Annotated in this window: 65 protein-coding genes and 2 pseudogenes; 47 read left to right on the top strand and 20 right to left on the bottom strand. The window is 44.1% G+C overall.

Translation table 11 applies throughout. The features are described 5' to 3' along the window. The 8 genes and pseudogenes from QTN95_RS08365 to QTN95_RS08400 all read left to right on the top strand — a co-directional run. A pseudogene (locus QTN95_RS08365) lies at positions 1–138 on the top strand (IS4 family transposase); the annotation flags it as partial. Positions 139–285: 147 nt separating this feature from the next. Beyond that, positions 286–1,548 (top strand): imelysin family protein, encoded by a 1,263-nt coding sequence (locus QTN95_RS08370; RefSeq protein WP_331417135.1) that lies wholly within the window; start codon positions 286–288, stop codon positions 1,546–1,548. Positions 1,549–1,670: 122 nt separating this feature from the next. After that, entirely contained in the window at positions 1,671–3,065 is a 1,395-nt protein-coding gene (locus QTN95_RS08375) for a di-heme oxidoreductase family protein (RefSeq protein ID WP_331417136.1), read from the top strand. 9 nt (positions 3,066–3,074) lie between these two features. After that, entirely contained in the window at positions 3,075–4,106 is a 1,032-nt protein-coding gene (locus QTN95_RS08380; protein WP_331417137.1) for an imelysin family protein, read from the top strand. Beyond that, positions 4,096–5,175: a DUF1513 domain-containing protein gene (locus QTN95_RS08385; RefSeq protein WP_331417138.1), complete on the top strand. Its 1,080-nt coding sequence runs from the start codon at positions 4,096–4,098 to the stop codon at positions 5,173–5,175. Before QTN95_RS08380 ends, QTN95_RS08385 begins: the two co-directional genes overlap by 11 nt. A gap of 102 nt (positions 5,176–5,277) precedes the next feature. After that, positions 5,278–6,831 carry a L,D-transpeptidase family protein gene (locus QTN95_RS08390; protein WP_331417139.1) on the top strand — a complete coding sequence of 518 codons (1,554 nt, stop codon included), beginning with the start codon at positions 5,278–5,280 and terminating at the stop codon, positions 6,829–6,831. A 184-nt stretch (positions 6,832–7,015) separates the two neighbouring features. Then, positions 7,016–7,558: a DUF882 domain-containing protein gene (locus tag QTN95_RS08395; protein WP_331417140.1), complete on the top strand. Its 543-nt coding sequence runs from the start codon at positions 7,016–7,018 to the stop codon at positions 7,556–7,558. Positions 7,559–7,647: 89 nt separating this feature from the next. Continuing rightward, a complete protein-coding gene (locus tag QTN95_RS08400) occupies positions 7,648–8,304 on the top strand; it encodes an MBL fold metallo-hydrolase (RefSeq protein ID WP_331417141.1) in 657 nt (218 codons plus the stop codon). Between the two features lie 69 nt (positions 8,305–8,373). On the opposite strand, the gene QTN95_RS08405 is transcribed toward QTN95_RS08400, so the two are convergent. After that, entirely contained in the window at positions 8,374–9,042 is a 669-nt protein-coding gene (locus QTN95_RS08405) for a DUF2982 domain-containing protein (RefSeq protein WP_331417142.1), read from the bottom strand. A gap of 219 nt (positions 9,043–9,261) precedes the next feature. Here QTN95_RS08405 and QTN95_RS08410 point away from each other — a divergent pair, with 219 nt between their 5' ends. The 10 genes from QTN95_RS08410 to QTN95_RS08460 all read left to right on the top strand — a co-directional run bounded on the left by QTN95_RS08410 (position 9,262) and on the right by QTN95_RS08460 (position 18,565). Next, positions 9,262–9,639: a MarR family transcriptional regulator gene (locus QTN95_RS08410; protein ID WP_138971333.1), complete on the top strand. Its 378-nt coding sequence runs from the start codon at positions 9,262–9,264 to the stop codon at positions 9,637–9,639. A 396-nt stretch (positions 9,640–10,035) separates the two neighbouring features. Continuing rightward, positions 10,036–11,124 carry a TRAP transporter substrate-binding protein gene (locus tag QTN95_RS08415; protein WP_331417143.1) on the top strand — a complete coding sequence of 363 codons (1,089 nt, stop codon included), beginning with the start codon at positions 10,036–10,038 and terminating at the stop codon, positions 11,122–11,124. Between the two features lie 115 nt (positions 11,125–11,239). Next, on the top strand, positions 11,240–11,773 hold the full coding sequence (locus QTN95_RS08420; RefSeq protein ID WP_138971335.1) for a TRAP transporter small permease subunit: 534 nt from the start codon (positions 11,240–11,242) through the stop codon (positions 11,771–11,773). Positions 11,774–11,785: 12 nt separating this feature from the next. Next, entirely contained in the window at positions 11,786–13,069 is a 1,284-nt protein-coding gene (locus tag QTN95_RS08425; protein WP_331417144.1) for a TRAP transporter large permease, read from the top strand. A 92-nt stretch (positions 13,070–13,161) separates the two neighbouring features. After that, entirely contained in the window at positions 13,162–14,523 is a 1,362-nt protein-coding gene (locus QTN95_RS08430; protein ID WP_138971337.1) for a cache domain-containing protein, read from the top strand. Further along, complete coding sequence (locus QTN95_RS08435) at positions 14,516–15,154, top strand: response regulator (protein ID WP_138971338.1); 639 nt, start codon at positions 14,516–14,518, stop codon at positions 15,152–15,154. The genes QTN95_RS08430 and QTN95_RS08435 overlap by 8 nt, the downstream gene beginning before the upstream one ends. Positions 15,155–15,207: 53 nt before the next feature. Next, positions 15,208–15,402 carry a DOPA 4,5-dioxygenase family protein gene (locus QTN95_RS08440; RefSeq protein ID WP_138971339.1) on the top strand — a complete coding sequence of 65 codons (195 nt, stop codon included), beginning with the start codon at positions 15,208–15,210 and terminating at the stop codon, positions 15,400–15,402. A 91-nt stretch (positions 15,403–15,493) separates the two neighbouring features. Beyond that, the gene (locus QTN95_RS08445) at positions 15,494–16,096 is read left to right on the top strand and encodes a 2OG-Fe(II) oxygenase (RefSeq protein ID WP_331417145.1); all 603 of its coding nucleotides are present in this window, start codon (positions 15,494–15,496) and stop codon (positions 16,094–16,096) included. 353 nt (positions 16,097–16,449) lie between these two features. Then, complete coding sequence (locus tag QTN95_RS08455) at positions 16,450–16,674, top strand: hypothetical protein (RefSeq protein ID WP_331417146.1); 225 nt, start codon at positions 16,450–16,452, stop codon at positions 16,672–16,674. Between the two features lie 472 nt (positions 16,675–17,146). Next, a complete protein-coding gene (locus tag QTN95_RS08460; RefSeq protein WP_331417147.1) occupies positions 17,147–18,565 on the top strand; it encodes a basic amino acid/polyamine antiporter in 1,419 nt (472 codons plus the stop codon). A 54-nt stretch (positions 18,566–18,619) separates the two neighbouring features. Here the strand turns inward: QTN95_RS08460 and rarD are convergent. Further along, a pseudogene (rarD, locus tag QTN95_RS08465) lies at positions 18,620–19,489 on the bottom strand (EamA family transporter RarD); the annotation flags it as partial. 345 nt (positions 19,490–19,834) lie between these two features. On the opposite strand from rarD, the gene QTN95_RS08470 reads away from it, so the two are divergent. Next, a complete protein-coding gene (locus QTN95_RS08470; RefSeq protein ID WP_331417148.1) occupies positions 19,835–20,191 on the top strand; it encodes a PilZ domain-containing protein in 357 nt (118 codons plus the stop codon). A gap of 136 nt (positions 20,192–20,327) precedes the next feature. Here the strand turns inward: QTN95_RS08470 and QTN95_RS21250 are convergent, their stop codons facing one another. Beyond that, complete coding sequence (locus QTN95_RS21250) at positions 20,328–20,534, bottom strand: helix-turn-helix domain-containing protein (RefSeq protein ID WP_138971344.1); 207 nt, start codon at positions 20,532–20,534, stop codon at positions 20,328–20,330. Between the two features lie 717 nt (positions 20,535–21,251). Between QTN95_RS21250 and QTN95_RS08475 the strand changes: the two genes are divergently transcribed. The 5 genes from QTN95_RS08475 to QTN95_RS08495 all read left to right on the top strand — a co-directional run bounded on the left by QTN95_RS08475 (position 21,252) and on the right by QTN95_RS08495 (position 28,497). Continuing rightward, the gene (locus tag QTN95_RS08475) at positions 21,252–21,527 is read left to right on the top strand and encodes a hypothetical protein (protein ID WP_331417149.1); all 276 of its coding nucleotides are present in this window, start codon (positions 21,252–21,254) and stop codon (positions 21,525–21,527) included. 373 nt (positions 21,528–21,900) lie between these two features. Continuing rightward, on the top strand, positions 21,901–22,596 hold the full coding sequence (locus QTN95_RS08480) for a response regulator transcription factor (protein WP_331417150.1): 696 nt from the start codon (positions 21,901–21,903) through the stop codon (positions 22,594–22,596). A gap of 388 nt (positions 22,597–22,984) precedes the next feature. Further along, positions 22,985–23,353 (top strand): response regulator, encoded by a 369-nt coding sequence (locus tag QTN95_RS08485; RefSeq protein WP_331417151.1) that lies wholly within the window; start codon positions 22,985–22,987, stop codon positions 23,351–23,353. 264 nt (positions 23,354–23,617) lie between these two features. Next, positions 23,618–27,349 (top strand): ATP-binding protein, encoded by a 3,732-nt coding sequence (locus QTN95_RS08490; protein WP_331417152.1) that lies wholly within the window; start codon positions 23,618–23,620, stop codon positions 27,347–27,349. Continuing rightward, positions 27,346–28,497 carry an EAL domain-containing response regulator gene (locus QTN95_RS08495; protein ID WP_331417153.1) on the top strand — a complete coding sequence of 384 codons (1,152 nt, stop codon included), beginning with the start codon at positions 27,346–27,348 and terminating at the stop codon, positions 28,495–28,497. The genes QTN95_RS08490 and QTN95_RS08495 overlap by 4 nt, the downstream gene beginning before the upstream one ends. Positions 28,498–28,638: 141 nt before the next feature. Here the strand turns inward: QTN95_RS08495 and QTN95_RS08500 are convergent, their stop codons facing one another. Further along, positions 28,639–29,229 carry a response regulator transcription factor gene (locus QTN95_RS08500; RefSeq protein ID WP_331417154.1) on the bottom strand — a complete coding sequence of 197 codons (591 nt, stop codon included), beginning with the start codon at positions 29,227–29,229 and terminating at the stop codon, positions 28,639–28,641. Between the two features lie 410 nt (positions 29,230–29,639). Here QTN95_RS08500 and QTN95_RS08505 point away from each other — a divergent pair, with 410 nt between their 5' ends. After that, positions 29,640–30,890, top strand: a complete 1,251-nt coding sequence (locus QTN95_RS08505) for a DEAD/DEAH box helicase (RefSeq protein WP_331417155.1) — start codon at positions 29,640–29,642, stop codon at positions 30,888–30,890. A gap of 97 nt (positions 30,891–30,987) precedes the next feature. Here QTN95_RS08505 and QTN95_RS08510 read toward each other — a convergent pair whose 3' ends face one another. The 3 genes from QTN95_RS08510 to rplY all read right to left on the bottom strand — a co-directional run bounded on the left by QTN95_RS08510 (position 30,988) and on the right by rplY (position 34,178). Then, the gene (locus QTN95_RS08510; RefSeq protein WP_331417156.1) at positions 30,988–31,413 is read right to left on the bottom strand and encodes a VF530 family DNA-binding protein; all 426 of its coding nucleotides are present in this window, start codon (positions 31,411–31,413) and stop codon (positions 30,988–30,990) included. Positions 31,414–31,698: 285 nt separating this feature from the next. Continuing rightward, on the bottom strand, positions 31,699–33,585 hold the full coding sequence (locus QTN95_RS08515) for a methyl-accepting chemotaxis protein (protein ID WP_331417157.1): 1,887 nt from the start codon (positions 33,583–33,585) through the stop codon (positions 31,699–31,701). Between the two features lie 314 nt (positions 33,586–33,899). After that, positions 33,900–34,178 carry a 50S ribosomal protein L25 gene (rplY, locus tag QTN95_RS08520; protein ID WP_138973354.1) on the bottom strand — a complete coding sequence of 93 codons (279 nt, stop codon included), beginning with the start codon at positions 34,176–34,178 and terminating at the stop codon, positions 33,900–33,902. Positions 34,179–34,788: 610 nt separating this feature from the next. On the opposite strand from rplY, the gene QTN95_RS08525 reads away from it, so the two are divergent. From QTN95_RS08525 to QTN95_RS08545, 5 genes are all read left to right on the top strand, one after another. Next, positions 34,789–35,571 carry a DUF4123 domain-containing protein gene (locus QTN95_RS08525; RefSeq protein ID WP_331417158.1) on the top strand — a complete coding sequence of 261 codons (783 nt, stop codon included), beginning with the start codon at positions 34,789–34,791 and terminating at the stop codon, positions 35,569–35,571. Next, positions 35,568–37,649: a phospholipase effector Tle1 domain-containing protein gene (locus tag QTN95_RS08530; RefSeq protein ID WP_331417159.1), complete on the top strand. Its 2,082-nt coding sequence runs from the start codon at positions 35,568–35,570 to the stop codon at positions 37,647–37,649. Before QTN95_RS08525 ends, QTN95_RS08530 begins: the two co-directional genes overlap by 4 nt. A gap of 1 nt (position 37,650) precedes the next feature. Next, the gene (locus tag QTN95_RS08535) at positions 37,651–38,385 is read left to right on the top strand and encodes a DUF2931 family protein (RefSeq protein WP_331417160.1); all 735 of its coding nucleotides are present in this window, start codon (positions 37,651–37,653) and stop codon (positions 38,383–38,385) included. A gap of 214 nt (positions 38,386–38,599) precedes the next feature. Next, the gene (locus QTN95_RS08540; RefSeq protein ID WP_331417161.1) at positions 38,600–39,178 is read left to right on the top strand and encodes a DUF2931 family protein; all 579 of its coding nucleotides are present in this window, start codon (positions 38,600–38,602) and stop codon (positions 39,176–39,178) included. Positions 39,179–39,220: 42 nt separating this feature from the next. After that, positions 39,221–39,967, top strand: coding sequence for a DUF2931 family protein (locus tag QTN95_RS08545; protein ID WP_331417162.1), 747 nt, complete (start codon positions 39,221–39,223; stop codon positions 39,965–39,967). A 7-nt stretch (positions 39,968–39,974) separates the two neighbouring features. Here QTN95_RS08545 and QTN95_RS08550 read toward each other — a convergent pair whose 3' ends face one another. The 4 genes from QTN95_RS08550 to QTN95_RS08565 form a co-directional block, all read right to left on the bottom strand. Continuing rightward, positions 39,975–41,312 carry an ATP-binding protein gene (locus QTN95_RS08550; RefSeq protein WP_138972006.1) on the bottom strand — a complete coding sequence of 446 codons (1,338 nt, stop codon included), beginning with the start codon at positions 41,310–41,312 and terminating at the stop codon, positions 39,975–39,977. After that, complete coding sequence (locus QTN95_RS08555) at positions 41,302–41,961, bottom strand: response regulator transcription factor (RefSeq protein WP_138972005.1); 660 nt, start codon at positions 41,959–41,961, stop codon at positions 41,302–41,304. Before QTN95_RS08555 ends, QTN95_RS08550 begins: the two co-directional genes overlap by 11 nt. Positions 41,962–41,973: 12 nt before the next feature. Next, positions 41,974–42,306, bottom strand: coding sequence for a PepSY domain-containing protein (locus QTN95_RS08560; protein WP_443088864.1), 333 nt, complete (start codon positions 42,304–42,306; stop codon positions 41,974–41,976). Positions 42,307–42,441: 135 nt separating this feature from the next. Next, entirely contained in the window at positions 42,442–44,181 is a 1,740-nt protein-coding gene (locus tag QTN95_RS08565) for a DEAD/DEAH box helicase (RefSeq protein ID WP_331417164.1), read from the bottom strand. A 73-nt stretch (positions 44,182–44,254) separates the two neighbouring features. Between QTN95_RS08565 and rsuA the strand changes: the two genes are divergently transcribed. The 3 genes from rsuA to QTN95_RS08580 all read left to right on the top strand — a co-directional run bounded on the left by rsuA (position 44,255) and on the right by QTN95_RS08580 (position 46,977). Next, positions 44,255–44,956, top strand: a complete 702-nt coding sequence (gene rsuA / locus QTN95_RS08570) for a 16S rRNA pseudouridine(516) synthase RsuA (protein WP_331417165.1) — start codon at positions 44,255–44,257, stop codon at positions 44,954–44,956. Positions 44,957–45,112: 156 nt separating this feature from the next. Continuing rightward, complete coding sequence (locus QTN95_RS08575) at positions 45,113–46,318, top strand: Bcr/CflA family multidrug efflux MFS transporter (protein WP_331417166.1); 1,206 nt, start codon at positions 45,113–45,115, stop codon at positions 46,316–46,318. After that, positions 46,318–46,977, top strand: coding sequence for a DUF2913 family protein (locus QTN95_RS08580; protein ID WP_331417167.1), 660 nt, complete (start codon positions 46,318–46,320; stop codon positions 46,975–46,977). Before QTN95_RS08575 ends, QTN95_RS08580 begins: the two co-directional genes overlap by 1 nt. A 27-nt stretch (positions 46,978–47,004) precedes the next feature. On the opposite strand, the gene QTN95_RS08585 is transcribed toward QTN95_RS08580, so the two are convergent. After that, positions 47,005–48,444 carry a DUF2867 domain-containing protein gene (locus QTN95_RS08585; protein ID WP_331417168.1) on the bottom strand — a complete coding sequence of 480 codons (1,440 nt, stop codon included), beginning with the start codon at positions 48,442–48,444 and terminating at the stop codon, positions 47,005–47,007. 108 nt (positions 48,445–48,552) lie between these two features. Between QTN95_RS08585 and QTN95_RS08590 the strand changes: the two genes are divergently transcribed. From QTN95_RS08590 to nhaA, 5 genes are all read left to right on the top strand, one after another. After that, complete coding sequence (locus QTN95_RS08590; RefSeq protein ID WP_138971998.1) at positions 48,553–49,923, top strand: MATE family efflux transporter; 1,371 nt, start codon at positions 48,553–48,555, stop codon at positions 49,921–49,923. A 123-nt stretch (positions 49,924–50,046) separates the two neighbouring features. Further along, on the top strand, positions 50,047–50,718 hold the full coding sequence (locus tag QTN95_RS08595) for an ABC transporter ATP-binding protein (RefSeq protein ID WP_331417169.1): 672 nt from the start codon (positions 50,047–50,049) through the stop codon (positions 50,716–50,718). Next, positions 50,699–53,152, top strand: coding sequence for an ABC transporter permease (locus tag QTN95_RS08600; RefSeq protein WP_331417170.1), 2,454 nt, complete (start codon positions 50,699–50,701; stop codon positions 53,150–53,152). Before QTN95_RS08595 ends, QTN95_RS08600 begins: the two co-directional genes overlap by 20 nt. Further along, complete coding sequence (locus QTN95_RS08605) at positions 53,153–54,271, top strand: lipocalin-like domain-containing protein (protein ID WP_331417171.1); 1,119 nt, start codon at positions 53,153–53,155, stop codon at positions 54,269–54,271. Positions 54,272–54,544: 273 nt separating this feature from the next. Next, positions 54,545–55,729, top strand: coding sequence for a Na+/H+ antiporter NhaA (nhaA, locus tag QTN95_RS08610; RefSeq protein ID WP_331417172.1), 1,185 nt, complete (start codon positions 54,545–54,547; stop codon positions 55,727–55,729). 77 nt (positions 55,730–55,806) lie between these two features. Here nhaA and QTN95_RS08615 read toward each other — a convergent pair whose 3' ends face one another. Further along, entirely contained in the window at positions 55,807–56,421 is a 615-nt protein-coding gene (locus QTN95_RS08615) for an OmpA family protein (RefSeq protein ID WP_331417173.1), read from the bottom strand. Between the two features lie 2 nt (positions 56,422–56,423). Beyond that, positions 56,424–57,737 (bottom strand): TolC family outer membrane protein, encoded by a 1,314-nt coding sequence (locus QTN95_RS08620; RefSeq protein WP_331417174.1) that lies wholly within the window; start codon positions 57,735–57,737, stop codon positions 56,424–56,426. 288 nt (positions 57,738–58,025) lie between these two features. Here QTN95_RS08620 and QTN95_RS08625 point away from each other — a divergent pair, with 288 nt between their 5' ends. From QTN95_RS08625 to nspC, 4 genes are all read left to right on the top strand, one after another. Further along, complete coding sequence (locus QTN95_RS08625; RefSeq protein WP_331417175.1) at positions 58,026–60,482, top strand: cadherin repeat domain-containing protein; 2,457 nt, start codon at positions 58,026–58,028, stop codon at positions 60,480–60,482. A 502-nt stretch (positions 60,483–60,984) separates the two neighbouring features. Then, positions 60,985–63,885 carry a pyridoxal phosphate-dependent class III aminotransferase gene (locus QTN95_RS08630; protein WP_331417176.1) on the top strand — a complete coding sequence of 967 codons (2,901 nt, stop codon included), beginning with the start codon at positions 60,985–60,987 and terminating at the stop codon, positions 63,883–63,885. Between the two features lie 14 nt (positions 63,886–63,899). Next, positions 63,900–65,144 carry a carboxynorspermidine synthase gene (locus QTN95_RS08635; RefSeq protein WP_331417177.1) on the top strand — a complete coding sequence of 415 codons (1,245 nt, stop codon included), beginning with the start codon at positions 63,900–63,902 and terminating at the stop codon, positions 65,142–65,144. 89 nt (positions 65,145–65,233) lie between these two features. Beyond that, a complete protein-coding gene (gene nspC, locus QTN95_RS08640; RefSeq protein ID WP_331417178.1) occupies positions 65,234–66,367 on the top strand; it encodes a carboxynorspermidine decarboxylase in 1,134 nt (377 codons plus the stop codon). 69 nt (positions 66,368–66,436) lie between these two features. On the opposite strand, the gene QTN95_RS08645 is transcribed toward nspC, so the two are convergent. Both QTN95_RS08645 and QTN95_RS08650 read right to left on the bottom strand, forming a co-directional pair. Beyond that, complete coding sequence (locus QTN95_RS08645) at positions 66,437–66,949, bottom strand: glycine cleavage system protein R (protein WP_331417179.1); 513 nt, start codon at positions 66,947–66,949, stop codon at positions 66,437–66,439. Positions 66,950–67,160: 211 nt separating this feature from the next. Beyond that, positions 67,161–68,057, bottom strand: coding sequence for a DUF3943 domain-containing protein (locus tag QTN95_RS08650; RefSeq protein WP_331417180.1), 897 nt, complete (start codon positions 68,055–68,057; stop codon positions 67,161–67,163). Between the two features lie 174 nt (positions 68,058–68,231). Here QTN95_RS08650 and QTN95_RS08655 point away from each other — a divergent pair, with 174 nt between their 5' ends. After that, positions 68,232–69,473, top strand: a complete 1,242-nt coding sequence (locus tag QTN95_RS08655; protein WP_331417188.1) for a CinA family nicotinamide mononucleotide deamidase-related protein — start codon at positions 68,232–68,234, stop codon at positions 69,471–69,473. A 244-nt stretch (positions 69,474–69,717) separates the two neighbouring features. After that, entirely contained in the window at positions 69,718–69,957 is a 240-nt protein-coding gene (locus QTN95_RS08660) for a 30S ribosomal protein S6 modification protein (RefSeq protein WP_138971984.1), read from the top strand. Between the two features lie 350 nt (positions 69,958–70,307). On the opposite strand, the gene yfaE is transcribed toward QTN95_RS08660, so the two are convergent. The 4 genes from yfaE to ubiG form a co-directional block, all read right to left on the bottom strand. Continuing rightward, positions 70,308–70,586 (bottom strand): class I ribonucleotide reductase maintenance protein YfaE, encoded by a 279-nt coding sequence (yfaE, locus tag QTN95_RS08665; protein WP_331417181.1) that lies wholly within the window; start codon positions 70,584–70,586, stop codon positions 70,308–70,310. Next, positions 70,586–71,719, bottom strand: a complete 1,134-nt coding sequence (nrdB, locus tag QTN95_RS08670) for a class Ia ribonucleoside-diphosphate reductase subunit beta (protein WP_331417182.1) — start codon at positions 71,717–71,719, stop codon at positions 70,586–70,588. Before nrdB ends, yfaE begins: the two co-directional genes overlap by 1 nt. An 83-nt stretch (positions 71,720–71,802) precedes the next feature. Beyond that, the gene (gene nrdA, locus QTN95_RS08675; protein WP_331417183.1) at positions 71,803–74,085 is read right to left on the bottom strand and encodes a class 1a ribonucleoside-diphosphate reductase subunit alpha; all 2,283 of its coding nucleotides are present in this window, start codon (positions 74,083–74,085) and stop codon (positions 71,803–71,805) included. A 468-nt stretch (positions 74,086–74,553) separates the two neighbouring features. After that, complete coding sequence (ubiG, locus tag QTN95_RS08680) at positions 74,554–75,261, bottom strand: bifunctional 2-polyprenyl-6-hydroxyphenol methylase/3-demethylubiquinol 3-O-methyltransferase UbiG (RefSeq protein WP_331417184.1); 708 nt, start codon at positions 75,259–75,261, stop codon at positions 74,554–74,556. 284 nt (positions 75,262–75,545) lie between these two features. On the opposite strand from ubiG, the gene gyrA reads away from it, so the two are divergent. The 3 genes from gyrA to QTN95_RS08695 all read left to right on the top strand — a co-directional run bounded on the left by gyrA (position 75,546) and on the right by QTN95_RS08695 (position 82,233). After that, complete coding sequence (gene gyrA, locus QTN95_RS08685; protein WP_331417185.1) at positions 75,546–78,173, top strand: DNA topoisomerase (ATP-hydrolyzing) subunit A; 2,628 nt, start codon at positions 75,546–75,548, stop codon at positions 78,171–78,173. A gap of 225 nt (positions 78,174–78,398) precedes the next feature. After that, positions 78,399–80,153, top strand: a complete 1,755-nt coding sequence (locus tag QTN95_RS08690; RefSeq protein ID WP_331417186.1) for a putative bifunctional diguanylate cyclase/phosphodiesterase — start codon at positions 78,399–78,401, stop codon at positions 80,151–80,153. Between the two features lie 196 nt (positions 80,154–80,349). Further along, complete coding sequence (locus QTN95_RS08695; RefSeq protein ID WP_331417187.1) at positions 80,350–82,233, top strand: methyl-accepting chemotaxis protein; 1,884 nt, start codon at positions 80,350–80,352, stop codon at positions 82,231–82,233. Positions 82,234–82,452 lie beyond the last annotated feature (219 nt).

Below are 82,452 nucleotides of genomic sequence, written 5' to 3' on the forward strand. Positions count from 1 at the left end.
TCGATCCCCAAAAAGTTAAGGGCGATGCGAGAGCGAGTGAAGCGCTACATTCTGCCAGAGCGAAAAAAACGGCCCAAATCAAGGACCGTTCGTATGAATAAGACTCGCTATCCAGTTCGTTCCAAACACGTTAAGTGATAGGAGTTATCACTTCTGTGAGGCTTTTTTGTTTGCTACTTGCAAAAAAATTGTAACTTTGTATTATTCGCACCTAGTAGTGCAAATGATAATAATTAGCACTAGCAATGAACAATGATTATTAAGCTCAACAAGGATGCTTTTCAAATGAATGTAAAATCTCTATTGGCTCAATCAGTCGCAGCGTCGTTACTGATGGCAAGTGGCTCAGTATTCGCAGCAAATGTAACCAAAGAACGAGTTGTTGAGCACTATGCTGACGTTGCTCATGCTGTGTTTGCCGATTCACTGACTACAGCGAAATCGCTAAAGAAGTCGATCGAAGTCTTTCTGGCTAACCCAACGGCCGAAAAATTCCAGCAAGTAAAACAAGCTTGGCTTGAGTCTCGCGTTCCATACCAACAGTCTGAAGTTTTCCGTTTTGGTAACGCTGTTGTCGATGATTGGGAAGGTCAGCTAAATGCGTGGCCGCTGGATGAGGGTCTCATTGACTACGTATCATCTGAATACCAATACGAACTGGGTAATGAAGGCGCAAATGCCAACATCGTTGCTAATAAGCAACTAACGATCGGTGCAACAACGTTAGATGTAGCGAAAATTACACCAGAGCTGATTGCTGATCTAAACGAAGTCGGTGGTTCGGAAGCGAACGTCGCATCTGGTTACCATGCGATTGAGTTCCTTCTTTGGGGGCAAGATTTAAACGGAACTAATGCAGGAGCAGGTGCGCGTGCATACACAGATTTTGTGATCGGTGAAAACTGTACCAACGGCAACTGTGACCGTCGTGGTGACTATCTAAAAGCCGCCGCTGAGTTACTCGTTCAGGACTTAGAGTGGATGGAAAATCAGTGGTCAGCGGATGTTAAAGGCAACTACCGTGAAGAGTTGATCAACGATTCCGCAGACAAAGGGTTGCGTAAAATGTTGTTTGGTATGGGGTCACTTTCTCTTGGCGAATTGGCTGGTGAGCGTATGAAAGTTGCTCTAGAAGCCAACTCAACGGAAGATGAGCACGACTGTTTCTCGGACAATACGCACAATTCACACTACTACAATGAGCAAGGTATCTACAACGTCTACACTGGCACATACCAGCGTCAAGACGGTTCATTGTTAGCTGGTCCTAGTATTCACGAACTTGTTGCTCAGAAAGACAAACAGGCAGCCAAAGAGATTCAAAAGCAATTTGATGTCACTCGTGCACAAGTTGGTCAGTTAGTGACTTCTGCTGAAAAGAACAACCAGTTCTTTGACCAGTTGATTGCTTCTGGTAACACGCAAGGTAACGCATTGGTCAATGAAACCATCATGTCGCTAGTGACGCAGACAGCTCAAATTGAACGAGCGGCAAAAATTGTCGGTATCACGAGTTTGAATCCAGACACCGCAGATCACGAGTTTTAATCGCTCGATGACTTAAACCGAAGGGCTCATTAGAGCCCTTTTGCCGTTTTTTATTTAATGTGTTTTTGAGAATTATTCCCATTTAATTTGTGCGGTTATAGCGCCTTATGAGAGCTATCAGAATGAAGTTGTACTTGAAACCAGTTTTAACCTGTTTGCTAATGCTTAGCACTTCCATGTCATCCTTTGCTTATGATGCCACGTCGGGAGGTAAAACAACGGTCGAGAAAGAAGGCCCCAATGCTTTTTCACTGCCAGCGGGCAATTTGCCTATGTCAAAACGTCTGGACTTTAGTGTCGGAAACAGTTTTTTCCGTAACCCTTGGGTTCAGGCTCCAGCGTCTACCGATGCACGTGATGGGTTAGGGCCGCTGTTTAATACAAATGGTTGCCAAAACTGTCACATTAAAGATGGGCGAGGTCATCCGCCGGAGGCCAATGATCTTCACGCGGTCTCGATGTTGGTGCGATTAAGTATTCCGCCAATGACTGCTGAGCAGAAAAAGGCGTATATCAAAGATGGCACAATTCCTGAGCCAACTTATGGTGGTCAACTACAAGACTTTGCTCTGCAAGATCAAACGGTGGAAGGCCAAGTCAAAATTACATACCAAGAGGTTCCGGTGACTTTTGCTGACGGAACACGCGTGTCACTGCGCAAACCGAATTTATCGATTGTTGAGTTGGGTTACGGAGAGATGCACCCACAAACGCAAATGTCTGCTCGTGTTGCGCCGCCAATGATAGGTCTTGGATTGCTAGAAAGTATTCCTGCTGCAACACTAAAAGCATGGGCAGATGAGCAAGACAAGGACGGAGATGGTATCTCAGGAAAACTGAATATCGTCTGGGACGTTCGTGGCAATGATTTTGCTATCGGTCGATTTGGCTGGAAAGCGGGACAGCCGAACTTAATGCAGCAGAATGCTGCGGCTTTTAACGGCGACGTGGGCCTAACTAGCTCGCTATTTCCAAATGAGAACTGTACTGCTAAGCAGACACTTTGTCGCGAGTTACCTAACGGTGGTTCACCTGAGGTCAGTGATAACATTCTTGATTTCGTAGAGTTCTATTCACAGCACTTAGCGGTCCCAGCAAGACGTAATATCAACAAGCCGGAAGTTAAATTAGGGCAACAATTGTTTGCAAAAGTGGGTTGTGAAAGCTGTCATAAAACCAATGTAAAGACGGCAACACGCGAAGAACTGCCATCGTTGTCTAACCAAACCATTCACCCATACACTGACATGTTACTGCATGATATGGGGCCAGGGCTTGCTGACAATCGCCCAGAATATCTGGCGAATGGGCAGGAGTGGAGAACACAACCTCTATGGGGTATTGGCTATACCAAAGAAGTCAATGGCCACACTTATTTTCTGCATGACGGACGTGCACGTAACCTGATGGAAGCAGTACTGTGGCATGGCGGAGAAGCTGAAGCCGCAAAACAGAAGGTGTTGCAGTTTAATCAGACAGAACGAGATGCACTGATTGCATTTCTTAACTCGCTATAGGAATTACCGATGAACTATACCAAGCTTGTTTTAGCCTCATCATTTTCGTTGTCAGTCTTGGGTTGCCAAAGTATTGGAAATGATGCAAATCAGCCTCAACTGACTGATCACTATAGTCAGGCCGTTTATCAAGTCGAGTTTATGTCTGCGCAGAAGTTTAGAACAGAGTCCGATAAGCTCACTGACTCAATATCAAGCTATTGTGCTTCGACCACAGATATTGAAGCAGTCAAATCTCAGTGGCATCAGACTATGCTGAGTTGGATGGCGCTCCAAGGACAAGAGCGCGGCCCAGAAGCTGCTTTGGCCCAAAGCTGGAACGTACAGTTTTGGCCCGACAAAAAAAATACCACTGGGCTTAAAATGAGCGCATTGATTAAGCAGCCTAATACTTGGTCAGCGCAAGCGATTGCGCTTCAGAGTGTTACCGTTCAGGGACTAGGTTCAGTCGAATGGTTATTGTTTGATCAAGCCTCAGATTTGACGGGGAATCCTCGAACTTGTCAGACCGCGACGTCGATTGCAGAAAATCTTCAAAGTAATGCCAATAAAATTGCTGACGCATGGACGTTGAACCCATGGGTTGAGCTTAACGAGCAGCAATGGCAATCAGAGTATATTGCGCTGCTGTCTAACCAGCTCGAATACAGCATGAAAAAAATGAGCCGCCCGCTGGCGAATTTTGGTCAACCTCGCCCATATTTTTCAGAGTCTTGGCGCTCTAAAACATCGATGCAAAACCTTCGTGCCAATATAGTAGCGATAGAAAAACTCTATTTTTCCGAGGGTAATGGACTGGATGCCATACTGCGTCAGCAAGACAAATCGGATCTTGCCGATCGAGTGGCTAATCAGTTTGCAATGACCATTGAGACTTGGCCAACGGACATGAGCTTGTTCGATATGTTGCAAACCAAGCAAGGCTACCAAAACGCCTACTCTCAATACAATAAACTAGAGCAATTGCAATATCTGATTCATGAAGAAGTCGCGATTGAACTAGGCGTAATTATAGGATTTAACGCAACTGATGGTGACTGATAGTACTCGTCGTAAATTGCTAAAGGCGGCTCTATTTGCAGCGGCTTGTCCTCTTGTTGGATGTGTTTCTACCAAACCGAAAATGAAGCAACCCTCTCTGGTTGGGTGCGCAATTGCAGGTCGAGATCGTTACAGTGCAGTGGTTGCAGATTCATATGGTATGCCAATCCACTCAGTATCTCTCCCGCAAAGAGGGCACGGTGTCGCCACTTTAGCGCAACTGAATCACGCCGTGGCCTTTGGACGTCGGCCAGGGACCTACTTTCAGGTGTTTGACTTTCTGACCGGTGATGTGATCAAACTGAGAGCCGCGGACAGCAACCGTCATTATTACGGACATGGTGTTTACTCAAATGACGGGCAGTGGTTATATGCCACTGAAGGTGAGCGTGGGACCAGCCGAGGCATTATTGGTATTTATGATGTTGCTGCAGGTTACAAAAAAATCGCTGAGTTTAGCGGGTTTGGCGTCGGCCCTCATGAAGTGATCGTGATGCCAAATGATATCTTGGTTATCGGTGTCGGCGGGGTGCACACTAATGGGCGTGAGCCGCTCAACTTGGCTACAATGATGCCGAGTCTGAGTTACTTAAGTCACAATGGCGAGCTTATTGAGCAAGTGGGACTGAGCGACCACAAACTCAGTATCCGACATTTGGCCCACGATGGTTCAGACACGGTACTGTGTGGGCAGCAGTACCGAGGTGAGCCGGATGAATATCCTTCGCTGTTGGCTATGCATCAAGTGGGAGGAGAGCTTGTGCCCTTACAAGCAGAGCCTGAGCAGTGGGCTCGCTTTGATCATTACATTGCGAGTATCGCGGCAACGCAAGAGTGGATTTTAGCGACTTCTCCTCGCGGCAACTGCTACGGCATCTGGTCGAAAGAGACGCACCAGCTTGTTGAGTTGGCTCCACTGCCTGATGCCTCTGGAGTCGTCGTTGAAAGTGATCAGTTTAAAGTGAGCTCAGGTAGCGGTGGTGTGATTAGCCAGTCAGCGCCAGGCGCTAAGGAGATCGTTCAATCTGGCGTGCAGTGGGACAACCATTGGGCGAAACTGAGCGGCTAATTTCTGAAAAACTTAGACACTCCCGTCAGTCTTAAAAACAAGTCATACCGAGCGCTTTCATCTCTGCCATACTTTACCTAAACGTATGGCAGGGATGTGACAATGCGAAGATGGGCTTATTGGTTGATATTATTGTGTCTGACTCCTTCAGCGGTACTATCTGCCCCTTATTTTAATCAGATAGGATGGTTGAAGTCGGACAGTCAACTGCATCGATTGTTGCAATACCCTGCTGTGGTTGAAGATATTTACCGCAATAACAACAATCAGATGATCTGGTTCGATCTGCAACAAAGTAGCAAGTTAGAGTTTCAGCTAGAAGTCATCGATCTCGCTGGCTTTAGCGCGTTATTTTCCCGTCAGCTAAGCTATTTGCAGTTTTACCGCAAGAGTAATCGCTGGTATGAGTATGACTTACTTGCGACCGATACCTTACTGCTTTACATGAGTTATGCCGAAGTGGCGAAGACTCGTGGGCAAGACTGGTTCTTTGAACGCAAAATGACGCAACCTCTGCCTCTTCCTCCCAACAGTGCACTAATTGCTACCCACAGAGCGATTGGGCAGCAGCAACTGGGTGAGCTGATCGAAGCGTATACTCCTGACTCTTCAGGCTATCAGGATCTCGTTGACACTTACCTGCATATGGTCAAATACCAAAAAATCGATACGCCAGTGTATCGACAGTCAGGTTTGGTTAAGGTTGGAGATAAGCTGGACAATCGGGATGTACTGCTTCAACGGCTAGAAATAGTCGACGTTAACCTCTTGGATGTACGCAAGGATGTCAGTTGGTATGACCGTTCACTAGAAAACGCGGTGAAAGAGTTTCAGCGACTACATGGCTTAAAGGCAGATGGCATAATTGGCCCAGAAACCATTAAGTGGATTAACTTACCGATCGAGAAGCGGCTAGCCATTTTAGCGATTAACGCTGAGCGCATTCGTTACTGGCCAGCAGAACGTGACACGATTATCGTGGTCAATGTGCCGAGCTTCCAAATGAAATACTGGAATTCGGGACAAACGGTATTCGAATCAAAAGTTGTGGTGGGTAAAAAGGCTCGTCCAACACCATTAATGATGACGAAGTTAGATTCCTTGATTCTCAATCCTACCTGGAATGTCCCTTGGAAAATCATGGTGGAAGATATTATCCCGAAAGTGCAGCAGGATAGGGACTATCTCGTCAATCATAATATCCAGATTATTCCCAAATGGGGCTCACAAGAAGTGATAGACCCAGACGATATTGACTGGGAAAACCTCAAGCCAGAGAAGTTTCCTTATCGTATGACGCAGCTTTCAGGGCGCGCTAACGCGTTAGGCCTTTATAAATTTAATACGCCTAATCGACGAGCTATATATCTGCATGATACACCAAGTAAAAACCTGTTTGCTGAAACACAACGAGCGTTTAGCTCAGGATGTATTCGAGTTGAGAACGCTGATGTGTTTGCGGATACCTTACTGCAAACACAGGGTTTAGTGATGGATGAACAAGCTCAACAGACACCGAGACCCAATCAGTCGATCCCTCTCAAAAATCGTATACCAGTCCATATTATTTACCAAACGGCATGGTATGAGGAAGGCAATGTCCACTACAGGGAAGACATTTACCGCCTCGACAGATTTAGTTACACAAAGGGATAAACTTGCCCAAACCTTTTCCTAGGTAATCCGAAACTATTTTTATCAATAGGTTCAACAATTAAGCAAAAAGATCGTGCTCAAGTGCCACCTTGAGCACGTTTTATGCATTTGCACTTCACAACAGAGTTAGGTAGTGTCACCAGTCGACACGTTAGAGCAACAATTATTGTGAAGGTATTTGAAAGTGGCATTATCCCGACGAGATTTTATTAAACTGGCCGGAAGTGGTTTGGTAGTAGCGAGTTGTATTCCTAGTATCGCATTGGCGAAATACCCAGATCAACCTCGAACTCTTGCACTGACAAACCTCCATACACGAGAAGCGCTTGAAACATGTTACTTTGATGGTACCCGTTACGTTTCACGAGAACTTAACCGACTGAATCACCTTTGCCGCGATTTTAGACGTGACGAAGTCTATCCAATGGATAAGAAACTGTTCGATCACATTAGCTTGATTCAGAAAGCGCTAAGTGTCGACGCAGAAGTTCAGATTATCTCAGGCTACCGCTCTCCAGCGACGAATGAATCATTGCGCGGTAAGTCAAAGGGTGTGGCAAAGAAGAGCTATCATATGCTTGGTCAAGCGATAGATTTTCGTCTTGACGGTGTCAGTCTGAAGCGCGTGCGAGACGTTTCTAGAGAGCTACAACTTGGTGGCGTGGGTTACTATCCAAGTAGTAATTTTGTTCATATTGATACTGGTCCAGTTCGCTATTGGTCATAGCTTTATCACTAGGGCGTGGGTCGAGTGTTGTCAAAGCGCTTGGCAAATGTCATAGTTCAGCGAGTTAAGACGTTTATTAAGGTTTATTTATGTCACTTAAGTATCAAGTCGTTCCTGTCACTTCATTTTCTCAAAACTGCTCCATTGTTTGGTGTGACCAAACAATGGAAGGTATTGTTGTTGATCCAGGCGGCGACGTGAAACAGCTCGCGATGCTAATCAAAGAACTTGGTGTCAAAGTGGTTAACCTTGTTTTGACCCACGGTCACTTAGATCATGTTGGCGGTACAGAACCGTTGGCTGATGAGCTAGGCGGTGTAGAAATCGTTGGTCCGCATAAAGATGATAACTTTTGGCTACAAGGCCTTGAAGGCCAGAGCCAAATGTTTGGTTTCCCTTTGACTCATGCGTTTGAGCCAAATCAATGGCTTAATGACGGCGATAAAATTGTCTTTGGTCAACAGGTTATGAATGTCATTCACACTCCAGGACACACTCCTGGCCATGTTGTGCTTTACAGCGAAGAAGCGAAACTGGCTTTTGTTGGTGATGTTCTGTTCAATGGTTCTGTGGGGCGCACCGATTTCCCGAAAGGGGATTTTGATACCCTAATTAACTCGATTAAGAGCAAGCTATGGCCACTAGGTAACGATGTGCGCTTTGTCCCTGGTCATGGGCCAGAGTCAACGTTTGGTCGTGAACGCGCTTCGAATCCATTCGTTGCGGATGAAATGCCTCTTTACTAACGGCATACACAGAAAAGGTCGCTTATGCGACCTTTTTAATGGGCAGGAGATTTCCGACTAGCCATTCCATCACTCCTCAGGATCGGCAGCGGCTAAATAACGTCGAGCAAGGCCGACAAAGTCTTTGGCATCTCTATCGAGGTCATTTGCTGAGATAAAAATATCGTAATCGAAATACTCACGCTGATATCTCATTCGATTAGCTAACATCGCTTGCAATCCCTTAAATTCCTTACCACTTGAGTTTCGATAAGATTGTGAGTCTAAAACGATCTCTTCAAAACGTTCACTTTGATGATGCTGGCGAGCGCCCAGATAGAGCAGGGCGCGTTGACTGAGCAGAATTTCAGTCGCTATTCGCGGGCATATGCTCTCTAAGTAAGGGGAGTAGTTTTTAATCTTAATTCCAATCCAAGGAAGAGGCTGTTGCCATCCCTCCTGATCATAATGGCAGATACCTATCTTTTGAATGTTGTTCCACTTGAGTACCCAGCCACCTTTAAACAGGTGTTGCTGAAAGTGACTGGCTGTCAGGGTAAATTGAACGGTACTTTTTAGCACTAACAAGTAGCCGAATCCGAGCAGACAAAGAATCGCAATCACGGTTAAAACGGCTTGTTGCCATCCTGGCGCATAGAGCATAAGAAACAGGCAGCCGATTAAAAAAAGTCCGACTAACCAGCGACTCGTAATCGGTGAAATGAGGAAAGGGTGATTGGTTAAGTGTACCGTTTGCATATTCCACAACCCGTAAGTGTAATACCTCTGTTTATATACTCAGTAGTGACAAATTTGATCACTGGAGAGACTGATTAAATTGTAGTCTGATCCAAGTATATCGCGCATTTTTGTGGCATAAAACCACCCATGCTCTGTAAATGGGTGCAAAATTTTGGTATAAATCGCGCTTCAAATTTTCACCACTGCTCCGTATGCAGTGAAATGGAGAGATACTCGATGAGACTTGCTCACAAACGCAAAGTGCAGGCAAAACTGCAAAAACGCATCAAAGCGACAGTTGCAAATGTACAAGCAACAAAGAAAGCTAAGCCTGCAGTTGAGAAGAAAGTAGCTGTAAAACCAGCAGCGGAGAAAGTAGTCGTTGCTGCAACAGCAACAACTGATGTTGCGCTTACTCCAAAGCAGCAACAAGTTCTAGAAATCGTTGTTAGCAACGCAGAAGGCATCAACCCTAAAGGTATCGGTCTGGCAGCAGGTCAAGACGATGCTAAAGCAGCATCTTGGGCAACGGGTGCGCTGAAGAAACTATTAGAAGAAAATCTAGTAGTCAAAGAGCAACTAGCGGGCAACAAAGTTATTTATAAAGCAGTTTAATTGCCGCTGGAAAAATCACTGCAAGCCTAAGTGCTTTGCTGATTAATGTGTATTAGCCTCGACTTATGTCGGGGCTTTTTCATATCTAGTGGTAATTTTATCTGTCCAAGTCACACTTTTTATCAATATATTTATTTTCTATCGCGTACGACTTACTAAGTATATCCTCACAGTGCTGAGTCGATGCCTTAATTTAATACTATGTTTTTAAAGGTATTTATTTGTTTATGGACTTTTGGTTACGTATTAATACGTAATTCTTTAGTCGAATTTTACGTGTCGCTGTTAAATTTTATCAGTGTTCTCGCTGATTTTATCTTGTTAATAGATGACTCAATCTATAAGTGAAACAAAAGGTACCTAGATGGGTATGACCGTTAAACAAAGGACGTGAACATGAGTCTTATTAAACAATCTCTAAAAAGAGTATTAAAAGTGACGGCGATGGCAGCAGCTCTCGCGGTTATGTCGACTTCAGTATCCGCAGCTGAAAAAGTTTATCGCTTAAAGCTTGCTGAAACTTGGGGACCAAATTTCCCAGTGTTTGGTGACGCAACAAAGAATATGGCGGCAATGGCTGAGAAAATGTCTAATGGCCGTTTGCAAATTCGTATCGACTCAGCGAACAAACACAAAGCGCCGTTAGGTATTTTCGATATGGTTAAGTCTGGTCAATATGACATGGGTCACTCAGGCTCTTACTACTGGAAAGGCAAAGTACCTAACACTCTTTACTTCACTTCTATGCCTTTCGGTATGACACCAGCAGAGCAGTACGCGTGGTTCTACCATGGTGGTGGTATGGAACTGATGGATAAAGTCTATTCCCCTCACAACTTACTCTCGTTCCCTGGTGGTAACACTGATATTCAGATGGGCGGCTGGTTCCAGAAAGAGATCAATTCAGTCGAAGATTTGCAAGGTCTTAAAATGCGTATCCCAGGTTTTGCTGGTGAAATCTTAGCTGAATTGGGCGCAAAACCAACCAACATCGCACCTGGTGAACTGTACACGTCGCTTGAACGTCGTACGATTGATGCGTTGGAATGGGTTGGACCTTCACTAGACCTACGTATGGGCTTCCACAAAATTGCACCTTACTACTACACGGGTTGGCATGAGCCAGGTTCAGAACTTCAATTCCTAGTGAACAAACGTGTATGGGACGGATTGCCAGAAGATCTACAAGAAATCCTACGTGTGGCTATGCGTACAGCGGCTTACGATATGTACACGCAAGCAACGCACGAAAGTGGCAAAAACTGGGTTTCTATCAAGTCTGAATATCCTGATGTTCAGGTTAAAGACTTCCCACCTGAGGTAATGAATGCACTGCATGAAGCGAATGACCGTCTACTGGCTAAGCATGCTGAGTCTGACGATCTTGCGAAAGAGATTCAGAAGTCTCAAGCAGATTACCTAAAACAAGTTCGTTCGTGGACAGATATTTCACACCGTGCTTACCTGAACAGCCAAGCACAATAATAATTAGAATTGCCATGCGTGACGGTGTCACGCATAGTGCTAAGCCCAAGAAAAACCTCTAATAAACGCCATGCCAATCAGCATGGCGTACATTCAAAATTCCATGGAGTAGGGAATGAGAAGCCTAATTTATATCGAGCGAGTATTTAATCGCTTTGGTGACTTCCTCGGATGGTTATCAAGTATATTGTTCATTTTGTTATTGGCTAACGTCGTGTATGACGTAGTAATGCGCTATGCCTTTAATGATGTTTCAATTGCCTTTCAGGAAATGGAATGGCATCTATTCTCAGCGGTTTTCCTACTCGGCATTCCTTATGCCATTAAAGCGGGTGGCCATGTTCGAGTAGACCTGTTCTATGAGCGCTTGTCTCATAAAGCTCAGTCAATCATCGATATGCTTGGAACACTCTTTTTCTTACTACCATTTTGTATCCTTGTTACTTACTACGGTATCGACTTCGCCAAAGAGAGTTACGCACTGGGAGAAACATCGGGCGATCCGGGTGGCTTACCTTACCGCTGGATTATCAAGGCTATGATTCCATTGTCTTTTTTGTTCATGGCTATTAGCGGTATTGGTCTATTTCTTCATTCATTAAACAAGATCGTTAACCCGCATCTAATCTACGCAGAAAAACAGAAGTAAGGAGACAGGAAAATGGTTGGTATTGTAATGTTTTTTGTTGCCTTGTTTGCTCTGCTACTTGGCTTCCCTGTCGCGTTTACCTTTGGTGGTATCGCTCTTATCTTTGGTGTTTGGGCTGAAGGTTGGGATATGTTTGCCTTTATGCCTTACCGCGTTCAGTCGATAATGGAAAATACGGTTCTGATGGCCGTTCCGCTGTTTGTTTTTATGGGCTTGGTTCTGCAAAAAACACGTCTAGCAGAACAGTTACTTGAGTCCATGGGCAAACTGTTCGGTGGGGTACGTGGTGGTATTGCGATTTCTACCGTTTTGGTTGGTGCCTTACTTGCTGCGTCTACTGGTGTGGTGGGTGCTTCCGTGGTGGCAATGGGCTTAATCTCTCTCCCTGTTATGCTCAAGTACAATTACGACAAAGGGTTAGCGTGTGGCACCATCTGTGCGTCTGGTACTTTAGGACAAATCATTCCGCCATCTATCGTATTGATTCTATTGGGTGATGTGCTCGGTGTCCCTGTAGGCGACTTGTTTCAAGCAGCGGTTTGGCCTGGTCTCGCCCTCGTAGGTGCGTACGTGGTTTATATCTTGATTTACGCCAAGTTAAATCCAGAAGCGGCTCAACCGATTCCGAGTGATGGTGATATCAGCCGAAAAGAGGAAGTCATTAAAGCGTTGAAAGCGGTTGTTCCGCCGCTCGCTCTAATCGTTGTCGTGTTAGGTTCAATTTTTGCTGGCATCGCGACACCAACAGAGTCTGCGGCGCTAGGTGGTGCGGGTGCTATCGTACTGGCTCTACTATACCGCCAGTTCAGTTGGTCTATGGTCTACGAAGCGTCAAAAGAGACGGTGAAAGTGACGGCGATGGTATTTGCGATCTTGTTGGGTGCGACTGCATTCTCTATGGCATTTACTTACACTGGCGGTGACTATTTAGTCGAAGAGTGGATGCTGCAATTACCTGGAGAGAAGTGGGGCTTCCTCATCATTACCATGCTGGTTATTTTGATCCTCGGCTTCTTTATCGACTTCGTAGAAATCTGTTTCATTATCGTACCGATTCTTGCGCCTGTTGCAGAAATCCTTGGCATCAATATGACTTGGTTTGCGATTCTGATTGCGATGAACTTACAGACATCCTTCTTGACGCCACCCTTTGGTTTCAGTCTGTTTTATCTCAAAGGCGTTGCGCCAAAAGGAGTGACGACAAGAGATATCTATCGCGGTGTAATGCCATTCATCGGCATACAAATCGCGGTATTGATAACCCTACTTATCTTCCCACAATTTTACGGAATGTGATCATTTAATTACAGTTAGTCTACAACTCCTGTTAAAGTTAGGTTGCTTGCCCACTAGGGTAAGCAACCTATGTTGTTTTAAAGGGGAAGGGAATGCCTCTACAAGCCAAGCTGATTGTACTCAGCTTATTGCCACTACTCCTAGTTACGGCTTTGACCAGTTGGATCTCCATTCATCAAGCAAAAACATTGGGTGAGAAAGAGATCCAAATATTTGAAGATGGACTGATTCGTTCAAAAGAAACGGCACTTAAAGACAAAGTGGACTTGGCGTTTGACGCGATTTCGCACATCTACAATGATGAAGAGTTGCCAGAAGAAGCAGCGAAACAACAGGTTAAAGAAGTCTTGACTAAGCTTCGCTACGGTAAAGATAAAGACGGTTATTTCTTTGCCTACGACGAAAGCGGTACCAATCTTGTTCATCCTGTTATGCCAGACCTCGTTGGACAAAATCTATTGCATATTCGAGATAAGAATGGCGACTACCTGATTAAAGCGCTGTTGGCTGAAGCACAGAATGGTGGCGGCTTTCATCAATATTTGTGGCAAAAACCTTCAACAGGGGAAAATGTCACCAAGTTAAGCTATGCCGCATGGTTAGATAAATGGAATTGGATGGTCGGCACTGGGCTTTATATCGAAGATATCACCTATGAAGTCGCCAATCTGAAATCTGAAGTTAACCGCAATATAGAGACGACCTTTTTCTCAGTAATTGTGATTGTGGTGGTTACCGTGGGTGTCATTGTGGTGATTACCTTGGCGGTTAATCTGCATGAACACAAACTGGCTGATAGAAGCTTAAAACAGCTAGCGCACCAAACAGTGATGTTCCAAGAGGATGAGAAGAAACATTTAGCTCGGGAGTTGCATGATGGCATCAATCAGCTTCTGGTATCGAGCAAATGCCATTTGGAGTTGCTGGCAAGCAAAATTGACGATGCCGCATTGCAGCAACACCTTCAAAAGTCTCAGCAGTCGCTGACCACAGCAATTAATGAAGTTCGCCATATTTCTCACAACTTGCGTCCTAGCGCCCTTGATGATATTGGTTTGGAAGCCGCACTTAATAGTTTGTTGCTCGATTTTAAATCACACTCTGGCGTCGAAATCGAAGCGTCACTATCGACTCAACCTGGTAAGTTACAATCCGATGCTGCAACGACGTTATACCGTGTGGCTCAGGAGTCACTGACTAATATAGAAAAACATTCACATGCCAATAATGTCAGTGTGATACTGCAGCAAATGGGCAATATGTTGCAACTGATTATCCGTGATGATGGCGTTGGCTTTGATGTCGGAAGCGCCCTTAGGAAAAGCGGTATCGGGCTGAGAAATATGCGCGAAAGGGTTGAATTTATTGGCGGTGACTTCGAAGTAGAAAGTGAGCCGGGGTTCGGAACGGAAATAACTGTGTTACTGGAATTGGACGGATTAGTTTATGGATAAACCGATAAAAGTGGTGATTGTCGATGATCACCAAGTTGTTTTAGATGGATTTATCGCTCGTTTAGAAACTGAAGATGATATTGAGGTGGTTGGTTCTGCCAGCAACGGTGTGGAAGCGATAACAGTGGTCAAAGCTTTAATGCCCGACGTTGTATTGATGGACGTGAGTATGCCATTGATGAATGGGATTGATGCGACAGCTCTAATCAAAGAAGAGATGCCTGATGTAAAGGTGTTAATGCTCACAATGCATGACAATCGTGAGTACATAATGAAAGTGATGCAGGTGGGAGCTGTCGGTTATATGCTCAAGGAAATCTGTGCACGTCGTATGGTTCAAGCGATTAAAACAGTCTATCAAGGATCGACCTACTTTTGTGAATCAGTAACTCAGACCTTGTTTTCTCAACAAGTGATTCCGAGTAGTAAGAAACCCAATCCACTTAGCCGACGTGAAGAGGCGATTTTGAAGTTGGTGGCGGAAGGCAAGAGCAGTAAGGAAATTGCCTCTTTGTTGAACATTAGTTATCGAACAGTGGAAACCCATCGTCAGAATATAAAGCATAAGCTTGACCTGCATAGTACGGCGGAGCTGGCTAAGTACGCTTTTGAGAAGGGTATTGTTGCCTGATTTGTAATGAACGTAAGTATGCGCGACTGTGGCGAAGTGCAGTGTTAAGGTAAATGTCGATTTTTTCGGTAAGTTTTACCGATAAAGACTTCAACAACCTCATTCCTTGGTTAGATCAACAACGCAACGGTCACTCAATCTTAATACATGGTGTGACGGGCGATGACTTAAAAGATCACACCGATTATGCCGACTGGCTAGGCGATGCGATTGATCTGAATCTTACGATTTTTGCTCTCGACAAATAGGGCTTGTCTATTCGGTAAATAACCTGAGTTGTTCCAATGGCGCCGCTTGTGTAAAAGCGTTGACTTATTTCATCATTGGGCAGAATTGGCAATGGAGCAACTCATCGATGCGTTGTTTACGCACGGTTATTATGTATGGGACGATTTTTTAAATGAAGATGAAGTTGCACAGTTAAGGGAATGTATTCCAGCAGATTGGAAAAACGCTCGAATTGGACGTAACGAAGAAAGGGCACTAAAACGTAAGATTCGTAGCGACAAAATTCAGTGGTTACAGCCTACAATGGGATTTCCAGTCGAATGTTACCTAGCGAAAATGGAGCAGATTCGGCTTGAAGCCAATCGCTACTTCTTCTTAGGTCTTTTCGAATATGAAGCACATTTCGCGAAATACGAAAAAGGCGATTTTTATCAAAAGCACTTAGACAGTTTTAATGGTAATGAAAACCGTCGACTAACGACGGTTTTTTACATGAATGAATCTTGGAGCGAACAAGACGCTGGTGAGTTGGTGGTGTACGATCTGGATGATAATAAGCTCGCTCAGATATCACCAAAGTCAGGACGCTTGCTGGTCTTTTTCTCTGAACAGTTTCCGCATGAAGTGTTGCCTACAAACGCGGATCGTTACAGTATTGCTGGATGGTTCCGCGTTAACGGGGTGAAAGACAACTTGCTCGATATTGCCCGTTAATCCTCTAAAAACAGAAGTGACAATTGTCTGCTGTTAACCCATGAACACCTTGTCGACTCGCAAGGTGTTCTTCGCCTTGTTTCCGTCCCATCGTATACCCCTCATCGCGCCACCTTCAACAACAAGTGCTCTCATAATGTCCTCAACTCAAAACGATCGATAACCGGAGTCTAACCAGCTGTAGCACGGGAGGATAATGGATGGTCTATATCGTTGTGATAGCTTCAATCTATCAAGGTGTAGCAATACATTATGCGACTTTAAGTTGCGCCTGTTTTTTTATACAGTATTTTCTTGACGTAGTGAATTGAGTACCTATACTGTTTATAAATACAGTTGTATAGGAGGCTAGTATGTTGTCAGAAACCATCGAACGCGTTAACCGCCTACGTCAACAGGCTTTGTGTGATCCAAAATTCATTCAATCAGCCAAAGCACATGAAAAGGCGCTCAAAGCTCAAGAGCAGCAGAATAGTGCTGCGAAAAAACTCAAATCTAAAGTGAGAAGAGACAAGAGTCTCGCTGAGATCTATCATCAAACTGAGTTTGGTCAGCGCTCTGATAGCTCGACACACTAACTAAACGCCGAAGCAGCCTAACTGGCTGCTTTTTTGCGCAAAAAAATGGCCGCTTTACAGCGACCGCACAAACAGGAAGTAATGGATATAATAGGTAAGTAATGCGCATTCAGCCATTGATACCTTTATTGAGTCTAGTCCATGATCTTAGTTTGGCGAGTTGTCGTTCTATAAATTGCGTCAATTTCTGATTGGGGCATTGATTCTCCTTCTGAATTTCAATGGTTCCAATACTGGATTTACTATATTTTTCAGGCTATATATCTGCAGTGTAGTTATGAATCCGACGATTATTGTTGTTAAGTTGCATTTATTTGGACTAATTCACTACTATTGATTCCAACCATTGATCGATGACAATGAAAGGTGAGATTTGTTTGCTATGTATGCGATATGCCTCACATCAGGTCTGCCTATTCAAAGTTAATCGTCGTAAAATCCCTTCCTTCTGATTGCGTCCCGTGGAAACAACATGGATAACAAACTTGGCTTGAGCTCCCTGACCGCCATCGTCATCGGTTCGATGATTGGAGCTGGTGTGTTTAGCTTGCCACAAAATATGGCTTCGGTAGCTAGCCCTGCTGCTGTAATGATTGGCTGGACAATCACTGGCGTGGGTATGATCTTTCTTGCGCTCTCTTTCCAAACGCTTGCCTCACATCGACCAAATGTCGACAGCGGTGTTTTTGGCTACGCAAAAGCGGGATTTGGGGATTTTGTTGGTTTTTGCTCAGCATGGGGCTACTGGCTAAGCGCAATGTTGGCCAACGTCTCTTATCTGGTTATCGTATTCAGCACTCTGGGGATGCTATTTGATACTCCGGATAACGTTATTTTTGGTCAAGGCAACACGGTAATTTCGATTATTGGTGCATCTTGCTTGCTGTGGATGGTGCATGCGCTGGTGTTGCGCGGCGTCCAAACTGCCGCATTGATTAATATGGTGACAACGTACGCAAAACTGGTCCCGCTGATGGCGTTTATTGTCTGTGCGATGCTTGCCTTTAGTTGGAACACTTTCACTCTTGATTTTACCGGCGTTCATTTTGGTGAGGAGCACAGTCTGTGGTCGCAAGTGAAGAGTACGATGCTAGTGACGGTGTGGGTGTTTATCGGCATTGAAGGCGCTGTTGTCGTCTCAGGTAGAGCTCGAAACAGAAAGGATATCGGGCGAGCGACGATTCTAGGGCTGCTTACCGCGTTAGCAATCTATGTATTCGTCACCTTACTTTCAATGGGTGTGGTAAAGCCGGTTGAACTGGCTCAATATCAAAACCCATCTATGGCGCGAGTATTGACGGTCATTTTAGGTCCATGGGGACAATACATCATCAGTATTGGGTTACTGATCTCCGTGTGTGGCGCATTTCTTAGCTGGACAGTTCTTGCGTCTGAAGCGCCTTATCTATGCGCTAAGGAGAAGATGTTTCCTAAAAGTTATGCGCGACTGAACGAAGCGGGGAGTCCGGTTAAGCCGCTGACCTTAACGAATATCTGGATTCAGGTTTCCCTAATCTTTGTCATGTTCGCTGGTAGTACTTACGACACCTTGCTGATTATCGCTTCAGAGATGATTTTGGTACCGTATTTCTTAGTTGGAGCGTTTGTCCTAAAAATAGCCATTGAAGAGAAGAATCGAGGCAGCCTACTTTTTATCGGTCTCGGTGCATCTGTTTACGGACTATGGCTGTTGTACGCGTCTGGTCTCAACTATTTATTGTTGTCCGCAATACTCTATCTGCCCGGACTGTATTTCTACATCAAGGCCAAAAGCGAACAAGGCGTGAATCCATTCGCAGGAAAGGAAAAGCTTGGAGCAAGCATGCTTGGAGTAACAGCGCTGTTCTCGATGGCTCTTCTGTGGCAAGGCAGCCTTAGTCTCGGATTTTGACACTTTCCCCCGCGTTATTGCGGGGGATTTTTTTATCGGCTCTTGGCTGCCATAGCGGTATCGTGCGCTTTCCAGCACAGTGAATGCTAAACCCACCCAAATAAGCCCAAAGCTGATGAGTTTTACTTCATCGAAGAGTTCACCAAATAGATAAACGGCAAGAAGAAACTGGATAGATGGTTCGATATATTGCATCAAGCCAATTGTTGTTAAAGAGGTCAGTCGTATAGCGATCGAATAGAAGACCAAAGGGAGTAGCGTTGCTGGAGCTGAACCAAGATACAGCATAAGAGTCATCGTATCTGAGTGAAGGGATACGGCCCCAAAAGTAATCTCTTTAACCAGCATGTAGATCGCTGCGATAGGCAGTAAAACCAAGGCTTCGACAAACAGACTCGTAGCCCAATCGAAACCGATTTGCTTTTTCAGCCAGCCGTAGAGTGAGAAAAACACAGCGATCGAAATGGCAACAAGGGGGATCTCACCATAATGAATGATTTGATAAATAAGCCCAATGCATGCCAACAGGAGCGCGACTTTTTTGCCTAGTGACAGGCATTCGCCAAGCAAAATTACCCCAAGCGCCATTGTTACAATCGGACTGATGAAAAAGCCCAGACTTGATTCCATCACTCTTTCATTAGTTAACGCCCAAGTGAACGCAAGCCACGAACAAGACATAACAATAGCGGCAGCAAAGGTATATACGAGAGAGCGTTTATCTAACCAGATAGCGGTTAAATTAGGTAAGTGTTTGTTAGACATGAGGACGATGAGCACGCCGAGAGGAACAGAGGCGATCAACCGTATCGCCAGTAACTCATCGCTCGCAGCGTTGGGTAGGTATTGATAGTACAAAGGCAACAACCCCCATACTACGAAAGAGAAGGCTGCCATTCCGTTGCCTAGACGATGGTCAGACATAATGACCTCATGACAATGAATCGTTAGAAAAATCTATTACCTCTAAGCTAGAGTGTAAAGAAATTAGTCACTCAGTGAGTAATGTTTGGAGCATTGTTCTGTTGTCATACAAGGCTGGTAGAACAATAAGTAATAAAAATGTTAAATTTCAGAGGTGTGGTCAGCAAGACACTCAACTGCCGACTGAGAAACGGGGATTCGCTCTCAGTAGAAAGAGAACAACGGCAATAGGTCTGTAGATGTAAGTCCTTGTATGTTAGATTATTATCACCTTAAGTACTGACTAAATAGGAAGTACTATAATGAATGTATATAGCTGGATGCTGAGTTGTAGGGAGCAAGAGCATGAAGGACTTAGATCAGAAACGGAAATATTACCGTTTAAAATACCCAAAGCGTGCAAGGCCGTTTGTAAAGTTCGCAGATGAAATGTTTCAAGTCACAGAGGTGTCCGAGGGTGGGATAAGAATGGTTATGAACAACTTCACCTCTATGTACAAGGGCTTAGCCGTCAAAGGTGTTCTGAACCTCCATGATGAAAACTCTGTGGACATTGAGGGAGCGGTACTGCGTTTTGACAACGACGAAGTGATAATTCAACTTCGTGTTGGCCCAACCTTCAAAATTATGGTTGATGAACAGCGTCATATTAAAAATAAATATCCAGTCTTCTTCGCACGTTTAAGAGAACGAGTTGCGTAACATCAGCGGCATGACTTTTCTCTCTTTTAAGTGATCACACCCAGTTTAATCATCAATCCAGCCATACTGAACCTTGCAACAAACGTTCTCCTATTCAAACCGACCATCTATAGTTCAAGGCGTTAACAAGATGGAATTATCTGTTCTCGCAGTGAATCGTCATAGAGATCAATAGCGTGTCATATATTTTAATTAAGGTGCTCAACTTCGGACTGGATTGCCCGTTTTCAATTCTACAAATATGAGAAGGGGAAGTATTACACAGTTGAGCCAAGTCATCTTGAGTCATTCCAAGGAGCTGTCTCTTATTTCTTATAGTACTAATTAGTTCTTGTTCATTCATAATTTATCAAACTATGTGTCGAGTTGCTCAATATCGATATGCTGAGTGATCTTGTCTTCTTTCTCAACAATAGTCTCAAACTAGACAATGGAAACTGAGATTCTTAGCCCACTAGCCACTGTTGATTCCTATTTGAAACACAATTAATTATTTTTGCTAAATCTGATTTTACTATTTTAGCTTGAACAAACTAACAATTTATAGATGCTTGGTTTTCTAATCTCAATTTTACGATGTTTCTGGGTAGATTGAAATATTCCGACAATTTTCTAATAAATTCAATATTTTGACTTAAATTCTTTATGGCAATAGAGGGGTATCTAGTTGTTGTTACTATGTTGATACAAAATAACAAAGGCCTTTGGTAATATTGTGTCAAAATTACCTAATATGATAAGACGGCCCAATGAAACTTAACTTTCGAAATCTATCCATTAAAACAGAGTTAATCAGTCTGTTTTTACTAGTATTTCTGACCATTTCACTACTATTTTCCATGTATTGTCAGTATGTAGTGAGTTCAAAGAAAGCAACGCTAGTCACCAGCATTCACTTGATTCGATTAAAAAATATATGGGAAGGATGTTATCGCAACATACAATATCAGATTGATGTTCTTGAAAGCCTCTGCGAGGGATATCGATGAAGCGGACTATACAGATAGAATAGACCGATGGTATGAGAGTAGTCTGAACAATCTTACTGACATTTCTGGTGATGCTGATCAACCTAATTGGTGTTTCTGTAACCGAACTGTCTTGCACCGCACAAGAAGTTAATAACAACGCGAATTATGGGCAAAAAGCATCTGATGATGCGAAAAGCCAAGTCGTCATTGATCAGGTTGGTATGGATAGATCAAGAGAGATCACTAAGATGATTTCTTTATCAATCAACAAAGCGGCGGAACTGGTTTTGGAGCTAAAGAAGAGCTCTTGTAACATTAGCCAGGTCATCGAAGTGATTAATAACATCTCGGAGCAAACGAATTAAATGTCACTCTTCTCCTTAATATATGCAACGTGTGTAATGAAATAACCTATATCTTAGGTAAGATAAGTCTGAAAATCATGTGTTACTGATACATAATTGTACGCCTTTGTTACAATAAAGACATTAAAAGGTAAACGGGTATTTTGTAAGAAAATACTTAAATAAATTGTTGCCTAAGAGTGTATGTTGAATGGTTTAATCTTTGTTTGGTCAAAGTTGTAAACATTCAATGGCCGATAGTTCTGATTGATGGTTTATAGATAACTTTTAATTGGATAGATTTAAGGCGTCTTCCTTCCGATTTTATTAATCGTAAGGCCTCTTAGTAAAATTAAGACAGTGGTGCTACTTGCATTTCGATAGGGGAAGAGTCTTGAAACGAATCCTATTATTAGAAGATGACCTTTTTACTTCTAGGCTAATAAAAGGAGCATTGGAAAAGGTTGGATTTATAGTTGTACAATCATTTGATGTTTCCTCTGCTTTTCATGCTGCGGTGGGGAATCATTTTGATCTTGCTATTTTTGATGTTCAGTTACCTTCTGGGTCAAGTTTGGATTCATTTTCTCGGTTAACGAAAATACTCGATTGTCCGGTAATCGTCTATACAGCTAAACAAAGTACCAGAATCGAATTAAAAAGCTTTGAGATGGGGGCATCTGATTTTTTATTAAAGCAGAGAGGCGTAGATATCCTGATAAGTCGAGTTAAGCGACTTGTCAATATGGAAGATACTGAGCACTTTAAGGCTTATCACGATGAAGCCGATACTCCTTGTTTTGAAATTAATAAGGATCAGCGTACGTTCGAATATAACGGTACTGTATTGGAGTTGACAAAAAATGAAGCCAATATTTTGTTCTTTATTTTGTCACAGGATAACTTCTTTGCTGACCGGGAAGAATTAAGTTATTCAACAAAAGGGCATGGCTATGATGGTTGGAGTCGGGCGCTCGATCTCGCAATTAGTCGCCTGAGAAAGAAAATCAGTCAACAAACCTGCGGCAAAGTAGAGCTACAGTCAGTCAGAGGCAAGGGATACAAAGTGAATTTCAATAGATCAAAATAAATAGTGAAAAGGCCTAATGAAATACCGATGCGAAGAGCTAACCTACTTAATTGACAACGTCTGCTTTGGTGATAAAGCGGACGCAATGAAACTCATCCAAAGTTTAAGAGAAGAGATTTTAAAGTTGGGGCGATGCTGCTCGTTTGGCAACTCATCGTTTGTGCTCATTGATGACATGAGCCGTAGAAAACATAAGTTGGTTGGTAGTTCAGGTTTGTTGGGGCTGTACTCACTTTCCAGCCATCTAAGACAAATGGTCTTTATCGACAAAAAATATGAATACAACTATCTGATAATAATGAGTTCGCTGAGATTTTCAATTAATTATCTAGATGAGCTTATTTTCTATCTTCGCCGAGAGATCATCTGAATACATATGTAATCTATCATGAATCTTCAAGATATAAACGTCCTAATTGCGGAGGATTATCCTCTCAATGCTATTGTGCTAATCAAGATGTTGACACATCTTGGCGCGAAATTTATGCATTTTGAGGATGGAGAAAGCCTCGTATTGCACTATCGAAATAACCGTAACTACGATCTGATTTTTATGGATCTAGAAATGCCTTATCTAAATGGATTTGAAGCCAGCGATTTGATTAGAGAGTTTGATGTCGATATTCCTATCATCGCATGCAGTGCACATTGTTACGATGATATAAAAAATGAACTCAATAATAGTCAAATGAATGGTTGCTTGAAGAAACCTTATACCATCGGAGAATTGGTTGACGTCATTGTTAGGGTTTGCTGATTGCTTATAGATAGGTATTAAATTCGAACTGAACTATTTTGGATGTTTTTAATATCCAAGATGAACTGTTTTTATCAAATGAATGGAACGGTTGTTGGTGTTTAATATGGATATGTTGCAATTATGATACACATTTCTAATTTCGATTCATATTGTTACATGAATGATACCTTGGTAGGTTAATGATATGTGAATATCGTTAAGTCAGTGGCCTGGTTATTTAAATTGAAATTACTCACTTACATCAGTTTCAAGGTTTTATAGATGTCTCTATTGTTAAATATATTTTTTCTACTAGGTAGCGTGTCATTGATTAATACCGCTTATGCCGCCTCTATGGACCCAATGTCACAGGAGGATTATCAGTACATAGAAAGCCTAGGAGATGTGAATATCGCTGTGCTGTCCGAAAAAGGGCGGCCAGTTTATCCGACATCTGGACGCGGTGAGTTTTATAACCTTAACGTTTCCTATCTGAAAAAAATTGCCAACAAACTCGGTCTGAAGATCGAATTTGTCGAGTTTGAAAATACCTCGCAAGTGATGTCTGCTCTGTATGCAAAGGAAGCGGACTTGATACTCGATTTTAACGAGAAAGCGATTAAAGATAAGCAAGGATTGTTCTACTCAGCACCTATATTTAAAGGCACAGTTGCATATTGGAGTAATAGTTATGTTGACCAAGAAAACTTAGAAAAGCGATCATGGGTGTGCGTTGTTGGAACCGTGTACTGTAACATTTTGGATAGCCGTGGAATAGATAATGTGACTCGCGTGGCTAACTTTAGACAGGGTACGGAAAGCGTTATCAAGAGTGACGATAAGATATTTATTGATAGCTATATTAGCTTTGCCGAGTATCTGAACGCGACAGATAATGTCTCTAGCTCTATTTCAACGCCCCCTTGGGGAGGATTTGTTTACGCGCAGATCGTTTCACTCGATGAAAACAAGCGTTTAGTCGAGATCATCAATAAGATTATCAAGCGTTCGATTGAAAGTGATCACCTCATAAACAGCATCAGTCCTTATTATTTTTCGGACATGATTAATAGGGCATTTCGTAATAGCAATTACAGCAATCTCATCAAGTACTCATTCGACGACGACTCGTTTCCACTACTTTTTAGGAATCAAGATGGAAGTCTTTCTGGCTATCTCAAGGATGTTCTAGACCTGATATCATCAAGGACGATGCTCGAATTTGAGTATGTACCCTTAAGGCAGTCTGTGTCAGTTTACGATATGCTGGCATCAAATGAGATTGATCTCGTCCCTTACTCATCGATAACCATGGGTTCCAACGAGAGTGTCGAGTTTACCGACGCCTTCATGTCGTTTACTTATTACACTGTCAGCCTCGCACATTCGGCTGAACCAAAAAAAGAGTCGAAAGGTGTACTGTTATCTGAAAGCAAAAAGCATGTTGACGTAAAAAATCAGTTATTTGGCGAGAGCACCAAAGTGTTTAGGGATTCTAAAAAAATCCTAAGGGCGTTAGAAACGGGTGAGATCGACATCGCTTACATACGTGAAGATATCATTGAGATTATTATATCGTCTCATGCTGACGACGAGTACTTTGTCGATCGTACCAAACCGATTGTCGTGAATCTGGCAATGGCCGTTTCGTCAGATAAGCTTTCACTCATTAATGTGCTGAACAGCATTTTCAGAACCTGGGATCAAAACGAATTAAACAAAATTAAGAATTCCTATGACCCGTTTAATGTCGTCTATGGCTATGAAGAAAAATACCTCTATCAGGTGACGTTCGGTTTTGTGTTTGTCTTTCTGTTTAGCGTCGTGATTTTCTATTTGTTGCAGAAGAATATGAAGCTCAACGTTATCATCAAGGAGAAAGATGCCGCTGCAACGAGAATCGAAAATGAGTTTTTAAACTCTGTTATTCGTCAGATCCCTTCAATTGTTTTTATCTACGACGACAGATCCAATATCCGCTACACAAACTGCAGCAAATATTTGAGTAATCAGTGTAATGCTTGCCACATTTCCGAAAGCGGTATGGGCTACAAAAATAAAAAAGTATTTGACGATATGTTCCACAATGATCTGACGATCAATGATGTTTGCCGCACATATAACTGTCCGCTAGACATGGAAATGATGGAGTATGTTTGCAAGAAAATTACGCTCAACGACAAGGAATACATCCTAACGGTCATTAATGATATTACCGAGAAAAACCAACGAGAAAACGATCTGAAGAATGCCAAGAAAAAGGCGGAATCGGCGATTCAGGCACGCGATAAGTTTCTCGCCTCGATGACGCATGAGCTAAGAACGCCAATCGCCGGCATGGTTGGGTTGATTGAAATGCTAGGGGCAAAAATCGAAGATGAAGAGGAAACTTTGCTCATTAACAACATCTCGTCGTCAGCAAGACAACTGAATGTTCTGGTGAATGATATTCTGGATTTCTCGAAGCTCGAGGCTGACCAACTCAAGCTTTCCCCTTTTGATTGTGATGTTTTGCGAGAGACCAGTGAGGTTTTGCGCGTCCACAAAATTGCCGCAGATAAGAAAGGCATTCGCTTACACTATGACTTTAAACCTACCAATGTCAGGTTGGTCTCTATTGATGGTCTCAGGTATTCGCAAATACTTAACAACCTTCTGTCCAATGCGATTAAATTTACCGACATAGGCACGGTGACATTAGAAGTTGAACTCAGCGATACATCAATCAACTTTTTGGTGACAGATACTGGCTGTGGCATGTCGACAACAGTTCTTGCCACTGTGTTTAGTCCATTTGTTCAAGCGGATAGCTCAATTGCACGGAAGTACGGTGGCACTGGGTTAGGTTTGTCCATTGTTTCTGAGTTGGTCGAACTCATGAATGGGCAACTTAATGTTGAGAGTATTGAAAATCTTGGTACTAAGATGTCGGTTTCGCTCCCGCATCAGCTCGTTAGCACCTACAAAGGACAGCTCAGCAGCTTGGATATTCAGTTCGGTGACGTGAGTGACAACATCAAAGAGTGGGTCGCTATCTGGTCGACGCTAACCGGCTACCGAGAGTTGGAAATTCCAGATAAGGGACACAGCATTCTGATCACTTCTGACTACAGCAATGTCGACAGTGAGATACCTTTCGAAAGACGTATTGTCTTCAAGGATGGTGTTGAAGGATTTAAGCAAGTAGAGCAACAACAGATTGTTTTGTCTAATTCGCCGATATTTCCTGACTTACTATTTGAATGCTTGTATCAGCATACAGACAAAGCCTCGACATTAACGCCCTTAAGATTCGAGCAATTGCAAGGAACGGTACTCGTTGCGGAAGATAACCCTATCAACCAACTTGTGATTCGTAAGCAGTTAGAGCAGTTGGGGCTTACGGTCAATATGGTTGACGATGGTGAAGCCGCTTACCACGCGATCATGGAGCATCCTAATGGCTTTGATCTACTTATTACGGATTGCCATATGCCCAATATGGATGGGTTCGAACTCTCTAACAAACTGCGCAATGAAGCCAATCTAGATAAACACCTAACCATTATTGGCTGTACGGCAGAGGATTCGAGCATTGTTCGAAGTAAGTCTAATGAATCGGGGTTCGATCATATCTTGTTCAAACCTTATGGAATCGAGAAACTAAGGAATCTATTGGAGGCATGCTTGTTAGATAATGGAACTAAAATCGCCCCTATCACGCACTGGTTAGACAAATATAGTGAAGAGGAGGTTGAGCAATTAAGGAAGATTTCGGTAGCGTGCCTATCAAGCGATCTCAAGTTATTAGAAGAGCAGCAAGAGGATTTACCCGCGCTCCAGAAAACGGTACACAAGATCAAAGGTGGTGCGTTAAGTTTGGGCATCGATGATCTTGCCAAGATTATTTACAAGGTAGAACGCTCGATTAAAGGAGGGAGAAAAGTCGAACTTAAGTCACAGCTAAAGATTCTGGCCGATGTAATGCAGAAAAATATTGCGCTTATCGAGAACTATCAAAGGTCAAAGAAATGAACATACTTATCCTTGACGATAGTCCTCTAGAGCTTATCTTACTTGGCTACAAACTGAAAAATATTGGCTGCAAGAATGTCCACTCGGCGACTTCGGTAGAGAAGGCTATGTCGTTACTAAGCAGGATCCAATTCGACTTAATTATTAGTGACCTCGACTTGCCTGGTAAAGACGGACTGATGTTTTTATCTGAACTAAAGAAAAGCCATTATAACAATGCTGTGTGTATCTCTAGCTGTGTTGATGAAGGCATTATTGCTTTAGCGAGCAAGATGGCGACAACTCTTGGCCTTAATGTGGTCGGAACCTTAGTTAAACCTGTCTATGAAGATAGCCTTTGTAATCTTATACAGATGACAAGTGAGTTATTGTCTTGCGCACCAGTGAAAAAGGACCTCGATTTCTCTATAAATGAAGTCTTATATGGTTTAGATAACGAACAATTTCATAATGTTTATCAGCCGCAAGTTTGTTTTAAGACGAACAAGCTTATTGGGTTCGAAGTATTGGTGCGCTGGCAGCATCCCCTTAAAGGAACACTGACCCCCAACTACTTTATCCCGCTACTAGAAACTAACCAACACACGGACTTGCTTCTTGATGCCGTCATGAATCGACTCAAAGTGGATTTTGTCTATATTCCTGATGGTATGAAAATATCCATAAACCTGACCGCAGACAACTTTATGGTACTCGACCTCGTCGACAAATTGGTTAGCATGGCTGATGAAGTCGGCATGGACATATCTCTATTAACCCTTGAAATTACGGAAAGCCAAATTTTTCAGCCATCGACAACAATGCTAAGTAACATCGCTCGGCTGAGGATGCTCGGTGTAAAAATATCTATCGATGACTTTGGCACTGGTTACTCCAGCTTCGGTAATCTCGTGGACATCCCGTTTACTGAACTCAAGATCGATCGCCAATTTACTAAGCGTTACTTTTCGGACTTGAAGTCGAGGCATATCGTTGATTTAACGACAGAACTGTGCCGCAGAACCGGAATAAAAGTTGTCGCGGAAGGGGTAGAAACAAAAGAAGAATTTGAAGCATTGCGTATGCTAGGCGTGGATGTCTGCCAAGGCTTTTACATTGGCAGGCCATTAGCGATTGAAAAACTCAAATCGTTTAAAGTTCTTAGCTAAGCCTATCTAAGGTAAGTTTGATTCTCGTCGCTCGATATGGCTGACGGCGAGAATCAACCCATCACGTTGTTATCCCGTCATTTGAAATGCATGCGTATATAACTCAACCAATGGCTGAGCTAATTAGGGGGAGGGGCGTAATTAAGAGATGGAACCTTGGAAGGAGATTATTTCGATAATGGAATTGGCATTGTATTTATTTAATATTCTAGATTTGTAAGTACTTACCGTTTTATTGCTCAAAGAGAGAAGTTCAGATATTTTTTTATTAGAGTATCCTTTCGCCAAATAGGACAACACCAACGCCTCTCGGGCAGATAGGTTCGAAGTTTTTTGGGCAGGTATTGCTACACTGGATTCGAACGCGTCCTTGCCCTGACTGACGAGTAATATCGCAGCTCGAATTGTCTCTATATCTTGCGTTTTGTACACCAATCCATTGGCTCGGTTAGTGCGAGCGATCTGCGAGTACATTTTTGAATTACATGAAGATATGAACAATATTGCACCTTCAAATCCCAGTGAGCGCAATCTTTTGGCATAGTCGATGCCGCTACCGTTGCTGATTTCAGTATCCAAAATCACAGTTTCGATACGTTTGTTGCGTATGACCTGGCTCGATTTCGCTGCGCAGCTCTCTTTGTATACAATACAGTTTGGGTAGATGGTTCTAATTAAACTTTCTAACGCTTTTTGAAATAATGGTTGAGCATCTATTAGTAGGAAATTCATTTTGCAAAAAATCCTTATTCACTATTATTGCTATTAAAAAAATAGCTCGCCTAGCAGGGAGGCCGTTTAGCGAGCTTAAAACGTGAAAGCTATTGGGTACTTTCACAAACTGAATATCTTTTTAGATACTAGTAAGAACGTGATAGGCTTTTGTAACAATAGTGAATCAATAGTGCTTTTATTAAGATTTATATGAATAAGCGTTAATATCGTTTTGTCAATTTCGCTACATTTCATTTTTGTGTTTTGTATAAAAAGCACTCTTTGAGGTGACTGTCCTTATAAAAATAGTGAGCTCGGAAGCTCGTTTATGCGCCGCTAATATTGTGGTTGAATCAATATAGCTAACACCCTCGCGCCAAATAGCATAAGATACACGGCCTTTAGCCAGTATTGAGCCACTCATTGTAATGATAGATAAAACACAGCAAACGACTTTTGCCGACCTTGGCCTGACTTCAACCCTAGTCGAGCGACTAGATGAATTAGAATATCACCAGCCAACTCCAATCCAATCGCATGCCATTCCTCATGTGCTTAATGGAAGAGATATCATTGGTGGTGCCAACACGGGATCTGGAAAAACTGCCGCGTTTTCGTTGCCAATTCTGCAAAAGATTCTTGAGCAAGATTTCTCAAATACTCGTCGCGGTAATTTTGTTTCTCACCTGATTCTAGTTCCAACCCGTGAGTTGGCGTCTCAGGTGGCCTATAATGTAAAATCATACTCATATCATCTTAGAGATAAGATCAAAACAGTCGCTGTATTTGGTGGTGTATCAGTAAACCCACAAATGCTCGCACTTCGTGGTGGTAGTGACATTATCGTTGCGACTCCTGGTCGACTACTTGATCTGATCTCGAGTAACGCTATCAAGCTAGACCAATTAAAAACGCTCGTTCTCGACGAAGCCGATCATATGCTGAGCCTTGGATTTACCGACGAGCTAAATAAGATTCTTGATCTACTACCAAAGAACAAACAGACCTTGCTCTTCTCTGCGACTTTTCCTGAAAAAGTAACGACTTTGGCTCAGCACTTGCTCAGTGACCCAATTGAAATTCAACTTCAAAGCGCTGAAGCGAGTACTTTGGTCCAGCGTGTATTTAGCGTGAACAAGGGTCAAAAGACAGCAGTACTTGCACATCTCATTAAACAGCATCAGTGGCGACAGACATTGATTTTTGTTAATGCTAAAAATGCTTGCAACCATCTGGCTCAAAAACTATCGAAACGTGGCATCACCGCCGAGGTTTTCCATGGTGACAAAGGACAAGGAGCGCGCACGCGTGTTCTTGACGGCTTTAAGTCAGGCGAGATTCAAGTACTTATCGCTACCGATATTGCCGCGCGTGGTCTTGATATAGAAAAGCTACCAGTGGTTATCAACTTCGATCTTCCGCGTAGTCCTGCCGACTATATGCATCGAATTGGACGTAGTGGTCGTGCAGGTGAAGTCGGTTTAGGCTTATCTCTGATTGATTACGATGATTATCACCATTTTAAAGTGATCGAAAAGAAGAATAAGTTCCAACTTGAACGTGAACAGGTAGAAGGTTTTGAGGTGGAAGACGACCAGAGTGAAGCGTATTTTCAACCGATGAAACCGCGTGCAAAGTCCGCCGGAACAGGAAAAAAGAGCAAAAAGCGTAAGCAGTAACTAGTAGGTAAGTGGATAAGAGGGCTATCAGCTCACCTATCCACTTGCGATTTTTTTGAGCCTCATTTGAAAGGTCAAATGGGGCTCTATTGCCAATTCACGCGTTGTATGATCGGCGTGAAGGACGTCCTCTAGGGGAGCGCTGTTTAAATGCAGAGGCTGCTTTGGCCTGTGATTTAAGAATAGAATCAACCGTTAGCTGCATTGGCTCTTTAGGCTCAAGCCCATGAGGAAAAGTACGAGCTCTTGGTGGTAGGTCATATTCCTCTGCACTCGCTCTTGGCATACGCTTAAAACGATATAAGTAAAAGTTCTCTAACTTTTCTCTCGCCCATTCAGTCTTCTTTAAATACTTTACGCTACTTGCAATCGAAGGTTTGGTATTGAAGCAGTTAAAGCGCATTGCTGCATCTAGAATGTCCCATCCATAAAAATCCACCAACTCCTGCAACATAGTTTCTAGCTTTAGCCCGTGCAGTGGGTTGTTTTGTTGCAGTTCGATTCTTTCTTCGTCAGTCATCATTTAATTTTTGGGTCTCATTCTTTAAAGGGCTGAGTTTAACAAAGTATCTACCGCAGAGATATCTATAGAAAAATATTTTCAATAGAAGCTAATAGAAGGACAGGCACCAGTAAATCACTCACCGTAATTTCATTCTTTGGGGTGACTGTCCTCTTTACCCTTTACCGCGTGAATGGTGGCCATGATTTCTTGTTTGAGGGTGAAAAGGTTACCATTTTAACACAAGTTCTCCATGTTGGAGTCACGACCAAAAATCAAACAGAGATAAGATTTATATAAAGTGGTTTAATACTTAAAATTTGCGACAATATTTTTTAGTTTGTCACTGACTCCTGCAATTTCATCACTGTATTTCACTGAAGTAGTGACAACTTCAAAAGTGTCACTAGCCAAATGTGATATTTGAGTAATATTATGATCGATTTCGCTCGACACTTTTGCTTGTTCTTCTGACGCAGTCGCGATTTGACTGTTAATATCAGACATTTCATTGACGCGGTCGTTGATTTTTTCAATCGCTTTGACCACTTGTTGTGTATGGCAGTTAGATTCTCTCGCTTGCTCAGCATTCATATACATTTTGTTCGCAACCTGAACAATGTTTTGTGACAGCTCTTTAATGGTTGACTCAATCTGTTTGGTCGATTCGTTGGTTTGATAGGAGAGTTGGCGCACCTCATCGGCAACGACTGAGAATCCACGCCCGCTTTCACCTGCCCGAGCAGCTTCGATCGCTGCATTCAACGCGAGCAGGTTGGTCTGTTCAGAAATACGCTGTATGGAATATACCACTTGATTAATATTTTTACTTTGCTCTTCCAGATCCACAATGGTGGCTTGTGATTGCTCAATATTTTCTGCTAATGACTCAATATTACTACCAGTAATGTAAATCATATCCAGTGCGCTTTTAGTTTCTTCCGTCACCAGTTGAGCATTATTGGCTGCAAACTCAATGTTGGAGGAAATTTCTTTATTACTCACAACCAGTTCATTGGCTGAGGTTGCCACTAACTCAGATTCCAATTTTTGTTGTTCAACATTATCAATGCTTTTCAGTGCTGACTGCTCAGATTTATCCGAATTATCACTGAGTATAGTAATCACCGAAGCTAGCTCCTTAATATGTTCATGTAGAGAACTAATAAATAAATCAAACGAGTTTGCTAAAGCTGTTAGCTCATCATTACCTTGAGAATTCATTCTAATCGTTAGGTCACCATTTCCTGTGGCGATTTGCTGCATACGAAGATTAATGACATTGATGCGTTTTAAAATAGTACTGCCAATCAAAAAAAGTAGCCCCGAGACTGATAATACCAATATGATACCAAAGGTATTTAGATCCCTATTAAGAGCAACCTTATCCTCTTCGATAATTTTATGAATATCATTTTGTAAACTCGTGATCGAACGCTCTACATTATGAACATTTGCTCTTAGCTCCTTTCTCATACCATGATTAGCAGTTAAACCAAGTGACTGTACGAGCTCTATATGATTATTCGCTATTTGACTATATTGGTCGAAAGCAGTCTGTACATCATCGGTTAATGCTTGCTGAGTAAAACGATCGAGGCTCTGTTGAAATCGCTTTATGGTGTCCTGGTTTGGGTTGGCTAGATAGCCTAAGTCAGCCTCGCCTAATTCTAACCCAGATAACTCAAGCAACATATCATTTTGCTTAGCAATAACCTGCTTCAATTGTTCTCTTTGTGCAGTAAGTTGAACACGCACGCTACTGGCCTCAGTTTCACCATCTAACTGTATTATGGCATTAGCTAACTTGTGAAATTGCTTTTGATACTGTTCGAGCTTTACTAAAACCTGGTTGCTATCATTTGCAAGGTTTATTTTATGTGATTTAGCCACTTGTTGAAGATTGTCAATACGAGTGGTTAACTGCTCAAAGGTCTGGTCAAAGCGAGTTATATACTGTTGATCTCTGCGTTCAATAAAATCTTTTTCGTTACGTCTGAGATTGAGTAAATCAATGACACTATTTGTATTCTCTCTTCCTACAAACTCGAGGTATTCGATTTTATCTTGATTGTATTCATTGTATAGGTAATATCCACCAACTCCAATATAAATAATAAAGTTAATAAGAAGTAACTTATTTTTTATACTCAGTGAGTGAATAATATTTCTCTTACTTAAAAAAACAATCATAAAATACCCTATGCTCTCACTTGGTAGTAACCCAAGTCTTAGATAATCAAATAATATTAAATAAAATACATGTAACGTTGCAAGATGGGGGGTGTAGGATTATTCTTTAAATTAACCATTTAAGCTAATTAGTCACATGAATCTATGCCCGTTTAACTTGAAGAGAACTGAGAGCGTTTTTGAGGGCTCAAAAACGGTGAAACCCCGATGTTGGTAGCATCGGGGTTTCGAATTTTTAGATTTCTCGGATGGTAAGGCCGATTATCTTATATGCAAAAGGCTGGATTTAATCCAACTAATTCCTTGGTCGGGAATTAGATACGGATGAAGTCCATGTGCTCAACTTTTGGCTTGAAAGCGTGACGTTGAACGTCTTGTGGCTTAACTTTAACTTCAGCACCGTCGATTACTAGAACGATACCTTCGTAAAACTCAGGCTTGTCCATTTGGTTAACGATGTCATCGTGGTTAAGAACGATAGATACAGCTGCTTCTTCACCGCCGTATACAACTGCAGGGAATTTACCAGCGTGACGTAGGCGGCGGCTCGCACCTTTACCTAGTTCAGTACGTACTACTGCTTCAAATTTCATAGTATAACTCTCAAAAATTTAAGATATTCATAATCACACTAACAATGCGACCTTGTTATGTGTGCTAACCGCTCAAGAGAAATTGGTAGTAACTCTGTAAGCGAGCGCGGATACTATCACTCTATCTGATTTCTAGCAACTGATAATCACTGAATTGGGCCATTTCAAACGTCAATGATAATCAACTGGTTAAGTTTGATTCATTAGGTACGTTCTCTTCACTTAAACATCGTCTTGTGTGAAGACTGTGACTATGTAACAGCGAGCGAGTAAAACATGGCGCCCCTTTACTTTTTTCTCAGCCATCGGGCTACTGCTTGGTGTGGGGCAGCTTACTTAAACGTAGTCATATTCGCTGGTGGAAGTGAAATCACATTAACGTTATCTACCCGGGATATCGGGCAAATTGAATCACAATTGATACTAAAGGGGAGGATCGTTTTGTTAGCTTCGATGGCTGTGGCGTATCCTCGCTTGCTGGTCTATTGCGCAATAGTAGACAAATGACATTGGGCAGTTAAATGCGTTTTCTTTTGGGTTGAAGCCACCATGTACTCAAGCACCTCGTTTTACCATTCAGTTAGGTGCGAATTCTGTAACGTGAAGGTGAATGATGCTCAAGGCTTGGCTCAAAGAACAACAACCTAACAGCTTTTGGCTGGTTTGTGCACGAACTCATAATCAAGCACTAACGTCGAATGGATTTGGGTTTGATAATGCAGCTCCGCTGTTTTGGGGGAATACATTTAAAGATGTCATGGCGTTGTCACCATGGCTTATCCCAGTTTCTGATGAGGTACTGGCGTTGGATGAAGGCCTGCTTAATCAGGGTTTAGGCATTGCCACAACTTGCTCAGTAACCACGATTCGACATTTACGCAGCATGCTAATGTCTGCGCTTGATGGTGAAGAAGTACTATTCCGTTTCTATGACAAGGTTGTGATAGGGCCGATGCTAAAGGCGATGATGCCATCAGAAATACAACAATTTCTCGGTAATATTGATAGCTTGGCGTTAGTTGATGACAAGTTAATTAGCTTCACACGCCACTCTCAGAGTCACTTTGAGCTAAAGAAGGAGACGTGGTGGAAACTCCAACCTCACCACCTTGCACCGATATACAACACTAAGCATCACGCCATTGCAATAGAAAAACGTTGTTGGGAGCTGATCCCTGACATTCTCGAACAACTTGATGAACCACTACAAGTGATATCAAACGCACTAGAGCGAGGAATTGAGTTGGGATATCCCGTTTCGGAGCTCGAGGCATGCGCGATTGTTGAGTTAGCGCAACGAAGCAATTCTCATCTATTACAGTTGTCAGAGCCATTGCGACTCACCGAGCAGGAACTAAGTCTACTTAAAGTGATTCAGGAGGGTTGGGTATGAGTATTACTGGCGCAAGCCCATATTGCTTACCCTGTGACAGGATGACTCACTGGATAGAAATCTATATTCGCGATGAGTTTAACCGTCCCTTCTCTGGAGTGCGAGGAACTCTCCTTGACTACGGAGGGAATGCATTTCCAATCTATCTTGATGATGGTCCAATTTTTGTTGATCGGATGGCGCCTGGCCCCGCAACGATTCTGTTAGAGTGCGATGCTTGGATATCCGCGGCACAAGGTGACGAGCGTATTCCTAACCGCGCAACAGACAGTGATCCAACGAAAGAGTTTGCCGACAATCATCTAGGCCATAAAGGCAGTGCAACACGCTATTTTGAAGTAACCGCCGGTGACCTTACCGAATTGAGCGAAGGGTTATCTCTACCATCTAGGCATCAAAAAGGGCAGGCAGATAAGCTTAAATTAATCACCGATAAAAGCTATGTACTGAAAGTAAGAGGCTTTAACTTTATTACGTTACGCGTTGGGATGTTCTTTGATGGAACAGCCAACAACACCTATAGCGCCCAGTGGGGCAAGAGTAAGCTTGATAGCTACTACCACAAATGGTATCCATTGCATAACCTATACAAAGATAGGCCGCCGATTGAGTGGCCAGAGGAAGTGTTTAAGTTTCCCGAACAGGATAAGTTTCGCTTTTTCTGGCAAGAGGATCATGCGGTTAAGAGCAGTGCAGCGAATGAATTAACCAATATTCAAAAACTATATGGTTTGTATCCCATTAACAAACTAGATGAAAATAGAAATGTCTTCTCAACGGCTCAATATGTAACTGGCATAGGAACTGGAAACGAAACGGATAATACTAAACCTGCCGATGAGTCGGTATTGGTTGGGCAAGCTATGGGGTTGGGTAAGTATGGCGTCGAAGCTAAAGTGGTAACTGCCATTGAACAATTATCGCGGAGCATTGAGGGTATAATCAACTTACGTGTCTATTCTGAAGAGGATATAGATGGGTTTAGCTCTATTGAGTTCGATGTATTTGGATTTAGCCGTGGCGCAGCCGCCGCGAGACACTTTGTTAATCTAGTTATTGACGGAAAACGCGGTGTATTTGCTGAAAAAATGGCTCAAGCGTGTATAGCCAATAACATCGAGCTAAAAACAGGTTTTAATTGGAATAGTGATGTTTCAGTGTCAATCAAATTTGTTGGTCTCTTTGATACGGTTGCGGCGATGGTTGACCTTACAAAGGGTGATATATCACCGCACAACAATAACAATGGTGGTGTAAGACTGTGGCTCGATCCCGATAGAGTCAAACGGGTTGTCCATCTTACTGCCCACAAAAAAACTGAATACCGCCGCAACTTTAGTCTAAACCGCATCAATTCTGCCGAACACTTTCATGAGTATGTGGTACCTGGTGCCCATTCGGATATCGGTGGTGACTACCACTCCCTTAACGCCTACACAACATTATCGCGTCAACGCAGGCTAACCATACCTTATTTGTTGCCTTTATTAGAGAACAAGCCAATCAAGCTAGTCATCAAGCCAGTCGGATATGGGAATATTGACGAGGTCAAACGACGAATAATAGCCAAACTTGAGCCAACTATTAAGCGCGAGCTGGCGTTAGGTTGGAATATCAAAGACTACCATATTGACTTTCAGCTACTTAGAACTGGCAATAAAAAGCGAACACGCTTACAAGGGACGCTCTATCAAAAAAGAGTGGTGAGTGGTGACTTATCCAGGCTGTACCTGCGAGTGATGTTTGGCCTGGCACAACATTATGGCGTGCCATTAAGTGATAATGGTGGAAAAGTTTGGTACAGCACAGAAGATAGCTATTATTCGGTGCCAACGGATATTGGCAAATATCGCTTTGCAGATTTTTGCGATAAAGCGCTTGCGGCGGCGAAGAGCGGTGAGTTATTGGAAGAGTTAAATACAAGCAACGTCTCAGAGATTAAAGATAGCCCAATTATAAACAAGTTATTTGATGCGAATTTAATCCATCATTCTTCCGATAACACCATTGCTAATAAACCTAACAAAGTGGGCGAGTGTTATCAGCGTCAAACCTATCCATGCCTTAAGGAGTCTTAATATGAAGTGGTTTATTGCAGTGCTGGGGCTTATCACTTTTACAAATGCTAATGCATTTAGTCGTGTTCCTGATGTACCGGAAGATATGCCTAAATGGCGTGTTGGCTATGCTATGTCGACCTTGTATCCCGTTAAAGTGACTCAAGCCTATGGTGTTAATGACAGCCGAGGTTGGACCTCATTTATTCATAATGATGTGCTTTTTTTTGGCAGAACTGAGCTTAAAGAGATGAGAAAGTATGCCCCGAATTACGATGGCTACAGTATCGCATTAGGTATACCAGTTGAGATAAAAAGCCAGGTAGCGCCGACGAGTGTTCTTCCCGATAGCATTTATCTTTACTGGGCTTCCGTCACCAATCAAAGGTTTTTTGCGACCAAATTTGATCTAACGCCTAAGATGAAAACGGTGATGAGCACCAAAGAGCCATTCATCCGCTTTGACGGCTTTAACACTCACTGTTACCGAAGTGATATTGTTTTTGGCTTTCTACCCAACGGAAATACAAAAGTGTGGCTAGATGGCTGTGGCGAGTACAAGTTTGTTACCGAGCTTGAACCCGTAGAGGAGTTCGACATGGACACTTTTGGCAATGATGCGGAAATTATTCGAGACAATTATAGCGAGGATATGGCAGAAAGAGCCAAACAACTTGGTGCGACGCTCGATCCAATTCCGTGGGAAAAGGTTAACAAGGTCTATTCCAAAGAAGAAATTACTAAGCTCGAACTATGACGTGTTTTGACCTTTTCCAAGATAAGTATAGGGCACGATGCTGTGAGTTGTCTTGATATAAAGTGGTTTATTGCCCTGTTAGTGCTTATCGCTTTTACAAATGCTAATGCATTTAGCCGAGTGCCGAGCGTACCAGAGGATATGCCGGCATGGCGTATAGGTTATGCAATGTCGACCTTATATCCTGCTGAAGTGACTCAAACCTATGGTGTTAATGACAGCCGAGGTTGGACCTCCTTTATTCATAATGATGTGCTTTTTTTTTGGCAGAACTGAGCTTAAAGAGATGAGAAAGTATGCCCCGAATTACGATGGCTACAGTATCGCATTAGGTATCCCCGTCGCCATCAAAAGACAGGTTATGCCGACGAATGTCCTTCCCGATCGCGTTTATCTTTATTGGGCTTCAATCACCAATCAAAGGTTTTTTCTGACGCAGTTCAATATAACTCAAAAACTGAAGCGCGAGATGATGGTCAAAAGGAAGTTTTTAACATGGGATGAAGTTGAATTGGATTGTTATGAGAAAGACATTATTTTTGGCTTTCTACCCAACGGAAATACAAAAGTGTGGCTAGATGGCTGTGGCGAGTACAAGTTTGTTACAGAGCTTGAACCTATTGAGGAGTTTGATATGGACACCTTTGGCAATGAAGCCGAAGCTTATCGAATAGACTATGGTGAGAGTATGAAAGAACGAGCCAAACAACTTGGTGCGACGCTCGATCCAATTCCGTGGGATAAGGTTAACAAGGTCTATTCCAAAGAAGAAATTACTAAGCTCGAACTATGATGTGTTTTGACCTTTTCCAAGATAAGTAGAGGGCATGATGCTGTGAGTTGTCTTGATATAAAGTGGTTTATTGCCCTGTTAGTGCTTATCACTTATGCAAATGCTAATGCATTTAGTCGAGCGCCTAACGTACCGGAAGATATGCCTAAATGGCGTGTTGGGTACGCTATGTCGACTTTATATCCTGCAAAAGTGCTTCGAGCATATGGAAATAATGAGCAACTTGGCTGGACGTCATTTTTACATAATGATCAGCAGTATTTATATAGAAGCAAATTCGAATATATAAAAAAGTCTTACCCAAATTATGATGGGTACGGCATGGTACTGGGAGCTCCTATCGGCTATTCAAGGCAAGTCAGTGGAACTAATAACTTACCCGATAGTATTACTATTTATTGGGCATCAATAAGTAATGCCAAATCATATGTAACTCTACTGGAGTTGCCAAATAATCTAAAAAAACAAATGTCTACGAAGCGCAAATATATTACTTGGGATAATGTCGAACTGGATTGCTACAAGGTAACTATTGTTTTTGGTTTTCTACCCAACGGGAATACAAAAGTGTGGCTCTATGGTTGTGGTGAGTACAATTTCATTACTGAACTTGCGCCTGCTGAAGAGCTAGACGCTGACACCTTTGGCAACGATGCAGAAATCTATCGAATTAATTATGGCAAGCGGATGGCAGAAAGAGCCAAACAACTTGGTGCGACGCTCGATCCGATTCCGTGGGATAAGGTGAACAAGGTCTATTTCAACGATGAGATTACTCAACTGGAATGATGACTGATTATGAAAGCTTTAATGTTAACACCGCTCTCAATCCCCCCATGGAACTGCGTGACAGGGTTAGTTTCCCTCGGTAGCTGTGTGCCATTTCACTGACGATATTTAAGCCTAAACCGGTACCTGGCGTCGTCTCATCAAGGCGTACTCCGCGTTCAATTGCCTGTTTGAGTTTTTCATCGGGTATCCCAGGGCCATCGTCTTCAATGATAATGGCGATGTCATCAGCTGCTAAGGTCTCGGAATGCACACGGATGATGCTTTCTGACCATTTGTACGCATTTTCGAGCAAGTTACCGACCATTTCATCTAAGTCTGTTTTATCAACCGCCACTTGAATATCGGAATCAAGTTCGTTGATAAGCGTCACGCCACGCTCTGCATAGACTTTATCGAACGCCATCGAAATCGCATCAACTCTTTGGGAAGGATTCGCTCGAACCGAAAGAATATTCTTTGAGCCAGCCATACGAGCACGGCCAAGGTGGTAGTCAATTTGGCTTTGAATCTGCTCGACGGGGGGGTGTAGGTAGCGCTGGGTTTCCTGATCAAGCGCCGCGATTTCGTTTTTTAACACCGACAAAGGCGTTTTTAACGCATGAGATAGATTTCCAGCATGGTGTCGAGCGCGTTCAAGTAGCTCTTGGTAGTGGAACACCAGCGCATTGAGATCAGACACAACCGGAGCAACTTCTTTGGGGTAGTCTTGATCTAGCTGAGTCTTTTCACCAGAACGTAACTGAGAGAGTTCTTTGTGCATTTTCGTCAACGGACTGAGTGACCATTGAACCTGCAAGAAAATGACCGCCAGAACGCCAAAATAGAGCAGGGCAAGAATAATCCACAATTGGCTCATAAGGCTGCCGACGGTATCTTCGATAGGTTGTTCATCGATGCCGATAATCACTTCGATTGGGCCGTCATAGTCTGGGTAGTAAAGGGTGGTTTTTATGTAAATCAGCTTCTCGTTTCGTGCGCCAAAATACTCTTTTTCTTTCTTCTCCGATGTGATTTTTTTATCCCACAGAGAGCGTGAACGAAGCAGTTCCTTGTCTGTTTTGGCTGACCAGTAAAGTCCACTATAGGGACGATTGAAACGAGGATCTGAGAGTGTGCTCGTGAGGGTCAGGTTGCCGGTTTTATCCGCTTCAAGCGATGCTGAGATCTCATCCATATAGATGGTGAGCTGTGATTTGGTGTCATCAACCATATAGCTGAATACCTGATTGGGTACGCTGACACCAACTGCAATAATCATCGCTGTTAACCAGACTACGGCCGCAAGGACGAGGCGGCTTTTAAGACTCAGTCGTTTAAGCAGCGTTCGTTTGTTACTCGGCATTCAGTTGATACCCTAGGCCACGAACGGTTTTAATCACTTTTGGTGCGATTTTTTTGCGGATACGGCCAATGAAAACTTCAATGGTGTTTGAATCACGGTCAAAGTCTTGTTTGTAGATATGCTCAACCAGTTCGGTGCGCGAGATAACCTTTTCTGGATTATGCATAAAGTAGGCGACGACTTTATATTCTAGCGCAGTGAGGCTAATCGCTTGACCTTGCCACATGACTTTTGATGTACGCGTATCGAGGCTGAGATTACCAATTTGCATCACAGGAGATGCGTTACCTGAAGCGCGGCGCAATTGCGCACGAATGCGAGCGGTAAGCTCGACCATTTCAAAGGGTTTAGTCAGGTAGTCGTCGGCTCCGGCATTGAGTCCTTCTACGCGTTGGGTCAGGGTGTCTCGCGCACTAAGGATTACCACAGGCGTGTTGATGTTCTCGTCTCGAATGCCTTTCAAAACGGTTAGCCCATCTAATTTAGGTAAGCCAAGATCAAGTACGATGACGTCCCACTCTTCGGAGGTCGCGCGATAGAGGGCATCAATACCATCTTGTGAAAGTTCTGGCACCCAGCCGGTTTTTTCTAATGACTCTACAATTTGTTCACCAAGGCGTGGTTCATCTTCAACAACAAGAATTTTCATATTCAGTTCTTCTTAGTTTTTTAGTGCTTGTTTAATGTTTCTGCCTTTGATTTGCAGCATTTCCAAAGTTTTGGCGTTGTACTCGACTTTAATTATATTGTTGTCGTGGTTTAATTTGAGTTCGTAGACCCAGATATCGTCGTCTTCTTCGAGTTCAACGTGAATGATTCGTCCGTTTAAGTCACGTTCAACGGCCGCGTAGAGTTCTGAAAAAGGGCGAATGTTGCCATTTTTGACCGCTTCATAGACTTCATCCTGATCCTCATCGAACTCAATTCGAGTTCCGGGCTTGTGTACGTCCTGAACCAAAGCATGACCATCTTGCTCGTGATGTTTTTTAGCCATTGTTGGTAATGAGAATAGCACACAGGCAACGATGGCAGACGTCGTAACTATCGGACTTTTAAACATAATCATACCTTCTCGCATTTTCTATCGCTCAGTATACGGACTTGTTTATGAACACCAAGTGAATGGCATTTAGTTAGTTAACTCGTCAGCAAAAATCTTATCGCGCATCTTCCAGAAGCGTCCGGATTTTCTGGCAATAACAAACTGAGGAGGGCGGAATCGATGTTGATTGTTGACCACTTTGGTCGGTGATGACTCGTCAAAGGGGCGATGTTTGTCTGCCAGATGCGGTCGAACAAATTGATCAAGAAAACGCTGCTTTTGCGGTTTGGTAGAGAGTGACCAGAACTCACTAACTTGCGCTTGGTTGTCCCCGATATAAGCGACCTTGAGACTGCTTTTACCTTTATCGTCTTTGTGGACAGAGAGGGTCATTTCACGGCATTCGAAGACTAAGGCATCTTTTAGGTTTAACGCTTCTTTTAGTTTCTTATCTGGATCAACCAGAGTGGCGTCACATTCATGGCAAATTCGGGCGGCGATATCATTGTCTGCCCCGCATTCACCGCAGTATTTGGCGCGAAAACGATAGTTGCAGTGTTCACGCTCACCCGTTTCATCATCTTCAAAATAGCCTTGGCATTTACGGCCAAAGTGTTCGATTAAAAATCCGTTGTTGTCGAGTTTGCCCCAAAAGTTATTATTAAAACCACAGGCAGGGCAAGGGATGGTAATGATTTCACTGTCTGAGTCGGGCTTTGGATCGCCAACTTCTGGCTGATAAAGGTCGTAACTATTGCCTGCGTAATCCAGTACCAGACATTCATCTTTCCCCGGAGATAAGCGTAGTCCGCGACCAACGATTTGCTGATAGAGACTGATCGATTCTGTGGGGCGTAAAATAGCAATAAGGTCGACGTGCGGCGCGTCAAACCCCGTGGTCAATACAGACACGTTGACCAAGTACTTGATTTTTCGCTGCTTGAAGGCGCTGATAATGGCGTCACGTTCAGGTGTCGGGGTATCGCCAATGACGATGGCGGCTTCCCCTTGAGGAAGTAAGCTAAATATTTCTTGAGCATGGCGAACCGTAGCAGCAAATATCATGATGCCCTGTTTCTGGCGAGACATGTGAATGATTTGGTCGACAATTTGCGGGGTGGCTCGCTTGGCTTTGTCGATGACCATATCCATTTCCGACTCTTTATAGCGACCTGTACTGGCTGGTTTAAGCTGCGAGAAATCGTAACTCAGCACTGGTGCGTCCATCATTCTTGCCGGAGTGAGGAACTTTTCATCAAGTAAGTAACGAATAGGCAGTTCGAAAATGCAGTCGCGGAAGAAACGCGGTTCTTCACTTCGCACCAAACCCCGAGAGTGATATTGATAAATCCAGCCCATTCCAAGTCGATAGGGTGTTGCGGTGAGCCCGAGAACCTTAATACCAGGGTTTAGGTTTCGTAAATGGGTAATGACTTTTTGATAGCTGGTGTTCTTATCGTCGGGTACTCGGTGGCACTCGTCGATGACTAAGAGTGAAAATTGATTTTCAAATTGATCGAGATTACGTACCACAGATTGAACCGATGCGAAGACCACTTGTTGGTCTGTCTCTTTACGCCCTAAACCTGCTGAATAGATTGAGCCTTTGAGTCCGTATCCTTCGTACTTCTCGTGGTTTTGTTCGACCAACTCTTTGACGTGGGCAAGTACCAAAACTCTGCCTTTTGCCAGCCTCGCTAATTCAGCGATAACTAAGCTTTTTCCAGCACCAGTAGGCAGTACCAAAACAGCCGGTGTTGAGTGTTGACGAAAGTGATGGATTACGGCTTTTACCGAATCAGACTGGTAAGGGCGGAGTGTATACATAAAATGTGTGAAATAGCTCAACTATTTAGTTTAGTCGCACTATAATACCCCACCTGACTGAGATGAGGTATTCATGCGTTTAGATAAATATCTATGTGATGCATTAGGTGCAACACGTAAAGAAGCAACAAAAATCATTAAAAGTGGCGATGTAACAGTTAACGACGTCGTGCAGAAAAGTGGTGCGGTTAAGATCACTGAAGATTGTACGGTTGAGTGGCAGGGTAGAGAAATACATAAACCCGGTCCACGTTATATCATGCTGTTCAAGCCTGATGGTTTTGTTTGCTCGCATGAAGATGGATTCAATCAAACAGCATTTGTGTTGCTGGACGAAGTGAAAATTGAAGATCTTCACTTTGCTGGTCGCCTCGACGTGGATACTACAGGTCTAGTGTTGATTACTGATGATGGTCAGTGGTCGCACCGAATTACGTCTCCCAAGCATAAGTGTGCGAAAACCTATCGTGTATGGTTGGCGGATCCTGTGCAAGAGGACTACGCAGACAAGTTTGCGGCCGGTATTCAGTTGCGCAATGAGAAAGAGCTGACGCTTCCTGCCAGCCTAGAAGTGGTGAATGCGGAAGAAAATGAAGTATTACTGACGATCACGGAAGGCAAGTATCACCAAGTTAAGCGTATGTTTGCCGCTCTGGGAAATAAAGTTGAACATCTGCACCGCGAACGCATTGGTGAAATCGAGTTGTGTGACACCTTGGAACCGGGCGAATATCGTTATCTGACTGAAGAAGAAATTGAATCTGTCTGGAATTAATAGATAGTTTGGGAAATGCTTTGTTTCCGAATGGGAACTAGTTTTTTATCCGGATTTGATTGAGGATAGATCGGATCACGACATCGTTGATATTTATACATACTGTTTGGTTGCAGCATGGAGGCTGCATCTTATACGCCGCCGAGTAGGAGACTTATGTCTGAAAAATCCTTAGCGAAATCCAATACTCCACATATCAGTTTTCTACTATTTTTAGTGCTGGGTGCGATTGGTGCTCTGACCCCTTTAGCCATTGATATGTACTTGCCAGCAATGCCAGCCATCGCCCGCGATCTTGGTGTTAGTGAGGGTTCGGTACAAGTTACCTTGACCGCCTATACCGCAGGCTTCGCCATTGGTCAGTTAATTCATGGACCATTAGCAGACAGCTATGGACGCAGACCGGTCTTGCTGCTGGGCGTGCTGTTTTTTGGTTTAGCATCGGTAGTCAGTGCAACAACCCATGGCATCGATGCGTTGACTTGGGTTCGCACCGCTCAAGGTTTTGCTGGTGCAGCGGCCGCCGTGATTATCCAAGCGGTTGTTCGCGATATGTTTGACCGAGAGGATTTCACCCGAGCGATGTCATTTGTCACATTGGTTATGACGGTTGCTCCGCTGATTGCGCCTATGATTGGCGGATATGTAGCGGTTTGGTTCGGTTGGAGAGCGATTTTCTGGATTCTTGCTGCATTTTCCTTGGTTGTTATCGCCCTAGTATTGTGGAAGATTCCTGAAACTTTAAGTGCAGAAAATAAGCAACCGCTACGGATCAGAAATACACTTCGCAACTATTTACGCTTGTTTCAAAATCCTGTGGCGATGGGTCTTATCTTCTCGGGAGCGTTTTCTTTTGCAGGCATGTTTGCATTTTTGACCGCAGGTTCGTTTGTCTATATTGATATTTATGGTGTGAGGCCGGATCAGTTTGGTTATTTGTTTGCGCTTAATATCGTTGCAATGATTATTATGACCAGCATTAACGGCAGATTAGTTAAAAAGGTCGGCTCGCATAACATGTTGCGCTTTGGTTTACTGGTTCAACTTATCGCGGGTATTGGTCTATTTGTTACATGGTTGCTCGACGCAGGTCTATGGGGCACGGTGGTGTTTGTGGTGATGTTTATTGGTACATTGTCGACCATCGGCAGTAACACCATGGGACTATTATTGAGTGATTATCCAACGATGGCAGGTACTGCTTCTTCGTTGGCAGGGACTCTACGTTTTGGAACTGGGTCTATTATTGGTGCTGTTGTGGCATTTTTGCCCGGCGGCGTAACCTGGCCGATGATAACGGTTATGAGCTTGTGCTCGGTGATCTCGGCTACCTGTTATTGGGTATTTGGAAGAAAGGCGTAATGTCTGAATATACGGTAGAAATACAAAAACTAGTGAATGCGGCATTGGATGACATTGCTCGAGAGCACAAAGCGGGTAAGCTGGTGAATGGGCCAGTGGCAAACAATCTTTATTTGGTTCGTTGGGTGACCAAAGCGCTAAAATCGCAGCAGTATCCACGTATTGTGGTCGATGACCTGACTCGTTGGCAAAAAAGCGGTCGTTCTAAAGGTAATCAAGCTAGTTTGATGCAGACTTTCCAGCGAATCTCTAAGTTCTATGCGCAGTTTTTCCCACAAGGTGAAGCTGAACGTGTGATTAAAGACAAAGAGATTGATGCGTTTCTTGATGCGATGGAGCAGCAAGGGTGGGAGATCTCAACCTCAGAACCATTAGTCAATTGCGGTAAAGTTCAGATTTTTACTGAAGGTCCAAACTCACTGGCGCTCTGTTCAGATCAGTGTGATAACTGTTTTGATGGCGAAGAGCTAGTGAAACCAATGAGTTGGTTTGTACGTGGTCATCATGCGGATTTTGTTGAGAAAGCATCCGCAGCAGGCTTTATGGTACATAAAGTCACCGACTATAAATCAAATGTGAAATATCACGGTGAGTATTTGATTTTCCCAGCCAATAGAGGCAATCAGCTTGCAGAAATACCTCTGAGTTTGACGGTATAGTCATCGAGCTGTAATCGAAAAGAGCTTCTACGAGTGTGGAAGCTCTTTTGCTTTTCGAACAATGGCTTTGACCATTCCTTTAAAAATAAACATGTGCGCAGGCATCATCGCAAACCAGTAAAGAAGCCCTTTGAAACCTTGGGGGTGCCACCATGCCGTTACGGTTAAGCGCCTAAACTGGCCTACATCCTCAATCAAAAATTCTAATCGACCAAGCCCTGGCCCTTTCATACCAAACAGTAAAGAGATGAACTGCTGTTCTTCACAGCGGATGACCTTCCATGAGTCAATAAAATCGCCTACTTGCAACTGTGGCCCCGACGGGGAGCGTCTGATAGGGCGACCGCCACCGAAAAAAATATCGAGCCATTCTCGCGTGCGCCACAAACTGTTGGCGAAGAAATATCCTTGTTGTCTGCTGCCAATCTGTTTGACCAGTTGCCACAGTTGCTCGGAACTTAACTCTGTCTCAATACTGGCTCCGGTCTGTTTAGGGTAATAACCAAATCCGGGTTGCCAGCGCGAGAGAGCTGCTGGGTCAAATCCCCAAACATTACTACGAACGAAAGTCCCTTCACGCTCTATGCTGTTTTTGACCATGTCAGAAAAACGCACTAGTTGCTGAGGGTAGCGCTGCCTAATGGCTGTCGAGTCAGCGATAAAATCATGTTCTAACCCAGATAGCAGTGCTGCACCGATACTTGAAGGGACAGACGTGATTATGCCAAGCCAATGTGATGCCATCTTTGGGGTCAACAAAGAGGTCGACCATATCGATATTGGTTTGTGGATTGCCTGCGCAATGACTTTAAACTGTTCGCGATAACTGAGAGTGTCGGGCCCGCCTACTTCGAACAACTGATGTTCTGTTGGTGACTCTAACGCGACGGCTAGCAGATAGTGATTGAGATTTTCTAGTGCAATTGGGTTCGCGCGTGAATCGACCCACTTAGGGGTGATCAACAACGGCATGTTGTAGACAAAATCGCGCATGATTTCAAAAGCAGCAGAACCTGGGCCAATAATCACTCCAGCGCGTAACTCAGTGATGGGAACGCCAGAGGAACGGATAATATCCCCCGTCATTCGCCGCGCTTGCAGATGTTTTGAATTGCCAGTCTGAGGTTGAATCGCACTCAGATAGATGACGTGTTGAACCTTACTGTGGGCTAGGGCGGCTTTAAAGTTCTCCGCCAGCGAGATTTCGTAATCAAGGAAATCATGGCCGTGAGCCATACCATGGACTAGAAAATAGATAAGATCAAAGTGAGGCACAAGTTCCATGGTCGCCGCTTGGTCGGCAAGATCAAGATAGCGCAGGGTGAGATTGGGATGAGGTGCCACGCGCGCGCGAAGATACTCGATTTGTCGAGCCGCAGCTGTAACGTGATAACCACGTTGGCAGAGCTGTTCTAGGAGTTGAGAACCCACGTATCCTGACGCCCCCAATACCAGCACTTTCTTCATTTATTTTCCCTGATATTTTTATGGTTTCATATTTAAGCCGATCATATAATAACCAAGTATTTTTTTCTCTATTTTCATGCTGTTGCAGCTCAAGGTGGGCGTTTGTCTATGCTTTCTCAAATCATGCACCATACCCGTGGTGACTTTATCCGCCGTCTGATTGCTATCGCTCTACCTATCACGCTGCAAAGTATCATGTTCTCAAGCCGTAGTTTGGTCGATGTTCTGATGTTAGGCCAATTAGGCGAAGCAGAAATTGCGGCGGTCGGTGTCGCTGCTAGGGCAACGTTTGTTACCACCATTATGTTAGTCGGTGTGACCACAGGTGGGGCCTTGCTGACAGCACAATATTGGGGGGCAGGTGATCGACAAGGGGTGCGTGAAAGCACCGCTTTAACTTGGTTGGTTTGTACCCTATTTGCTGCGCTGACTGCTCTGCTATTTGTTCTTTTCCCAAGCCAGATCATGGGGCTAGCAACCAATGATCCAGAGGTCAATCAACTCGGTAGCGACTATCTGGTCATCACGTCAGTCACCATGTTCGCAGTCGCTTGTGTTGCCAGTATGTCGGTGGGCTTGCGAGCGATGCATAAGCCCGGTATCAGCACCTTTTTTAGTGGCATTGGTATTGTGTCCAACATCTTTCTCAACTGGGTACTGATTTTTGGTAAATTTGGTATGCCTGCAATGGGGATCAAAGGGGCGGCGATAGCAACGGTGATGAGCGGCGCGATAGAGGTGCTCACGCTATTTTGCTACCTGCATGTTAAGCAGCATTTGCTGGCGTTTGGAGTTGATGATATTCGACGAGTCATTGAGTGGAATAGAGTCATCAAGTTCTTGAAACTGTCTCTGCCAACCACTTTTAACTTCTTGGCATGGGCTGGTGGTTTGTTTGCTTATCACGCCATTATGGGACAATCCGGTGTTCAAGGTTTGGCTGCGTTATCAGTGATGACGCCTGTTGAATCTATCGCCTTAGCATTGCTAATAGGAATGTCGAATGCCGCAGCGGTGTTGGTGGGTAATCAGATTGGCGCTAAGAATTATGATGCGGTTTATTATCAAGCTATTGGTGTTACGCTACTCAGCTTACTTGTTGGTGTTGTGGTTGCGATTTTGCTGTTCTTTGTCCAAAGCTCTGTGCTTGATGGTTTTAGCGCGTTGTCTGCCGAAACCCGCGCTTTGGCGGAAAAGTTTATGCTTGTATTGAGTGTTGGTATCGTACTTCGCTCTGTGCCGATGATGACCATTGTAGGCGTGTTGCGTGCAGGGGGTGACGTTAAGTTCTGTCTCTACCAAGATCTGGTTGCTCAATGGCTTATTGGTATTCCTCTTGCTGCGTTTGCGGCGATTGTCTTAGGCTGGCCGCCAGAGTGGATCTATTTGCTGTTTTTGACCGAAGAACTGATTAAATGGTTTGGTTCGCTGTTTAGGATGAGTACACGCAAATGGATACGTAATTTGATCGAAAATTAGATATTGAGCGTCTATTTGATGTGTATAGATGCATATCTTGTGATCTAGTATCCAAATTACTTCCTAGATGGGTCGATTTAGTGTAGATTCACATTCCTATTTGTAAGGTTAACGAGAGAATCGATGTTACAACTGACAGACCTATGTAAGGGCTACTTAGACGGTGGTGAATTTCACCCTGTTTTACAAGGTGCTGAGTTGTCATTGAAACAAGGGGAGCAGGTTGCTCTGATGGGCGAAAGTGGTTCTGGAAAGAGCACTTTACTCAACCTGATAGCAGGCCTTGATACCGTTGATTCTGGTGAAGTTCTTTTCCCCAATTTTGCGATGAACTCTGTCGCAGAGACCAAGCGCACCGCTTATCGTCGTAATAACATTGGCCTTATCTTTCAGCAATTTAACCTTCTTCCGACTCTGAATGTCGCGGATAACATCCGTTTCTGTCGCCAGCTAAAAGGCTTGCCTGAAGATCAGGGACTATGGCGTCAAATTCTCTCTGCTTTGGATTTAATGCCGCTATTAGGTCGCTATCCTGAAGAGGTATCAGGTGGTCAGCAACAGCGTGTTGCGATTGCTCGTGCGTTATATATGGAACCCAAGATTCTTCTTGCTGATGAACCTACGGGAAGTCTTGATGAGCGAAATGCAGAAGCGGTGATGCGTTTGTTAACGAGCTTAACCAGGCAGCTTGACTGTACTTTATTGTTGGTTACGCACAGTGAACGCGTTGCGGAACATATGGAAGGCAGGATAAGGCTCCAAGGAGGGCAGTTGCATGTTATGGCCCGTAGTTAAAGCACTACTTGGCCACTACAGGCGTTATCCTTTTCAAATCCTTCTCGTCTGGCTCGGTCTTACTCTTGGTGTATCACTCTTAGTTGGCGTGACCGCGATTAATAGCCATGCTCGTCAAAGTTATGAGCATGGTGAAAAGCTATTTTCCAACCCTCTTCCATATCGTGTTCGTCCTAAGCATGCCACAAGCAAGATCCCTCAAGGATTTTACATCCAGCTGCGTCGTGATGGATTCCATCAATGTGCACCGTTTGAAAGTTTAAGAGTTGATACCGCGAGCGGTGTCGATTTGATGCTGATTGGTATCGACCCTGTGGCAATGCTGCGTTTTCAACCTGGCGTATTGCTCGAAGATCAGTCAACACTCGCTTTGATGCATCCCCCTTATCCAATCCTTGTCAGTTCGGATCTGGCTGCTCGAATGAAGTGGCAAGACAACGATGTCATTCAGTTAGATAACGGTAGTACGCTTGGTCCGATTATGGTCGACCAAGAAGGGAAGCTAAATGGGACTCGTATTCTAGCCGATATCTCGCTACTGAGAACATTAGCGCGCAGCTCTGGTATCTCCGTGATTGCTTGTGGTGATATGCCACCTGAAAAACTGGCGAAGCTAAAATCTATTCTACCTAATGGCATGGAGTTGAACCGCAGTTCGCGTGCAGAACTAGAATCGCTGACGCAAGCGTTCCACATGAATTTGAGTGCGATGGGGATGTTGGCTTTTTTAGTCGGTCTGTTTATCTTCTATCAGGCGATGTCGCTGTCTCTCACTCAGCGTCAACGGCTAGTGGGTATCTTGCGCCAGACTGGCGTATCAGGCTGGCAACTTGCGCAGGCCTTGTTGCTGGAGCTGCTTGCATTGGTCTTGGTGAGTTGGTTGTGCGGCAACTTGCTGGGCATGCTGTTAGCAAACCAACTGATTCCAACAGTGTCAGCAAGTTTAAGCGATCTTTACGATGCTAACGTTGGTTTGGCGATTAGCTGGAACTGGCAAGCGAGTCTTTACAGTTTGTATCTTTCGGCCGCAGGTGCCATTGTCGCCTGTGCGTGGCCTTTGGTGCGCTTACTGCGTTCTCAGCCTGTTCGTCTTACCACGCGATTGTCACTGGCTCGCTTTACTGGTGCAGAGTTCACTATTCAAGCATTGCTGGCATGTGCATTCTGTATGGCCGCGATTGCGATTTATCAGGCTCCGCAGACACAAGAGTCGGGTTTTGCCATTATTGCTTTGATGCTGTTAAGTGTCGCACTGTTCACGCCTTATATTATTTGGCGAGTGTTCGAAAGCCTTTCATATTCACTTCGCTGGGTAAAAGTGCGCTGGTTCTTCGCCGATGCGGCTGCAAGTATGAGCTATCGAGGTGTCGCTACAATGGCCTTTATGCTCGCGATGGCGGCCAATATCGGTATTGAAACGATGGTCGGCAGTTTTAGGGATACCACGGATAAATGGTTAAGTCAGCGTTTAGCGGCAGATCTCTACATCTATCCGAATACCAGTACCGCGGCTCGAATGAGTGGTTGGTTAGCTAAACAGCCAGAGGTTGAGTCGGTTTGGTGGCGATGGGAAAAAGAGGTCTCTACCTCCTATGGTGCACTGCAAGTGGTGAGTACCGGACCGTCTGAAGGTGAGTTAGGCGCTCTGACGGTCAAGCTTGGTATTCCTGACTATTGGTATCATCTCCACCACTCTAAGGGGGTCATGGTGAGTGAATCGATGGCACTTAAGCTCGGGATTCGTCCCGGAGATTACATCGATCTTGATGGAAAACTAGGGCAAGGTTGGCAAGTCGTTGGGGTCTATTATGACTATGGCAACCCGTATAACCAAGTGCTCTTGTCCCATCGAAATTGGCTTTACGCTTTTGCTGGAAGCGGTATGGTCGCTTTGGGCACTGTGCTCAAGGAGGATGTCAATCCGATTGGTTTGAAACGCCGTCTCGAGGCGGTGTTTAGGCTTGATTCTGAGCGAGTGTTTGACAATAGTGATATTCACAAACATGCACTGCGCGTGTTTGACCGTACTTTCTCCATTGCGGATACGTTGGGCAATATTACGTTGGTCATAGCGGTGTTTGGTATTTTCTTCGCTACAGTCGCGGGGGAGGTTTCTCGTCAGAAACACATAGCTTTGCTTCGCTGTGTCGGTATATCTGGACGAGAGCTGATCTTAATGGGCAGTTTGCAGCTGTTTGTTTTCGGTGCTATCTCGATGTTGATTGCCATGCCGTTGGGGCTTGCTTTGGCACGCCTTGTGGTGGATATCATCATTAAACAGTCATTTGGTTGGACTCTGGAACTACAATTCATACCAACCGAATATCTTCAGACTGCGTCGCTAGCTATGCTCTCTTTGATGTTGGCTGGGGCGTTGCCTGTTCTACGGATGGTGAGAAATACGCCGATGAAGTCATTAAGGGATGCGTTGTAAATGAAGAGCTCGAAATTCACGCTCGTGATCATAGCAATTATCGCTATTGCGGCAGGTATATTTTCAGCACTTTATTTTCATCACTCGAACCAACTCGACAGCGTCGACAACCACAATGGAATGAACGCGATGTTCCGCTCTCAAGCGGATAAAGTGTTTGAACCAGTGCTGCCTGACACTCCTGTGGTGTTGCCTGAAGACTTCGCGTTTCACAACCAATATCAGCATGGATGGTGGCACTTCTTTGCTAATGTCGTTGATAAAAGAGGCAACCAATACGGTGTCCAATGGAGTTACTTCCGTATCGCGAACAGCGACAGTAACTTGTCAGGTTGGCAAAGCCCTCAACTCTATATTTCTCATGTTGTTATTTCTGATAAGCACCGTGTCTGGCGTGAGCAGCGAGTCGCACGGGGTGGGATCGGACAAGCCGGCATGACGGTCAAACCATTCAAATTATGGATTGATAATTGGTTCTGGCGCTCTTTGGGACAGACACCTTTCCCTGGGCTATTGGACGCTCAGACGGATACTTTTGGTCTTCGCCTCACCACGTCGACGCGCGGGCCGTTTGTCATTCCCGGAGAACGTGGTTACGTTGTTAAACACGATTTGTTGCCCATCGCTTCTCACAATATAACAGCCCCATTTTTGAACGTTAAAGGCCTGTTGGATCTTGGCGGAAACAAGGTTGTGCCAGTCGAAGGCAAAGGCTGGATGAGCAAAGAGTGGGGAAGTGGTTTGCTAGCCGAAGGGCAACAAGGCTGGGATTGGTTTGTGTTCCAGCTTGATGATGAGACAACCTTGTCGGTTAGTCGCTATCGTCATGATCAGCAGCTGCCTTATTTGTTCGGCACGCTATCAACCAATGATGGCAAAGTCGTTACGCTCACCAATGATCAAATCGATATCACGCCCGTGCTGTCCGCCGATTTCAACAATGGAAGATCGATTCCTATGCAATGGGCAATCAATGTCCCTGATTATGGAATCCGATTAAATACCCAAGTATTGAACTCCAACTTGTGGCTTCCTTTTGTTTTGCCATATTGGGAAGGGCCAATTACCACAACGGGAAGTCACAAATCCAAGGGGTTTATGCAACTTACCGGTTACTAACCTCGATTTTGATGGGTGTACAAACTGTTGTGTTTCAATCGTACCAGAGCCACTTCTCTTGTAATATGAAGTGGCTTTTGCGTTTTTATATGGAAAAGCGTTGATTTTGCCTATAATTAATTAAGGAAAATAAATGGCATTCGAACGGTTTTCATCGGAAAAACCGAATCATTTACTCTAAAGAAGCGATTTTTACTGTGTTGGCGAACTCTATAAACTCAACTGTATTCTTTGTTAATCGCTTATTAACATAATAAATATAAGGGCAATATAATGAATGACATGATTCGCGATTTCTTCAAAATGGAGTCTGCCGGGGGCATTCTGCTGGTAATTGCGGCTGCAGTTGCTATGACAATCGCAAATACATCGTTGAATGATGCATACCAAGGTTTTCTTCATACCTACGTATTTGGTATGTCTGTGTCGCATTGGATCAACGATGGCTTGATGGCTGTCTTTTTCTTGCTAATCGGTTTGGAAGTAAAACGAGAGCTACTTGAAGGTGCTCTTAAATCAAAAGAAACAGCTATCTTCCCAGCAATCGCAGCCGTTGGCGGTATGCTCGCTCCAGCTTTGGTTTACATTCTGTTTAACTATGGTGATGCACAAGCTGTTCAAGGCTGGGCGATTCCAGCCGCGACGGATATTGCGTTTGCTTTAGGTATCATGGCGCTGCTCGGCAAGCGTGTACCAGTGAGTCTGAAAGTTTTCTTGCTTGCGCTGGCTATTATTGATGACCTTGGTGTTGTTGTGATCATCGCGCTATTTTATACGGGTGATCTCTCTACTTCAGCGCTGGCGGTTGGCTTCGCAATGACAGCGGCACTGTTTATCTTGAACTCTAAGAAAGTGACTAAGCTAACACCTTATATGATTGTGGGTGCTATCTTGTGGTTTGCGGTGTTGAAGTCAGGTGTCCACGCTACGCTTGCAGGTGTTGTGCTCGGTTTTGCGATTCCTCTACAAGGTAAGAAAGGAGAGCACTCGCCACTGATACATATGGAACATGCGCTTCACCCATACGTTGCGTTTGGTATCCTGCCACTGTTTGCTTTTGCAAACGCAGGCATCTCGTTGGAAGGTGTGTCGTTAGACGGTCTGACATCCATGCTTCCTCTGGGTATCGCGCTTGGTCTATTGATTGGTAAACCTCTAGGTATCTTCTCGTTCAGCTGGTTAGCAGTGAAATCAGGTATTGCGAAACTGCCTGAAGGTATTAACTTTGTGCATATCTTCGCTGTGTCTGTGTTGTGTGGTATCGGTTTCACCATGTCGATCTTCATCTCTTCACTGGCATTTGGCTCTGTTAACGCTGAGTTTGATACCTACGCTCGTTTGGGTATCCTAATGGGCTCAACGACAGCGGCTGTATTGGGTTACTTCCTACTACACGTGTCGTTGCCAAAGAAGGTCGCTAGTGTTGAGGGTAGTGAGCAAGTGAACTCTCAGCACTAATTCAAAACAGACAGCATTAGTATTAGAAACGCCCCGTAGAGACGGGGCGTTTTTTTACCTATGGATTTTTGTTTGGGCTACTTTTCAATGATGGTGAAAATAGTCCACTCTTCAACAACTTCTTCTTTCAGGCCTACCACCGTTGCGGTTACGCGACGATTTAAAGCATGAGAGGTTTCGTCATCGCCTTCTGCTTCTAGACGCGACTCACCGTAACCGACGATGGTGACGCGCTTTGGATCCACTTCATACGAAAGTAGTTCGTCTTCAACGGCGTGAGCCCGTTTTTTTGATAGCTCAAGGTTATAGTTGGGATCACCCACTTTACTGGCATAGCCTTGAATTTGAATTGACGCAGATTGGTAGCTATCAAGAAATTCTGCCATGGTCTGGATCTGATCGGAGAAGATTGGGTTGATTTCATAAGAGTCATTGGCGAACAAAATTCTGAGTTGTCTCTGTTCTTGTTCGACAATCGCTGCGCCACAGCCATCATTATCTACCATGGCGCCAACGGGTGTGCCAGGGCATATATCACGTGCATTCACCACACCATCTTTATCTTCGTCAGTCAGGTCTGATATTTGATTGGCGATAGGCGTTTCGATGTAGTCGTATTCGTCCTCTGCATTGGCTGCACTGAATGGAACGATAAACAGTAAAGTGAGAGGGATTAGGTGTTTGTTCATCATACTTAGTACTCCATTCGCTTAGTCCAAGCCTCAGGGGTATCGACCAATAACGCATCTAACAGATTGCCAGTTGCATTCATAACGCGGTACTTGGCGTATTGTTCTGCATAGTGTGCATCAAGGTAGTCCTTACGCGCTTCAAACAGTTCATTTTCAGTGTTGAGTAGGTCAAGTAAGGTACGTTGGCCAATCTGATATTGCTTTTGATAGGCAATGACTGTCTCAGATGCAGAATCAACGTGGTCGGCTAAGAAGTTTTTCTGTTGCAGTGTTAAGTCTAGTGCACTCCAAGATAGGCGAAGGCTTTCCTCAACTTGGCGATATGCATTATCGCGCAAATCTTTAGCTTGGTTGAGTTGGAACGCTGCTCGTTCCGACAAATCACTGTCAGAACCGCCATTATAAAGGTTGTAACGCATGCGGAGCATCGCAAGTGTTTCATCACTGCTGCCTCGATCACCGCCGGCATCGTCTCGCCATGTTTGGCTTGCTTCGATCGAAAGTGTGGGGAAGTAGTTACCTTTAGACTGCTTGTATTGGAAACGAGCAGAATCGACGTCGACTTGAGACACTCTAATAACTGGATGCTTATCAAAGGCTTCGACAAGAGCGTCCGTTAACGACAATGGCAGCTTTGATTCATCAGCTCGCGGGTAAATCAGACCTAATGGCTCTTGTCCAACTAAGCGACGGAATTGAGTGTGTGTGTCGATGAGGTTGTTTTGTGCTGCCAATAGATTGCCGTGTGCTTTGGCGATCCGAGCTTCTACTTGTGAAACATCGGCTGTTGAGCCGATCCCTGAACTCGCGCGGCGTGATATGTCACGATAAATCTCTTTATGAACCGCAAGGTTACTTTCGGATAGGGCAAGCACCTCTGTCGCCTTTACTGCATCCAGATAAACTTGTGTCACCCGAAGTGCTATGTCGGAAGCATCAGCAATAAGTTGATAGCGGATAGATTCAGCGTCTGCTGCGGTTCTATCCATATCATTTAAAGTTGCATTGCCGTCCCATAGCAATTGGGTCAGACTAATACTTGCTTCTTTTCTTGTCAGATCGGTGTCCGATCGTCCGGTCAACTCAGCGGGATTAATGCCTTCATAACCAATGCCCGCGTCCAAATTTAAGCTTGGCAAATAGGCACCTGTTGATGCATCTGCTTGCTTGACTGCACTTTGGAACTCGTTGAAGGTGCTTTTTATTTCAGGGTTGGTTGCAAGAGTAATTGCGACCGCTTGCTCAAGTGTCTGTGCTTGTACCGATAGGCAAGCTAGCAGTACACCACTTGCAATGAGTGACTTTTTCCAGTTCAAGGTAGCCTCCTTAATCAGTGCTATGTTTCCGGCGCTTTTTAAGCGTGTGTTTAGCCTGTGGCGAGTATCAAAAGCTTAGTTGACATATCTGTAATTTGAGAATTTTTGTGTCACAAAAGTGAGACCTAATATTAATGACTTAGTAACTTTCGTTAGCACTTTGTTGCTATTAACTAGATTGTCAGTAGCTTAGGGGCTAGTTTTTAAGGTGTAGAGGTATGCGTAATTTGTATCTTCACACTGGTGGAGAGGGGGGGAGCGCATACCGTTTGTATGGGGAACCTGCTTATGAATGCGAAGAGCTTAGCGCCGTTTATGCTTGCCAGCACAACTGTTTTGATTGACGTAAATGGTGATGTCCGAGAGTTGTTGCCAGGCGAAGTTCCGGCACCCGGTGAAGTGATAGTAGTCTTGGGACAAGACGCTACAGCCAATGCTGATTCACCGACTGGGATAGAGGCACAGTTAATCGGAGAAGGGGGAAACCTCGATCTCAACCTAGATAATGAAATCGCTTCGATTATTGAGCAAATTGAGCAAGGTGTCGACCCAACTCAGAACGACGATTTCGCGACCGCCGCCGGAGGACAGGATGGCTCAAGCCTCACTGGCTCGGGAGATATCGACCGTACTGGTGCAGAAACATTAGCAGAGACTCAATTTGATACTTCAGGATTGGAGTCTCAAGGTTTGTCGGAAACGCAAAGTCTTGCCTTGTTGGATATTGTTGCGGCACAGCTTGTTATTGAACTTGAAGCGCCAGTGTTTGACGCAGAGAGTTACGATTTCTCTTATGATGAAAACTCAGAACCAGGTACGGTAATCGGAACCGTTTCTGCGACGGATCTTGAGGGTGACAGTGTCACATATTCTTTGGTGTTTGAAGATGGTGACCCACTAGCCGATTACTTTGCCATTGATTCGGATACAGGGGAAATATCACTGACGGAAGCAGGGGCTGCCGCCTTCACCAATGATTTTGAAGATGAAGGTAGCTTAAATAGCCACAACCTTGTTGTACAGGCCAGCGATGGTACTAACATCTCCCAAGTTTTAGTTACTTTAAATGAGTTGGATGTCAATGAAGCACCTGAGTTTGATCAACCTGAAGGTGGTTATTCGTTCACCTACAACGAAAATTCTTCTGACGCCTATGTGATAGGTACCGTGACCGCCACCGATGAAGATGCGGGTGATGTGGTGAGCTACAGCATCAGTTCGAATGTTCAGCTTGCAGGCCAAGACTTGTTTGAAATCGACAGTGCTACCGGCGAAATCTCCCTCACCGCAGCAGGGGTGGCCGCGTTTACCAATAACTTTGAATTACTTTCTAACGAGCACTCTATTACGGTGGTGGCGTCAGATGGTGAACTCACTACGGAAGTCGTGGTTGACCTAACGGAGCTTAACGTTAACGAACTACCAGTTACCGAAGACTTTAACGTTGATGCGGGTGAAGCGATCATTGTGCCGATTATATTCGACTCTGATGACGAACTACTCGACCACATTTCAGATGAAGATGATGACTTTAATGGTGTTGAGCTCAACGTGATGATCACCTCTTTGCCACAATACGGCACCTTGCTCTATACCGATGACTTTGGTGAAACCAGAGTGATTACTGAAGCAGATCTTCACGTATTAGGTAATGATATTGACCCTGCTAAGTTATTTGATCCTAGCAACTTTACTTTTGTCCCAGGACCGGGCGAGCCATTTGAAATGGGGTATAGCGGCGACCCAGAGAATATTGTTCTTGACGAAGATGGCTTCTATAACTGGGGTGAGTGGGTCAGTGATACCGAACGTCTAATCACTTTAGAGAATGGCAATACCATCGGCATATCGATTGTCGACAACAACGATAAACCGCTCAAACAATACACCGGCGGCCCTGCCCATGTTGGTTGGGGTATCGGTGATACCGATGGTAGTGGTATGAATAAAGAGGAAAAATTAATCGTTGATCTTAGCAACAACCCTCTCGGTGTGGTGACCTTTGGCTTAGATGGTATGGGGGGCTCATTTGTCGCCAACAGTAATGTCTATGTCGAGGTTACATATACGTTTGCCGATGGTACGACTCATGTAGAGCAATACCATAAAGATGAGGGTGACGTGGGTAACGAGCAAATTCTTTACGAATTTAGTTACTCCTCTCCAGATAACCCAATTGTTCAGATGGAACTAAGTTCGACAGGGGGCAACTGGGAGTTACGTTACTTGTCAGGTACACAAGATATCACTGAAGACATCACTTTTGACTATGTGGCTGTCGATTCAGATTTAGCAGTGAGTAACGAATCAACCGTGACCATTGATGTATCGGAATCTCCAGAGTATGAAGTGCTTTCCGCAGCTCAAGGAGATGAAATGAATGCCGATTTGGGTAATCAAATGATGCTCGGTGATAGCGAGGACAACGTGTTCACTTGGCTCGATGGTACCTTAGATAACGGAACCGATGTTGTTGACAACTTTGAGCTCGGTAGTGATTTGATCGATTTACGCGGTATTTTGGAACAAGATGACAGCGTACTGCTGGGTGATCTTATCGATTCCATCAGCACTGAAATAGACGGTGATGACATTGTTATGACCGTGTCAGATGAGGGACGAGAGCAAACCATAGTGTTAGAGGGAATGACCACAGCCTTTGAAGAGGCAGGTTTCATCGAGAACAATGCGATCACCAATGAGTTGGAATTATTGGCTCAAGTATTGAAAACAGATGCAGTATAATTAACCAATAAAATGGCCAGCCAAACGGTTGGCCTTTTTGATAATTGAGTCATTATTTCAAAAGTGCAGGTCAAAAAATATTGCCAGATGAATTCGAATTATGTTAATTTTCGCGGCAATCTCGGAGATGAGTCGTAATTCGATATTCTGGGGGATACGCGTGATGGCATTCGGGCTGAGTGAACATCACGTAGGGTAGGTATCGACAAACCCTTTTGTCGATAGACGGGATACTTATGTCGCTGAAGACATGTGAATGGGAAACCCAACATTGAATCCACTAAACAAAACTACACTAATCAGCTTAGTTCTACCGCAATGCCCTGTTTTACAAGACAGTTGCATTACTGAACCTTGATCTAAATTTTCTTCTATGTAGTCCATCGTAATGATGGAGCGAATTGTCGTACGCGTTATTTATTTCGATCGCGGAACGGCTTGCTTTACCCTCAATTCAGACATTGTTCTGCTGAGGGATAATTACATTTCAAGGGATTAGATCATGAGCACAGCCTTTGAAGTCGATAACGCAGTGATGAACACCGATATCGCAACCCCTTTTTCTACACAAATTCCAGTATTGAATGGCATCTACGATTTGACGCCAGACCAAGTACTGATTGATCAAGAGCAGCACGAATCTGCCGTACGCTCTTACCCTCGTCGTCTACCTATCGCAATCAAGCAAGCCTACGGTGTGCTTGTTGAAGATACCCGCGGACAGCTATTTCTAGACTGTTTGGCTGGTGCTGGTACGTTGGCATTGGGCTATAACCATCCAGAGATCAACCAAGCACTTAAGGATGAACTTGACAGCGGTTTGCCATATCAGACTCTTGATATTGCAACGGAAGCCAAAACAAAATTCATTAAGAGTGTTAAGCACTTTCTTCCTCAGCAATTAGGCGACAACTGTGTTATTCAGTTTTGTGGTCCTTCGGGCGCTGACGCCGTTGAAGCTGCGATCAAATTAGCTAAGCAGACTACTGGTCGTAATACCATGTTCGCTTTCCGAGGTGCATACCATGGTATGACTAACGGAACCATGGGCATGATGGGTAACTTGGGTACCAAGGCTCGTCGTACCGGTTTGATGTCTGATGTTCACTTTATGCCTTTCCCTTACAGCCTACGCTGTCCGTTTGGATTGGGTGGTGATGAAGGCGCTAAAGCAAGTATCCGGTATATCGAACGTCTGCTAAACGATGATGAAGCGGGCATTATGAAGCCAGCCGCCATCATTGTAGAACCAGTGCAGGGTGAGGGTGGGGTCATTCCTGCGCCTGCTTTTTGGTTACGTGAGTTACGTCGTATCTGTGATGAACACGGTATCCTACTAATTTTTGACGAAATTCAGTGTGGTGTTGGTAAAACTGGCTACAACTTCGCGTTTGAAGAAGCGGGTATCATTCCTGATGTACTGTGTTTATCAAAGGCGATTGGTGGCGGTATGCCTATGTCGTTGCTGGTTATCAACAAGCAGCACGACACATGGAAACCAGGTGAACACACAGGGACTTTCCGCGGTAACCAACTTGCGATGGTATCGGGTGCCAAAGCACTAGAAATTATCCAACGTGATAACTTAGTTGAGCATGCCAACATCGCAGGTCAATATCTGCGTCTTGGTCTTGAAGGCATTCAAAAGCGAGTAGATTGTATCGCAGAAGTGCGTGGCAAAGGCTTGATGCTAGGTGTTGAGATCCGTAAGCCAGGCAGTGAACTGAATAAATTCGGTGAGCCGGTATCTGATGGTCAACTGACACTGAAGATTCAGCGTGCAGCGCTAGAGCGTGGTCTGATGGTAGAAAAAGGTGGGCGTGACGGTTCGGTTATCCGTTTCCTTCCTCCTCTGATTATCTCTTTCGAGCAAATCGATTTTGCGTTACGTGTGATTGAAGAAGCGATTCTTGTTGCTGGCGGCAACCCAGTGTCCCCTGAGCAGGCGAATGAGAGCTGGAAACAGCACTTTATCCAAACTGGTGAAGCAGGCGGTCGTGAGTTTGCCAAAATGATGAACCACGCGACTTCAGCGATGAAAGCCGTGTTTGAACAAGTTGACGCGCCATACTCTGGTCTAGAACCAAAGCTATTGGAGCAAGCGATCAACTCTGTTGACCTAGATAACAGAAACGCGCCACTTGCAGACATTATTGGTGAAACGGCGGAATTAGTCGCGAAAAACTCAATCATTGTTCAGCATCCAGACTGTATTGCTCATCTACATACGCCACCATTGATGCCATCGGTAATCGCGGAAGCGATGATCGCGGCGCTAAACCAATCAATGGATTCTTGGGATCAATCGTCAGCAGCCACTTATGTTGAGCAAAAAGTCGTAGACTGGATGTGCAGCAAGTATGACCTAGGTTCAAAAGCAGACGGTGTATTCACTAGTGGTGGTACGCAAAGTAACTTAATGGGTTTGTTGCTAGCGCGTGACTGGGTAGCGGATAGACTGAACTCTCACTCAGTGCAAAAGCAAGGCTTACCTGATTACGCCTCAAAGCTTCGCATTCTGTGTTCGAAAAAGTCTCACTTCACAGTACAGAAGTCCGCATCTCTGCTTGGGCTCGGTGAAGGCGCGGTATGCTGCGTTGATGCCAATCCAAATGGCACGATGAAAGTGGCAGCGTTACAGGCAGAAGTTGAGGCTCTGCTGGGTCAAGGCCTGATTCCTTTCGCGGTCGTGGGTACAGCGGGGACAACCGATCATGGCGCCATTGATGACCTAGCGGCAATTGCCGATCTCGCACAGCAAAACCAGATGTGGTTCCACGTTGACAGTGCTTATGGTGGTGCGCTGATCTTAAGCAGCCACAAAGACCGTCTAGCGGGTATTGAGCGTGCAGATTCTGTTAGCGTTGATTTCCACAAGTTGTTCTATCAAACAATCAGTTGTGGTGCGATTCTCCTTAAAGACAAAGCTAACTTCCGATTCCTACTTCACCATGCTGATTATCTGAATCGCGAACATGATGAGCTACCGAATCTGGTCGATAAGTCAATCGCGACGACCAAGCGTTTTGATGCGTTAAAAGTGTTCATGACAATGCAGAGTGTCGGTCCAGATGCCCTGGGAGAAATGTATGATCACGTTATTGAACAAACTCAGCGTGTTGCTGAACTTGTTGACGTACATGAAGGGTTTGAGTTACTGGCTCAGCCTTCTCTTTCTACGGTGCTGTTCCGTGCGGTGAATCCAAACGCCACTGATCTCGATGAGCTGAATAAAGTCGTAAGACTAGAGGCTTTAGTCCGCGGAATAGCGGTGCTAGGTGAGACTATGGTTGATGGTAAATCGGCACTGAAGTTTACAATTTTAAATCCATGTTTAAAGATTTCTGACTTCGAATCTTTACTGAACAAAATCAATACACTGGCGATTGAGCTAGCAAAATAAAGGTAACAAATACTATGGCTATTCTACAAATTGGTGCAGGTGGTGTCGGATGGGTTGTTGCTCACAAAGCGGCACAAAATAACGATGTTCTAGGTGATATTACCATCGCTTCGCGCACAGTCGGTAAATGTGAAAAAATCATTGAGTCTATTCAAAAGAAGAACAACCTCAAAGATCCTTCTAAAAAGCTAGAATCTCGCGCAGTGAATGCAGATGACGTGGATGCGTTGGTTGCACTGATCAACGACGTTAAACCTGATCTTGTTATTAACGCTGGTCCTCCGTGGGTCAACATCAAGATTATGGAAGCATGTTACCAAACTAAAGTTAGCTACCTAGATACCTCAGTTGCTGTAGACTTGTGCTCAGAAGGTCAGCAAGTTCCTCAAGCGTACGACTGGCAATGGGGTTACCGTGAGAAGTTCGAACAAGCGGGTATCACAGGTATTCTTGGCGCAGGTTTCGATCCAGGTGTGGTATCAGTATTTGCAGCGTATGCAGTTAAGCATCTGTTCGATGAAATCGACACGATTGACGTGATGGACGTAAACGCAGGTGACCATGGTAAGAAGTTTGCGACAAACTTTGACCCAGAAACAAACATGCTTGAAATCCAAGGCGACTCATTCTACTGGGAAAACGAAGAGTGGAAGCAAGTACCGTGTCACTCACGTATGCTTGAATTTGACTTCCCACTTGTAGGTAAGCATAAAGTTTACTCAATGGCGCACGACGAAGTTCGTTCAATGCAAGAGTTCATTCCAGCAAAACGTATTGAGTTCTGGATGGGCTTTGGTGACAGATACCTAAACTACTTCAACTGTATGCGTGATATTGGTCTACTGAGTCCAGAGCCATTAACACTGCATGACGGTACTGTTGTACAGCCTCTTCATGTTCTAAAAGCACTACTGCCAGACCCTACTTCCCTTGCACCGGGTTACACAGGTAAAACCTGTATCGGTACTTGGGTTCAGGGTAAGAAAGACGGCAAAGAGCGCAGTGTCTTCATCTACAACAATGCGGACCATGAAGTTGCATATGAAGATGTAGAACACCAAGCGATTTCTTACACAACGGGTGTTCCTGCAATCACTGCTGCGCTTCAATTCTTCCGCGGTAAGTGGGCGGACAAAGGCGTGTTCAACATGGAACAGCTTGACCCAGATCCGTTCCTAGAAACAATGCCAGAAATCGGCCTAGATTGGCATGTTCAGGAACTGGAAGTTGGTCAGCCTGTTATCCATAAGCTGAAGTAATCGGCCTGAACGACTGACAGATAAAATTTAAGCCGATGCTTTGCATCGGCTTTATTCGATTTTAGAGTGAACCTACTCAAGGTATTAGAATGCAACATAACGAACTTAAAACCCCTTACTTTATGATCAATGAAGATAAGTTGGTTGAAAACCTCGAGAAAGCGAAACAGCTTAAAGAGATTTCAGGCGTTAAGCTGGTGCTGGCGCTGAAATGTTTCTCAACTTGGGGGGTGTTTGACATCATTAAGCCGTATCTTGATGGTACAACAAGCTCAGGCCCGTTTGAGGTTAAGCTTGGCTACGAAACATTTGGTGGCGAAACACACGCTTATAGCGTCGGATACAGTGAAGAAGACGTACGTGAAGTTGCGGATATCTGTGACAAGATGATCTTCAACTCTCAAAGCCAGTTGGCAGCCTACCGTCACATTGTTGAGGGCAAAGCATCACTAGGATTACGTTTGAATCCAGGTGTGAGCTATGCAGGACAAGACCTTGCTAACCCTGCGCGTCAGTTTTCGCGCTTAGGTGTTCAAGCCGATCACATTGAGCCGCAAATTTTTGACGAAATTGATGGCGTGATGTTCCACATGAACTGTGAGAACAAAGATGTGGACGCATTTATCGGCTTGCTTGATGCTATCTCAGAGCAGTTTGGCGAATACCTCGACAAACTTGATTGGGTAAGCATGGGTGGTGGTGTGTTCTTCACTTGGCCTGGCTACGATATCGAAAAACTAGGTTTGGCGCTAAAGGCGTTTGCGCAAAAACACGGCGTTCAAATGTATCTAGAGCCGGGTGAAGCAATCATCACTAAAACCACTGATCTTGTTGTGACTGTGGTTGATATTGTTGAGAACGTAAAGAAAACGGCTATTGTTGATTCGGCGACAGAAGCACACCGTTTGGATACGCTTATTTACAATGAGCCAGCATCGATTCTTGAAGCATCAGAGAACGGTGAGCACGAGTACGTAATTGGTTCTTGTTCTTGTCTGGCTGGCGACCAATTCTGTGTTGCTAACTTCGAACAACCACTAAAGATTGGTCAGCGTCTGCACATTTTGGACAGTGCAGGTTATACCATGGTTAAACTCAACTGGTTTAACGGGCTTCGCATGCCTTCGGTTTACTGTGAACGCTCTAATGGTTCGATCGAAAAGCTGAACGAGTTCGACTACTCAGACTTTAAACGTTCATTGTCTCAATGGTCAGTGAAATAAGATTGACTGACTTCGACTAGCAACGAAAAAGAGAGCGACATTGGCGCTCTCTTTATTTAACAAACTGCCTTAGCTTTCAACTAAGACGCGAGTATCTTCACTGAGAGACTCCAGTTCATTAGCGACATCTTTGATGTCCAGTTCTTTTGGTAATCTTATTGCCATATTTGCGGTAAATAGACTTGAACTGACACCGCCACCACCAGCGATAAATACGCGTTGACAATCCATATCTAGAATATTAATACCTTGGCCATCAAGTACATGAGTGATCTCATTGACAATACCCGCTCGATCGTTGGAATCGAGTCTTAATTGGTAGATGGTATCAACGTGATGATTGGCCTGATCGGATTCCGTTATTTGTACCAGTAAATCTGGGTGACCATTGAAAGCATCTTTGACCACCTCGGTATTCTCAGTAGGCAGCTCAACTTTTATTACCGCAGCAACTTGATCCTCAATAAAATTAACTTTGCTGATTAACCACTTACCACCATTCTCATGGGTGATTGCGGCTAACTGCTTAATTGTCGCAGGTGTTGCTTTACCGACGAAATTAACGATAAATGTGCTTTGCATAGTGGGCCTCCTAGCGTTGATACAGGCAAGATTCATCGGTCCAAACCTATAGGAGGATGACTGCCTAAATTCAGTTTAGGATTGTGGCAAATGTTAGGTTTGACTTGGGTCAACTTTTAAACCTAATCTATTGTTGGCATTACTAATATCACGTAGCGAGCACAAAAAAAGCGACGTGGAGACGTCGCTTTTTCATAGGATTGAGAGGTATTTAGAAGGTGATTTTCATTTCTACGCCGTAGAAAACATCATCGTAGCTTGCACCCGCATCCATGGCGAACTTAGCTGCATCTTGGTTACCAAACCAAGGTTTGCTGCTGTACTGGAACTCAGCGCTGCCGCCCCATGCGTCACTGACCCAGCCATGAATATGGCCAACAGGGTTGAGGAAGAATAGGGTAATGCCACCCATGGTATCAGAACCCATGACTTCGCCACCAGAAGCTACGATATCTTGTTCTGCTTCGAACATCATTTCACCAACAACCGCACCAAAGAACGGAGTAATGAAGATATCTTGCCATGACGGGATCTCTGCGAAGGCCTCGACGCCGTATTCCCAGAAGAATGTCGACATAGTGGCAGAGTAAAGGAACGACTCAAATTCATTGAATCCAGCATGGCGAGCTGCGGTGTAGTAAACACCCCCAAAATATGGGTGCATGATGTAGTTGAGGAAATGTTCATCACGGTCCCAAACTGGGCCATCAGTGACGTTATCTTTCCATTTTTTACCAAGGCCACTTAAGTCACGATCTTCTTCATCCCACTTTGTGATAGATTCTGGAAGTAGTGTCATCAAGCCGACAGTTGCAACGCTTAAACCTAAGATGGTGTAAGTCTGACCCATAAGGTAGTCCCAATCTTTTTCGCTTGAAGGCGTGAGATATTTTGGCAGCCCCTGATCTTCAAGTTTGAGATCATTTTCGGTCAAACTTAACCAATAAGGATCTTTAGATTGATATTGATAGGAGTGATTGTAGAACGTGTCGGTCTCAGCTTGATCTACTGTATACGAAAACTCAATGTGTTGATTTGATTCATAAACATTAGCGTTGGCGCAAGCAGACGCTGACAACATTAAAGCAGCAATGCTTTTTTTGAACACAGAAAACTCCATCGTTATTATTTTAATGATCAGGTTCACAATTATCTTATAAACTTAGCGGAATAGAAACCCGTAATTGTCCTAAATAAGTAATTGGTTCGATTTTAGGACTATGAGAATAGTATTTATAAGTTAAACTCACGAACGTGAGAGGTTTCCCACAAAGGATAAATGATGTTAAAAATCGCAATGCTAAGCACTGGGGAAGAAGTTCTTCACGGAGATATTGTTGATTCCAATGCTGCGTGGTTGTCACGTCGATTTTTCGAAAATGGTTACAGTCTGACCAAACGTTCAACGGTTGGCGATGAAATGTCTGCGCTAGTGGAAGAGCTTATGATGCTCAGTTTCAATAGCGACATTGTCATTGTAAATGGTGGTTTGGGGCCAACTAGCGATGATTTAAGTGCTCAGGCAGCCGCAGAAGCCGCCGAAACAGAGTTGGTGCTGTATCCTGAATGGTTGGAAAAACTAGAGCGTTTTTTTGCTGCTCGTGGTGTCACTATGCCAGAAAGTAATCGCAAACAAGCCATGTTGCCAAAAGATTCCGTTCTACTCGATAACCCGATTGGGACGGCTTGCGGGTTTAAAGTTACTTTCAATAACTGTGATTTTTATTTCACTCCTGGGGTACCGAGTGAATTCAAGTTAATGGTCGATCAACAGATCCTACCGGATATGAAGCAAGTTCATCCCGATATTGCGGGTCTCGAGTGCAGTAAACTCTACACATTTGGCACCTCAGAGTCTGCGCTGTCCGATAAACTTGATAAAGTTCAGTTGCCTCAAGGGTACACGCTTGGCTATCGTTCATACCTTCCATACATCGAAGTGAAACTGTTTGGTCCAAAGAACGATTTGGATAATCGCGTCAAGCTGCTACAAATCATTTTCAACTTGATTGAAAGTAATGTCGTGAGTGTCGATGAGTCGATGCCAGAACATCTTGCTTTCCTCATTCAAGAGAAACAGTACTCGATATCGACCGCTGAGCAGTCAACCTTTGGTGCGTTGTCTCAATGTTTGCACTCAGACTCCCAAGCAGCCCAATACTGTGGTCATGGTTGGGTGTTAGGTGAGCGTGTTGCTGTTGGAGATGCGAATGATGATCCATTGGCGGCGGCCTTTGCCCTTGCAGGTGCGACCAAAGATAAATGTGCAACGGATCTGGCGATTGTGACAGGTAAGGTATCCGACAAAACCTTTTCCGTGGCGATTGCGGCGCCGGAAGGGGAGTGGGGGCAAACCTTGACCTTGAATCGTAATTACAGTCGCGATGAGCAAGTTCTCGTTATCACCACAGTGGCGGCAGATATGTTACGTCGTTACCTAAGCGCTAAGCCGATGTTCGTTTCCTACAGTTCTCTAACTAGAGAAAAGGAAATGTTCGTTCCACGAAGCGTCCTCAAAGCATAGTTATTCAGCTAGAAGAGCGAGCCAGTTTTGTCAAACTGGCTCAGACTGCTGTTCTGTAATAAGTGAATGAATATGTTTCTTATTACTCATGTCGTCTCATATTATTTTCTTATGCAAAAATCATATAATGCTTAACGCGATGATTTTCAATAGAACAGAAACTTGTCTTACTTTTGCAACGTGCATTCTTCACAATAACCTTTAAACTGACTATTCGATTTGCAAACTGTTCAAGGAGGTTCGCATGTTTGGTCAATCAAAAATCATTGTGTGGTATCAGGTTGCAAGCCAAAAAGTCCTTTTGGGTGAGGCGGTTAGGGATGGTCGTCAAGATATGATCTCATTATGGCTGCAAGCTCCGAAAGAGAAGCGAGGCGAAGATAGCCTTGGCTATCACCTATCGTTGTTCGATGACGATGGCAGGGAGATTGCAGACAAGTCTGTCTCTATGGTGACAGCCGATCAGTTTTTGTCGCGAGCTTAAATCTCAGGTACAACCACAAAATTAGTTTAGTTTTCACCTCACTATTTTGGTGAATAGTTATTCACATTGGCGTTGTCATTCAAAAGGTCTAGAGAATAGAATTTTGGCTTCTGATCAGTGAGTGGTAGGGTTTTGTGACTGACACAGCGAGTTAGAGATGTAATGGAATATGTTTTTCTAAACGCTGTGATCAGACCTTATTCCTACGACTAAATCCAGAAAATTTACGACTAATGGATGAGACGAGTCTTCTTGTAACAAAAGGTTAATCCGTTAAGCTGAAGAACACAAAATAAAACGGCCGACATCATAATGATATCGGCCGTTTGTGGTTAGAACAGTGCAAGTTGTTATGCGCGCTTCTCTTTTAGTACGTAGTTGACACCCTCAATCTCGATGTCTGACTTCGCTTTACAGATACACGGCAAAATCTCTTTCTCTTGCGTGTAAGCCATTGCAAAACCAACGTATTCCACTTCTCCAGAAACCAGGGTGCAGCGGCAAGCGCCACAATGACCATCTCGACAGTTATATTCTGGCTCTAACCCAGCGTTCTCCATCGTTTCCAAAATGGTATTTGATGGGTGAGACTGGATAGCAGTGAGGGCGTTAATTTTGATATTGGGCATTACAGTTCAAAGTCCTTGAAGTCGTCCGCGCGAACATCACTGTCGATCTGACCGACAAGGTAAGATGAGATTTCTGCTTCTTGCGGCGCAACCTGCACGTTGTCTGAAGATAACCATGCATTGATCCAAGGAATCGGGTTAGATGTCGCTTCAGGGTAAGCCGCATCAAGACCGACTGCCTGCATACGGATGTTAGTGATGTATTCAACGTATTGGCAAAGAATGTCTTTGTTCAGACCGATCATCGAGCCATCTTTGAATAGGTATTCCGCCCACTCTTTCTCTTGCTCTGCTGCTGCTTTGAACAGATCGAAACACTCTTGCTTACACTCTTCAGCGATTTGCATGAATGAGAAGTCATCCTGACCGTTGCGCAGTAGGTTGATCATATGCTGCGTACCGGTTAAGTGAAGTGCTTCATCACGAGCAATTAGCTTGATGATTTTAGCGTTACCTTCCATAAGCTCACGTTCAGCAAATGCGAATGAACAAGCAAAACTTACGTAGAAACGAATGGCTTCTAATGCATTAACCGACATTAGACAAACATATAGTTTCTTCTTCAGGTCATGCAGTTTAATGGTGATCTCTTCACCGTTAACCTGATGAGTACCTTCGCCATAGCGGTGGTAGTCATTGGTCATCTTAATCAGATCATCGTAGTAGTGAGAAATGTCTTCAGCACGTTTTAGGATATGCTCGTTCTCTACGATATCGTCAAACACCAAACCAGGATCGTTCACGATGTTACGGATGATGTGCGTGTATGAACGAGAGTGAATCGTTTCAGAGAAAGACCAAGTCTCGATCCACGTTTCTACTTCTGGTAGTGACACAAGGGGAAGTAGTGCAACGTTTGGGCTACGACCTTGAATAGAATCAAGCAAGGTTTGGTATTTTAGGTTAGAGATGAAAATGTGTTTTTCATGCTCTGGTAGCTTGTTGTAATCGATACGGTCGCTAGATACGTCAACTTCTTCTGGACGCCAGAAAAATGAAAGCTGCTTTTCAATCAGCTTTTCGAAAATCTCAAATTTCTGTTGGTCGTAGCGTGCTACGTTGACTGACTGACCTAAGAACATTGGTTCTTTTAGCTGGTCATTTTTGTTTCGGTTAAAAGTACTGTAAGCCATGATGCCTCAATTCCTTTTATGCCCCTCGTTACAAGAGGGGCGAATAATTTGTTATGCCTTAGCCACTGAGAGTGGGCCAGGGATTAAATCTTACAACCGCCGCCTGCGCAATCGTCATCTTGTGGTTGTACAGCGTCCTTCTGGTCGTCGCTCGCACCATCACGTGTGTTATGGTAGTAAAGCGTCTTAACACCGAACTTATACGCAGTAAGAAGATCTTGCAGCAGTTTCTTCATTGGTACTTTACCGCTTTCGAAACGCGTTGGGTCGTAGTTAGTGTTTGCAGAGATAGCTTGGTCAACAAACTTCTGCATGATACCAACTAGGTGCAAGTAACCTTCGTTCGAACCAATATTCCACAGTAGCTCGTAGTTGTTTTTGTACTCAGTGAACTCGGGAACAACTTGCTTCAAGATACCATCTTTAGACGCTTTCACTGATACATAGCCACGTGGCGGCTCAATGCCGTTAGTCGCGTTAGAAATCTGAGAAGAGGTCTCAGAAGGCATCAATGCTGTTAAGGTAGAGTTACGCAGACCATGTGTCATGATCTCTTGGCGTAGGCCATCCCAGTCATAGTGCAGCGGCTCATCACAGATCTTATCCACGTCTTTCTTGTAAGTGTCGATAGGAAGTAGACCTTTCGCGTAGTTTGTCTCTCCGAATAGAGGACACTTACCTTGCTCTTTTGCTAGTGCTACTGATGCTTTCAACAAGTAGTATTGAATCGCTTCAAATGTACGGTGAGTTAGGCCGTTTGCGCTGCCATCAGAGTATTTCACGCCATTCTTAGCAAGGTAGTAGGCGTAGTTGATAACGCCCACACCTAGAGTACGACGGTTCATAGTAGATTTGTACGCCGCTGGAAGAGGGTAGTCTTGGTAATCAAGCAGTGCGTCAAGAGCGCGAACAACAAGATCTGACAGCTCTTCAAAATCGTCGAGCGACTTAATTGAACCCAAGTTAAATGCAGACAGAGTACACAGTGCGATTTCGCCTGAGTCATCTTCAACGTTGGTTAACGGTTTGGTCGGCAGTGCAATCTCAAGACACAGGTTAGACTGACGGACTGGTGCAACTTCAGCGTCAAATGGGCTGTGAGTATTACAGTGGTCAACGTTCTGAATGTAGATACGACCTGTAGAGGCACGCTCTTGCATCAAGATAGAGAACATCTCAATTGCTTTTACGGTCTCTTTTTTGATTGATGGATCATTTTCATATTGAACGTATAGGCGCTCAAACTCATCTTGGTTCTGGAAGAACGCGTCGTAAAGTCCAGGAACGTCAGAAGGCGAGAATAGCGTGATGTTGCCACCCTCAACCAGACGTTGGTACATCAAACGGTTCAACTGAACGCCGTAGTCCATATGACGAACACGGTTTTCTTCTACACCACGGTTATTTTTCAGGACCATAAGTGCTTGAGATTCACCGTGCCATAGTGGGTAAAATACGGTCGCTGCACCGCCACGAACGCCGCCCTGAGAACAACATTTCACCGCAGTTTGAAAATACTTGTAGAACGGGATACAACCAGTGTGGAATGCTTCGCCACCACGGATCTCTGAACCTAGAGCGCGGATACGACCTGCGTTGATACCGATACCAGCACGTTGTGATACGTAACGAACGATAGAGCTCGCCGTCGCATTGATAGAATCTAAGCTATCACCACACTCGATCAGTACACATGAACTAAACTGACGAGTAGGAGTACGTACACCAGACATAATTGGTGTAGGTAGAGAAATGTTGAATGTTGAAGTCGCATCATAGAAACGCTTGATGTAATCAAGACGAGTCTCTTTTGGATACTTAGCAAACAAACAAGCCGCAACAAGAATGTATAGGAACTGAGCACTTTCGTAGATCTGACCTGATACGCGGTTCTGTACAAAGTACTTACCTTCTAGCTGTTTAACAGCAGCGTATGAAAAGTCTAGGTCACGTTTGTGGTCTAGGTAATCATCTAGCTCATCCAGCTCTGCTTTGGTGTAGTCTACCAGAATGTGCTTGTCGTATTTGCCCATTTCAACAAGATGAGATACATGATCATATAACGTTGGTGGCTCATACTGACCGTACGCTTTTTTACGCAGGTGGAATACAGCTAATCGAGCAGCAAGGTATTGGTAGTCAGGCGTCTCTTCTGAGATTAAGTCAGCCGCTGATTTGATGATAGTTTCATGAATATCAGAGGTTGTAATACCGTCATAGAACTGAATGTGAGCGCGCAGTTCTACTTGAGATACAGAGACGTTATCTAGACCTTCTGCAGCCCAGGTAATAACGCGATGGATCTTTTCAAGATCAATACTTTCTTTGCGTCCGTTACGCTTTGTAACGGTAAGTTGTTGGTTCATTCTGCTTCATTTCCCTAACAAAACTGATTAAAGCCGGATTTTTGTGTAATTCTTGTAAAATTCGTTCCGGCTTTGTGATCAAAGTCTATCTATATATTGTAGTACAAACACAACATATAGGGGTGCACCGAGGTGCGGATTACAAGATAGTGCTATCCCCACTGTATTTCAAGTTGCAGATCTTGGATGACTTGTGGATAACTAACAAAAATGAAAAAAACAGTAAGTGTCTACTAACCGATGAAGTTAGAGCAGCAAAGATTGTGTAAAACTGCACTTTGAGGATCGGTTTAGAAGTAACCATAAACAAAAAAAAATCCCTTGATCTTTACTCAATTTTGAGTGCGATTATTGAGTTGATTAAATTGGAATCAGATCGACAAAAATAGGTTAAAAAAGAACTAAAAAAGGCGGTAAGCTTGTGCTACCGCCTTAAACATAACCTTGTCTTTAGTCAGGTGAAATTGGCTAAAACTTTTGAGTGTGGACGATGTAGTTCACGTCAACATTTCGACCTAGTTTATAGGTGTCGGTAAGAGGGTTGTAGTGCAGACCAGTTATCGCCATTTCGGTCAAATCGGTGTGATCGACCATCTTAATCAGTTCAGCGGGACGAATAAACTTCTCGTGGTCATGAGTTCCTTCAGGAACGATTTTAAGCAGCTTCTCTGCGCCCACAATCGCAAACAGATACGACTTAACGTTACGGTTGAGAGTAGAGAAGAAAACATGACCACCAGGCTTTACAAGTGCTGCACATGAGCGAATGACTGACTGAGGATCAGGAACATGTTCTAGCATCTCCATACAGGTCACAACATCGTACTTACCTGCATTGTCGACAGCGTGATCTTCGATGGTACTCTGGATGTAAGTGAGCTTAATTCCTGTTTCAAGGGCATGAAGGCGAGCAACTTCAAGGGGCTCTTTACCCATATCTAGACCAGTCACCACGGCACCTTGCTTTGCCATGCTTTCAGCAAGAATACCGCCGCCACAACCGACATCGAGTACGGTTTTTCCAAATAAGCCGTCAGCCTTGTCAAGAACATAGTCTAAACGTAATGGGTTGATTTGGTGCAGTGGCTTAAATTCGCCCTCCAAATCCCACCAGCGTGAGGCCATATCCTCAAACTTCTTAATTTCATTTGGATCGACGTTTTGTGATTGGGTCATAACAACTCTATTAATTAACCAGCTTCCTTGAATGGGGCATTATACCCTTTAAATGATAACACTCCACAAGGAGGGGGCACTTTTATCGACTATTGAACAAAATGTAGCCACTAATCAGCAAGATATAAGATCAGTGTGCAATTTCTCGACGTTTGATTCACAACCAACCTCACAACCTGATAAAAGGAGAGGGAAAGTAATGCCGAACCACTGAATTGTATGTTATATTTTTGCACCTTAAGCGTATTGTACATACGATCTATAAATAGAGGGATAATGGCTCTATGAGCGATCTAGCGAAAGAGATCACGCCCGTAAACATTGAAGATGAGCTTCGAGGTTCATACCTAGACTATGCGATGTCAGTTATCGTTGGTCGTGCTCTTCCAGATGTGCGTGATGGCCTAAAGCCTGTACACCGCCGCGTTTTGTTCGCGATGAATGTACTTGGTAACGATTGGAATAAACCATACAAAAAATCTGCCCGTGTTGTTGGCGACGTAATCGGTAAATATCACCCACATGGTGATAGCGCTGTGTACGATACTATCGTACGTATGGCACAGCCGTTTTCGCTCCGTTACATGCTAGTCGACGGTCAAGGTAACTTCGGTTCGATCGATGGTGACTCAGCGGCGGCAATGCGTTACACCGAAGTTCGCATGGCCAAAATCGCCCACGAACTTCTCGCAGACCTAGATAAAGAGACAGTGGACTATGTACCAAACTACGACGGTACTGAACAAATTCCAGCTGTTCTACCTACAAAAATTCCTAACCTGCTGGTAAACGGTGCTTCTGGTATCGCGGTAGGTATGGCAACCAACATTCCACCACATAACCTTGGTGAAGTGATTGATGGCTGTCTTGCGTACATCAATAATGAACAAATCACTATTGATGAGCTGATGGATTACATTCCAGGCCCGGACTTCCCTACAGCGGCGCTAATTAGCGGTCGCAAAGGTATCGTTGATGCCTACAAGACTGGCCGTGGCAAAATCTACATGCGTTCTAAAGCGGAAATCGAGACAGAAAAAAATGGTAAAGAGACCATCATTGTTACCGAGATCCCTTATCAGGTAAACAAAGCTCGCTTGATTGAAAAGATTGCGGAGCTTGTAAAAGATAAGAAAGTAGAAGGCATCAGTGCACTGCGCGACGAGTCTGATAAAGACGGTATGCGCATTGTTATCGAATGTAAGCGCGATGCAGTAGGCGAAGTGGTTCTAAACAACCTGTACGCTCAAACTCAGTTGCAGACAACGTTCGGCATCAACATGGTTGCACTGAACAATGGTCAACCTCAGCTATTCAACCTGAAAGATATGTTGAAGTGCTTCGTTGATCACCGTCGTGAAGTTGTGACTCGTCGTACTATCTACGAACTACGTAAAGCGCGCGACCGTGCACATATCCTAGAAGGTTTAGCACTAGCGTTAGCGAACATCGATGAAATCATCGACCTTATCCGTAACGCACCAACGCCAGCTGAAGCTAAAGCAGGCTTGGTTGCTCGCGGCTGGGATTTGGGTAATGTGGCGGCGATGCTAGAGCGCGCTGGTACTGACGCTGCTCGTCCAGATTGGCTAGAAGCTCAATACGGTATCCGTGATGGCCTGTACTTCCTGACAGAAACTCAAGCACAAGCAATTCTAGACCTACGTCTACACAAACTAACAGGTCTTGAGCACGAGAAAATTCTTGATGAATACAAGCAACTTCTAGAAGAGATTGCTGAACTGATGCACATCCTTGCAAGCACAGAACGCTTGATGGAAGTGATCCGTGAAGAACTTGAATCTGTTCGTGATGCGTTTGGCGATGTTCGTCGTACAGAAATTACTGCCGCAAGCCATGATATCGACATGGAAGAGCTGATTGCTCGTGAAGACGTAGTAGTAACACTTTCTCACGAAGGTTACGTTAAATACCAAATCCTAAGCGATTACGAAGCTCAGCGTCGTGGTGGTAAAGGTAAGAGCGCAACTAAGATGAAAGAAGAAGACTACATTGAACGTCTTCTAGTGGCGAATACCCACGACAACATCCTATGTTTCTCTACTCGCGGTAAGACATACCGCCTGAAAGTGTACCAACTACCGCTAGCAAGTCGTACTGCACGTGGTAAACCAATCGTCAACATTCTTCCACTGGAAGAAGGTGAGCGTATTACAGCGATTCTGCCAGTCTCTGAGTTCAGTGCCGATAAGTTTATCTTTATGGCGACTGGCGACGGTACAGTTAAGAAAACGTCACTGGATCAGTTTGCAAACGTTCGTTCAAACGGTCTGATTGCGGTTAATCTACGTGAAGATGACTCTTTGATCGGTGTTGACATTACAGACGGTCAAAGTGACATCATGCTGTTCTCTAAAGCGGGTAAAGTTGTTCGCTTTAGTGAAGATAAAGTACGTGCAATGGGACGTACAGCGGCAGGTGTTCGTGGTATGAAACTGGCCGATGACGATCAAGTAGTATCGCTAATTGTTCCTTCTAACGAGGGTGACATTCTGACTGTGACTCAAAACGGTTTTGGTAAGCGTACTGAACTTGCAGAGTACCCAATCAAAGGACGCGCAACACAAGGTGTAGTTTCAATCAAGGTTTCTGAACGTAACGGCCCAGTGGTTGGTGCGGTTCAGGTAGAGGAAGGCGACGAGATGATGATGATCACCGACGCTGGAACCTTGGTTCGTACACGCGTAGCGGAAGTAAGCCAAGTGGGTCGTAACACTCAAGGTGTCACGCTCATCCGTACTTCAGCTGATGAAAGCGTTGTTGGTCTACAGCGAATTGACGAAGTTGAAGAAGCTGAACTTCCAGAAGGTGAAGAGGGTGTTGAAGGTGAACAAACTGTATCATCAGAAGCACCAGAGGCAGACCAAAAAAGTGATGATACTGAAGCCTAAGCTAAAGTAATAATCTAATTAATGAGGAATGCCAGACGAAAGTCTGGCATTTTTTTTGCCTTTTTTATTTAAGGTGATAGAGGTCATAGGAACATTTTCGACTATGCTTTAGGTTAGTAGTATAATCATTTAATGGTATTGCGTTCCATTTAATGATTGTGCATACTGTATGCTTCTTGGTCATTTATAGGCTTATTTGCAGGCATTTTTAGTAAGGAGGGTTGAGTGCAGTTGAAGCATTTCAATCGAGTAGTCCAATATGGTGTAACAGCTTTTTTCTTTATTTCTGTTGCCCTAATAACCTATACACTTATCTCTGAACATAAGTCTATTCGTCTGCTTTACACTGCGTTTCCTATTGCTATGTTAGTCGCTTACTTTTCACCTCGTAGGCGAATTAAAATTATTGCAAGTTTGGCCTCTTTATTCTTTATCTTCGGAGGTTCGATTATCGAACCTTTAGAGATGGATGCCATTGAAGAAAGCTTACTTGTCTTACCCCTCTGCTACATCATCTTGTTTCCAGGTTCACTGTGGCCAATCGCGGTGGGACTTGGGCTGATAGGCAGCTACCTTATTGATCTTCCTACTGAAGAGTTTGACGAGTTCGTCGAAGATGCAATTGAAGTACTCTTTATTACGATATTTGCCACAGTGATGACCTTCTATCAGCAAAAAGCGAAAAAGCAATCACGGTTGTATAAGCGGGCAAGTTTGACTGACTATTTGACCAATCTGCCTAATCGTAAGTCCTTTTTCCAAGCGGTGAGTGACCTTAGTGCCAGTGATCAGATGGACTATGCAGCGATTCAGGTCGGCTTGAACAACTTAAAGAAAGTGAATGACGATTTGGGCTACGGTTATGGTGATGAATTACTGTATCAATTCGCTTGTCACATTAAAAGACTTGTAGGTGGACACGGAAAACTATTTCGCTTAGGCGGTGATGAACTGATTATCTTGGTTGCCTGCCAGAATGGCGAACTCTATGAAGTGAATAAACTTATTGATCGACTTGAGGCGCATCATGACACAGTGTGTAAGATCCACAACACTTCGCACAGACTGAGATACAGAGGAGGATGTGCTCTGCTAAGTGATGCGCAAAATAACATCAAAGTATGGGGTAAAAACGTCGATGCAGCTGTTGCTCGAGGCAAGCAGAACGAATCGATTGGTGTCCAATGGTACGATGATGAATTGATGGATGAGACGATTCGTGCGCATCAGATTGAAATAGAACTCAAAGGCGCGATTGATAACCAGCAATTGTTCCTTGTCTATCAGCCAAAAGTCGATTTAGAAAGCGATAAGATCGTCGGTGCGGAAGCCTTGATCCGCTGGCAGCATCCAGATTTAGGGCTTGTGGCACCCAATGATTTTATTGGTGTTGCGGAGCGAACCGCGCAAATCATCCCAATCGGCCGATGGGTTTTCGAACAAGCCATTATTCAGGCTAAGGCTTGGCTCGATAAGGGCTCGCTAATTCCTATTTCTATCAATGTTTCTAGCGTTCAGTTTGCTCATGACGATATCTTTCCTTACATCATGGAACAGCTAGAGAAACACAAGTTGCCAGCCAATTGTTTGCAGATTGAAATCACCGAAACCGCAATGATGGATAAGCATTCCCAAGTTGCTCAGACTTGTAAAAAACTTCAAGACCTAGGGGTCACGATAGCCATTGATGATTTTGGGGTGGCGTATTCTTCATTGAACTATCTAAAACATCTACCTATCGATGTGGTCAAGATCGATAAGTCGTTTATTGATGACTGCGTAGAAGACGTCACCGACCATATGATTGTTCGAACCATAATCCAAATGGGACACAACCTAAACAAAACGGTGATTGCCGAAGGGGTAGAAGTCAACGAGCAACTCGAATTACTGCGTCGGGAAAAATGTCATCAGTATCAGGGTTACCTTTTTTCCAAGCCCATTTCTGCCGCAGAGTTTAATCAATTACTCATACAATAGTTGACAAATTGATGTCAAAAGTGGGTATAGAGTGCTGTGGTGATGACATGCGCAAAAAAATACCGTCATACGTTTATTAAAATATCGGGATAACAATACGTTATCTTAAGTCAAGATACTGACATTAATTGGTGCAAATGTAAGAAATTGCCGATAAAATTCCCTTCCTGTCTGTTCCACTAATTGTATAGAAACCATGAAACTATCCTTAAAACAAAAACTCATCGGCGCGAGTTTAATCGCCGTTGTGCTGATGGCAAGCGCTTTGACGTGGCTATCCGCCGATCAACTATCAAAACAAACACGTAATGGTGTCAATGCACGTGCAACAAGCTTAGCAAATGCGGCATCTGCAGGCGTTTCGGACTGGATATCGATCCGTAAAGATATTGCCAGTGCATTCAACGACTACAGCCGTGAAGCCGATGTGGTTCCGTTCCTGCAGCAAGCACGCAAAGCGGGCGGTTTTGATGACATTTTCCTTGGTACGCCAGAAGGTGGGATGTACCGCTCACACCCTGAACGTAATCGTGCAGATTACGACCCACGCGTTCGTCCTTGGTATATCGATGCGAGTAATGCGGGCAAACAGATCATTACCACAGCTTACACCGACGCAATCACCAATGCGTTACTAGTAACAATCGCTGAACCAATTCGTGCCAATGGACAGTTTGTTGGAGTGGTTGGTGCTGATGTACTTATCGACCAGTTAATTAATGACGTCATCAACTTGGATGCCGGTAAGAACGCATACGCAATGTTGATTGATGCTCAAGATGGCACATTCTTAGCTCACCCTGACAAATCACTCTCTTTAAAGCCAACGAACACTCTTTCTAAACAACTAACTTTGCGTGAGATCGAAAAGCATGCCAATACAGGTTCAGTAGCAACATTTGAGCGTAACGGTCAAGAGAAGCTCTACTTCTTTACTAAGGTGCCAGACACTCAGTGGATCTTTGCGATTGAGATGGACCGTGCAACGGAAGAAGCGGCACTGGCTGAGCTGCTACAAAGTTTGATCATCACGGCTGTGGTTATCACCTTAATTGTGATTGTACTTGTTTCATGGCTAGTTAGTTACTTGTTCAACGATTTGGTGCGTGTTTCAAAAGCGCTAGAAGAGATCGCGTCGGGTGAAGGCGACTTGACTCAACGTCTTGAACCACGCAGCGATGATGAAGTGGGGCAGTTAGCAAATAACTTCAACATCTTTGTTGGAAACATGCATGCGATGGTATCTAAGCTAAGCGTGGTTTCCGCTTCACTTTCAGAACAGTCTAAGCAGACGGCGATGCAAGCTGAAGAACGCAGTGCTCGTATCCGACTACAACAAGATGAAATCAACATGGTCGCGACCGCGATCAATGAGATGGCAGCCGCAACCCAAGAGATCGCTGGTAATGCAGATCACACAGCGCAAAACTCTAGCGAGGCTGTAACAGCTTGTATCCACGGTGGCGAGCAAGTCGTTCAAACTCAAGGCTCTATTCAAAATCTAGCCACAGAAGTGAGTGTAGCGACAGAAGTCATTCAGGAACTGGAGCAACACGGACACAGTATCAGTACCATCTTGTCGACGATTCAAGACATTGCAGAGCAAACCAACTTATTAGCATTGAACGCAGCAATCGAAGCGGCGCGTGCTGGTGAACAAGGTCGTGGTTTTGCGGTGGTTGCCGATGAAGTTCGAGTGTTGAGCCAGCGTACACATGCGTCGACCAAAGAGATTCAGCAAATGATTGAAACTTTGCAAAACACGACAGGTAAAGCCGTCGGTATTATGGGAGACAGCCGCCAACTAGCCGATACCAGTGTGAGCGATGCAAACTCTGCTGCGGTGAGTTTGACACAAATTCAAACGGCGGTTGAACGTATCAGCGATATGGCGACTCAAATCGCTTCTGCTGCGGAAGAGCAAGCTTCTGTGACGTCTGAAATTACTCGTAATACCGTCGGTATCCGCGATGTTTCTAACGAACTCGCTGACGAAGCGCACGATGCAGCATCTCAAGCGGCTCAACTATCTGAGTTGTCTAACGAACTTGAGCAAGAAATCCAGCGCTTTAAACTCTAAGTGACCCGAGCACTATAAACTTGTTATGACCCCCAATTGTTGACTAAAAACATTGGGGGTCTTTTTATAGATGGTGTGTGATGAGATGGTCACCTCTATCTCGGCATCGCAATGTGCCATGATTAACTTTTGACAGAATCAAGGATAAAGGTGACCAACATGAAATATAGGCTTATTAGTATCGATTTAGCAAAAAATGTGTTTCAGATTGCTGTATTC

The sequence above is a fragment of the Vibrio sp. M260112 genome, from assembly GCF_036533775.1.
Lineage (GTDB): Bacteria > Pseudomonadota > Gammaproteobacteria > Enterobacterales > Vibrionaceae > Vibrio.

Excerpts from the sequence above, each read along its gene's own strand:
- QTN95_RS08565 (WP_331417164.1), bottom strand. The coding sequence starts at position 44,181 with ATGTATACACTCCGCCCTTACCAGTCTGATTCGGTAAAAGCCGTAATC.
- QTN95_RS08405 (WP_331417142.1), bottom strand. The coding sequence starts at position 9,042 with ATGCAAACGGTACACTTAACCAATCACCCTTTCCTCATTTCACCGATT.
- QTN95_RS08575 (WP_331417166.1), top strand. The coding sequence starts at position 45,113 with ATGTCTGAAAAATCCTTAGCGAAATCCAATACTCCACATATCAGTTTT.
- QTN95_RS08400 (WP_331417141.1), top strand. The coding sequence starts at position 7,648 with ATGTCACTTAAGTATCAAGTCGTTCCTGTCACTTCATTTTCTCAAAAC.
- QTN95_RS08370 (WP_331417135.1), top strand. The coding sequence starts at position 286 with ATGAATGTAAAATCTCTATTGGCTCAATCAGTCGCAGCGTCGTTACTG.
- yfaE (WP_331417181.1), bottom strand. The coding sequence starts at position 70,586 with ATGCCCAATATCAAAATTAACGCCCTCACTGCTATCCAGTCTCACCCA.
- QTN95_RS08445 (WP_331417145.1), top strand. The coding sequence starts at position 15,494 with ATGGAGCAACTCATCGATGCGTTGTTTACGCACGGTTATTATGTATGG.
- QTN95_RS08470 (WP_331417148.1), top strand. The coding sequence starts at position 19,835 with ATGAAGGACTTAGATCAGAAACGGAAATATTACCGTTTAAAATACCCA.
- QTN95_RS08560 (WP_443088864.1), bottom strand. The coding sequence starts at position 42,306 with ATGGCTAAAAAACATCACGAGCAAGATGGTCATGCTTTGGTTCAGGAC.
- QTN95_RS08585 (WP_331417168.1), bottom strand. The coding sequence starts at position 48,444 with ATGAAGAAAGTGCTGGTATTGGGGGCGTCAGGATACGTGGGTTCTCAA.
- QTN95_RS08525 (WP_331417158.1), top strand. The coding sequence starts at position 34,789 with ATGATGCTCAAGGCTTGGCTCAAAGAACAACAACCTAACAGCTTTTGG.
- QTN95_RS08505 (WP_331417155.1), top strand. The coding sequence starts at position 29,640 with ATGATAGATAAAACACAGCAAACGACTTTTGCCGACCTTGGCCTGACT.
- QTN95_RS08375 (WP_331417136.1), top strand. The coding sequence starts at position 1,671 with ATGAAGTTGTACTTGAAACCAGTTTTAACCTGTTTGCTAATGCTTAGC.
- QTN95_RS08595 (WP_331417169.1), top strand. The coding sequence starts at position 50,047 with ATGTTACAACTGACAGACCTATGTAAGGGCTACTTAGACGGTGGTGAA.
- QTN95_RS08410 (WP_138971333.1), top strand. The coding sequence starts at position 9,262 with ATGAGACTTGCTCACAAACGCAAAGTGCAGGCAAAACTGCAAAAACGC.
- rsuA (WP_331417165.1), top strand. The coding sequence starts at position 44,255 with ATGCGTTTAGATAAATATCTATGTGATGCATTAGGTGCAACACGTAAA.
- QTN95_RS08540 (WP_331417161.1), top strand. The coding sequence starts at position 38,600 with ATGACAGCCGAGGTTGGACCTCCTTTATTCATAATGATGTGCTTTTTT.
- QTN95_RS08695 (WP_331417187.1), top strand. The coding sequence starts at position 80,350 with ATGAAACTATCCTTAAAACAAAAACTCATCGGCGCGAGTTTAATCGCC.
- QTN95_RS08605 (WP_331417171.1), top strand. The coding sequence starts at position 53,153 with ATGAAGAGCTCGAAATTCACGCTCGTGATCATAGCAATTATCGCTATT.
- QTN95_RS08530 (WP_331417159.1), top strand. The coding sequence starts at position 35,568 with ATGAGTATTACTGGCGCAAGCCCATATTGCTTACCCTGTGACAGGATG.
- QTN95_RS08430 (WP_138971337.1), top strand. The coding sequence starts at position 13,162 with ATGCCTCTACAAGCCAAGCTGATTGTACTCAGCTTATTGCCACTACTC.
- QTN95_RS08655 (WP_331417188.1), top strand. The coding sequence starts at position 68,232 with ATGTTAAAAATCGCAATGCTAAGCACTGGGGAAGAAGTTCTTCACGGA.
- QTN95_RS08635 (WP_331417177.1), top strand. The coding sequence starts at position 63,900 with ATGGCTATTCTACAAATTGGTGCAGGTGGTGTCGGATGGGTTGTTGCT.
- QTN95_RS08630 (WP_331417176.1), top strand. The coding sequence starts at position 60,985 with ATGAGCACAGCCTTTGAAGTCGATAACGCAGTGATGAACACCGATATC.
- QTN95_RS08415 (WP_331417143.1), top strand. The coding sequence starts at position 10,036 with ATGAGTCTTATTAAACAATCTCTAAAAAGAGTATTAAAAGTGACGGCG.
- QTN95_RS08600 (WP_331417170.1), top strand. The coding sequence starts at position 50,699 with ATGTTATGGCCCGTAGTTAAAGCACTACTTGGCCACTACAGGCGTTAT.
- rplY (WP_138973354.1), bottom strand. The coding sequence starts at position 34,178 with ATGAAATTTGAAGCAGTAGTACGTACTGAACTAGGTAAAGGTGCGAGC.
- QTN95_RS08425 (WP_331417144.1), top strand. The coding sequence starts at position 11,786 with ATGGTTGGTATTGTAATGTTTTTTGTTGCCTTGTTTGCTCTGCTACTT.
- QTN95_RS08490 (WP_331417152.1), top strand. The coding sequence starts at position 23,618 with ATGTCTCTATTGTTAAATATATTTTTTCTACTAGGTAGCGTGTCATTG.
- QTN95_RS08645 (WP_331417179.1), bottom strand. The coding sequence starts at position 66,949 with ATGCAAAGCACATTTATCGTTAATTTCGTCGGTAAAGCAACACCTGCG.
- QTN95_RS08485 (WP_331417151.1), top strand. The coding sequence starts at position 22,985 with ATGAATCTTCAAGATATAAACGTCCTAATTGCGGAGGATTATCCTCTC.
- QTN95_RS08440 (WP_138971339.1), top strand. The coding sequence starts at position 15,208 with ATGTCGATTTTTTCGGTAAGTTTTACCGATAAAGACTTCAACAACCTC.
- QTN95_RS08515 (WP_331417157.1), bottom strand. The coding sequence starts at position 33,585 with ATGATTGTTTTTTTAAGTAAGAGAAATATTATTCACTCACTGAGTATA.
- QTN95_RS08500 (WP_331417154.1), bottom strand. The coding sequence starts at position 29,229 with ATGAATTTCCTACTAATAGATGCTCAACCATTATTTCAAAAAGCGTTA.
- nspC (WP_331417178.1), top strand. The coding sequence starts at position 65,234 with ATGCAACATAACGAACTTAAAACCCCTTACTTTATGATCAATGAAGAT.
- QTN95_RS08615 (WP_331417173.1), bottom strand. The coding sequence starts at position 56,421 with ATGATGAACAAACACCTAATCCCTCTCACTTTACTGTTTATCGTTCCA.
- QTN95_RS08550 (WP_138972006.1), bottom strand. The coding sequence starts at position 41,312 with ATGCCGAGTAACAAACGAACGCTGCTTAAACGACTGAGTCTTAAAAGC.
- gyrA (WP_331417185.1), top strand. The coding sequence starts at position 75,546 with ATGAGCGATCTAGCGAAAGAGATCACGCCCGTAAACATTGAAGATGAG.
- QTN95_RS08580 (WP_331417167.1), top strand. The coding sequence starts at position 46,318 with ATGTCTGAATATACGGTAGAAATACAAAAACTAGTGAATGCGGCATTG.
- QTN95_RS08460 (WP_331417147.1), top strand. The coding sequence starts at position 17,147 with ATGGATAACAAACTTGGCTTGAGCTCCCTGACCGCCATCGTCATCGGT.
- nrdA (WP_331417183.1), bottom strand. The coding sequence starts at position 74,085 with ATGAACCAACAACTTACCGTTACAAAGCGTAACGGACGCAAAGAAAGT.
- QTN95_RS08385 (WP_331417138.1), top strand. The coding sequence starts at position 4,096 with ATGGTGACTGATAGTACTCGTCGTAAATTGCTAAAGGCGGCTCTATTT.
- QTN95_RS08555 (WP_138972005.1), bottom strand. The coding sequence starts at position 41,961 with ATGAAAATTCTTGTTGTTGAAGATGAACCACGCCTTGGTGAACAAATT.
- QTN95_RS21250 (WP_138971344.1), bottom strand. The coding sequence starts at position 20,534 with ATGAATGAACAAGAACTAATTAGTACTATAAGAAATAAGAGACAGCTC.
- QTN95_RS08420 (WP_138971335.1), top strand. The coding sequence starts at position 11,240 with ATGAGAAGCCTAATTTATATCGAGCGAGTATTTAATCGCTTTGGTGAC.
- QTN95_RS08455 (WP_331417146.1), top strand. The coding sequence starts at position 16,450 with ATGTTGTCAGAAACCATCGAACGCGTTAACCGCCTACGTCAACAGGCT.
- nhaA (WP_331417172.1), top strand. The coding sequence starts at position 54,545 with ATGAATGACATGATTCGCGATTTCTTCAAAATGGAGTCTGCCGGGGGC.
- ubiG (WP_331417184.1), bottom strand. The coding sequence starts at position 75,261 with ATGACCCAATCACAAAACGTCGATCCAAATGAAATTAAGAAGTTTGAG.
- QTN95_RS08380 (WP_331417137.1), top strand. The coding sequence starts at position 3,075 with ATGAACTATACCAAGCTTGTTTTAGCCTCATCATTTTCGTTGTCAGTC.
- nrdB (WP_331417182.1), bottom strand. The coding sequence starts at position 71,719 with ATGGCTTACAGTACTTTTAACCGAAACAAAAATGACCAGCTAAAAGAA.
- QTN95_RS08390 (WP_331417139.1), top strand. The coding sequence starts at position 5,278 with ATGCGAAGATGGGCTTATTGGTTGATATTATTGTGTCTGACTCCTTCA.
- QTN95_RS08590 (WP_138971998.1), top strand. The coding sequence starts at position 48,553 with ATGCTTTCTCAAATCATGCACCATACCCGTGGTGACTTTATCCGCCGT.
- QTN95_RS08510 (WP_331417156.1), bottom strand. The coding sequence starts at position 31,413 with ATGATGACTGACGAAGAAAGAATCGAACTGCAACAAAACAACCCACTG.
- QTN95_RS08475 (WP_331417149.1), top strand. The coding sequence starts at position 21,252 with ATGCTGATCAACCTAATTGGTGTTTCTGTAACCGAACTGTCTTGCACC.
- QTN95_RS08535 (WP_331417160.1), top strand. The coding sequence starts at position 37,651 with ATGAAGTGGTTTATTGCAGTGCTGGGGCTTATCACTTTTACAAATGCT.
- QTN95_RS08660 (WP_138971984.1), top strand. The coding sequence starts at position 69,718 with ATGTTTGGTCAATCAAAAATCATTGTGTGGTATCAGGTTGCAAGCCAA.
- QTN95_RS08435 (WP_138971338.1), top strand. The coding sequence starts at position 14,516 with ATGGATAAACCGATAAAAGTGGTGATTGTCGATGATCACCAAGTTGTT.
- QTN95_RS08625 (WP_331417175.1), top strand. The coding sequence starts at position 58,026 with ATGAATGCGAAGAGCTTAGCGCCGTTTATGCTTGCCAGCACAACTGTT.
- QTN95_RS08495 (WP_331417153.1), top strand. The coding sequence starts at position 27,346 with ATGAACATACTTATCCTTGACGATAGTCCTCTAGAGCTTATCTTACTT.